General features: G+C 57.5%; 102 protein-coding genes and 1 tRNA gene (1 of these 103 running past the window's edge). 70 read left to right on the forward strand and 33 right to left on the reverse strand.

The genetic code is table 11. The features are described from left to right. Positions 1-67 precede the first annotated feature (67 nt). Positions 68-721 (forward strand): leucine-rich repeat domain-containing protein, encoded by a 654-nt coding sequence (locus tag WCS52_09475; protein ID MEI6167412.1) that lies wholly within the window; start codon positions 68-70, stop codon positions 719-721. A gap of 182 nt (positions 722-903) precedes the next feature. On the opposite strand, the gene WCS52_09480 is transcribed toward WCS52_09475, so the two are convergent. The 5 genes from WCS52_09480 to WCS52_09500 all read right to left on the reverse strand — a co-directional run bounded on the left by WCS52_09480 (position 904) and on the right by WCS52_09500 (position 6264). Then, positions 904-1245 (reverse strand): LacI family DNA-binding transcriptional regulator, encoded by a 342-nt coding sequence (locus WCS52_09480; GenBank protein ID MEI6167413.1) that lies wholly within the window; start codon positions 1243-1245, stop codon positions 904-906. A gap of 149 nt (positions 1246-1394) precedes the next feature. Then, entirely contained in the window at positions 1395-3179 is a 1785-nt protein-coding gene (locus WCS52_09485; protein MEI6167414.1) for a cation:proton antiporter, read from the reverse strand. An 83-nt stretch (positions 3180-3262) separates the two neighbouring features. Further along, the gene (gene nagB / locus WCS52_09490; protein MEI6167415.1) at positions 3263-4048 is read right to left on the reverse strand and encodes a glucosamine-6-phosphate deaminase; all 786 of its coding nucleotides are present in this window, start codon (positions 4046-4048) and stop codon (positions 3263-3265) included. Positions 4049-4050: 2 nt separating this feature from the next. Continuing rightward, positions 4051-5124: a Gfo/Idh/MocA family oxidoreductase gene (locus tag WCS52_09495; GenBank protein MEI6167416.1), complete on the reverse strand. Its 1074-nt coding sequence runs from the start codon at positions 5122-5124 to the stop codon at positions 4051-4053. A gap of 15 nt (positions 5125-5139) precedes the next feature. Beyond that, entirely contained in the window at positions 5140-6264 is a 1125-nt protein-coding gene (locus tag WCS52_09500) for a DegT/DnrJ/EryC1/StrS family aminotransferase (protein ID MEI6167417.1), read from the reverse strand. 273 nt (positions 6265-6537) lie between these two features. Between WCS52_09500 and WCS52_09505 the strand changes: the two genes are divergently transcribed. From WCS52_09505 to WCS52_09540, 8 genes are all read left to right on the forward strand, one after another. Continuing rightward, on the forward strand, positions 6538-7761 hold the full coding sequence (locus WCS52_09505; protein ID MEI6167418.1) for a mechanosensitive ion channel family protein: 1224 nt from the start codon (positions 6538-6540) through the stop codon (positions 7759-7761). Between the two features lie 283 nt (positions 7762-8044). Next, complete coding sequence (locus tag WCS52_09510; GenBank protein ID MEI6167419.1) at positions 8045-8596, forward strand: hypothetical protein; 552 nt, start codon at positions 8045-8047, stop codon at positions 8594-8596. A gap of 34 nt (positions 8597-8630) precedes the next feature. After that, complete coding sequence (locus tag WCS52_09515) at positions 8631-9668, forward strand: hypothetical protein (protein ID MEI6167420.1); 1038 nt, start codon at positions 8631-8633, stop codon at positions 9666-9668. 101 nt (positions 9669-9769) lie between these two features. Next, complete coding sequence (locus tag WCS52_09520) at positions 9770-10198, forward strand: GTP pyrophosphokinase (GenBank protein MEI6167421.1); 429 nt, start codon at positions 9770-9772, stop codon at positions 10196-10198. Between the two features lie 28 nt (positions 10199-10226). Next, positions 10227-11384 (forward strand): uroporphyrinogen decarboxylase family protein, encoded by a 1158-nt coding sequence (locus tag WCS52_09525; protein MEI6167422.1) that lies wholly within the window; start codon positions 10227-10229, stop codon positions 11382-11384. Then, the gene (locus WCS52_09530; GenBank protein MEI6167423.1) at positions 11381-13756 is read left to right on the forward strand and encodes a glycoside hydrolase; all 2376 of its coding nucleotides are present in this window, start codon (positions 11381-11383) and stop codon (positions 13754-13756) included. The genes WCS52_09525 and WCS52_09530 overlap by 4 nt, the downstream gene beginning before the upstream one ends. Positions 13757-13875: 119 nt before the next feature. Beyond that, positions 13876-15066 carry a hypothetical protein gene (locus WCS52_09535; protein ID MEI6167424.1) on the forward strand — a complete coding sequence of 397 codons (1191 nt, stop codon included), beginning with the start codon at positions 13876-13878 and terminating at the stop codon, positions 15064-15066. A gap of 128 nt (positions 15067-15194) precedes the next feature. After that, entirely contained in the window at positions 15195-16112 is a 918-nt protein-coding gene (locus WCS52_09540) for a nitroreductase family protein (protein ID MEI6167425.1), read from the forward strand. Between the two features lie 119 nt (positions 16113-16231). Here the strand turns inward: WCS52_09540 and WCS52_09545 are convergent, their stop codons facing one another. From WCS52_09545 to WCS52_09555, 3 genes are all read right to left on the reverse strand, one after another. Beyond that, positions 16232-16597, reverse strand: coding sequence for a hypothetical protein (locus WCS52_09545; GenBank protein ID MEI6167426.1), 366 nt, complete (start codon positions 16595-16597; stop codon positions 16232-16234). 353 nt (positions 16598-16950) lie between these two features. After that, entirely contained in the window at positions 16951-18072 is a 1122-nt protein-coding gene (locus WCS52_09550) for a serine hydrolase domain-containing protein (GenBank protein MEI6167427.1), read from the reverse strand. 135 nt (positions 18073-18207) lie between these two features. After that, positions 18208-18284 (reverse strand) — tRNA-Met (locus WCS52_09555). 166 nt (positions 18285-18450) lie between these two features. Here WCS52_09555 and WCS52_09560 point away from each other — a divergent pair. From WCS52_09560 to WCS52_09585, 6 genes are all read left to right on the forward strand, one after another. Beyond that, a complete protein-coding gene (locus WCS52_09560; protein ID MEI6167428.1) occupies positions 18451-18840 on the forward strand; it encodes a response regulator in 390 nt (129 codons plus the stop codon). 47 nt (positions 18841-18887) lie between these two features. Beyond that, on the forward strand, positions 18888-20246 hold the full coding sequence (locus WCS52_09565) for a HAMP domain-containing sensor histidine kinase (GenBank protein ID MEI6167429.1): 1359 nt from the start codon (positions 18888-18890) through the stop codon (positions 20244-20246). After that, positions 20243-21394, forward strand: a complete 1152-nt coding sequence (locus WCS52_09570; GenBank protein MEI6167430.1) for a SpoIIE family protein phosphatase — start codon at positions 20243-20245, stop codon at positions 21392-21394. Before WCS52_09565 ends, WCS52_09570 begins: the two co-directional genes overlap by 4 nt. A gap of 51 nt (positions 21395-21445) precedes the next feature. Beyond that, positions 21446-22591 (forward strand): efflux RND transporter periplasmic adaptor subunit, encoded by a 1146-nt coding sequence (locus tag WCS52_09575; protein MEI6167431.1) that lies wholly within the window; start codon positions 21446-21448, stop codon positions 22589-22591. Then, a complete protein-coding gene (locus WCS52_09580; GenBank protein ID MEI6167432.1) occupies positions 22588-25674 on the forward strand; it encodes an efflux RND transporter permease subunit in 3087 nt (1028 codons plus the stop codon). The genes WCS52_09575 and WCS52_09580 overlap by 4 nt, the downstream gene beginning before the upstream one ends. 294 nt (positions 25675-25968) lie before the next feature. Next, positions 25969-29907: a PAS domain S-box protein gene (locus WCS52_09585; protein ID MEI6167433.1), complete on the forward strand. Its 3939-nt coding sequence runs from the start codon at positions 25969-25971 to the stop codon at positions 29905-29907. Here WCS52_09585 and WCS52_09590 read toward each other — a convergent pair. The 10 genes from WCS52_09590 to WCS52_09635 all read right to left on the reverse strand — a co-directional run bounded on the left by WCS52_09590 (position 29904) and on the right by WCS52_09635 (position 40746). Next, a complete protein-coding gene (locus tag WCS52_09590; GenBank protein ID MEI6167434.1) occupies positions 29904-31253 on the reverse strand; it encodes an FAD-dependent oxidoreductase in 1350 nt (449 codons plus the stop codon). The genes WCS52_09585 and WCS52_09590 overlap by 4 nt on opposite strands. Before the next feature lie 41 nt (positions 31254-31294). Beyond that, complete coding sequence (locus tag WCS52_09595; protein MEI6167435.1) at positions 31295-32176, reverse strand: hypothetical protein; 882 nt, start codon at positions 32174-32176, stop codon at positions 31295-31297. 87 nt (positions 32177-32263) lie between these two features. Next, positions 32264-33469 carry an ABC transporter permease gene (locus WCS52_09600; protein ID MEI6167436.1) on the reverse strand — a complete coding sequence of 402 codons (1206 nt, stop codon included), beginning with the start codon at positions 33467-33469 and terminating at the stop codon, positions 32264-32266. A gap of 4 nt (positions 33470-33473) precedes the next feature. Next, positions 33474-34175 carry an ABC transporter ATP-binding protein gene (locus WCS52_09605; GenBank protein MEI6167437.1) on the reverse strand — a complete coding sequence of 234 codons (702 nt, stop codon included), beginning with the start codon at positions 34173-34175 and terminating at the stop codon, positions 33474-33476. After that, entirely contained in the window at positions 34172-35380 is a 1209-nt protein-coding gene (locus WCS52_09610; GenBank protein MEI6167438.1) for an efflux RND transporter periplasmic adaptor subunit, read from the reverse strand. Before WCS52_09610 ends, WCS52_09605 begins: the two co-directional genes overlap by 4 nt. Further along, positions 35377-36789 (reverse strand): TolC family protein, encoded by a 1413-nt coding sequence (locus WCS52_09615; protein ID MEI6167439.1) that lies wholly within the window; start codon positions 36787-36789, stop codon positions 35377-35379. Before WCS52_09615 ends, WCS52_09610 begins: the two co-directional genes overlap by 4 nt. After that, positions 36786-37595 (reverse strand): glycosyltransferase family 2 protein, encoded by an 810-nt coding sequence (locus tag WCS52_09620; GenBank protein ID MEI6167440.1) that lies wholly within the window; start codon positions 37593-37595, stop codon positions 36786-36788. Before WCS52_09620 ends, WCS52_09615 begins: the two co-directional genes overlap by 4 nt. Before the next feature lie 29 nt (positions 37596-37624). Then, a complete protein-coding gene (locus WCS52_09625; protein ID MEI6167441.1) occupies positions 37625-38902 on the reverse strand; it encodes an FHA domain-containing protein in 1278 nt (425 codons plus the stop codon). Between the two features lie 57 nt (positions 38903-38959). Then, entirely contained in the window at positions 38960-39619 is a 660-nt protein-coding gene (locus WCS52_09630) for a ThuA domain-containing protein (protein ID MEI6167442.1), read from the reverse strand. A gap of 26 nt (positions 39620-39645) precedes the next feature. Next, positions 39646-40746: a Gfo/Idh/MocA family oxidoreductase gene (locus WCS52_09635; GenBank protein MEI6167443.1), complete on the reverse strand. Its 1101-nt coding sequence runs from the start codon at positions 40744-40746 to the stop codon at positions 39646-39648. A gap of 71 nt (positions 40747-40817) precedes the next feature. On the opposite strand from WCS52_09635, the gene WCS52_09640 reads away from it, so the two are divergent. Together WCS52_09640 and WCS52_09645 are read left to right on the forward strand one after the other, a co-directional pair. Continuing rightward, the gene (locus WCS52_09640) at positions 40818-41681 is read left to right on the forward strand and encodes an AraC family transcriptional regulator (GenBank protein ID MEI6167444.1); all 864 of its coding nucleotides are present in this window, start codon (positions 40818-40820) and stop codon (positions 41679-41681) included. Positions 41682-41794: 113 nt separating this feature from the next. Beyond that, positions 41795-42436: an HAD-IA family hydrolase gene (locus WCS52_09645; GenBank protein MEI6167445.1), complete on the forward strand. Its 642-nt coding sequence runs from the start codon at positions 41795-41797 to the stop codon at positions 42434-42436. Here the strand turns inward: WCS52_09645 and WCS52_09650 are convergent. Genes WCS52_09650 through WCS52_09660 form a run of 3 tightly spaced genes read right to left on the reverse strand, consistent with a single transcriptional unit; the run spans position 42425 to position 46355 of the window. Beyond that, complete coding sequence (locus WCS52_09650) at positions 42425-43969, reverse strand: methylenetetrahydrofolate reductase C-terminal domain-containing protein (protein ID MEI6167446.1); 1545 nt, start codon at positions 43967-43969, stop codon at positions 42425-42427. The genes WCS52_09645 and WCS52_09650 overlap by 12 nt on opposite strands. Then, complete coding sequence (locus WCS52_09655; GenBank protein MEI6167447.1) at positions 43963-45282, reverse strand: OFA family MFS transporter; 1320 nt, start codon at positions 45280-45282, stop codon at positions 43963-43965. The genes WCS52_09650 and WCS52_09655 overlap by 7 nt, the downstream gene beginning before the upstream one ends. A 14-nt stretch (positions 45283-45296) precedes the next feature. Continuing rightward, on the reverse strand, positions 45297-46355 hold the full coding sequence (locus tag WCS52_09660) for a uroporphyrinogen decarboxylase family protein (GenBank protein MEI6167448.1): 1059 nt from the start codon (positions 46353-46355) through the stop codon (positions 45297-45299). Between the two features lie 228 nt (positions 46356-46583). Between WCS52_09660 and trpS the strand changes: the two genes are divergently transcribed. The 6 genes from trpS to WCS52_09690 are packed head-to-tail and all read left to right on the forward strand — an operon-like array spanning position 46584 to position 52215. Next, on the forward strand, positions 46584-47564 hold the full coding sequence (trpS, locus tag WCS52_09665; GenBank protein ID MEI6167449.1) for a tryptophan--tRNA ligase: 981 nt from the start codon (positions 46584-46586) through the stop codon (positions 47562-47564). A 17-nt stretch (positions 47565-47581) separates the two neighbouring features. Further along, positions 47582-48325: a segregation/condensation protein A gene (locus tag WCS52_09670; protein ID MEI6167450.1), complete on the forward strand. Its 744-nt coding sequence runs from the start codon at positions 47582-47584 to the stop codon at positions 48323-48325. A 12-nt stretch (positions 48326-48337) separates the two neighbouring features. Continuing rightward, on the forward strand, positions 48338-49138 hold the full coding sequence (gene scpB / locus WCS52_09675; protein ID MEI6167451.1) for an SMC-Scp complex subunit ScpB: 801 nt from the start codon (positions 48338-48340) through the stop codon (positions 49136-49138). Continuing rightward, the gene (gene pheA / locus WCS52_09680) at positions 49135-50196 is read left to right on the forward strand and encodes a prephenate dehydratase (GenBank protein ID MEI6167452.1); all 1062 of its coding nucleotides are present in this window, start codon (positions 49135-49137) and stop codon (positions 50194-50196) included. The genes scpB and pheA overlap by 4 nt, the downstream gene beginning before the upstream one ends. 10 nt (positions 50197-50206) lie before the next feature. Continuing rightward, positions 50207-51316 (forward strand): histidinol-phosphate transaminase, encoded by a 1110-nt coding sequence (gene hisC, locus WCS52_09685; protein MEI6167453.1) that lies wholly within the window; start codon positions 50207-50209, stop codon positions 51314-51316. Between the two features lie 50 nt (positions 51317-51366). Next, entirely contained in the window at positions 51367-52215 is an 849-nt protein-coding gene (locus tag WCS52_09690; protein MEI6167454.1) for a prephenate dehydrogenase/arogenate dehydrogenase family protein, read from the forward strand. On the opposite strand, the gene WCS52_09695 is transcribed toward WCS52_09690, so the two are convergent. Further along, entirely contained in the window at positions 52216-52521 is a 306-nt protein-coding gene (locus WCS52_09695) for a putative quinol monooxygenase (GenBank protein ID MEI6167455.1), read from the reverse strand. Between the two features lie 182 nt (positions 52522-52703). Here WCS52_09695 and WCS52_09700 point away from each other — a divergent pair, with 182 nt between their 5' ends. Continuing rightward, on the forward strand, positions 52704-53813 hold the full coding sequence (locus WCS52_09700; GenBank protein MEI6167456.1) for a Gfo/Idh/MocA family oxidoreductase: 1110 nt from the start codon (positions 52704-52706) through the stop codon (positions 53811-53813). Here WCS52_09700 and WCS52_09705 read toward each other — a convergent pair whose 3' ends face one another. Together WCS52_09705 and WCS52_09710 are read right to left on the reverse strand one after the other, a co-directional pair. Next, positions 53814-54899, reverse strand: coding sequence for a hypothetical protein (locus WCS52_09705; protein MEI6167457.1), 1086 nt, complete (start codon positions 54897-54899; stop codon positions 53814-53816). Next, entirely contained in the window at positions 54886-56064 is a 1179-nt protein-coding gene (locus WCS52_09710) for a glycosyltransferase family 4 protein (protein MEI6167458.1), read from the reverse strand. Before WCS52_09710 ends, WCS52_09705 begins: the two co-directional genes overlap by 14 nt. Positions 56065-56155: 91 nt before the next feature. On the opposite strand from WCS52_09710, the gene WCS52_09715 reads away from it, so the two are divergent. From WCS52_09715 to rsfS, 14 genes are all read left to right on the forward strand, one after another. Next, positions 56156-56428 carry an AtpZ/AtpI family protein gene (locus tag WCS52_09715; protein ID MEI6167459.1) on the forward strand — a complete coding sequence of 91 codons (273 nt, stop codon included), beginning with the start codon at positions 56156-56158 and terminating at the stop codon, positions 56426-56428. A gap of 3 nt (positions 56429-56431) precedes the next feature. Beyond that, the gene (locus WCS52_09720) at positions 56432-56824 is read left to right on the forward strand and encodes a hypothetical protein (protein ID MEI6167460.1); all 393 of its coding nucleotides are present in this window, start codon (positions 56432-56434) and stop codon (positions 56822-56824) included. A 20-nt stretch (positions 56825-56844) separates the two neighbouring features. Continuing rightward, entirely contained in the window at positions 56845-57645 is an 801-nt protein-coding gene (gene atpB, locus WCS52_09725) for a F0F1 ATP synthase subunit A (protein ID MEI6167461.1), read from the forward strand. A gap of 72 nt (positions 57646-57717) precedes the next feature. Next, positions 57718-57927 (forward strand): ATP synthase F0 subunit C, encoded by a 210-nt coding sequence (atpE, locus tag WCS52_09730; protein ID MEI6167462.1) that lies wholly within the window; start codon positions 57718-57720, stop codon positions 57925-57927. A gap of 6 nt (positions 57928-57933) precedes the next feature. Then, positions 57934-58491, forward strand: a complete 558-nt coding sequence (gene atpF, locus WCS52_09735) for a F0F1 ATP synthase subunit B (protein ID MEI6167463.1) — start codon at positions 57934-57936, stop codon at positions 58489-58491. Continuing rightward, complete coding sequence (gene atpH, locus WCS52_09740; protein ID MEI6167464.1) at positions 58488-59030, forward strand: ATP synthase F1 subunit delta; 543 nt, start codon at positions 58488-58490, stop codon at positions 59028-59030. Before atpF ends, atpH begins: the two co-directional genes overlap by 4 nt. Positions 59031-59045: 15 nt before the next feature. Further along, a complete protein-coding gene (atpA, locus tag WCS52_09745; protein MEI6167465.1) occupies positions 59046-60557 on the forward strand; it encodes a F0F1 ATP synthase subunit alpha in 1512 nt (503 codons plus the stop codon). Between the two features lie 16 nt (positions 60558-60573). After that, positions 60574-61446 carry an ATP synthase F1 subunit gamma gene (gene atpG, locus WCS52_09750; GenBank protein ID MEI6167466.1) on the forward strand — a complete coding sequence of 291 codons (873 nt, stop codon included), beginning with the start codon at positions 60574-60576 and terminating at the stop codon, positions 61444-61446. 25 nt (positions 61447-61471) lie between these two features. Then, a complete protein-coding gene (atpD, locus tag WCS52_09755) occupies positions 61472-62899 on the forward strand; it encodes a F0F1 ATP synthase subunit beta (protein MEI6167467.1) in 1428 nt (475 codons plus the stop codon). After that, positions 62896-63222 (forward strand): F0F1 ATP synthase subunit epsilon, encoded by a 327-nt coding sequence (locus WCS52_09760; protein ID MEI6167468.1) that lies wholly within the window; start codon positions 62896-62898, stop codon positions 63220-63222. Before atpD ends, WCS52_09760 begins: the two co-directional genes overlap by 4 nt. Before the next feature lie 25 nt (positions 63223-63247). Next, positions 63248-64543: an O-acetylhomoserine aminocarboxypropyltransferase/cysteine synthase family protein gene (locus WCS52_09765; GenBank protein ID MEI6167469.1), complete on the forward strand. Its 1296-nt coding sequence runs from the start codon at positions 63248-63250 to the stop codon at positions 64541-64543. Between the two features lie 23 nt (positions 64544-64566). Further along, complete coding sequence (locus WCS52_09770; protein ID MEI6167470.1) at positions 64567-65463, forward strand: homocysteine S-methyltransferase family protein; 897 nt, start codon at positions 64567-64569, stop codon at positions 65461-65463. A 9-nt stretch (positions 65464-65472) separates the two neighbouring features. Continuing rightward, the gene (nadD, locus tag WCS52_09775; GenBank protein ID MEI6167471.1) at positions 65473-66102 is read left to right on the forward strand and encodes a nicotinate-nucleotide adenylyltransferase; all 630 of its coding nucleotides are present in this window, start codon (positions 65473-65475) and stop codon (positions 66100-66102) included. A 26-nt stretch (positions 66103-66128) separates the two neighbouring features. Continuing rightward, positions 66129-66443: a ribosome silencing factor gene (rsfS, locus tag WCS52_09780; GenBank protein MEI6167472.1), complete on the forward strand. Its 315-nt coding sequence runs from the start codon at positions 66129-66131 to the stop codon at positions 66441-66443. Here the strand turns inward: rsfS and WCS52_09785 are convergent. Both WCS52_09785 and WCS52_09790 read right to left on the reverse strand, forming a co-directional pair. Next, entirely contained in the window at positions 66364-66957 is a 594-nt protein-coding gene (locus WCS52_09785) for a zf-HC2 domain-containing protein (GenBank protein MEI6167473.1), read from the reverse strand. The two genes, rsfS and WCS52_09785, sit on opposite strands and share 80 nt — an antisense overlap. Continuing rightward, positions 66954-67541, reverse strand: a complete 588-nt coding sequence (locus WCS52_09790) for a sigma-70 family RNA polymerase sigma factor (GenBank protein ID MEI6167474.1) — start codon at positions 67539-67541, stop codon at positions 66954-66956. The genes WCS52_09785 and WCS52_09790 overlap by 4 nt, the downstream gene beginning before the upstream one ends. A gap of 167 nt (positions 67542-67708) precedes the next feature. Between WCS52_09790 and rpsT the strand changes: the two genes are divergently transcribed. Next, on the forward strand, positions 67709-67972 hold the full coding sequence (gene rpsT / locus WCS52_09795) for a 30S ribosomal protein S20 (protein ID MEI6167475.1): 264 nt from the start codon (positions 67709-67711) through the stop codon (positions 67970-67972). A 78-nt stretch (positions 67973-68050) separates the two neighbouring features. Here rpsT and lptE read toward each other — a convergent pair whose 3' ends face one another. Genes lptE through ftsA form a run of 6 tightly spaced genes read right to left on the reverse strand, consistent with a single transcriptional unit; the run spans position 68051 to position 73024 of the window. Continuing rightward, positions 68051-68575 (reverse strand): LPS assembly lipoprotein LptE, encoded by a 525-nt coding sequence (gene lptE / locus WCS52_09800; GenBank protein MEI6167476.1) that lies wholly within the window; start codon positions 68573-68575, stop codon positions 68051-68053. After that, a complete protein-coding gene (locus WCS52_09805) occupies positions 68562-69575 on the reverse strand; it encodes a tetratricopeptide repeat protein (protein MEI6167477.1) in 1014 nt (337 codons plus the stop codon). Before WCS52_09805 ends, lptE begins: the two co-directional genes overlap by 14 nt. 48 nt (positions 69576-69623) lie before the next feature. Next, entirely contained in the window at positions 69624-70109 is a 486-nt protein-coding gene (locus tag WCS52_09810; protein MEI6167478.1) for a phosphatidylglycerophosphatase A, read from the reverse strand. A gap of 7 nt (positions 70110-70116) precedes the next feature. Next, positions 70117-70614, reverse strand: a complete 498-nt coding sequence (locus WCS52_09815) for a GtrA family protein (GenBank protein MEI6167479.1) — start codon at positions 70612-70614, stop codon at positions 70117-70119. Next, the gene (locus WCS52_09820; protein ID MEI6167480.1) at positions 70611-71798 is read right to left on the reverse strand and encodes a cell division protein FtsZ; all 1188 of its coding nucleotides are present in this window, start codon (positions 71796-71798) and stop codon (positions 70611-70613) included. The genes WCS52_09815 and WCS52_09820 overlap by 4 nt, the downstream gene beginning before the upstream one ends. A gap of 20 nt (positions 71799-71818) precedes the next feature. Further along, the gene (ftsA, locus tag WCS52_09825; protein MEI6167481.1) at positions 71819-73024 is read right to left on the reverse strand and encodes a cell division protein FtsA; all 1206 of its coding nucleotides are present in this window, start codon (positions 73022-73024) and stop codon (positions 71819-71821) included. A gap of 190 nt (positions 73025-73214) precedes the next feature. On the opposite strand from ftsA, the gene dprA reads away from it, so the two are divergent. The 31 genes from dprA (at position 73215) to hisC (WCS52_09980) (ending at position 114175) form a co-directional block, all read left to right on the forward strand. After that, positions 73215-74282, forward strand: coding sequence for a DNA-processing protein DprA (dprA, locus tag WCS52_09830; protein ID MEI6167482.1), 1068 nt, complete (start codon positions 73215-73217; stop codon positions 74280-74282). Between the two features lie 12 nt (positions 74283-74294). After that, positions 74295-76817, forward strand: coding sequence for a type I DNA topoisomerase (gene topA / locus WCS52_09835; protein MEI6167483.1), 2523 nt, complete (start codon positions 74295-74297; stop codon positions 76815-76817). A gap of 196 nt (positions 76818-77013) precedes the next feature. Continuing rightward, on the forward strand, positions 77014-77922 hold the full coding sequence (locus tag WCS52_09840) for an AsmA family protein (GenBank protein MEI6167484.1): 909 nt from the start codon (positions 77014-77016) through the stop codon (positions 77920-77922). Positions 77923-78060: 138 nt separating this feature from the next. Continuing rightward, a complete protein-coding gene (locus tag WCS52_09845; GenBank protein MEI6167485.1) occupies positions 78061-79674 on the forward strand; it encodes a SulP family inorganic anion transporter in 1614 nt (537 codons plus the stop codon). Between the two features lie 65 nt (positions 79675-79739). Beyond that, on the forward strand, positions 79740-82115 hold the full coding sequence (locus WCS52_09850; GenBank protein ID MEI6167486.1) for an arylsulfatase: 2376 nt from the start codon (positions 79740-79742) through the stop codon (positions 82113-82115). Between the two features lie 129 nt (positions 82116-82244). Continuing rightward, a complete protein-coding gene (locus tag WCS52_09855; protein MEI6167487.1) occupies positions 82245-83888 on the forward strand; it encodes a sulfatase-like hydrolase/transferase in 1644 nt (547 codons plus the stop codon). A gap of 63 nt (positions 83889-83951) precedes the next feature. Further along, positions 83952-84731, forward strand: a complete 780-nt coding sequence (locus WCS52_09860) for a transporter (GenBank protein ID MEI6167488.1) — start codon at positions 83952-83954, stop codon at positions 84729-84731. Positions 84732-84788: 57 nt separating this feature from the next. Continuing rightward, positions 84789-85955 (forward strand): hypothetical protein, encoded by a 1167-nt coding sequence (locus WCS52_09865; GenBank protein MEI6167489.1) that lies wholly within the window; start codon positions 84789-84791, stop codon positions 85953-85955. Positions 85956-86062: 107 nt separating this feature from the next. Beyond that, positions 86063-86533: a hypothetical protein gene (locus WCS52_09870; protein MEI6167490.1), complete on the forward strand. Its 471-nt coding sequence runs from the start codon at positions 86063-86065 to the stop codon at positions 86531-86533. A gap of 44 nt (positions 86534-86577) precedes the next feature. Beyond that, entirely contained in the window at positions 86578-87291 is a 714-nt protein-coding gene (locus WCS52_09875) for a DUF3313 domain-containing protein (GenBank protein ID MEI6167491.1), read from the forward strand. Between the two features lie 107 nt (positions 87292-87398). Continuing rightward, the gene (locus WCS52_09880; GenBank protein MEI6167492.1) at positions 87399-88154 is read left to right on the forward strand and encodes a hypothetical protein; all 756 of its coding nucleotides are present in this window, start codon (positions 87399-87401) and stop codon (positions 88152-88154) included. A gap of 83 nt (positions 88155-88237) precedes the next feature. Next, positions 88238-89023: a hypothetical protein gene (locus WCS52_09885; GenBank protein ID MEI6167493.1), complete on the forward strand. Its 786-nt coding sequence runs from the start codon at positions 88238-88240 to the stop codon at positions 89021-89023. Between the two features lie 15 nt (positions 89024-89038). Then, positions 89039-89566, forward strand: coding sequence for a hypothetical protein (locus tag WCS52_09890; protein ID MEI6167494.1), 528 nt, complete (start codon positions 89039-89041; stop codon positions 89564-89566). A gap of 63 nt (positions 89567-89629) precedes the next feature. Then, positions 89630-90961, forward strand: coding sequence for a porin (locus WCS52_09895; GenBank protein MEI6167495.1), 1332 nt, complete (start codon positions 89630-89632; stop codon positions 90959-90961). A 57-nt stretch (positions 90962-91018) separates the two neighbouring features. Continuing rightward, positions 91019-92065 (forward strand): DUF4105 domain-containing protein, encoded by a 1047-nt coding sequence (locus WCS52_09900; GenBank protein MEI6167496.1) that lies wholly within the window; start codon positions 91019-91021, stop codon positions 92063-92065. 1 nt (position 92066) lies between these two features. Beyond that, on the forward strand, positions 92067-93953 hold the full coding sequence (locus WCS52_09905) for an alpha/beta hydrolase (GenBank protein ID MEI6167497.1): 1887 nt from the start codon (positions 92067-92069) through the stop codon (positions 93951-93953). 123 nt (positions 93954-94076) lie between these two features. Then, positions 94077-94655 carry an outer membrane beta-barrel protein gene (locus tag WCS52_09910; GenBank protein ID MEI6167498.1) on the forward strand — a complete coding sequence of 193 codons (579 nt, stop codon included), beginning with the start codon at positions 94077-94079 and terminating at the stop codon, positions 94653-94655. 34 nt (positions 94656-94689) lie between these two features. Beyond that, a complete protein-coding gene (locus tag WCS52_09915) occupies positions 94690-95835 on the forward strand; it encodes an AI-2E family transporter (protein ID MEI6167499.1) in 1146 nt (381 codons plus the stop codon). 1343 nt (positions 95836-97178) lie between these two features. After that, positions 97179-98366, forward strand: coding sequence for a type II toxin-antitoxin system HipA family toxin (locus tag WCS52_09920; protein MEI6167500.1), 1188 nt, complete (start codon positions 97179-97181; stop codon positions 98364-98366). A 493-nt stretch (positions 98367-98859) separates the two neighbouring features. Beyond that, positions 98860-99183, forward strand: coding sequence for a hypothetical protein (locus WCS52_09925; GenBank protein MEI6167501.1), 324 nt, complete (start codon positions 98860-98862; stop codon positions 99181-99183). Then, positions 99164-99673 carry a DUF6036 family nucleotidyltransferase gene (locus WCS52_09930; GenBank protein MEI6167502.1) on the forward strand — a complete coding sequence of 170 codons (510 nt, stop codon included), beginning with the start codon at positions 99164-99166 and terminating at the stop codon, positions 99671-99673. Before WCS52_09925 ends, WCS52_09930 begins: the two co-directional genes overlap by 20 nt. 188 nt (positions 99674-99861) lie before the next feature. Next, on the forward strand, positions 99862-100671 hold the full coding sequence (gene ppk2, locus WCS52_09935) for a polyphosphate kinase 2 (GenBank protein ID MEI6167503.1): 810 nt from the start codon (positions 99862-99864) through the stop codon (positions 100669-100671). Between the two features lie 580 nt (positions 100672-101251). After that, complete coding sequence (gene rpsA, locus WCS52_09940) at positions 101252-102949, forward strand: 30S ribosomal protein S1 (protein MEI6167504.1); 1698 nt, start codon at positions 101252-101254, stop codon at positions 102947-102949. Positions 102950-103030: 81 nt separating this feature from the next. Further along, a complete protein-coding gene (tyrS, locus tag WCS52_09945; GenBank protein ID MEI6167505.1) occupies positions 103031-104299 on the forward strand; it encodes a tyrosine--tRNA ligase in 1269 nt (422 codons plus the stop codon). Between the two features lie 237 nt (positions 104300-104536). Continuing rightward, the gene (gene uvrA / locus WCS52_09950; GenBank protein ID MEI6167506.1) at positions 104537-107386 is read left to right on the forward strand and encodes an excinuclease ABC subunit UvrA; all 2850 of its coding nucleotides are present in this window, start codon (positions 104537-104539) and stop codon (positions 107384-107386) included. After that, on the forward strand, positions 107383-109929 hold the full coding sequence (locus tag WCS52_09955) for a tetratricopeptide repeat protein (GenBank protein ID MEI6167507.1): 2547 nt from the start codon (positions 107383-107385) through the stop codon (positions 109927-109929). Before uvrA ends, WCS52_09955 begins: the two co-directional genes overlap by 4 nt. Positions 109930-109939: 10 nt before the next feature. Continuing rightward, a complete protein-coding gene (locus tag WCS52_09960; protein ID MEI6167508.1) occupies positions 109940-110584 on the forward strand; it encodes a MotA/TolQ/ExbB proton channel family protein in 645 nt (214 codons plus the stop codon). Continuing rightward, a complete protein-coding gene (locus tag WCS52_09965; GenBank protein MEI6167509.1) occupies positions 110581-111081 on the forward strand; it encodes a biopolymer transporter ExbD in 501 nt (166 codons plus the stop codon). Before WCS52_09960 ends, WCS52_09965 begins: the two co-directional genes overlap by 4 nt. Before the next feature lie 5 nt (positions 111082-111086). Then, positions 111087-111824 (forward strand): hypothetical protein, encoded by a 738-nt coding sequence (locus WCS52_09970; GenBank protein MEI6167510.1) that lies wholly within the window; start codon positions 111087-111089, stop codon positions 111822-111824. Between the two features lie 3 nt (positions 111825-111827). Continuing rightward, complete coding sequence (hisD, locus tag WCS52_09975) at positions 111828-113129, forward strand: histidinol dehydrogenase (protein MEI6167511.1); 1302 nt, start codon at positions 111828-111830, stop codon at positions 113127-113129. Then, complete coding sequence (hisC, locus tag WCS52_09980) at positions 113126-114175, forward strand: histidinol-phosphate transaminase (GenBank protein MEI6167512.1); 1050 nt, start codon at positions 113126-113128, stop codon at positions 114173-114175. Before hisD ends, hisC (WCS52_09980) begins: the two co-directional genes overlap by 4 nt. A gap of 314 nt (positions 114176-114489) precedes the next feature. Here hisC (WCS52_09980) and WCS52_09985 read toward each other — a convergent pair whose 3' ends face one another. Next, positions 114490-115343 carry the 3' portion of an ABC transporter permease gene (locus WCS52_09985; protein MEI6167513.1) on the reverse strand. Its footprint extends 370 nt past the window's final position, so the window shows 854 of its 1224 coding nt (coding positions 371-1224); its start codon lies off the right edge, out of view; the stop codon is at positions 114490-114492.

A 115343-nucleotide genomic window follows, 5' to 3' on the forward strand; every position in this document is an offset into this window, starting at 1 on the left:
TGAAGATTACCGCCTCCATTAGCCAATGCTGTTGCATTGGCTAATGGCTGGCGGGGACTGTTCAACCTTGACTAGCATTGTAATTCCAGGAAGTTTAGTCAGCGTTGGTGACGGCGCATTCTATGCCTGCTCTAGTTTAACCAATGTTGTAATTAACCAGGGAATCACACGTCTTCCCCCCTATATGTTTACTTACTGTCGAAACCTGCGCCACATCATTCTTCCAGAAGGCATTACTGATATTTCGGATTTCGCTTTCGGCAATTGTGATAATTTAGTTAGCATTATAATTCCATTTAGCGTTGTCAACATCGGTTATGCTGCTTTTTCGTACGATTCTAAACTCATTGCATTGTATTTCAAAGGACACGCTCCTGTCTTTGGTGACTCTCTTTTTCAAAATTATGGCCCTATAAATACGATTGTATATTTCTTACCTGTAAAAACAAATTGGGGATCTTCATTCGGCAACGTCCCAACCGCACTCTGGAATCCTCAGATAACCGGAGACTATAGTTTCGGTATTCACACAAACCAATTTGGATTTAACGTCAACTGGGCGAGTGGCATGGTAGCCGTGGTGAAAGCTTGCACGAACCTTTCCACTTCTTCCTGGACTCCATTGAAAACCAATGCTCTTTCCAGTGACAATTTATATTTTAGCGACACAAACTGGGCAAAGTTTCCAAACCGCTATTACCGCGTCTGTTGGACGAATTGATCTGATACATCGGTTTAAAAAACGATTTCAAATGTCGTATTCCGTTTACATCGGGATTTTGATTCCAACGTTACATCCACCTTCATAAGTACGGTAATTTATTCTGCAAGAATTGGTTAGCTCACTTTTGCTCATATTACCTATTAGATAATTACCACCCAATATTTCACTATGGCAAACACTCACGGGGAAACCCCCAAGGTGGATGCCGGCGTCCCGCCGGCATTGGTGCCTGGGAGGAGCTCACTAGCCGCTTCAGCCGCCGGGACGTCGGCTGCCACCTCGGAGACTGGAGGCACGACGTCGGCCACCGGTAGCGGTTCCGGGACTAGCGCTGCAGCCCTGGAGAAAAGGATCAGCGGTTTAGGTACGTATCCCAGTTGGTTGGCCGCAGAGCGGATGCGAGCTTGCGTGGTTGAGGCGATTCGGCCTTTGGCCGCCTTCCCGGTGAGAACGCGCGAAACGGTGGATGTATCGACGCCAGCAACTCGGGCAACATCTTTAAGGGAAACTTGCGAATTCATGCACAACACGCATAACATTGGCTGTAATTGATGTCAATGGATTGGGTGAGGAGGCTGAAATAAACAGCAAGGGCGGATTTTTATGTCCCTTGATCCTTCGGCGCAGCAGCCAGTCCAGGCTATTGTGTAGAAAGCGATGACGAGACCGGTTATCCGGTGTTCTGGTCGTAGAAAAACTTTTTAGTGTGGTTTTTCTGGTCCAACAGGTCCAGGCGTAACTGATCGCCCTCGCGATCGATCTGGTCAGGCGAGGCACCGAGTTGCCGGAGAATGGAGGCCGTCATCGCAAAGGCGACCTCCGCTTCCCCGGAGAATACATGGTTGGCGCCTGCGGTATGCAGCATATGTAATTCCTTCAGATAGCCGGCATGAGCCAGAATGTGGATGTCGGGATTCAATTCCCGCGCATGGCGGATGATGTCGGGGGCGGTGGCAATGCCCGGGGCGCTTAATATCAACGTAGCCGTACGTGCGGCACCGGCCCGCTTCAGGGTCTCCACATGGCTGGCATCCCCGTACATCACTGTGATGTTCTGCGCCCGCAGGTGATCGACCGTCTCAAGGTTCATTTCGATAATCGTCGTCGAAATATTGTTCTTGCGCAGGAGTTGGGTCAGCGTCTGTCCGACGGGGCCATATCCGATAATGATCGCGCGATGGGACGGGGGGGTGCGATCGGCTTCGGTGGGAGAGTGGGTGTCCACCTGGTCGTTCCGCTGATTGGCCCGCCGGTTAAGGAACCGCCAGAGGCGGGGGCGGCGGGCAAGCCACTGCTCGGCAGGATCAACCAGCCGGAAGAGCAGGGGATTGACCATGAGCGAGAGAATCGACGTCATCACCAGGGCATTGCCTGCCATCGGGGGGAGCAAGCCAAGCTGGCTTCCCAGGCTGGCCAGGATGAACGAAAACTCCCCGATCTGCGCCAGTGAGACGGCCATGGAAAAGGCGATGCGCGTCGGATACCCTAGCAGCAGGATGGCTGAGGCCGCAATCAGAGGTTTTCCAATGAGCACGAGTCCCAGCGCGGCAAGGCAAAGGCCCGGTAATTCCAGGAGATGGTGGGGATTGAATAGCATGCCCACCGAGACAAAAAACAACACCGCGAACGTGTCGCGCAGGGGAAGGGCCTCGGTGGAGGCGCGCAGGTTGAAATCGGAACGGCCCACCACCATGCCTCCCAGAAAAGCTCCCAGCGCCATGGAGACGCCAAAGAACAAAGAGGAGCAGACGGCAATCCCCAGCGCCACTACCAGAATGGTGAGGGTGAATAACTCGCGGGAGCGGGTGGCGGCCACATGCCGTAATAACCAGGGAATCAGCCACCCTCCGAGGAAAAACGCGATTAAGATCAGGAGGGAGATCTTAAATAACGATACCCCCACACTCCACGAGAGGGCGGTGATGCCGGCGGGCCCTGATCCGAAAATGGCCGGCAGTAGCACCATGATCAGAACGGTTAAAAGGTCCTCAATCACGAGCCAGCCGACGGCAATATTGCCGACCGGGGTGTGGAGTTTGTTGTTGTCGGAGAGCACCCGGGTCAGGGCGACGGTACTGGCCACACAGATGGCCAATCCGAAGGCCAGACCGGCCTTCCAGTCATATCCCAGAAGAATGGCAGCCAGCGTGCCGAGGGCGGCCGCCGTCAGGCTTTGGATCACGGCCCCCGGCAGAACCAGCCGCTGGACCCCCATCAGTTTTTTAAAATTGAACTGGAGGCCTACCCCGAACATCAGGAGGATGATGCCGACGGAGGCTAGTTGATCGGCTAATTCCGGGTTGGCCGTCATCCCGGGAGTACTGGGACTGACCACAATTCCCGCCAGGAGGTAGCCTGCGACGGTGGGCAGGCGCAACCGCTGCATGACATACCCCAGAATCAGGGCAATGGTTAACCCCAGTGTCAGGGTCAGAACGAGATCAATGCTTCCCATAAAACGGTTATTGGTTATCTGTTATTGGTTGCTGAAATTAATCCTGCTAACTAATAACCGATAACTAATAACGCTGCAAGTGGTCAGAAATTCTGCCATTCCGGTTCATTGGCGAAAATCCAACGGTAGTAGTCAAGCCCTTCCAGGTTCGTGGCGGCGGCTTCATCGGTGATGACCGTGCAACGGGGGTGCAGCTGCAGGGCTGACCCCGTCACCATGGAGGTGATGGGGCCCTCGGTGGCTTTGGCCAGGATCGACGCTTTGCTCGCGCCCGTGACCAGCATCAGCGCCCGTTTAGAATCCAGGATGGAACCCACGCCCATGGTAATGGCACGGCGGGGGACTTGGTTGATGTCATTTCCGAACATGGCGGAATTCGCCTGAAGCGTGGACAGGGTCAGTGCCTTTTCGCGGGTGCGGGAGCGCAGGGACGAGAGCGGCTCGTTGAAGCCGATATGGCCATCATGTCCGATCCCCAGAATCTGGATATCGATGCCGCCCCGTTCTTCAATGGCCTCCTCATAGCGGTGACATTCGGCCGTCAAATCAGGGGCGGTGCCATTGGGCAGGTAGGTATTCTTCGGGTTGATATCGATCTTGTTGAAGAGGTGCAGGTTCATGTAGTGCCGGTACGAACAGGGGTGCTCTGCAGGAATTCCGATATATTCGTCCAGGTTGAAGGTACGGCAGCTGGCAAAGCTGAGCCCATTTTCCTGATGCATGCGGGCCAGATGCCCGTAGACGGATTCCATGGTGCGGCCGGTGGCCAGGCCTAAAACAAGATCCGGCTTACGCCGGATCTCGCGGGCAATGACGCGGGCGACCATCAAGGCCGCCGCGTCACTATCAGGTTGAATAATAATTTCCATAGTTAAACGTTGTATTCCTTGGCATTCACCTCGGAAGATACCAGAACCTTGCGGTCGGATAAACCCTTTTTGAACCCATCCTGCTCATCCATTCCCGTGGTCAGGGGAAGGGCAATCTGCCCGCCCAGGATGGCGGATTGCTGCATGGCCAACATGATCTCGGCCCCTTTGAAGGCACTTTCGAACTGGCAGGGATGCGGCTTGATGCCGTCCAGCCAGTCGGCCATGTCCTGGATATAAGGAGGCATATCCAGGTCATAGTTCATGACGCCTTCGCCGCTCTGGTAACCGTCCCGTTTGGTGACCGCGCGCCAGCCGCCGTTGGTGAGCACTTCCGCGAACCCTTCGGTTCCCTGGGCGCCCATGCGGCACTTGCCCCACCATTTGGCCACTTCAGGCTGGTCAGGAGCCCCGGCGCCGCACTCGTAAATGCCGCGTACCCCGTTGGCATACTGAACAAACCCTGCGATGTGGTCCGGGGACGGATGGTTATCTGTCAGTTTGCCGCGTCCTGCGGCCTGACCCATCACCCAGGTGGCGTCGGCCTCATCATTATACCAGCGGGTGTAATCAATGAGATGCGACAACATATGTGTCATCCAGCCGGTGGCATAGCCGTACACCGTGTGAACACGGCCCAGGGCGCCGCTGGCGATGATCTCTTTGACCTTCCGATAATGGACCCCGTACCGGTGCTGATGACTCACCACGGCCTTCACCCCGGCCTTGGCCAGCATATCGCGGATGATGAGCAATTCATGGCTCGTCAGGGCGACCGGCTTTTCAAAGGCAATCAGTTTGGCCCCCCCTTCGATGGCGGCCTTCAACATCGGGATGCGCAGGTTGGGCATCGTGCAAAAGCAGAAGACGTCCGGCTTCAGCTCTTTTGCCAGTGCGTTGACGTCCGTGCCGGTTTTGACGCCACCGCCGATTTTGGCGGCGGCAGCGTCCAGCTTGGAGGCATCAATATCGCACAGGCCGGTCACTTTGAAGCGGGGATTCGCCTGGAAGGCCGTGGCATGATGCATGCCGCGTTTTCCCGCACCAACGACCATTGCTGTGTATTGTTTTCCCATGGATAGTAATGTCCTTTAGGCGTTGGCCTTGTCCCACTCCATGCACTTGGCGATGACGTGATCCACTTCATCGGTCGTCAGTTCAGGGAACATCGGCAGGCTGATGCAGGTGGCCGCGTTCTTCTCGGCATTGGCCAGGGAACCGACGATGCGGGCGTCTTTGCCCCACGGGTAACCGGCCTGCTGGTGGATGGCGATGGAGTAATGCGTTTTGGCGTCCACCCCATTCTTGACCAGCCAGTTGACGAATTCGTCGCGTTTCTTGGCGTCCTTCACTTCAATGACATACAGGTGCCACACGTGACGGTAGCCCGGCTTCTGGTAAGGAAGGTCGAAGGCCTTGGCGCCCTTCAGGCCGGCGGTATAGCGCTCGGCCAGCTTGATGCGGTTGTTATTCCACTCGTGGATGTGCTTGAGCTTGGCGCTCAGGATCCCGGCGTGGATGTCATCCAGACGGCTGTTGAAGCCGAAGCTGTGAACGTTGCGGGCCGGTGAACCGTGGCTGCGAAGCAGGCGGGTCGTGGTGTTGATTTTGTCGTTGTTGGTGACGATGGCACCGCTGTCACCGAAGGTGCCGAGGTTCTTCTGGATGATGAAGCTGGTCGCCACCGCATCGCTCAACTCGCCGATTTTGAAGGTGTCGCCGGCGGCATCAATCGCCTGGGCATTGTCTTCAATGACATACAGCTTGTGTTTGTCGGCAATCTTTTTGATGGCCGGCATATCCGCACATTGACCATACAGATGGACGGGCATGATGCACTTCGTCTTGGGGGTGATGGCGGCTTCAATCTTCGCGGGGTCGATGCACTTCGTCTTGGGGTCGCAGTCGATCATCACGACGGTTGCGCCGGCGATCCAGATGGCTTCGGCGGTGGCGAAAAAGGTATTGGCGTTGGTGATCACTTCATCCCCCTTGCCGATTCCGAGAGCCATAAGGGTCAGCCAGAGGGCATCCGTGCCGTTGCCGACGCCGATGGCATGCTTGGTCCCGCTGAACGCTGCAAATTCCTTCTCGAACTGCTTGTTCATGGGCCCCTGGACATACTCGCCGCTCTCAATGACCTTCTTGATGTTGGCGTCAATTTCAGCCTTGATGTTGTTGTATTGGCGTACGTGACCGTAGAATGGAACATTCATTTGCGCTTCTCTTTCTTTTTGGTTGTTTCACTTTTTTCTCAAAACAGGGGACATAATTATCATCTGACAGGGTGTATTGCACGGAATTTTCAACTTTATTTAACATATGTGATAGACTTGACGGGTTTCGGAGCTCCCAAACGGGTGATAATGAGTGAAAAAAGACGTTATTGGCCGCATGTGACAACCCGCTTGCGTACTCGCTTCTAAATGGTGTAGGAATGCGCCACATGTTTTGATGAAGAGTCCCAGAGTTACAAGGAGCGGGTCGTTATGTTCAAGTGTTTTTCCGGGTTATTAAAATTATCTGTTGTGGTTTTCGGGGTTATGCCGGTGAGTGTATGGGCGGCTGAGGCGACCACGAATCTTGCCACTGGGGTGGAGGCGGGGGCGTCAAATGTCTGGTTGACCTTCGGGCTTGACCGTCTCTGTTGGTTGCAGGGCAGGATGATGGGCAATCCCCTCTGGCAATATCTGGCCGCGATCCTTTATGTGCTGCTGGCGTTTTATGCCTCGAAGGGTGTGGATTACCTGGTTCAGGCCAAGTTGCGGAAGCTCGTGGAAAAAACCAGGACCGATATCGATGATTTCATCCTCGATCTGGCGCATGGGCCCGTTAAGGTGATTACCCTTGTAGTCCTTTTACATATTGGACTGCGCGTATTCTCTTGGCCGCAATGGGCTGAGACGTTTATTTCCAACGGTCTGAAGATTATTGTGGCCGGCTCCATTACCTATTTGCTGTTGAGGCTAGTGGATGTGGGCATGCAGGCCTGGCAGAACCGGGTTCTGGCCGCGGGTGAGGCGGTGCTCGACATGCACCTGTTTCCCGTCATCCGTAAAACCGCAAAGGGGTTTGTGCTGGTCGTCGCCGTGCTGGTGACCGTACAGAATCTCGGCATGAACGTGACGGGGCTGCTGGCCTCCCTGTCCATCGGAGGGCTGGCGGTGGGGTTGGCGGCACAGGACACGCTTTCGAATCTGTTCGGTGCGGTGGCGCTGTTTGTTGACAAGCCCTTCCGGATCGGGGATCGCATTCAGTTCGAAGCGATTGATGGGGAGGTGGAGGGCATCGGGATGCGCAGTACCCGGATCCGCAATCAGGATGGGCATTTGGTGGTGGTGCCCAACCGGACAATGGCCAATGCCAGCCTCACCAATGTCAGCAAGCGGCCGAACATCAAGACGGTCATGAATATCGGCCTTACCTATGACACGTCGGTGGAACAGATTCAGCGGGCGACCCATATCGTCGAGGAAATCTTTGGCACCCATCCCCGTACGAAAGACCTGCTGGTTAGTTTCAATAAGTTCGAAAATTCATCGCTGAATATCCAGATTGTGCATTGGTTTAATTCGACCGATTACAAGGAATACCTGCAGGCCATGCAGATGTTCAATCTGGATCTTAAACGCCGGTTTGATGCGGAGGGCATTCACTTTGCCTTTCCAACCCAGACGGTTTTCTTGAAACAGGATGCGCCCAGCATTTCATAAGGAATCGGCGCCTTTCCAATGCTCAATCCTTGGTATCAGGCTTGAGCACTACTCTGGATTGAATTATTAATGGAGGGTTTTGCTCCGTCAAAACGGGAAGAACGACTTCTTCGGACGCAATTTCCTGATTACGCGGCTTATTGGTCCCATACGGGCCGATTCCTCCCCTGGCTGTAACCGGGGGAGCATGGGCCATAGGAAAGGGTGTCGGTGGCCCCAGGAAAACAGTTTGAACCGGAGCGCCAAGGGGCAGACAATCGGGTCATGAGAAAGAGGAAATCGTATGAATAAATACATCGTTGGCGTCACGTTGCTTCTCCTCGCCGCCGCCTGTACGAAAGCGCCGGTCTACGAGCCATGGTGCAATGACTGGCAGATTCTGGTAAGAGATGCACTGACCGGTGATGGGAAAGTTTCGGCAAGTTATGAAGGCGCCTGGCGTCAGGGAGACATGACTCCAGATAAGTACAGCAACCGGCCCCATTATGAAGCCGTTGGCGCACATGTCGGGATCCTGGAGATGCATCCCGTTTCCCCAACGGAATCGGCTAAAATGAAATTCAAGGGTACGGTGTCATCCCAGACGCCCATTCTCACGGTCGTTGCGGGCGGGAGTATCCACGGCGATTGCCTGCTTCAATTGTATGTGAACGGGGCCAAGATCAGCGAGTATGTGCTTGATGGACTGCGTTGGAAAAAGTGTGACTTTGATCTCACCGCCTATGCCGGCGAAAACATGGATCTCCAGTTGTGGGTCACGGGCGGGGGCGAAAAACCGTGGAATTACGAGAATTGCTTTATTGATGACATTTCGTTTAATCAACGGCGTAAATAGGTTATAAAGAATATTACTATCCGGGAGGCTGACAGTGAAACGACTGATAATGGCATTAATCGTAGGCGGCGCGGGCGTGAGTTCGTTTGCCGGACAAGATGACACGAATTCCACCGACCAGGCGATCTTAAGAGAGCTCAGTGCGATTCACGCGTCATTGGATAAAATAGCATCCGAGTTGTCGGCCATGAGGAACCAAAAAGCCCTGCCGCCGGAAAGTTCTTTTTCGTCTGATGACGACTCTGGCTTTGTCCTCAAGAAAGCGAATGTTGATACGCTTCGGGGTATTACCCTGCCGGCGAACCCGACGGAGGCCCAGATCGGTCAGTACATCAGTGAAATTGTGAAAGCTTCGAAAGGGCAGAATACATTCGGTGATTCAGATATTCAGGTGGGAATGCTCGCGAGGGTCGGCTCCACTAACCTCCAGTATCTGGTGGATGCGCTCAATGGCTCTCAAGGATGCGGGAATTATCACCTGGAAGCCGCCATTTGCCGGCTGGCTGACAATCAGAACAAGGAACTCATTCTGAAAACCCTGCCCGTTCAGCATAATCTGGTTAAAGTGGTGACGCGGATGGGGTGGGAGCCTGATGCCAGGGGGACGCTGCTTGCGGAATTGAAGAATAAGACGGACTACCTGCCGACGGAATGGATCTCCGCCGTAGCCTCTCTCCGGGATCCGGCCAGTTATCCGTTGCTGCGTGATTACTTCATCTATGGGCACAACAAGTACTGGACCTATTCTGAAATCAAGGATTTGCCTATCGATAATATGCCGGCGGCAATCGTGGAAGCCTGGCAGCGGAGCAGGGCCCAGGATCCTGTTAACAAACGATACATGGCCATGGTGGCCATGCAATTCGGGCATAAGGATGCCTTGGAATGTGTTTGCGATGGTTTGGTAGATCCCGCTTCCCGCAATTACGGAAACAATGGCGAGATGCGTTCCTCCGTTCTCAAGATGGTAGATTTCTATGGAACCAATGAAGAGTTGGCCAACTGGTATAGAACAAACCGCGATAAGATCAAATTCAATGCCGCCACCAAAAAGTTTATTGTTGAAAAATAGCCTAAAGGCACCTCCGAGGGGTGTGTTGTAGAGTGGCAGCGGCGTCTCGCCGCTGTTCCTCAAAAATCATTAGGATTGACTCATGCGAAGGCCCGAACTTGATGAATCTCGATAAAGCATTGGAAATTGGCGTGAGGGCGCATGCCGGGCAGACTGACAGGCTCGGGGGACCCTATATTCTTCATCCACTCCGGATCATGATGAAGATGAGCAGTGAGGATGAAAGGGTTGTCGCTATCCTGCATGATGTGGTTGAGGACAGCGCCGTCACGCTTGAGGACCTTGCTCAATCCGGCTTCTCCCGGCTTGTGCTTGATGCGGTTGACGGACTCACTCACCGGAAAGAGGAGCCCTATGAGGTTTATATTGAGCGGGCCGCCGGGAATGCGCTTGCCAGGAAGATCAAGGTGGCTGACCTCGAGGACAACATGGAGTTCCGGCGGATTCATGGTCTTGCCGAAAAGGATAATGAGCGGATGATCCGCTACCAGAAGGCATACAGGTTTCTAACGGGCAGGGATTTCTCCTGAGCCAATAAATAAATGGGATAGAGGAATTATGAAAAACATCGAACCAACCAATGAAGAGAAGCAGGCGGTCTGGGATGCCTATCGGGCGCATAAGCCAATACGCGTGCCGCTGACGTGGGGCGTCAATCCGAGGATTATCATGCTTAATCCCGTGCTGAACCCGGAAGGGTTCACTTATCAGCAGTATTTCAATGAACCGCGCGTTACGTTGATCATTCAGTCCCGTTTTCACGAATATGTGGCCACCACCTTGAACCGGACCTGCGATTCCGCTGTGGCGCTTCCTGAATCCTGGAACTTTTATGTCGATAACCAGAACATCTATGACGGCGCCTATTTCGGGGGAGAGGTCGTCTTCGACGAAGGGCAGGTACCCAGTGTCCGGCCAGCCTATACGTTTGATGATATGGATGCGTTTCTGAAGCGGGATTTCTCACCCCCCTTGACGAACCCCTGGTTGAAGGACCGCCTGGAGTTTCATGGTCGGCTGGTCCGTGAAGCGGAAACCTTCACCTATCTCGGGCGCAAAGGAACGGTAGGGGATTACAGCCTGGGTTTCGACGGGCCCGTGACGGCCGTGGCCACCTTGTTCGGTGCGGATGGGATCGCGATTCTGGCCGCCGAGCCGGAAAGGGCGCGACTGCTGCTGGATAAACTGGTTGATGACGTGCTGATTCGGAATCGGGCGTTGGCAGACCTGTGCGGGGGGTGGAAGAAGTCCGACTGGACCTGGTTTGCGGACGACTCGATCCAGCTTATCAGTAGTGAGATGTACCGGGACCTGGTGTTGCCGGTGCATGCCCGCTTCTATGATGCCACTAACAGTCTCAGCGCGGCGGATGGACAGCGCTGCATTCACCTGTGTGGAGATGCGACCCGCCATTTTCCCGTGATCAACAGGGAATTGGGGGTGACCTCGTTTGATACCGGGTTCCCCGTTGACTTTGGTCAATTGCGCCAGGCCCTTGGGCCTGCCGTGGAAATTTCAGGGGGGCCATCAATTATGATTTTGCGTGAGGGAACCCCGGATTCGTGTGCCCGTGAAACCCGGCGCATTCTGGAAACAGGGATCATGCAAGGCGGTCGGTTCATTCTTCGCGAAGGAAATAATCTGCCGCCCTGCGTTCCCATGGCCAATCTGGAGGCGGTCTACAATACCTGCCGGGAATTCGGCAACTACCTATGAACCGTGTCCTTATCCTTCTGTGTTGCCTGAAACTGACGTGCGGAATGGCCTTGGCGCAAGGGACGCCCGGAGGGACGAACCTGCTCGTGAATGGGGGGTTTGAGCAGGAGACTCACGGCTGGAACCAACTGTGGGCGCGCGATACCGGAGCCGTCAGCGCGGTCATTGATCCCCTTGAACACCATGGTGGAACTCAAGCCCTTCGTATCGAGCACACGGGGCAGAAAGATTGGAGCCTCAGTCAGCCGCCCCATCTCGAGGTGCAACCTGGAGAGATTTTTGAACTGACGGCCTGGGTTCGAGTCCAGGGTGAAGGGAATGCTATCCTCAGTGCCGTCACTCGGAATGCGTCCGGCACGACGATCAACTGGGCATTTGGCGGGCGGACGACTCGCGCAACGAAAGCCTGGCATCTCCTGCGATCCCGTTTCATCATTCCGCCGGGAGTCACGACCATCCAGCCCCGCCTCATCGGGGATGGCCCCGCGACCATCTGGTGTGATGATTTCGTCCTCGTGCGGCAGGGCAACCTCGCCGCGCTGCGCCCGCACGGCCTGCCCGCCGAGGTGAGCCTCGCGAATGCCTCGTTGGCAGTGACCTTCCATACTGCAGACGGCACCTTTGTTGTGAACGATCGGCGTCTGAACCGGACCTGGGCCCAACATGTCGGAGACGCCCCCCTGGTCGTTCTTGAGGCAAAGGCGCGTGGACAGGAACTCCGTTTAAAATTACTTGATCCCATGTCCTTTCGTGAGATCGCCGTAACGGCCCGGTTGGACGGTGACTCACCTGAGATGGTCATCACCCTTCGTGCCGAGGGCGAGATGGATGCCCTGCTCGAGTGGCCGGCCCCGTTCGCCTCCGCCAAGGGGCATGTGCTCATTCTTCCCGTCAACGAGGGCATCAGTTATCCGGTTGACGATGAGTCACTCCCCTCAATGAGCTACCACTTGTATGGCGGGCATGGGCTTTGCATGCCGTGGTATGGGGTGACGGAGGGGGATTCGGGCTGGATGGCGATCATTGAAACACCGGATGACGCGTCGGTCGCCATTTCCCGGCATAACAGCCTGCTCGGACTCGTTCCCAGGTGGGAGTCTCAGAAGCAGCAATTCGGCCCGGAACGCGTGATCCGATATGTTTTTGTGGACCGTGGCGGCTATGTCGCCATGGCCGGGCGCTATCGCGACTATGCCAGGAAGACCGGCCTTCTCAAGACGTTGGACGAAAAGCGTAAGGCCGTCCCTGCGGTGGATCAACTGGTCGGGGCCGTGAATATCTGGTGCTGGGATAAGGGAGCCACTTCCTGGTGCCGCGAACTCCAGGCCCTCGGTATCCGGCGCATCCTATGGAGCAGCGCCCTGCCACCTGACCAGATCAAGGCCCTGAACGAACTCGGCGTGCTGACCAGTCGTTACGACATTTATCAGGACGCCATGAACCCGGCTAATTTTCCTTATCTCCAGTGGCTCCATTCTGATTGGACGAGTGAGGCGTGGACGAACGATGACCTCATGGTGGGGGCGAACGGGGAATGGGTGCGCGGATGGGAAGTCGAAACGAAGGATGGCAAGATGCTGCCCTGTGGCACGCTCTGCGACCGGCAGGCTGTGGAGTATGCCACGCGGCGTATTCCTCCGGAGTTGAAGACCCATCCCTACCGGTGCCGGTTTATTGACACCACGACGGCCAGTCCCTGGCGGGAATGTTATCACCCGAAGCACCCCCTGACGCGTACGGAGAGCAAGCGCTATAAGATGGATCTGCTCCGGTACGTCAGCCAGGGGTGTGGCCTGGTCTGCGGGAGTGAGACGGGCCATGACGCGGCCGTGCCATGGGTCGATTACTTCGAGGGGATGCTCAGTTTGGGGCCCTACCGCGTTCCCGACTCGGGCCGGGACATGATGCGGATCTGGGATGAGGTTCCGGCGCAGGTTGCCAAATTCCAAACCGGCCATTTCTACCGGTTGCCGCTCTGGGAACTGGTCTATCATGATTGCGTGGTGGCCCAGTGGTACTGGGGCGACTATAACAATAAATTGCCGGTACTCTGGGATCGGCGCGATCTTTGGAATACCCTCTATGGCACGCCGCCGATGTTCATGTTTGATCGGAAGATATGGGAGGCGAATAAGGACCGGTTTGTGCAGAGTTACCAGGCGGCCACCCCTGTGGCCCGGGCGACCGGGTATTCCCGGATGCTCTCCCACGAGTGGTTGACGCCGAACCATGCCGTCCAGCGGACTCGCTTTGCGAATGGGGTCGTGGTCACCGTCAACTTTGGTGAAACGCCGTTCACTTTGCCGGATGGCGTGAGCATTCAGGCGCTGGGAAGCCGCGTTGAAGGATTGCCCGTAACCGCGCTTCGATAGGGGATGACCTGGATTATTTTCACAAGAGTGCTCGTTGCTTAAGAAAACTGTGAAACCTGGAGCCTTACCTGTTGGACGAGGCAAAGGGAAGTGATTGAGGCAGGGAGAGGAAGAGAAAAATGATCAAAAAACTTTTTTATGGGATGCTTTTGGCGGTTGCTGTGTGCCGGACAACGGAGGCCATCCCCAATGAACAGGGCTATTTCCTCTCGTGGGAACAGAAGAAAGAACTGATGTGCCTGGGGCGAATCCAGGATTCAAGGGGAACCTGGTATGACGTCTGGATCTGCCCGGGTTATGTCCCGCCCGCGACGTATGCCCGTAAGAGCTTCAGCCGTGCCTGCGGAAATTTCGGGGAGTATTTCGAGGCGAATAAATACCACTCACTGAAGGAGGGGAGTTCAGCCTGTTTCGACTGGGCATTGCATGAATGCGGGATGGGCTTCGCCATCAAAGGGATCCCGCGTGCCTGGGGTTCGAGCTTTGACAAGGCAAACGAGCGAACCGAGCGGCGGGTGTTCGGGTGGTGGATGGCCTATCCGTGGGCGTTCTTTGAGTCTACCGTTGAAACCGCCTTCCGGGGGGCACTGGGAGCGGTTGGGACAGTCGGGGGTGTCGCCACGGGCCTCGCGGTGGTGCCGGCGTATCACGCGCTTGATTCCGCCGTGGCGGGGGTCTGGAATCTGGGGGTGAATACGATTATTATTCCGACCGTGGGGATCACGTGGAACACGGTGATCAGCCCGCCGCTGGCGCTGATTGGGCAGAAGCCGGCGGTCTCCCGGGTGGATGGATTCTGGGTTACCGTTGTCAACGCGGGCCGTCCGCCTGAGCAGCGTCAGCTGACCCCGGAGGAAGTTCGGGTGTTCAGCGAGTGGGGCCTGTTCCTGCTCAAGGAGACCCAGCCCTATGCCTCGAGACGGGAACAGGTGGATAAGACGACTGGGGTCAAGTGCACGGAATGGCAGGAGGAAATCAAGGCGGCGCAAATGCAGGCCCACCGTGTGAAGGAGTCACTGACCGGGGAGGAACGCGCGCACATTCGCGACCTCATCGCCACCAATGGGATGGCGGCCACCTTTGTCAATCCGGCCTTCACACCGGCCTATGGCAGTGGCTGTGAGACGGAGATCCGGCGCTACCTCATGCTGCAGAATATTCCCAATCCGCAAATCGATCAGATTCTGATGCTGTTGCGAACCTATCAGTCTTCTGCCATCATGACGCCTGAATCCGTGAGGAAAAAAACGGATCCCCTGCAGCGCAGCGCGGAAATCATCGAGAAATCAGCTGAGGATACATTCAGATGAGAAGGCGATGAGGGCCTGATAAGGGACGGTTTGTTTGTCCCTTATGACTTAAATCAATCGAGTTTTGGCACGGATTCAGATAAGAATTATTCTTGGTTCCGGCTACGCCGGGTTAGGAGGACTCGAAAATGTCAAAGCGAGCTAAAAACAGGGCGACAACGGTTGAGTGGGGGTGTCCGGCAATCAATGAGTCCACATGCATCAAGTGTGGACGGTGCGTCCGCATTTGCCCGTCGTTGTGCCTCCACATGAAGGACGGCAAGCCAGTTGCCGGCTCAAACGACACCTTTGGCTGTCTGGCCTGCGGCCATTGCATGGCGGTATGCCCGAGCGGTGCCATTCGCGTGACGGGCCGCGACATGACAGGGGGCGACGTCTTCCCCCTGCCGCCTCCGTCTGCCCGTGCCACTGCCGAAGCCCTTGAAGGGAGTCTCCAGGCGAGGCGAAGTGTGCGTCACTACGAGAGTCGGCCTGTCGAAAAAGCCGTCATTGAACGGCTGCTGGCCATGGCGTCTACCGCGCCCATGGGGTTTCCCCCTTCACCCGTGGGTGTGGTCGTGATCAACGGGAGGGAACGGGTTCAGGAACTGGCGGATGACCTGGTGGCCGTGTTCAGGAAATGGCTTTTTCTCAAAACCCCGGTCGGCTCTGTAGTGTTGCGTCTGATGATGGACAGGCTTTCGGCGGATCTGATGAGGAATTTTGTCCTGCCGGTTTCGGATACGATCATCAAGGCGAGGAAGGAGAACAAGGACCTGCTCTTCTACGATGCGCCTTGTGTCATTCTGTTCCACTACCCGATGAAGGACACCATCGAGCCGGCGCTCGCCTGCAGTTTTGCCACCCTGGCGGCAGAAGGGCTGGGATTGGGGAGTTGCATGATCGGAACGGTTGCTCCGGCTCTGCAAGGCGACCGAAAACTGAAGTCACGATGGGGCATTCCGGAAAAGCGGTTCCCGTCCATGGCCATGACGCTCGGCTACCCTTCAGTCACGTTTCTTAACGGGATCCGGCGTCGATTCGCATCCGTTGAATTCGTCGAATGAGCCCTGCAAGTCCCTGTTCGTCCCGGGTACGGCCTCCGGCTATAACATCCGCTCAATGGAGGCCCGCTTAGCGGCATAGAGTTTGCCGAAGCCGAGGCTGATCGCGGCATCGCAGAGTGTTAGCGCGTGTTCCAGCTCCCCGTCGTCAATGGCGATGGCGATCCCTCGTTCATATAAACGCATGGAGGGGCGTATTCGCGGAAGCGTTGCAATAATTCTTCCCGTGCGGTCGGCAGGTAGTCAGCCGCCCGGGCGAGCGCCTCGCGGCAGGTCTCCAGGTCGCCGGACTGGCAGGCATCCTCCGCCAGCAGGTCGTACAGGAAGAACTTCACGGCATTGGGCAGCGACGTGTTGCGTTCGCTGAATTTCAAGAGGTACTTTTTACCCTTTTCCGCCCCGCTGAACAGGGCTTCATTATGCCCCTCCATGAGATCCGTGAGGATCTCGGAGGGGGTCTTACGGATCGGTGTCGTGCGGTCAGCCATAAGGGCAGGATGACAGAACCAGACTGGGAGCTCAAGAAATGAGTCACGAGTCTAGAGCCAATAGGGGTTATGACTCACGACGAGCGATGCTGGGCGCTGCATCATTTCAACCTAGCCCAGCCTATCCGGCGCCAAAATAAGAGTTTTTACAGAAGATCGCAAAGGCCGCAAAGTTTGCTGCGGCGAAGACGCCGCAGCTGAACTAATGCAGATTGATTTTACATGGCGCCGATTCTGGAGATGTTGATTTCTATCTCCACCCGAGGCTGCGGCGTCTTCGCCGCAGACACCTTTGCGATCTTCGCGCGCTTCTGTTCAAATTCTTTTCTTTCGCGTGTTTCGTGGTTGAACGTTTATTTTTTGTTCACTGCGGCGCGAATCTCGGTGATGATCTGCTCGGCTGACGGGATCGTGTCGGGTGCACTTGTGCCCATCCGGTTCTTGGCAAAACCGATGGCCAGTCGCTCATCAATGAAGCCGAGGCCGATGGAGCCCCCCGCACCGCCGTGACCGAAGGCATTCTGATGGTCACGGTGAAAGCCATCATAAAAACTATAGCCTAGTCCGCGAATGACCTGATCAGGTTCCCCGTTGTTTGGGCCTTCCACGGCCTGCCGCAACCTGTCGGGGGAGATGAGTCTGACGCCGTCGACTTCGCCGATCAGGGCGGCATAGTGTTTTGCAATGGCCCTGGCGGTCATGATGCCGTTCGAGGCGGGAATGCAGCCCCGCCGCGCTTCGAGTTTATTGATCCAGGTTTCCAAGGGACAGACCAGTGGCGGGATCGAACGCCCGGCCACGATGTCGGGTGATGCGGGGGCCGGTGGCGGGGGTATCGGATTCGGGTTCGGGTCGGCCTCGAATATCGCCACGCGGGCATCTTCGGAGGCGGGAAGGCCGATGAACAGGGAGTTTTCAAGGCCGAGAGGCTGGCATATCTCCTCGCTGACAATCTTGAAGAAGTCGTTACCAATCGCCTGGCAGGCCGGTTCGCCCACGAGCCAGCTGAAGGTGATGGCGTGATAGTAGGTCCGGGTTCCGGGCGTCCAGAGCGGTGTGAGGCCGGCGACGAGTTCGCACATATGACGCCAATCGGTCAATTCGGCCAGTGTTTTGCAGTCAGGCATGTGGGGAAGTCCGGCGGTATGGTTGAGCACCTGGCGCAGGGTGATCGCACTCTTGCCGTTCCGGGCGAACCCCGGCCAGGATTGGGCGAGGGGGGCGTCATAGTCGAGCAGGCCCCGTTCAGCAAGGATATGGACGGCCGTGGCCGCGATGCCCTTGGTCGTGGAGAAGACGGGGAAAAGTGTCTGTCCGTCGACTTTGATGCCTTTACCGGGATTCGCCAAACCCGCCCAGGCGTCGACGATGAGGTCGCCTTTCCAGTAGGCCGCGACTTGAAGGCCCTGTTCCGAGCCACGGGCCACCATTCCATCGATCAGCTGTTGCACCCTCATTTGGACATTGATAGCCATGGTTATTTCCCTTTTATGGAATCGTTTAAATTCAGAATGCTTGGGGTCCTAAGGACATAGCAGCTGTTGATTTTTTGGATTGGATCGGTGTTTATCATAAAAAAGGCCCGGAACTTTCGTTCCGGGCCATCAGATTGGTAGCGGGGATTGGATTTGAACCAATGACCTTCAGGTTATGAGCCTGACGAGCTACCGGGCTGCTCCACCCCGCAGATGTGTTTCTTCAACAGGTGTAAGAATATATCCGGATAGCGGGTTGAGTGCAATTCTTATTTGAATAAATCTTCCTGCAGATATTCCTTATGCCACAATCAGGGAAACCCTGATTGTGGGTTTGCCTGCGGCTGATAGCGTGATCCCCTGAAAGGAGGGCTGCCTATGAATATACTGTTAATGGATGATGATCCGCATATTTTGTCGCTGTTAAAGGGGGCATTTGTGAAGTGGGGGTATGCCGTCAGCGCCTACACGAACCCCCGTTTGTGTCCGGCTTATTGCGCCGAAACCTGTCCTTGCGTGTTATCGGGAAACGGGTGTCCGGATCTGGTGCTGACCGATGTGAATATGCCGAGTGTTAACGGAATTACCTTTGTAGAAGAATTATTGCGTAAGGGGTGCCAATGCCGGAAAATTGGGATGATGTCCGGCGATTGGAGTGAGTCGCATATCCGTCGAGCCAATGAACTGGGGGTAAGCATCTTCTCCAAACCCTTCCACATTCCCAGTCTGTATGTGTGGGCGTTGGAAGAAAAAAAGCGTATCGCCTGAAAACGAAAATAGACCGCACGAGAATTGGCTGTTAGGGTTGAGCTCAGATGAGTGCATCGAAACAACGTTCTCTGTTGATCATTGCCGGAGTGCTGGTGGTGGCCATTGCCTCTCTGGCGGGGGCCAATCTCTGGTTCCTGAAACAACTGCATGGGCGGAGTTTGCATGATACGGCGGCACGCTCGGTGTTGGGGTTGGGGGCGGAAGTGGCCCGGAATCTGGCACACCACCCGGCCGTTCAATCCGGACCCGACGATCCCCGTCAGTGGGGTGATTTTTCCCGTCTGATCCAGGCCTTGAAGCGGGTCGAGCCGTCCCTGCAGTATGTAACCGTCAATGAAGGCAATGTGACGGTGTTTCATGAGGATCTGTCCATGGTCCAGGCCGCCCCGCTCGAAGAGGGGACGGCCCTTGATGTGAGGCTCGGCCGGAAGTTGTTGGCGACGGCGGGGGGGGTGGTTCCGGTGATTACATTTTCCGCCCCGGCCCCGACGGGTGCCGGGGTGATGCGCGCGGTTCAGATCGCCCTGCGCAAAGAGGCCGTTCAGCAGCGGGAAGAACCGGCGGTCCGTATGCTGGCCATGATGTTCCGGCTTTCGCTGATTACCCTGACGGTGGCCCTGGGGCTGGCGGGGGTATTGGGGGTCTGGATGGTCCGGCATGAACTGGACCGGCAGCGCCGCCACCGGGATGAGGAGCATCTCGCCTTCGCCGGGTTGCTGGCCGATGGGATTATTCATGACGTGCGAAATCCGATGAGTTCACTGCGACTGGATCTGCAGATGCTCGAAAAGGAAACCGCCAAAGCCCCTGAAGGCCGGCTGGACCGGATCAGGGAGCTGGCGCTGCGGGCGCGGGCGACCATGGACCGGATGGATCTGGTGATGCGGGAATTCCTCTATGTATCAAAGCCGGACTCGCGTCAACCGGAGCGGTTTGAAGTGAATGCCTGCCTCACGGACTGTCTGGACTTGCTGGCCCCCCGGTTTGAGCGGGCGGGGATACAGTTAATTTCGACATTATGCGATGAGTCGCTTATGATGACGGGGTACAGCGTCGGATTGAAGCGGGCGATCCTGAATGTGCTGACCAATGCCCAGCAGGTTTCGAGTCCCGGAAAACGGGTAATGCTGGCGTTGGAACGGAGGGGGCACGAAGCGGTTATCAAGGTGGAGGATGAGGGGCCCGGACTGGGGAAGGAGGGGGCGGCCCGTTTATTCAAGCGGTTTGTGTCGGGGCGCCCTGACGGGCTGGGGCTTGGCCTTTATCTGGCCAAAGCCGCGGTTGAGAATAATAAAGGGAGCATTCACGCGGAAAACCGGAATGAGGGAGGGGCGCGCTTCACCCTCATTTTGCCGTTAACGGCCGTTCACGCGGCCCCTCCCGGAAAGGGTGAAATGACATGAGTAAAATTCTTCACGCCTTGATCATCGAAGATTCTGAAGATGATGCCTTCCTCCTGTTGGCCCATTTGAAGCGTGGTGGCTACGAGCCCCACTCCCGCCGCGTGGATAATGCCCGGGATCTTGCCGCGGCGTTGAGCGAACAGAAGTGGGATATTGTTTTTTCAGACCATAATATGCCCCAGTTCAGTTCCATTGAGGCCCTGCAAATGGTGCGGGCGTGCGATGTGGACATCCCCTTCCTGATCGTCTCGGGAAGCATTGGCGAGGAGATGGCGGTGGCCTCCATGAAGGCGGGCGCCCAGGACTACCTGATGAAGGGAAACCTGGCCCGTCTGGTTGTGGCCGTGGACCGTGAACTGAAGGATGCCGGGGAGCGGCGGGCCCGGAGAGTGGCGGAGCGCACGCTGTTGGCTCGTGAGGAGGAATTGCGCATCGCCCGCGAGGTTCAACAGCAACTCTTACCCTCGGTGATGCCCCGGGTGGCCGGTTACGATCTGGCAGGCGCCACCTGTCCCGCTGACGCCACAGGCGGGGATTATTTTGACTTTATCGACTGTTCGGGGGGTGACATTTATGTGGTGGTTGCCGACGTCACCGGGCATGGGCTGGGTCCCGCCCTTCTCATGGCCGATGTCCGGGCCTATCTGAAGGCATTGGTTCTGGCGAACCGGCCGATTGAAGATCTGATGACCCGGACCCGGCACCTCCTGATGGAGGATTTGGGAAGCGACCGGTTTATTACCATGCTGATCGCCCGGTTCAATCCCGCTGAAGGGATGCTCGACGTGATTAACGCCGGTCATCCATCAGGCTATATTCTCGCCGCGGACGGCTGCATCAAAGCGGAGTTGAACGCCCTGGCCCCGGCGCTGGGAATTGATGCGGAAGTGGAGCCGCTGGTGGCCCACAAGGTTCAGTTGGATAAAGGCGAACTGGTGGTGTTCCTGACGGATGGGATTCTGGAGACCTGTTCCCCGGCGGGGGAAGAACTCGGGGTTTCCCGCCTCCTGAAGATCCTGCATCGCGAGCGGGACCGTTCCGCCGCAGAGATCATCCGGATTCTCTTTGATGAAGTCCGTCAATTCAGCGCCCCGGAAGGCCTGAAGGATGACATCACCGCCTTGCTCATCAAGCGTCTTTCCGCCTGAGCCTCTTTCACGTTTTGACATTTTTCCATGGGGGTGTAGCATATGGCCCTCATGATGAAAAAAATCTTTTTGTTTTTAGTGGTGGGGCTGATGGTCGCTGGGGCGGCCGGGATGGTGTTTAAAAATCGGCGGGCAGCGGGCGACGCCACGGCCATGGCGGTCAAGGCCAAGCAGGCCCCCGTTCCTGTCCTGTTGTCCGCGGTAACAACCCAGGCGGTGCCGGTGGAAGTCAGCACCTTCGGGACCGTGGAGCCCCTCACGACCGTCGCGGTGAAATCCCAGATAACCGGAATTCTGGCAAAAGTGTTGTTTTCAGAGGGCCAGACGGTTCAGGCGGGGGCGCTTCTGTTTGAGCTCGATCCCCGTGGCCCGGAGGCCGCCCTGAAGCAGGCCGAGGCGGCATTGGACAAGGATCGGATTCAATGCGCGAATGCCGTCAAGGAGGCGGGCCGCATGGACCTCCTGTCGAAAAAGGGGTTTGTAGCACAGGAACTTCGTGACCAAACGCAAACGGCGGCAGAAATGCTGCAGGCCATGGTGCGTTCGGATGAAGCGGCGGTGGACAATACCCGTCTTCAGTTGAGCTATTGTTCCCTCCGGTCGCCTGTTTCGGGACGGACCGGAACTCTATTGATCCACCAGGGTAATTTGGTCAAGGCGGATGATGCCACCCTGGTCACTATCAATCGGCTTGACCCGATCCTGGTGCGGTTTGCCCTGCCACAAAGGGAATTGGCCGCGGTCCAGCAACGGATGGAGCAGGGGGGCTTAACACTCATGGCGACGCCGCAGGGCATTGACTCACTGGCGGTGACGGGCGCTGTGACGTTTGTTGATAATGCCGTGGATCAGGCAACCGGAACCATTCAACTTAAGGCCCGGTTCGAAAACCGCCAGGCGGCCTTGTGGCCCGGCCAGTTTGTAAAAGTAGTGCTTCGGCTGGCGTTGCAGGAGAATGCGGTGGTGATTCCCGAATCGGCGGTGTTGTTGGGTCAGCAGGGGGCTTATGTCTATGTGGTGGATCGGAGTAGCGCCGTCTCAGTCCGTCCCGTGACCGTGGACCGTACGGTGGCCGGAATGTCTGTTATTGCTTCCGGCCTCTTGCCCGGCGAGGTGATTGTGACCGATGGTCAACTTCGGCTCAAACCTGGTTCACTCGTGAAACCAAGGGGCTCGTCTCCGGTAGGCCGACCATGAATCTGGCTGCACCCTTCATCCGCCGCCCTGTGATGACCACCTTGTCCGTGATGGGGTTGGCGATTTTTGGCATAATCGCGTATCAGCAGCTTCCCGTGAGCGACCTGCCGAATGTCGATTATCCGACCATTCAGGTTTCTGCTGCCCTCCGGGGCGGAACGCCGGAGACTATGGCCGCGGCGGTGGCCACTCCACTTGAGAAGGAATTTTCCACCATTGCCGGTCTGGACTCCATGAATTCTGCCAGCGCCCAGGGCAGTTCGCAGATTACGCTTCAGTTTGTGTTAAGCCGCGACTTGGATGCCGCGGCCCTGGATGTCCAGGCGGCGATCGCCCGGGCCATGCGATACCTTCCCCCGCAGATGGATACCCCGCCCTCCTATCAAAAAGTGAATCCCGCGGACCAGCCTATCCTGTATCTGGCCCTGACCAGTCCCACCCTGCCGCTTTACGAAGTCGATGAATATGCGGAAACGTTCCTGGCTCAGAATATTTCGATGGTCGACGGGGTGGCCCAGGTGGCGGTGTACGGCTCCCAGAAATTTGCAGTCCGGGTCCAGCTGGATCCCCATGCGCTGGCGGTGCGGGGGATTGGGTTGGACGAGGTGGCCGGTGCGATCCAGACCGGGAATGTGAACCTGCCGACCGGCATTCTCTATGGTCCCAATCGGGCGTTTGCCGTGCAGGCGGATGGACAACTGTCCAAGGCGCAGGACTACCGCTCCCTGATTGTCACCTACCGGAAGGGCGCGCCGGTGCGTCTGGAGGAACTGGCCACGGTTCTGGACAGTGTTGAAAACAACAAGGTCGCGGCGTGGTACTGCACCAGTAACCAGATGCAGCGCTCCATTGTCCTTGCGGTGCAACGCCAGCCGGGAAAGAACACCGTTGAGGTGGCGGCCAATGTCCGCGCCTTGCTTAAAAAACTGAACGCCGACCTGCCTGCGGCCGTGTCCATGGAGGTGCTGGTTGATGCCAGCGAGTCCATCAAGGCCTCGTTTGAGGACGTTAAATTCACGCTGTTCCTCACGCTGGGGCTGGTGGTCCTGGTCATATTTATCTTCCTGAGGAATGTGTCCGCCACGCTGATTCCCAGCTTGGCCCTGCCGATGTCCATGGTCGGCACATTTGTGGTGATGTCGACGTTGAATTACAGCCTCGATAACCTGTCCTTGATGGCGCTGACGCTGGCGCTGGGATTTGTGGTGGATGATGCCATTGTGGTGCTGGAAAACATTGTACGCCACCGGGAAATGGGCAAGGACGGGTTTACGGCGGCATTGGACGGGACGCAGGAGATCAGTTTCACGATTGTGTCGATGACCATCTCGCTGGCTGCGGTGTTCATTCCCGTTCTGTTCATGGGCGGGGTCGTGGGGCGCTTATTCCGTGAATTTGCGGTCACCATCGGGGCGGCGGTATTGGTATCCGGCGTGATTTCCCTGACGCTGGTTCCCATGCTTAGCGCCCGGTTTGTCGGCGCTTCGGCCCACGGCGGACATGGTCGGCTCTACCAGGTCATGGAGGCCGGATTTGAGGGGATGTTGCAGTGGTATGCTGCTGGCCTGCGCTGGTCGCTCGATCATGGGCGGACTATGCTCATCCTGGCCTTTTTCACCCTGATCACCACAGGGGTCCTGTTCTGGGTGGTTCCCAAGGGATTCATGGCGAGTGAGGATCGCGGCCGCATCAACGTGACCACGGAGGCCATTGAAGGGATTTCCTTTGACTCGATGGTGATGCATCAGAATGAGATGATCCGGATCCTCCAGGATGATCCCAATATCCAGGGCTTTGTTTCCAGTGCCGGCGCCAGAGGAAGCGGCGGCGGGAATACCGGCCGGTTTATTGTGAACCTGAAGCCACGTAAAGATCGCCGGATGACCACGGATGAGGTCGTCCAATCCCTGCGGGGCAAGCTGTCCGGTGTCCCCGGCATCCGGGCGTTTCCGGTAAATCCCCCCCTGATCAATATCGGCGGACGTTCGTCAAAAAGCCAATATCAGTATACCCTCTCGGGCACCGATACGGCTGAATTGTACCGCTCTGCGGACCGGTTGATGGAGCGTCTCCGTGAGTTGCCGATGCTTCAGGACGTGACGAGCGACCTGCAGTTGAAAAACCCTCAGTTGAATGTGGAGATTAACCGCGACCTGGCCTCCTCGCTCCAGATTACGGCGGACCAGATTGAGACGACGCTTTTCAACGCCTACAGTAGCCGGCAGGTCTCCACCATCCTTTCCCCGAACAATCAGTATGCCGTCATTCTTGAAATGCTACCCCGCTATCAGGCGGATCCCTCGGTGCTGTCGTGGCTTCATATCCGGGCCGGGGATGGACGGCTGATTCCGCTCGATGCCGTGGCGCGATTGAAGTCTGACGTGGGACCGGTGACTATCAATCATTCCGGGCAGATGCCTTCCGTAACGATTTCTTTCGATATCCGGCCCGGGGTCGCCCTTGGCGAGGCGGTCGATCAGGTGAACGGGGTGGCCGGCGAGGTTCTGCCTCCGAATATCCGTACGATGTTTCAGGGGACGGCGCAGGTCTTCCAGTCTTCTTTCAAGGGGATGGGGTGGCTACTGGCGCTGGCGGTCCTCGTGATTTATATTGTCCTGGGGATCTTGTATGAGAATTTTTTCCATCCTGTAACCATCCTGTCCGCCTTGCCTTTTGCCGGAGTAGGCGCCTTGTTGACCTTGATGGTGTTTGGCGCCGAACTGTCGATTTTCGCCTTTGTGGGCATCATCATGCTGGTGGGGTTGGTGAAGAAGAATGGCATCATCATGGTCGATTTTGCCATTGCGGCCCGCCGCGATCAGGGCAAATCCGCCCGCGATGCCATTTATGATGCCTGCCTAGTGCGGTTCCGCCCGATTATGATGACGACGATGGCGGCGCTGGCCGCGGCGATCCCGATTGCCATTGGATATGGGGCTGGCGGCGAGGCCCGGCGCCCCCTGGGATTGACCGTCGTCGGGGGCTTGTTGTTTTCTCAGACCCTGACCTTATTCGTCACCCCGGTCTTTTATCTTTATATGGAACGGTTGCAGGCGGTTATCGCGAAAAAAAAGCGCGATTGATTCGCATTAAGGGTTGAGTGTATCTCTGAGTTGTGGGGCGGATGTCCCCATCCGCCTGTCTGAGGGTCCAACGGGCAACAAGGCGGATGGGGACATCCGCCCCACAGGGGGGGAGCCAAAAACACAGGGGTGCACCCGCCACCATTTTAAACATTCCGTGAATTCTGTCTGATTATCTTGAGTCTGCTGAATGTTTAGATGTCTGCCCTGTGAAACCAACCTTGACCTGACGGCCTGATTGCCGCAAAATCACCTATATAAGAGATTCTTGTCCATAACCTGGGGGATAAGCCTGTGGAATCCAGTAATACTATTGAGCGATCTGGGCCGGTGATATCCAGTCAGGGGCTGGCGATTGCAGCGGCGGGAATAGGTGTCCTGGCATTATTGGGATGGCTCCTTCATCTCCCGCGGTTGGCCAGCTTCGGGCTGGATTTTATCCCTATGGCACCGAGTACGGCGGTGATGTTGGTGTTTTATGGATCGGCGATATATTTACATGCACGGGCCCCCCAAGAATGTCACACCGCCTGGTGTGCTACAGTAGGAGGACTGGGTGCCATCATGGCCCTTCTCTTGTTCGTGATGGCCTGCATGAACATTCACTGGGCGGGTGAGCACTTTTGGGTTGCTATTGACGGAATGGATCGTGCTTCGACTGCCGGGCACATGTCCGCCGTAACGGCGTTTTGCTTTGTTCTGGTGAGTTTGTCCTTTCTGACGTTGCTGGTATCTGGGCTAAATCATTCTTGGCTCGGTATTTTTGGATTGGTTTGTGCCGCATTCATTACAGGGATTTGCCTTGTTTTCCTGCTGGCGTATCTTTTTGGAACGCCATTGCTTTACGGGGGAAGATTTATACCACCTGCGCTCAACACGCTGCTGGCGATTGCGCTATTGAGTATTGCGCTTCTGATTCTCATTCTGAATCCGCCCGCATATCGTGCCCGACGTTTCCTGGAAGTCTCTGAAATCGTGATCATTCTCCTTCTCGTGTTTGCTTTTTTGGCCGCGGGGATCATCACCACCGGCTACCTTTCGTATCGGCAATATGAACAGAAGTTTCGCGGTGGGGTGAATCAACAGATTGAGTCTATTGTTGAACTGAAAGCGAATGAACTGACCCAGTGGCGTAAGGAACGTTTGAAGGATGGCGCCCATCTGTTCGGAAACCCTGTTTTTTCCTCACTTGTGCGGCGTTTTTTCGAGAACCCGAAAGATACAGAAGTCTCACGGGGGCTTGAGGTCTGGATGAGCAACCATGTTAGTGAGGTCGGGTATTACCAGCTTGTCTTGTTCGATACCCAGGGGGTCAATCGGCTGACGGTCCCTTCCAATCGCACAACGGTGGATCCATTTGTCGCGCAGCATATACCGGAGCTTTTAAGTGCCCGTTGTGTGATGTTCCGTGATTTCTACCGGAACGAATACGATCAACGCGTCTATTTGGATGTACTGGTGCCTATCTTCGATGCAGCTGATACGAATCGGTCGCTGGGGTTGCTGGTGATGCGTATTGACCCGGAAGTCTATCTGTATCCTTTCATTAGCCGTTGGCCAACTCTTAGCGTGAGTGCCGAAACGTTGCTTGTTCGCCGTGAAGGGAGTGAAGTGGTGTTTCTGAATAAACTCCGGTTTGACACGAATACCGCGTTGAATTTGCGTGAACCTATCGATCGTCCCGCTCTGCCGGCTGCTCAGGCGGCCCGCGGGGTGGAAGGCATCATGGATGGGATTGATTACCGTGGGGTACCGGTGGTGGCCGCCTTGCGAACCATCCCTGACTCACCCTGGTCGTTGGTCGCACGTATGGATTCGGCGGAAGTGTATACCCCGATCAGGGAACGGCTTTGGCAGGTGGTCGTCATGGTGGGGGCGTTGATCTTATGTGCAGGGGCGTTTGTGAGCTTGATCTGGCGACGACAGCGTCTCCTGTTCTACAAGGAACAAGTGTCGTCGGTGGATAGCGTCCGGGAAGCCAAGGAGTATCTGGAGAATCTGATTACCCACGCCAACGCCCCGATCATTGTCTGGGATCCGCAATTCCATATCACCCGGTTCAATGAGGCGTTCGAGTCACTTACCGGGCGAAAAGCAGTGGACGTCGTGGGGGGGCCATTGGAGATTCTGTTCCCGCCCGCGCAAGTCGCTAATTCCATGGAGTTGATCAGGAAAACACTGGGGGGTGAACGGTGGGAGTCGGTGGAGATCAGTATTCAGCATTGCGATGGCTCTCTCCGGACCGTGTTATGGAACTCGGCCACCATTTATGCGGCGGATGGCAAAACCCCCATGGCGGCCATCGCGCAAGGCCATGATATCACCAAGCGGAAACGGGCAGAGCAGTACTTAATGGAGAGCGAGAGTAAATACCACTCGCTGATTGACAACATGACCGAGGGCGTGGCCCTGCATGAGATCATTTGTGACCAAAATGGAAAGGCAGTGAACTACCGGATTGTGGATGTCAATCCTGCCTTTGAAAAGCAAACAGGGATCGCCGTCACTGAAGCTCTTGGGCGACTCGCGACAGAACTCTATCATGTCGATACCGCTCCTTTTTTGGATATTTATGACCGCGTGGTCCGGACGGGGACCCCGTGCACGTTTGAGACTGAGAATCCTGTGCTCAATAAGAAGTTTACCATTTCAGTGTATTCCCCCAAGCCGGGTTGGTTCGCCACGATTTTTACCGATATCACCCAGCGTTTGAAACTGAACGAAGCGAATGCCCGGTTGGCAACCGCCGTCGAGCAGGCGGCGGAGACCGTCGTCATCACGGATGCCGACGGCGCCATTCTCTACGCCAATCCCGCGTTTGAGAAGACCACGGGCTATACCCTCACGGAAGCCCTTGGTCAGAATCCGCGAATATTGAAAAGCGGAAAGCATGATGCGGAGTTCTACCGTCATATGTGGGAGGTTTTGAATGCTGGCAAGGTATGGACAGGCCGCATCACAAACAAGCGTAAGGACGGGACAATTTATGAGGAGGATGCCAGCCTCTCCCCGGTGTTGGATGCCGCGGGAAAGATCGTTAATTTTGTTGGCGTGAAACGCGATATCACCCGTGAGTCGCAACTGGAACAGCAGATTCTCCAAGCCCAGAAAATGGAGGCGATTGGCCGCCTGGCAGGTGGGGTGGCGCATGATTTCAACAACATTCTTGCGGTCGTCCTCATGAATGCGTCGGAGCTGAGCGATGATGCCAATGCCACGCCGGCCCAGACCGAAGGGCTCAATGAAATTATCCAGGCCGCTGAACGGGGCGCCAACCTCACCCGGCAGATGCTGACCTTCAGTCGCCGTCAGGTCATGCAGATGCGCACATTGGATCTTAACGATGTGGTGGTCGGGGTTACCAAGATGCTCCAGCGGATCATTGGCGAAGACATTGTGCTGCAAACCCGCTTGGCGCCTGATGATATGCTGGTGTGGGGCGATTCAGGGATGATTGAGCAGGTTCTGCTGAATCTGGCGGTGAATGCCCGTGACGCCATGCCGGAGGGCGGTCATCTCACTATGGAGTTGGGTAACTGCGTCGTGGATGAACTCTCGGCCAAAGCCCACAAGGGCAAGGCTGGGGATTTTGTTCTCCTGACCGTGCGGGATGACGGATTCGGCATATCGCAGGAACATCTGTCACATATTTTTGAACCGTTCTACACCACCAAAGCGGCAGGCAAAGGGACTGGCCTGGGGCTGGCCACCTTGCATGGGATTGTGGAGCAGCATCATGGCTGGGTGGTCGTTGAAAGCGAAGTGGGTCAGGGCACGGCCTTCTTTATTTATTTTCCACGATTGTTGATGACAAAGCAGGTTGGTGACGAGCCAGCGGCACTCGTGAGCGTAAATGGGGGAACTGAAACGATTCTGGTGGTGGAAGATGAGAAGTCATTGAGAACGCTGGCGGTTCGTATTTTGAAGCATAGTGGTTACCATGTGCTGGAAGCGTCCGATGGGGCGGAGGCTCTCAAGGTGTGGCGTGAGCATCATCTTGAGGTCGATTTACTGGTGACGGATATCATTATGCCCGGGGGGATTTCAGGAGGCAAACTGGCTGATCAGTTACGGGCCGAAAAGCCCGGGCTCAAGGTCATCTACATGAGTGGCTATTCCGGAGAAGTAGCGGGGACCGGTCTGAACTTGCGCGAAGGCCGGCAGTTTCTGCAAAAACCATTTCCTCCGTCCAAACTTGTCCAGACGGTACGGGAATACCTGGACGCCGTTTAAGGTTGCCCGGCAATCAGGGAGCCACCGGCGGAAAGTCGTTGCCGGAGGGCCTTCGGGTCCACGTCACCAATCGAGGTGTTCTTTTCCAGCGCCATTACACAGGCGACCCCGGCCGCTTCGCCGGTCTGGTTCATGTTGACCATGACCCTGAGCGCACTGAAGGCGAGGGGGTCCGCATCCAACATGCGGCCGGCGAGGACGAGATTGGGGATACGTCCCGGGACAAGACTCCTGAAAGGAATTTGATAGAAGGTTGGATTTTCAGCTATGGGTTCCCGCCATCGGGCCTTGCGCGCCGGCTGGCCTCGTTCGGTAATAATCTCCTCGCTCCCGTCCAGATAGCGGAATGTGATGCCCGGCCCGGCTGAATGGTGGATGTCCACCCGGTAGGATCCGTTGGCAATGGAGTCCGGGAAAGGCCGCCCGTAGAGCACATCATCACCTGTGATCCGATATGCGGTGGTTATGCGTCTTGTTTCACGTGCCCCAATGGTTGCCGCCAGGTCGACCAGGGTGACCGGTGAGTCGGGGGGGCCGTATTTCCGGATCACATCCATGATGGCGCGCACCTGACGGCGCCCCTCGATTTCCGCGTAGGACAGCTGATCCCCGAGAGAGGTATCGGCTCCAAAGACGTGGGTGTCGGCCCGGAGTTCAATATCGGGAAGGTGGGGAATGGGGGAGCCCCAGCCCCAGTCTTTTTTAAGTCCGAACTCATGGCCGTGCTCGTGTACGGCGGCTTGCCAGTCGAACGGGCCCAGGTTTCTGAGCCCGTATAGCTTCGAACAGGTGGTGGGAGGTTGCAGGGAGGAGGGGGATTCGGACGGCAACCCCAGATCAAGCGCCAGATCGGCATCCCCGGTCGCATCCACAAAATAGCGTGCCCGGATGGCCTGACGCCCGTTTTTGTTCTCGATGATCACCGCTTGAAGTTCCGGCCCAAGCGTGATTGGGGCGGTATAGAAGGTGTGGAGAAAGGGTGTGATGTGGTGTTCCATCACCAGTTCATCCAACTCAATCTTTAACTCCTCGGTGTTGAGCCGGTACGCATTGATCCAGTCGCCGGTTTCAGTCACTGCGTCCCGTTTTTTCAGCCGTTCAATGACTTCAAGGGTGAGGCCGCCGATGATGGGGCGTTGTTGGGTGGTATCCCGGAGACTGTGCCAGATGTTAACGGATCCGGCCGTGGCCACTCCCCCGAAACAATTTTGTTTTTCGATGATGGCCACCTTTGCCCCGAGGCGGGCGGCGCGGACGGCGGCAAACACTCCCGTGCAACTTCCCCCGATGACACAGATATCGGTTTCAAGCACGACCGGAATGTCGCGGCCGGGTTCACGGATCATGGGTGGGATACGGTTCATGAGGGGGAGCGCGCAGAGTGGCTTTACTTAATGGCACTAAAATTTCCCGAATAGGTGCCGGTTCCTGTGGGAGTGGTCAGGGTTCCCTGAATGGAGCCTGCGATACGGTTATTGATCACTGTGCCCAGATATTGAATTTCGCCCGTCCCGTTGGTTTCCGTTACGGAGGTGACCAGAAGGAAGTTGGCTCCTGAAAGCCTGCCTTCGAGATGGTGGCCTTCAGACAGGGTATCGCTACTGACCAGGTTATTTGCATCGATCGAGATCGACATGCTATGCGCAGAGCAACTGGAGCTGCTGCCTGGCGGCTGGACGCAGAGGGTGACGTTTCCATTGTAGGTGCCGGCGGCATTCGTGGTGGTGCCATCAGAAGAACTGCTGCCTCCACCGCCCCCCCCACCGCCGCCCGCCAACGCGAGGACTGCCCCGCCGGCCAGAACGACTCCGCCGGCAATCAGGGCGGGTTTGGTCCATGAATGGCCTTTCGCTTCCGGTGCTGGCGAGGTTGCCGCTGGGGACCCGGTGTTTTTCACCGCGATAGTGTACCAGGGGGTTTCCACGGTGGCATCTGCGGCATTCCGTGCTTCGATATAGTAAAGGATCTGGTTAAGCCCGGTGGTTATGTCCGCAGACAAGGTCCCCGTGAACCAGCCTGCTCCCGAGTGTTGCATGGCGACTTTATAAGGGGCGGCATCACGTGAGACGGCATAGTACAGGGTGACCGTTTTCACAGGTTGGTCCCCTGATTTCACCAGTGCCCGGAAAAGGACCTCCTGCCCCTTTACCGCCAGGGTGATGGGGGAATGTTCGATCTGGAGGGCTTCCGCTGAAACCGGACGCGCCGCTAGGGCTCCGAACAGGACAACCAAAGATAATTGCATTAAACGTGAGTATTTCCACTTCATGACAGACTTCCTTCGTACAATAAAATAGATCCACCGAAAAAGGTAAGCTGATTCAAGGGGGGCGGCAAGAAGATAAATTCCGGGGCCTTACTCATTCCTCAACGCCTCGGAGGGGGAAATCCGGGCGGCGGCACGGGCGGGCCAGTAGCTGAATACGACGCCAAGAAACAAGCCCGACAGGAGAGGAATGGCGAGAACGGCAGAACCGAGGTGGATGGGGAGGGGGCTCCAGGCCAGGGTGAGCTTCAGGAGGATCCAGGCGCCCCCCGTGCCGGCCAGGGTGGCGGCCAGGGTGATTAACAAGGCTTCGCACATGAACAAGATGCCAATATCGGATGGGGAGGCGCCCAGCGCGCGGCGCAAGCCGATCTCAGGAACGCGGGTTTGGACCCCTGTCAGGAGCAGACTGGTCAGGGTCAGGCCTCCCAGAATCAGGCAGAGGCAAACAATCGTTCCGCCTGCCAACATGATCAGCCGTTGGTAACGGATGAGGCGATGGACCAGGGTTTGTGGGGTGACCCATGAAAGCCCTTCCACGGTCTGGTCCGGCTGAAGCATCAACGTTTCCGTCCGCCGGATCAGGGCATCGAAATGAGCGGGGACCGATCCCTTGATGAAGATGGAGTCCAGCCGGGTGGCGGCGGGCACCGGTGCAGTGGACCAGCAGGCGGGCACGCTCCATGGGACCAACAGCAGGCGGTTCCCGGGCGTCACGGCGCGTTGGGTATCGCTGGCTTCGAGTGTGCCGGTGTCGATTTCCGCAATCCCGATCACACGGAAAGGGACGTTCCGGAGGCGCACCGTACCGCCGACTGCGAGGGTCATCGCCTGGGCCAAGGCGGTGCTAGCGATGGCGCACCGGGACCGGTCCCGGATGTCCGTGGTGTCAAAGGGGCGGCCCTGAACGATGCGCCAGGGGCGGACTTGAAAGAGTGTCTCGTCCGTTGCCGCGAGGACCGCACCCGGGGGAAGTCCCGCCGCCGTGGCATCCTCAAGTCGCAATCCTGTGACGATGGCTTCCGGCAGATTGACGGCGAGACACTCGGAGTGTAGGCGGGAAAGCAGGGAGCGTTCCATCGGGTGTGACGTCTCCGGGGGTTGGACGAGCCCGAACACGTTAACACCCAGTTCCCTGATCATCAGGTGTGTTTTTTGATGGACCCCGCCCAGAATGGCCAGCAGGGATACCAGAGCCGCCATGCCGATGGAGAGGCTGGCAAACGAGAGTCCCGCGCGTGCCGGTTGGGCGCGGGTGCCTTCGCCAATGTCATGTATGAGAGCCATCCAGCGCATGAGGTTACTCCGTCAATGGCGTTTCAATAACCGTTCCGTCCCGGCAGACGAGACTCCGGTTACAGTATTTTAAAAGGGCTGGGTTATGGGTGGCCAGAAGGATGGTGATTCCACGCCGGTTCAGCTTCTGGAAACAGGTCATCACGCCTTCCGCGGAATCCCGGTCAAGGTTCCCGGTGGGCTCGTCGACGAGGAGCAGGTCGGGTGGTTCGGCCACGGCGCGGGCGATCGCCGTGCGTTGCATTTCCCCGCCCGAAAGAAGCCGCGCCGGCTGGTCGGCATGCGGGGTGAGGTTCATTTCCTCAAGGGCCTGTCGCGCGAGGCTTACCGCCCGGGCCCGCGGGACATCGAGGTAGCGGAATCGGAAAAGGACATTTTCCAGCACCGTCCGGTGGCTTAGGAGGCAGAACCGTTGAAACACCATTCCAATCCGGTGTTTGCGTAACCGGTTCATCCCGGGTTCATCCAGCGCCGACACCTCCTGTCCCCCAAACAGGATGGTGCCGGAAGTCGGACGATCCAGAAGGGCGGCCAGGTTCAGGAAGGTCGTTTTCCCGGAACCGGAGGGGCCGGTAAGGGCGACAAACTCGCCTGGATAGATCGCGAGGGTGACAGACTGGAGCACCCGGGTGGAGCCATGAGGCGTCGCGAAGGACTTGGATACATCCGTCAGGGTGAGAATGGGGAGTGGGCGGGATGGGGTCATGGCAGGATGAGCCGATCGCCGGGGGTGACGCCTTCAATGACTTCGTGATGCCGGGCATCACTCCACCCTATTTTCAGAAAGCGGGGTTCACTTCCCTTGAAGGTGCGTACCCGGCATGAGGCCTTGCCCTGATCCCACTGGACGGCCGCTCGCGGGATCAAGGTGGCATCGGCCCGGGTATAGGATCGCACTTCAACATGCAGCGACATACCGGGCCGCAGCCGCTCGTCCAATTGATCGATGCGGACCACCATCCGGAAGTATTTCTGCCAGGCCGGGTAGCCGGGTTGAGCTTGCGCCATGAGGCCGATGCTCTCCACTGTTGCGGCCAGATGGAGGTCAGGATATGCCAGTGGCGTGACAAGGGCGGGTTGGCCAGTCTGGACACGTGCCAGATCCGATTCGGGGATGAAACAGGGGACAATGAATTCATTCATATCCGGAATGCAGAGGAACGGCTGGTTGGGGTAGAGGGTGTCGCCAATCCGGACCGACCTGAATTCAGTACCGATATGCAGGGGGAGGTAGACGGCCAACCCGTCTGAAGGGGCGGTGATCACGCAGTTGGTGAATTGTTGTTGCGCCAGTGCCATTTGCTGGCGCGCCGCCTCTACCGCCGCCCGGGCTTGGGTGAGTTTGGCCGGGTGCAGGTGGGCGGTAGCAAGTGTCCGGTGCTGTTTGATTTGGGCCGTTTTGGCCTCCAGTCCGGCCAGTTTGGATTCCTGCTGATCAATCTCCCGGCGTGAAACCAGGTTGCGATCAACCAACTCGCGGGTGTCGGCGAGGATCTGTTTTTCCGTGGCGTACTGGTATTGGATGTCATTCAGTTGAATATCGAAATCCTGCATTTCCAAGGGGATCGTCGCCTGTTCCAGGGCATCTAATTCAGCCTCAGCCCGGGCAGATTCGCTTTTCAGTTTAACGAGATCCGTTTCCAACTGGGACCCATCCATGCGCACAAGAAGGTCGCCCCGCTTAACTTGCGCCCCTTCCGGAACTAATTCGATGAGGGTGGCGCGTCCTTGAAATCGCGAGAGGATAGTTTCCACGTGCCGGGCTTCGAGGGTGCCATCGCAGGGAGTCCATACGGTGAGCGGGCCGTGAATCACCAGGGGTTCGTCCCGGGTAACCGATTCGGTGGCGGTCGGGTTTCCGCAACCGCCGGCGAGGATGACTGCGCACCATAACAGGATGAGTGTTTTCATAAGGGGAGATCCGTGAAGCGGGGTTTAAGGGAGGGGGGGGCATCCGTGAGAGTGCCCATCAGACGTAGAAGGTTGTACCCGGTCATGCAGATCCGGGCCCGGGTTGAAAGGAGGGACGACTCGGCGTCAATAAAGGCGGTTTCGGCATCAGAGACGGCAAAGTTGTCGCCCCGCCCCATGGCGAACAGCCGGCCGGCAAGTTCAGTCCGGGCCTGGGCCGCTTCGTAATTCCGGCCCGCAATGGCGAATTCAGCACGGACTTGCCGGTAGGCTGAAACAGCCTGCTGGATTTCACGTGCCAGGGTTCTCATCTTGATATGAACGGCGGCCCAACCCGCCTCGACGTCCAATTCGGATGTGGACACTGCCGTTTTATCGCGGTGTTGCAGCAAATCCATCTGGCCGGCCAGTCCCACGGTCCAGAGGTTCTTATCGAGGGTGAGTGAGTCTGAAAAATCGGTATCCTGCCCATATTGCTGGCTTTCAGCCACCATGTAGAGGGCAGGTTCGAGTTTGTGTCTGGCCAGTTTAACCTGGCGTTGCAGGCTCCGGTAATCGTCAATGGATTGAGCGAAATCGAGGCGGTTGCTGAACGAGGTCTGGATGGCGATTTCCATGGGGGGGACATCCAGGTCGAGCAGGGGGGCTGGCGCCAGGGTGATGGGTTTTTCAGGCGGAAAGCCGAGTAGTTCGGCGAGTTCACGAGTGGCGGAAAAGAGCTCTTCCCGGTGGGCCTCCTGCCGGGATTGGGCCTGTCCATAGAGTAACTCGATTCGCAGCGTATCCACGTGTGAGGCACGCCCCTGCCGCTCGCGGATGCGGGTCAACTCACGCAGTTTATCGGTCCGTTCGAGAATGGCCTTGTCGCAGTCAATTTGTTTCTGGAGGCGGATAATGGTTTCGAATGAACGCACCACGTCCACAATGATGTCTGCTTTTTGCAGTTCCCAGCGGCGTTCCTCGGCGCGGAGCCGTTCACTGGCGGCCGTGATTCCTTCTTCGTTTACCAGTCGCCCAAAATCCCTGAACAACGGCTGCCTGACGTCCAGTTTGATGGCTGAGCGCCACGCCTCATCCACGACCGTGGGATAGTGGGTGGTTTCTGCGCCCAGGCCGATTTCGGTGCCCCACAGGAATTTCTTATGTGCCCTGATGCCTGAACGCCAGTCTGAGTTACCCTCGGTGTTGTTCAGGGTCCCGTTCGGGGAAAGTTCCGGGTCGAATTCCTGCCGGGCTGAGGTGACTCCCATGCGCTGCCGGTCTACGGCCAGACTGCCGTAGGCCAGCCGGGCATTATGGTGCAGGGCCGTTTGGATCGCCTCATCCAGTGCCAGCGGTTCGGCGGCACGGGATATCAGGGGAAGGCTCAACCACGCCAACACGTGAATCAACCGGCACTTCGGTCTCACTGAATTCCATCCTTCATGGTCGTGCGGTCGGGCATTTCCCGGTAGTACTGCGTGTGCTTCAGGGTGAGTTCCCATTGTTTGGCGTACTTGAGGAAGGCGCCGTAGGAAGACATGAGGGCAATCGTCAGGCCATGTTTCCCATCCCGGAATCCCTGTTTAAGGAAGTAGCCCTTGAAAAAACGGGCCAGGGGGTGGATGATCATTTCGATCCAATGGAACCGGCGGCCTTGCACAAAGCGCTGTTGGGCCGTGATGGTTGAAAACCGGTTGAGCGTATGGATGTGGTCGGCGAGATCATCATAGGTGTAGTGCCAGATAGGGTTCTTCAAGCGCCTGACGGGGCCGCGCACGACGACTTTGTCATGGGGCTCCTGGCCCTCGGTCCGTCCGTAGTCTTTTTTGAAAAGGCGCAGTTTGACGTCAGGATACCATTCGCCATGGCGGATCCAACGGCCCAGATAGAACACCTGGCGGGGAAATTCGTAACCGATGATCCGGGTGTTTTCAGAGTCCAGCGCCACGAGGATTTCGTCACGCAGAGCGGGGGACATTTCCTCATCGGAGTCCATAAACAGGATCCAGGGATGTTGCGCAAAACTTCGGACCGTATTGCGCTGGCCCACGTAGCCCAGCCATTGTCGCTGATACACCTTATCAGTATACTGGCGACAGATTTCCACGGTGCGATCCGTGCTGAAGCTGTCGAGTACAATCAGTTCATCGCACCAGGTCAGGCTGTTGAGGCACTGTCCGATTTTCTTTTCTTCATTGAATGCTAAAACACACGCTGAAATTTTCTCTCGCATAATGATCTATCCGACAGGGTGTCCGGCTGTCAGGGCGCCGGTGGTGGGCTGCCCCCCTCTGGGGCGGGGGAATCGAATGTGGCAGGCAGATCCCTGGGCTGGCTGAGTTCAGCTTGAAGGATTCCCTGATAATAGACGCTGATATGAAATCCGTAATAGCGGGACGTGCGCACGGTAGGGGGCTGGGTGGCAAGTACCACATAAGAAGCCACCGCCGTTTTTTGTTCGGTGGCGAGCCATTTTCCCTGCACGGACACGTTCGCCGGTGTCCCCTGGGGAGAGGCCGGGATGAGCTGCCCGGAATGCGTGTCCTGATTTACGAAGATCACCTCCACCTTTACGGCTTCGGGGGACAGTTCCTTCTGTAATTCCGTGGCGATCAGCCGGATCGTGAGCAGCCTCATTTCCCTGAACTGATCGGTCTCCGGAAACTTATTGATCTCAACACTCGCGATTTTGATCAGGTTGGTGGCGGGGGGGGATATAGGCACGGGAGTCAGTATGGCGTTCGTCGTACGGGTCGTTCCGATTCCACTCAGAACCCTTGTTGCGTCTTCAAGTTCCTTTTCGGAAGCCGCGATGACCGCACTCGCCGGGTTAGCCTTTTCCCGGGGAGGTGCTTTCTCCGGGGTGGGTTCCGGAGGGGGCGTGATCACAGGCTTGATCACCACCGGCTCAGCCGGAGGCGGCTCCTTAACCGTCATCGCCGCCCGGGGTTCGGCAGGGCGAGGGGTCTCGACGGGCTGTTTTTTGACCGTTTCAGGGGGAGGGAGAGCGTTGCTCACGGCAGGGGTGGGCGGTTTGACTTCCGGCAGGGCGGTCGGCTGAGGCCGTTGAACTGGTGCAGGCTTTACCGGGGGAACCCTGGGGGCGAGGATGTGGTGCTCGCAGCGGGGAATAAAGATGAGCAGAAAGCCCACCAACAGGATCATGCCGCCACCGAAAATCCACGGTTTGCGGCGATTCGCCTTCTCCTCCTGATCCTCCGCCTCACTCTCCCGCTCAACCTCGGCCTGGACATAAGCCTGAATCAAAAAGCGGGTATGTCCGACTTCCACGACGTCCCCGTGTTTCAGGTGGGCCTCATGGACCTCCCGGTTATTGATCAGGAGCCGGTTCATGGACCCGAGATCGCGGATAAAAATGCCATCGTCGGGGTGTGCGATTTCAGCATGCGACAACGCGATTTCCGGGTCACTCAGCCGGATTTCACAGGTGGCCGCCCGGCCGATAATCATGGGCTCACGGGTGAGCGTAATTTGCTCACCTCGCCGATCCCCGCTAAGTATGATTAGTCTGTAAATCATGATTTGAAATACAGCATACACGACGGACCGGCAAGGTTGGAGCTTTTTTTATCGGGACTATCGTGCGGCCCAGAGCATGCCGCGCAGGACAATTTCGCGGGCTTCGGGAACCTCAAAGTCTTTATTGGTGTGACCCCAGCAGGCCACAAACACGCGGCCTTTGCCCCAGGTCTTGGTGTAGGCATAGGGCATGACGGTGCCCGCCTTGTAAAGATCAGGCTCGCCATACTCGCCGCTGAAGACCGTGCGACACAGGACATGAACACTGGGATCCACGTGAATGAAATACTGTTCAGTGTTGGGAATGGCGAAATGCGTTAAGCCCTTCACAATGGGATGCTGAGGGTCCATAATCTCGATTTTGCAGGAGGGAATGCAGTTGCCGGGATGCGCCACCCACTGTCCTCCGGTCATCCACTGGTACTCCGTGTGCTCCCGGAATGAGTCGATGATGCCGCCATGCCAGCCGGCAATTCCCGCCCCGGCCCGTACCGCGGCCAAGAGGCCTTCCGCCTGAGCCTTTTCAATCTTTCCCATGGTCCAGCACGGGACAATCAAGTCCTGGGCCGCCATCAGGTCTTTGTCCGCGTAACCGGCCATATTATCTGCCACTGTTACCTCGAACCCGCGTGCCGCCAGAAGAGGGGCAAATACATCTACGGACGCCTTGGGGGTGTGTCCATCCCAGCCGCCCCAAACCATAAGTGCTTTTTTCATTAATTTTATTCTTTCGTGTTGTGACATTAAGCGTCAAGCATTCCGGGCAACAGTCCCATCGGGAGAGCCGCAGGACGTTGACAGGTGCTGGTGAGCGTGATGGCTTTGCCTTTCGCCGAGGCGTCGGCGGCCGCCTCCATGGCGTCAAGGACATGGAAGGCCAGTTCACCACTCGCGCGGTGGGGACGCCCGGACCGGATGGCATTGGCCATATCGGCCACCCCGATGCTGCGACTGTTCTCCGTATAGCCATGCGTCAGGGGGACCTCCTGCCACTCCTTGCCTTTGCCGCCGATGCGGACAGGCCCGCCGAAGGTATTCGGATCCGGGACGCTCAGGGTGCCTTCGGTCCCATAAATCTCGATGCGCGGCACTTGCGCGGCCTTGCAGTCGAATGACATGATCATGGACCCGATCGCGCCCTGGGCGAAATCCAGCACCGTGGCGTAGTGGGTCAGTGCCTTGACCTTCATGATCTTGCCGTATTGAGGTTGACTGGTAATCATGCGTTCGGCATGCGTGGTGCGGGCCGAGCCGCTCACGCGGGTGATGGGGCCCAGGAGGTTGATGAGTGCCGTCAGGTAGTAGGGGCCCATGTCCAGCATCGGTCCGCCGCCCAGGTCGTAATAGAATTCCGGTTGCGGGTGCCAGCTCTCATGACCGGCACACATCATGAAGGCCGAGGCGGCCACGGGGGTGCCGATCCAGCCATCATCAATCAACTTCCGGCAGGTCTGGATGCCGCCACCGAAAAAGGTATCGGGCGCGGAGCCGACGCGGAGTTTTTTGGCTTTGGCCATTGCCAGAATCTTTTGTCCATCCCGGCGGGAGACGGCCAGCGGTTTTTCGCCATAGACATGCTTCCCGGCGGCGAGAGCGGCCAGCGCCACTTCCGCGTGGGCCTTGGGAATGGTCAGGTTGACCACAATGTCGATCTCCGGATCCGCCAGCAATTCCTTGACCGTGCAGCCCTTGGCAATATGAAATTCCTCCGCCTTGGCTTTCGCCCGCGCCGGGTCCAAATCCGCGCACGCCGCAATTTTAAGATTCTTGAAGGTTAGTCCGGCTTTAAAATAGGCCCCGCTGATATTGCCGCACCCGATAACGCCAATGTTGGTTTGAGTCACGCTGAGTCTCCCTTTTTTTGTCAAACTACTCATACGTTGACATAATAACAATGCACATTATGATCTTTGTTATGGACTATTTTTTCAAACACTTAATGCATGTGGGGCATCTCCCCCGCCGGTTCCCCTCAGGGGTATCCGTGGATAATATCGGGTATGTCCCGCACAAAAAGGAGTGGATCCGGCGCCGGTTCACTACCTTCAACTTCTCATTCATCCTCAGTGGAGGAGGAGAGTATTGGCGCGAGGGGGTATGTTGGCCGGTGCAGGCGCCCTGCGTGATCACACAGGCGCCCGGGATGATGATGGAGTATGGTCCTAGCGGGGATTGGGCAGAATGGGAAGAGTTATTCCTTATCTACCACCCGGACCGGATTCCTGCCCTGGAACAGATGGGGCTGATCCGGCGCGACGTCCCTGCCTGGAACATTAAGGATACAGGGCCCACGCGCGCCCTGATCCGGGAATTGAAGCAGGTGGATGACAGCGGGCAGGACGATGGCTTTGCTGACCGCATTGACCGCTTGTGTGAATTCATGCTGTTGGAAAGCATTCTGGGTGAAACCCGGAGGTCCATCTCCCCGGAAGAACGGGCCATTTTTGAAATTCGCGACACGGTTAAAGCCCGGTTTCTCGAGGATCATGATTTTAATGCGCTGGCCCGCCTGCATGGGCTGTCGGCGTCCACTTTCCGCCGGAGATGGGCCGGGGGGGTGGGGGAGCCGCCTGCCCGTTATGTGATGCGCTTAAGAATGGAGGAGGCCTGTCGGCTTCTGGTGGAAACGCGACTGAAGGCGGGCGAAATTGCCGGGATTCTGGGGTTCAGCGACCCGCTCTATTTTTCACGGCGCTTCCGGCTAGAGATGGGGGTAACGGCCCTTGAATACCGGCAGAGCCACCAGACGCCGCTCTCGTTTAATGTCCCCATTAGGTAGGGCGAGGCGTCCCTGCCGAGCCGTCGTGACAAGGGGTTATTGTCCGGTCTTGTGGTGCGACTACCCTTTCATGTATGAATAGGCTTATAACGATTCAATCGAAAGCGGTTTATATGCGAGCAATCATTTTTGACATGGACGGTGTGCTGACGGATTCCGAGCCGTTGATCTGTGAGGCGGCCATGGCGATGTTCCGGGAACGGGGCGTCACGGTCCAGCCTGAGGATTTTCATCCGTTTGTCGGCACGGGAGAGAACCGCTATCTGGGGGGCGTGGCGGAGAAATACGGGGTGGCGCTTGACCTCGTCGAGGCCAAGGCGCGCACGTATGAACTCTATTTGGAGATGGTGCCGGTGCGGCTGGAGGCTTTTCCTGGCGCGGTTGAACTGGTCGGGAAATGCCGTGAGGCGGGGTGGCTCTGCGCAGTGGCCTCCAGTGCCGATCGCATCAAAATCGAGGCTAACTTGAATAAGATCGGATTGCCCCCTGCCATGTGGCCGGCCATTGTGACGGCGGAGGATGTGGAGCGTCGTAAACCCGATCCGGCCATTTTCCTGATGGCGGCCAGCCGCCTCGGGGTGAGCCCGGCGCAGTGTACGGTGGTCGAGGACGCCGTTAACGGGATTGCCGCCGCGAAAGCGGCGGGGATGCGGTGTGTGGCGGTGGCCTCCACCTTTCCCGCCAACCTGCTGGGTCAGGCGGACCTTGTCCGCTCCTCCGTGAGCGCCATCACGCTGGAAGATTTAGGAAGATAAACCACGCTTTCCGGGTTTGGCGGAATGATCCCGGTTGAGAAAGTAATTCGACCAGCCGGAGCTGTGTGCCAGTTGTGATTTTTGCGGGGGAATGTAGGTTGTCCTCATCTCCTCCAGCTGTCCATCGCTTTTCTTGCGGTCATAAACCCGCGTCCAGACACACGGGCGTTGGTCCGGATAAGCCTCGCACATGCCTTTGGCGCTCCCGCCACAGGGACCATTGCGTTGCTGCTTGGCGCATTGACCCTTGGGACAGCAGAAGGCCATATCGGCCAGAGCGCAGTCGCCGCAGTCCTGACACCCGTACAACAGCATCTTGGTGGCGAGTTCGTTGGCGTGCGAGAGGCGGGCGAGGGCGGAGGTATCGCCGATCCATTGGTAGTAACGGGTTAACAGGCGGGCGAGGAGGCTGCTCCGCTCGAAGACGAGCCGATGAAAGAGTTTGGAGAGTTCATAGCTCCAGATGCGTTGCCCCTTTTCAATTCGGTTGATCACATCCTCATCAGGGCCGGGGGAGGCGTAACTGACAGGCGGGGGAAAGGCATAGTATTCACCCACCCGGCCGAATGACACCTCGGGAATATAGTCCGTCCATCGGGCTTCCAGTTCAGTGGCGCGGGAGACGATGAATTTGAAGTCCTCCGGTTTCAGGGCGAACCCGCCGATATGAACGCCATTGAAGCCCATGCCCTTGAACATGGCCACCATCTTGGCCGCCCGCTCGAGACGTTTGGATTTTCCCTTGTCGGGATCCCTGGATTCCTCCTCGATCACGCGCAGGAGTTCGTCGGTGACCACGCAGCCCGGCACCAGTCCGGCGTTCATGGTTTTGGCGGCGCCCAGACTCAGGACATAGACATTTCCAAGAACGGGGGTGTTCAATCCCCGACTCCGCAGATACCGTTTGATTTCAAGAAACTTGCGCATGTCATAGCCGAGTTGCGGGATGATGTAGTCGGCCCCCGCCGCGATTTTCTTGTCGAGTTTGAAAAACTGGGTGAGCAGTTCCGCTTCGGTCGCCTTGAACGGCGACACGGCGGCCGCGGTCAGGAAATGGGTTGGCGGAATTTTGGAGATGGTCCCTTTTTTGGCGCCGGGAACTTCAAGGCCCGCATTCAGCGTGTGGATATATTTAATGGCTTGAACCGAATCGAGATCGAACACGCTGGCCGCATTTCCCTCAAAACCGCCCGACGGGTAATCGCCTGAAATGACCAGGAGGTTATTGGCGCCCGCCCGGGCCAGGGCCATCAGGCGTGATTCCATGGCATTCCGGTTCATGTCGCGGCACGAGAAATGGATCAGTACGTCCAAGCCCGTTTTGAGAATGTCAGGAGCGAGGGCATCCGGAATCATGGCGGTGTTTCCGCCCGGGTTATCAGTCAGGCTGACGGCATGGATTTTAGGGAGTGAGCCGGCGGCCTCCCGTGCAAAAAGTAGCGCCGCGTCCAGACTGGCCCCTTCCTTGCCCCGGCCGGGAACAAATTCACAGGTGACGACGAATTCACCCTTTAATAAGGCCTCCCTTAGCATGATTTCACCCCCACTACCTTCTTAAGCAGGGCCCCTTTCCGGGCCGCAGGGACCCGCAGGGCGAACGGCTGATCGGTCAATCCCGATGACAGGGCCAGACCCAGAATCAGAAAGCCTGCGCCCACGAGAAATGACACCGGACCCGCTTGTTGGGCATAGTGATCCTTCAGCCAGGCCACGATCTGCGGACCCACCATCCCCGCCGCCGACCAGGCGGTGAGAATGGTGCCATACACCAGCGGCATGCGCATTCCCCCGAACACGTCCAGCACAAATGCCGGCATGGCCCCGAAGCCGCCGCCATAACAGAGCAGGACATAACACACCAGTGCGGCAAACAGCCAGGGGGTATCGGCCCTGGACAACACCAGGAAGGCCACGCCCTGGGTGGCCAGCATCAGGCGGAACACCTCAATGCGCCCGATGCGGTCCGAGAGCCAGCCCCACAATAAACGGCCTATCCCGTTAAAGAGGGAACTGACTGCGATCAGGGTGGCGCCCGCCGATACCAGGGCGGCCTGGGTCAGGGACGGGTCCTTTTTACTAAGCAGGTCCTGTAACAGGGGGGACTGAAATCCGATGATGGAGATGCCGGCCACAATGTTGCAGAAAAAGACCCCCCACATGGTCAGGAATCGCCGGGAAAGCAAATAGGCGCTGAGAGGGACAGAGTCCTGACCTACTGGGCTGATGGCACTGATGGGGGCCGTATATCCGGCCGGGTGATACCCGGCCGGAGGATTCTCGAGAACGGCACCGCAGGCGGTGGCCGTGATCAGAAAGAAAATGCCAAGCAAGGCAAATACATACACGGGATTTTCACCCGTGGCCGCCATCAGGGTTGGGGCCAGTCCTTTGCTCATCACCATGGCACCCAGTCCGAAGCCCATGATCACCATGCCGGTGACCAACCCTTTTTTGTCGGGGAACCACTTGGCCACTGTCGCCACGGGGGTGACATAGCCGAGGCCCAGTCCGGTGCCGCCTATCACCCCGTAGCCCAGATAGAGAAGGGCGAGTGACTCAAGGTGTAACGCCAGGGCCGCCGTCAGGGTGCCGATCCCGAACAGCAGTCCGCCCAGGATGGCCAATCGACGGGGGCCCCACTTGGCCAGATTCATTCCGCCCCAGGCGGCCGCCAGGCCCAGGAAACAAATCGCGAGGCTGAAGACCCAGGCCACCTGGGTATGGCTCCAATGATACCGGGCCATCAAGGGGATCTGGAAATAACTCCAGGCATACACCGACCCCAGGCAAATCTGGAGACAGGTCCCGGAAGTGGCGATCCGCCAGCGTTTGGTGTCGAGTGACATCCTCCTCCTTTGTCTTATACCGTGCAGGACATGAACGCATGCACCTTGCGGGCAATGACGTCTTTGCATTCATGAACACAAAGCACATCGCATTCCGTGCCCAGCATGAAGGGGTGGTTTTTAGCCCTCATGCGGGCCGCCAGGTCGCGGGACATTTCCTTTACCTGTTCCACGGTGATCAGGGTGTCGGACATAAACCGCTTGGAGGGCAGGTTCCCATAGAGAACCGTGTCCTTCGATACCAAGTCCGCCGCCTCCCATAACATGACCGGGCTGCCAAAGCTGAACACCTCCGGATGCAGGGTATTGAGTTGGCTGATCATGGCCGGGGTGAGTGAGCCGCAATCATGGAAAATCAGGGACGCCCCGCGGTCGGCAATCAACTTGCGGATGACCCGGTTCGGGGTCAGTACAAACCGGTCATAGATATCGGCCCCCTCAGCCATCTGGTTGGGCGAGAGATAAACGGTGTTGGCGGCCGGTTCAGCCACAATGATCGTTTTAGCCCCGGCATCCAGTTGTGATTCAATGGCGCGCAACACGACCGCCAGGGACAACTCGAGACAGACTTCGACGGCCTTGACTTCAGGATCCATCTCGCCGGTGATGCCTGACCCATACAGGAAAATCGGGGTGATGGGATCCGCCAGCAACTTGGTCATCAGGGAGAAGGGCCCGATCGAAATCCCCATGGGCAGGAGGGTCGAATGGGCGGCCACATAGCGGATGGCGTCATTGCGGGCTTCCATCCGGCGACCGAGCGGGCCTTTGATCTTGGATTTGAATTCCGCCACCAGGGCGTCGGTGGGAGTGTCATGGAAATGATAGGCCGGGCGATCGGCGGCGGGAATGCCAATCAAGGAAAGGAGATGGTCCTTTTCCAACATCAGATCCATGTGGGGCATGACGATCGGGCTTTTGTAGAATTCAGCGGCCTCCAGCAGGACTTGCCCCATCCGTTCCCCGTTATCGAGAATGGCCTCCACATCAGGATACTGATGCAAGATCATATCGATGCCGATGGGGACCCGCACATCATTTTTAGCCAAATTTATAAAATTCTCGCGATTCATCGTGTCTCCTTATGTAATGGAACTCTGTAAATAGGATGGCGCAGGCGGGAGTCGCTTTATTGTATAAATGAGCGTGTTTGTTGGATAATCGAGCGATGCTGGTTGTGGTCACCCCTAATCCATCCAGGGAATCTGCCGACACGGAAATCCGCCTTCGGAAAACGCTTTATGAAAGCGGGCGCTTTCGCTATGGTCTGACGGTTTGATCGATAAAGGAAGCCCCTGTTTATGGAAACAAAGAAAAAATTAAGGATTCTCTCGGGGATTCAGCCTTCGGGCAAGTTGCATCTGGGCAATTACTTCGGGATGATGAAGCCGGCATTGGCCCTGCAGCAGCAGGGGGATGCCTTTCTATTTATTGCCGATTATCACGCCTTGACGTCGGTATCCGATCCCCAGGTATTGCGGCAGAATATCCGGGATGTGGCGCTTGATTTCCTGGCCTGCGGGCTGGATACCAGCCGGACCGTATTCTTCCGGCAGAGCGATGTGCCGGAGGTCGTTGAGCTGGCCTGGTTGTTGTCGATCGTGACCCCGATGGGCCTGTTGGAGCGCTGTCATTCGTATAAGGATAAGACGTCGAAGGGGATCGCGGCCTCGCATGCGCTCTTCTCCTATCCGGTATTGATGGCGGCCGATATCCTGGAGGTGCAGGCCACCACGGTCCCCGTGGGGCGTGATCAGAAGCAGCACGTGGAAGTGGCGCGTGATATTGCCGTGAAGTTCAATCTTCAGTTTGGCGACACGTTCACCATCCCTGAGCCGGTCATCCGGGATGACGTGGCGGTGGTGCCCGGTCTGGATGGCCAGAAGATGTCGAAGTCCTATAACAACACGATCGAGCTGTTCGGGAGCGAGAAGGACACCAAGGCACGCATCATGCGGATTGTGACGGATAGCACGCCCCTGGATCAGCCCAAGGATCCCGCAACCTGCCATATCTTTGCGTTGTACAAGTTGTTTGCCTCGGATGCGGAGCGGGCGGAGATGGATGCGCGGTATCGGGTCAGCGGGTTTGGCTATGGCACCGCGAAAAAAGCATTGTTCGAAAAGGTGTGGTCGTATTTCGAGCCCTTCCGCAAACGACGGGAAGAGCTCCAGAAGGATCCCGCCTATGTGGAGGCGGTGCTGAAAGAGGGCGCGGAGCGCGCCCGGGTTGAAGCGGGCAAGACCTTATCGGCCGCCCGCCGGGCCGTCGGGTTGGCGTAAGGTCACAAAGGATTTATATGACGCAAATGGTTGTCCAAGATGATTATAAGGTGTCGCTCGAGGTATTCGAGGGGCCGCTTGACCTTCTCTTGTATTTGATCAAGAAGGACGAAGTCGATATCTACAATATCCCGATTGAGCGGGTGACCAAGCAGTACATGGAGTATCTCTCGCTCATGAAGCTGCTGGATCTCAATATTGCCGGTGAATTTATTGTCATGGCGGCCACGCTCATGATGATCAAGAGCCGCATGTTGCTTCCCGTGGATGTGCGCCCGGATATTGAGGAGGAAGAGGAGGATCCCCGGTGGGAACTGGTCAAGCAGCTGGTCGAGTACAAGAAGTTCAAGGAGGCGGCCTCCCATCTCCAGCATCGGGAATACCTTCAGGAAAACGTCTTTGCGCTCGGAAGCGATGCCGCGGCCGGGGTGGACGATGGGCCGGGGATCGGGTTGGGCGATGTCAGCCTGTTTGATCTGATCACGGCCTTCAATGATGCCCTGAAAAAGGTCAAAGTCGAGGAGTTCGGCGAGATTCATGACGAGCGGTTTACGGTGACGGATAAGATCGAATTTGTGCTGGTGACGTTGAAAACACAGGGGAAAGTGAGCTTTTCGACCCTGTTTGAAAAAGCCGCCAGCCGGAATGAGATCGTGTGCACATTCCTGGCCGTGCTGGAACTGATCCGGTTGCGCCAGTTGATGGCGCAGCAGGATGGTGACTTCGGGGAAATCGTGATTGTGACGAAAGCAGAAGTTTAAGGGGTTCAAGGTATGGAGGCAATACAAGTGGAACTAAAACAAGTCCTCGGGGCAATCATTTTCGCGGCACGCCAACCCATGTCGGTCGGGGCGATCCGGAAAGTGTTGCAGGAAACGGCTGAAATCAATCGCGAAGAAGCGGGCGTCTATGGCTCGGTTAAGGATGCCGAACTCAAAGCCTGCCTGCGGCAGTTGCAGACGGAATGTGAGACCAGCAAGACGGGCGTGCATCTGGTGGAGAATGCCGATGGCTTCCGCTTTCAGAGTGATCCCACCGGCGGTCCCTGGGTGCGCCATATGCTGAATGTCGGCAAGCCGACCCGGTTATCCCGCCCGGCCCTGGAAACCCTGGCCATCATCGCCTATCGCCAGCCCATCTCCCGCGCCGAGTTGGAAGCGGTTCGTGGCGTGGCGGTGGATCATGTGATCCGCATGCTCATGGAGATGCAGCTGATCAAGATTGTCGGACGAAGCGAGCTGCCCGGGCGTCCCATGCTGTATGGTACCACGGCGTTGTTTCTTGAGCATTTTGGCCTCAAGGAGGTCAAGGATCTGCCCGGAATTGCGGAATTGAGCCGGATGGATGCGTTGCGCCAAAAACAGGATGATAGCACCAAGGAGGCGGCCGCCACGGTGGCTCCCGCGGTTGAGGTCCCTGCAGAAGAAGCCGCCTCTCCGGCGGCGGCCTTAGAGCCGGACGAAGATCCGTCCGATCCGTCGGATGACGAAGACGGTGAAGATGAGGATGACGAAGAAGACGAGGACGAAGACGACGAAGACGAAGATGAGGATGACTCAGAAGAGGAGAAATGATGAGCTTGGAAACGGTCCGGAAAAAAATAGACAACGTTGACGAGAAGCTGGTCAAACTCCTGAATGAGCGGACCCGGTATGCGCTGGAAATCGGAAAGCTGAAGAAGAAGGACGGAAAGAGCATCTATGTCCCGGCCCGTGAGAAACAAGTCTTGGCCCGCGTGTCGAAGTTGAACGGCGGCCCGCTTGCGGAGAAGTCGATCCGGGCCATCTATCGGGAAATCATGTCGGCCGCCCTGGCACTGGAGAAGAATCTCAAGGTGGCCTATATGGGCCCCCCCTCCACGTTTTCGCATCAGGCCGCCCGGAGTCGCTTCGGCGGGAGTGTGGACTATTTGTCCTGCGAGACCATCAGTGATGTGTTCGATGCGGTAGAAAAGCAGATGGCTGACTACGGGGTGGTGCCAGTCGAGAACTCAACAGAGGGCGCGGTGACCTATACCCTTGACCGGATGACGGAAACCTCACTTAAGATTTGTGCGGAGTTGTATCTGCCGGTTTCTCAGAACCTGCTGGCCAAAGGGCCCCGTGAGAAAATAAAAAAACTCTACAGCCACCCCCAGGTCCTGGGGCAGTGCCGGCAATGGTTGCAACGCGAAATGGCGGGCGTAGACCTGATCCCTGTGGCCAGCACGGCGCGTGGGGCCGAACTGGCGTCCAAGGAGGAGTGCGCCGGGGCACTGTCCAGTTCGTTGGCTGCGGAAATCTACGGGCTGAACATTCTAGAGTCCGATGTCCAGGACCTGAGCGGCAATACCACCCGCTTCCTGGTGATTGGCCACAGCCAGAATCAGCCGACCGGGGATGACAAAACGTCATTGCTATTCGCGGTGCAGCACAAGGCGGGCGCCCTGTACGGGGCCTTGGAGTCCTTTAAGAAGTTCGGCCTGAATCTCACCAAGATTGAGTCGCGCCCCAGCCGCAGTAAGCGGTGGGAATATTTCTTCTTTGTGGACATCGAGGGCCATGCCGAGGATAAAAAGGTGAAGCAGGGGTTGCAGGATCTGAGTAAGCATTGTGCCTTGTTGACGGTGCTCGGATCATATCCCAAGGCGTGAGAGGAAACATATGATGACATTTAATGAATTAGCGAGGCCCTGGGTATCCGGACTTGGAGTGTATGAACCAGGCCGGCCGATTGAGGAAGTGGCGCGTGAAATGGGGTTTCAGGACGCGAGTGAAATCATCAAGCTTGCCTCCAATGAAAATGCGCTGGGCGTCTCGCCTAAAGCGGTGGCCGCCATGAAGAAGGCGGCCCGTCAGATGCATCTGTACCCCGACGGGGGTGCCTTTTATCTGCGTCAGGCCCTGGGGAAGAAACTGGGGGTCTCCCCGGATCAGATTATTGCAGGATCAGGCAGTAATGAATTGATCGAGTTTATCGGGCATGTCTTTCTGGATGCCTCGACGTCCATCGTGATGGCGGACCGGGCCTTTGTGGTTTACAAGCTGGTGGCGGATATGTTCCTGGCCCGGACCATCAAGGTGCCCATGAAGGCGTTCACCCACGACCTGGACGCCATGTTGGCGGCCATTACGCCGGATACCCGCGTGGTGTTTGTGGCGAATCCGAACAATCCGACGGGCACCATGGTGGATCAGGCCGCCCTTGACCGGTTTATGGAGCAGGTCCCTGACCATGTGCTGGTGGCGTTTGATGAGGCCTATATTGAGTTGCTGCCTCCTGAGCGTCAGCCCGACTGTCTCAAGTATGTGCGCGCCGGTCGCAAGGTGATCATTCTTCGGACCTTCTCGAAAACCTATGGACTGGCCGGCTTGCGTATTGGATATGGAGTGGCTTCGGAGGAGTGCATCAAGCTGTTGCAGCGGGTGCGCCAGCCGTTCAATACCACGGCCATGGCGCAGGTGGCGGCCATCGCGGCGCTGGACGATGATGAGTTTGTTGCGCGGACCCGCGCCATGACCCGGGACGGGGTGGCGTATTTTGAGGCGATCTTCCGGAAAATGAAATTGGAGTTTGTGCCCACCTCGGCCAACTTCATCATGGTGAAGGTCGGCCCGGGCCGGAAAATCTTTGATGCCCTGCAACGGCAGGGAGTGATTGTACGACCCATGGATCCCTATGGCCTGCCCGAATATATCCGGATCACCATCGGAACCCGTGCCGAAAACCGGCGCTGTATTTCCGCGCTTAAAAAAGTTCTTAAAGACGCATGACACTCCCTCTCCCTTCAGGGGAGAGGGTTGGGGTGAGGGTGCAGACGGATATGAAAAAGGTAGCCATTATCGGATTGGGGTTGATGGGAGGCTCGCTGGGGCTGGCTTTGAAGCGACGGGGTCTGGCGAACGTCAGCGCTTCGGCACGCCGTGAGGATACCCGCCGCCTGGCCTTGTCCATGGGCGCGGCGGACGAGGTTTTCGAAACCCCGCAGGCGGCGTTGCGGGGGGCCGATGTGGCTGTATTCTGCACGCCGGTGTGCAGTATTCCTGCGCTGGCCAAAGAGTGTTTGACGGCCTTTGAGCCCGGTTGCGTGGTAACGGATGTCGGCAGCACCAAAGCCGGTCTGGCGGGGGAGATGTCCGGCCTTTTCCGTGGAACCGGCCTGGTGTTTGTGGGGAGTCACCCGATGGCCGGTTCTGAGAAAACGGGCATTGAGGTGGCCAATGCCGATCTCTATGAGGGTGCCGTGACCGCGTTGACGCCGCTGGCGAATGTTGCGGAGGTGGCGATTGCCACTATCGAGCAACTCTGGAAAGGGGTGGGGTCCGGGGTGGTCCGGTTGGCCCCTGAGGCCCATGATGAACTGGTCGCCCGCAGCAGCCATTTGCCGCATCTCATTGCCGCCCTGCTGGTGGCAACGGCGGGTCGTGACCAGCCTGCCGACTTACCGAAATTTTGTGGCCCGGGATTCCGCTCAACCACCCGGGTGGCCTCCGGTTCCCCGGACATGTGGCATGATATCGTGAAAACCAACCGAGGCGCCATTCTTGCTGAATTACACGCCTATGAAACTCAGCTGGGCGACCTGATTGCGGCCATGGAAAAGCAGGACTACGCAGCGGTTAAATCCTTCCTCGAGCACGCCCAGACCCTGCGCCGGAAATTGGCAGGGTGATTACGCGTCTTGCAGGACCTTGAGTTCCACGCCCACTACCAGCGTTTTGACCTTTTCGCGATAGGTTGCCATGTGGGGGGCATCCAGGTGGGCGCGTAGTGCGTCCAGGCTGCTCCACTTTTCGATGATCGTCACCACGGTTGCATCCAACCGTTGCGGCGGCAGCCCGGTCTCGGCATCTACGGTCGGGCGGTATTCCAGACACCCCGCCTCGGCCCTTACGGCGGGAACGTTGTCTTTAAAAATCTCCAGGAATTTGGCTTTTCCTTCGGGGGTAACACGGATCGAGGCAATCACATTAATCATTATCTGGTTCTCCTTGAATGGATGTCCTTTTGCACCACTTGACGTAGGGTGTCAAGCACGGCTCGAATGGAAATGATTTTATTCTATGGGCTTGCTGATTATGAAAAAAATTAACATGATGACCCGTTAATGGCCAGTATGGCCAGTTTTCTGTCTATTTAATAGTTAAAGGAGGATGGTTTATGGCGAATGCGGCAGTGTCAACGGAGTCTTTGGGTGGCGAAAAGAAGATCGAGTACAAGGGGAAGAAATTGAGAGTGGCCATCGTGGGGTGTGGCGGCATTTCCGAACTTCACTTGAGAACGTTTGCCGGTATGCCTGATGTTGAAATCGTGGCGGGCGTGGATATCAAACCTGAACGCCTGGCGCTGATGCAGGAAAAGTATGGCATCAAAAAACTGTATTCAGACTGGAAGGTCATGCTGAAGGAAATCAAGCCTGACGCTGTGGATGTCTGCACGCCGAATGGCGTCCATGCCCAGGCGGCAATTGATGCCTCCAACGCGGGATGTCATGTCATCACCGAAAAGCCCATGGCCATGAGTCCGGCGGAATGCGCCAAAATGATTGCGGCCGCCAAAAAGGCCGGCAAGTTGTTGGTGACCGGCTTCCAATATCGCTATCACCCCGTAACCCAGATGATCAAGCGCTTCCGGGAAGAAGGGCAATTCGGCAATATCATGTTTGTGAAATGTCAGGCGCTGCGGCGCCGCGGCATCCCTAACTGGGGTGTGTTTGGCCAGAAGGAATTGCAAGGGGGCGGACCGATGATTGACATCGGCGTGCATGTGATCGAAATGGCCCATTATGCCATGGGGCGTCCGCGTCCGGTGGCCGCCACGGGTAACGTCTGGACTTACATGGGCAACAAGAAGAGCAATGTGGTCAGCGCCTGGCCGAACTGGGATTGGAAGACCTACACCGTCGAAGATCTGGCCATCGGTCATATCCGCTTTGAAAACGGGGCGGTGCTTCATATTGAGGCGAGTTTCTGCGGCCATATTGAGAAGGATGTCTGGAATTTCAACATGATCGGCGACAAGGGCGGTTGCAACTGGGACCCCGCCGCGGTCTTCACCGATCAGGCGGGTACGATGGTCAACATGACCCCTTCCTGGTTACCGGCAGGTGACTTCCCCTCGATGTTCAACAGTAAGTTGCGGAACTTCGTGGATGGCTGTCTCAAGGGGACGGCCCTCGAAGCCCCGGGTGAAGATGGCCTCGCCATCCAGAAAATCCTCGACGGGATCTACCGCTCTTCCGCCGCAGGCAAGGAAGTCAAGATTGACTAATTAAAACAGCATGTCTTCCCGCGGATCGCGCCCGTAGCGTCGCGGGCGGCCATGGCGGTTTGGGCGGTTCGCTTCACGCTCCAGTTGCTTCAGCAGGTTCTCAACCGATTTTAAATTCCATTCCGCATCGGCATTTTGATCTTCAAGCTCACGCCGGATTTTGTTGCCGAACCGGGGATCCTCAATCCGGGTTTTAAAGTCCCAGGCCGGGTCATGTTTGACCTGTTTGATCTCCGATTTGGTTGAGCGCAGGGATTGCTTCAGCTGACGGGTCAGATTCTGGATCAGGCTGACCGCACTGTGAGCACCCAAGCCGGATTCGCCGCCATCGCAGCGCGCCAGGATGTTATAGAGGGCACCGGCATCCTTGCGACGGTACGCGGCCTGCGCCTCGTGCCAGAGCACCTTCCGGGCCTCGGACATCTGCCCATGATGATCCGGATGAAGCCGCCGGACAATGGTGCGATATAACTCCTTGGCCGTCTTACCTTCCTCCTCTGAATTGCCGGACTGGCGGTGGGGCAGGCGGATGCCCGTCATTTCTTCGAAAAATTCATTGAAGCCCGCCTTGGCGTCATCGGGAATGTCGTCGAAGTCATCCTCGCTATCGAAGTCATCGTCTGAACGGTCGTCAAGCGAGGGCTCTGGATGTTTCTTTCGCTTGCGTTCCATGGCCTCTTCCCAGAGCCGGTCTTCCTCCTCAGCCTCTACCGCATGGGCCCGGCGCCAAAGCAGTTTTTTATAGGCGGCCCCGTCCGAGAGGTGGTAGCGCGAGGCGAGCGCCTGGATTTCAAAGACCGTGTTTCTGTTCTCGTCCAGCGCCTGGACCAGTTCACGCTGGCGGGTGAGCAGATTCCCGAAATGCTGGTGGACCCAGGAGCGGAAGCCGGGAACATCTTCCTCATGGAACCGCTTCAGCTGGGCTTTGTGCCGTTCAAGTTCCCGTTCGGCCTTTTGATAGTCCTTGAGCGCTTTATTCCGGATTGAGCTCGTGTTCAGGCAGATCAAGGCCGAGCCCGTCCTCATTTGGGCACGAGTCACATAGGGTTTAGGCGCTGGCCGGTATCGGGTATCAGACTTTCGCATGGCCGGTGAGTTCGGTGTTGACCCAGTCGTACAAGCCTTGGGCCGTTTTCAAGAATGACGTCTGGGAATATGATTGCCGGGCGAGGGTGCTTGCCGATTGTCCCAGTTGTTCTCGCAGGGCGGTGTTGTTTGCCAATGTTGTCATGGCTGCGGCAAAGGCCTCCACGGTGGCCGGGGCAAGGAGCGCCACGTCCGGGGTGAGCACCTGGGTATGGGTGGGCAGGGCGGTGGCGAGGATGGCTTTGCCGGAAGCAAGATAGGAATAAATTTTCATGGGGGTGTTGTTGCCCTTGATGCGGGGGGAGACCAGGATATCCGCGGCTTCAAAGAGGGCGGCCATGCGGCTGACCGGCTGGTGCCCGAGGAATTGCGTGCAGGCCTGTATTCCCAGCGTGGCGGCTTTCTCCTGGTATCGCGTGACGTCCGCGGTTTTGCCGCCGGCGATGATCAGGTCGGCCTGTCCTCCGTCTTGAATAAAGCAGGCGAAACTTTCCAGCAGGAGGTCGGCCCCCTGGTAGGTCTCAAGGTTTCCCAGATACATCAAGCGGGGCCGGTGATGATCGGGGATCAGTTGTTGAACGGTCGTGCGATCCGCCTCGGAGGCCGGCTGCAACAACGAGATATCGCGCAGGAGAGTGATGTGGCGGGCGCCCTCTGCACGGGCAATATCCGCGAGGGCGTCGCATACGGGCACGACCCCGAGCGCCCGTTTGATGGCCGCGCCTTCGGTCCGGGCCATCAGGGGAAGCAGGAATTTGAGGAATCCGAATTTTTCCGCGATCTGGCGCGCGAGCGAGGAATCCATGTCGTACAGGTAAGGAATACCATAGCGCCGTTGGATGAGCATGGCCATATAGACCGACTCTTCCACGGCGTGGACGAGATCATAGCGCTTGGTGCGTGCCATCTTGAGGGCGGTGGGAAGCATCACCAGATCGCAGAGGATTTTCTTCAACGAAGGCCCGGGCGGGACATTCCGGGCAAAGAGGGGGCGGCGGATCCGATGAAGCGTGATGCCGGGATGGGTGACGTCCGACCCCTCGTGATAGGTCAGGACGTCGACGGTGTGGCCTTGCCGGGAGAGGGCCTGCAGCAACAGGTTGACGGCAATGGGCGTGCCGCGTTCCTGATAGAAGGGGTGGGGAGCAAGGAAAAGGATGTTCATAGCCCCCGATGTAATCAAATATCATTGTGCAGCACAATCCCAAGAATATGATAGAGTCGGATTGTATTGAGAGCAGGAAAGAGGAACGTTTATGATGCGAAAATTATTTACCGGTCCCGGCGAGCGCAACGAACTGGGCCGGGCCTTGATGTTGGGGATGAATTTTGCGGTCGGGATGGCACTTTTCTCATTTCTAGGCTATTACCTTGATTCGAAACGGGGAGCCGGCGCGATGTTTTTCACGATCTGCGGGATCGTGCTGGGCTTGGCCTATGGTGCTTATGAGGTGTGGATTGTGATCCGGATGCTTAATGAACAGGCACGCAGGGCAACGACCCCCGCGCCCAAAGAGGAACGGAAATAGGAATTGAACGGAATTTCGAACAGGAAGGGGAGCGCCCATCTCTGGATCGCCGGGCTGATCCTGTCCGGCGGGATGGCGTTTTTACTGGTGGGGTGGCTTATTCCTGCTCCCTGCTGGTGGGCGGCCAGTGCCGGGTATGGGGCCATTGTGGTGAACAGTCTGGTCACCCGGTTGATTCGGTGGCGGGCCATAGGCGTCCCCCAAAAAGCCTTTATCGGGTGGGGGTTGGTACTTAATGCAATCAGAATGTTGACCCTGATCGTGATCTTTGCTTACATCACCCTCTTCTTTGAGGACGTACGGGGAAGTTTTCTGATTTCAGGCCTTTCTGCTTTCTTTGTGATGATGCCGGTGGAAGTGATGCAACTGTTCACATCCCGGACAAAAAGCGGATGAACAGCTAGAGTGTGCGTGTGATGCAAACAAATACAATTGATGCCGTGAATCTGGTGCAGGCAAAAGGGGATGCGGTTCAAGCCTACATGATGCATCACGTCATGAACTCTTCCACCTGGGCCTGGTTGCCGCATTTTCACACCACGCTTCCCGGGGGATTGACGGTGCATGCGGTGATGATGGTCTCCGTGGCGCTTGCATTGATCGTGGTGCTGGGGATGCTGGGACGCCGGAAGGAGACGGTCCCTACCGGACTATTGAATGCCGTTGAAGCTCTGGCCAAGTATATTCGCGATGAGATGGTGATTCCGTTTCTGGGTGAGAAGGACGGTCGGAAAATGGCCCCGATGTTTTGTACCCTGTTTTTTTTCATCCTGATCATGAACCTGGTCGGGCTGATTCCCTGCATGTATACCGCGACCTCGAACCTCGGGGTCACGGCGGCACTGGCCCTGGTAACCCTCGGCTTCATGATTTTCGGGGCCATCTACCGCAATGGCGTGGTCGCCTTTTTCAAGGGGTTTGTCCCTCCGGGGATTCCTGCGCCAATGCTGATTATGATTGTTCCCATTGAATTCGTGAGTATGTTTATCCGCGCGATGGCCTTGGCGATTCGTTTGTTTGCCAATATGCTCTCCGGGCATCTGGTTGTTTACTCCATGCTGGGCTTGATCGTGACGTATGGGGTGTGGGCCTCTCCCGCGCTGGTGGGGGCGTTGGGGATCTACGTGCTTGATGTGTTTGTGTCATTTTTGCAGGCGTATATTTTTACGTTACTGTCCGCGATTTTTATCGGGGAACGGTATCATCCGGCTCATTAACGGAATGGGGCGGGGCAGTGAGGGCGTGGTTTGTCAGAGTGTGTGGACTGAGTTTGTAGAAAGGAAAACGGTATGTTAACAGGGTCAGTATCGGGAATTGGTGCGGGTTTGGTTGCAATTGGTGCGGGGTTGGGCATTGGCCTGGTGGGAGCCGCGGCGGTCGGCGCCATGGCAAGGCAGCCTGAAATGGCGCCCAAAATCCAGGTGACAATGTTGATTGTTGCCGCCTTGGTTGAGGGAACGGCCCTGTTTTGTGCCGTCATCTGTTTGATGGGAAAGTAACCCGGCATGGAAGACGCCGTTCAAACTCAGGCTGGGACAGAAACCCCGGCAGCGGAGCCCCATGGGAGCTCCCCGAACGTTATGGACGTGTCCGGGCGCATGATGGGCCTGACGTGGCTCACCTTCATCATATTGACGGTGGTGCTCTACAAGGTTGCCTGGAAACCGATCCTTAAAATGCTTGATATGCGGGAGAAATCCATCCGGGATGCACTGGCTCAAGCGGAGACGGCCCGTCTCGGGGCGGAAGCCGCCGTGGCGCAGAATCGGGAGATGATCCAGGCGGCCGAGAAAGAGTCACAGCGGTTGGTGGCGGAGGCGCGGGTGGCGGCTCAGGAATCGGCCCGGCTCATTCGCGAACAGGCGGAACAGAAGACCCGGGCGCTGGTGGAGGACGCGGGTCGCGAAATTGCCACCGCGACCGAGCAGGCGCGTTTGGTCCTGCGCAAGGAAACGACGGAGTTGGCCATTTCGCTCGCTGGTAAAATCCTTGCGGCGAATATGGACACCGAGCGCAACCGGACGCTGGTCAATGATATTTCCAAGGAGATGCAGCACCTATGAAGCTGCGTTCCAGAGCGGCCCACCGGTATGCCCAGGCCTTGCACGACCTCGCGACAGGGGGGGCGGTGCTGGAGGTGGTCGGGGGCGATCTGGCCTCGATTCAAAAGGATCTGGACGGGTCCGGTGATCTCCGGGTGTTTCTGGGAAATTACCGGCACGCTTCGGCGAGGCGGGCGGAAACCCTGGAGGCCCTTTTCGCCGCCCGGGTTCATCCGCTGGTCTGGCGGTTCATCCGTTTCCTGGAGTCGAAGCGGCGTCTGGGACTGCTGGGCGACATTTGCCTGGATTTCAAGGAGCAGGAAGAACGGCGGCAGGGCATTTTGCGGGGGCGCTTGACCTCGGCCTTTGCCTTATCGGCCGGGCAAGTGCAGGACATTGCGGTCCAGGCGGGGAGCCGCATCAGCAAACAGTTGATATTGGAGACGGAAGAGAACCCCGAGCTGCTGGGCGGTTGCCGGTTGCAGGTGGGTGATACGGTGTATGATTTCAGCCTGGCGGCGCAATTGCGTATGATCAGGCAAACGATGATGGCCGGATAACGGCAAGGTGGGCGTATGGCTGTTGATTTAAGACCTGAAGAAATTGCATCTATTCTGAGAAAACAGATCTCGGAGTTTGACCAGAAGGTGGATGTATCCGAAACGGGAACCGTGTTGAGCGTCGGCGATGGCATTGCCCATGTTGACGGATTGTCCGGCGTCATGGCCGGAGAATTGATCGAGTTCCAGGCGGGACTGACCGGGCTGGTGCTCAACCTCGAGGCGGATAATGTCGGGGTGGCCATTTTCGGTGATGACCGTGGAATTAAAGAGGGTGATACCGTCCGCCGGACGGGTAAGATCGCCTCGGTGCCCGTGGGAGAAGCCGTGGCCGGACGCGTCGTGGATGCGTTAGGCCGTCCGATTGACGGGGGGCCGCCGATCAAGAGCACTGAAATGCGTAAAATCGAGATCAAGGCGCCGGGCATTATTGACCGGGCCGACGTACGCGAGCCGCTCCAGACCGGGATCAAGGTCATTGATGCCCTGACGCCCATCGGACGGGGCCAGCGGGAGCTGATCATCGGGGATCGCAAGACCGGTAAAACCTCGCTTGCCATTGACACGATCATCAATCAGCGCGGCGAAAATGTCATGTGCTTCTATGTCGCCATCGGCCAGAAGCGCTCGACGGTGGTGCAGGTCTGTGAAAAGCTGAAGAAATACGGGGCGATGGAGTATACGACCGTGATCGCCGCGACGGCATCGGATCCGGCGCCCATGCAGTACCTGGCCGGGTACACGGGCTGTGCCATGGCGGAGTACTTCCGGGACAGCGGGCGCCATGCGCTGATCATTTTTGACGACTTGACCAAGCAGGCGCAGGCCTATCGCCAGCTGTCCCTGCTGTTGCGCCGGCCTCCGGGCCGTGAGGCGTTTCCCGGTGACATTTTTTATTTGCACAGCCGGTTGTTGGAGCGGGCGGCCAAGTTGAGTCCCGAAAAGGGCGGGGGAAGCCTGACGGCGCTGCCGATCGTGGAGACCCAGGCGAGTGACGTCTCCGCCTATATCCCGACGAACGTGATTTCGATCACGGATGGCCAGATTTTCCTGGAGACGGATGCGTTCAACGCCGGGCAGCGGCCTGCGATCAATCCGGGTATTTCGGTCTCGCGGGTGGGTGGTGACGCCCAGCTCAAAGCCATGAAGCAGACGGCTGGTTCGTTGCGTCTGGAGTTGGCCCAATTCCGTGAATTGGCCGGGTTCTCGCAATTCGCCTCGGACCTGGATGCCTCGACGCGCAAGCAGCTTGACCGCGGGCGCCGGCTCATGGAGCTGATGAAGCAGAATGTTCACGCCACGATTCCTGTGGCAAAACAGGTCGCGGTGATTTATGCCGGGACGCAGGGCTATCTGGATTCGATCCCTGTGGCCAAGATCAGGACCTTTGAGGCCGAGTTATATGAAGCGTTGGATCGCGCCCCGTCTGAATACTTGACCTTGTTTGCCAAGGAAAAAGTCATGACACCTGGAGTGAAGGCGGCACTGGAAGCGGTTTTGAAACGTTTGTCTGTGAAGACGGTTTGACCGGGGACGCCAGCGCATGCCGACTCTAAAAGAATTCAATGTCAAGCTGACGCGCCTGAGAAGCACGCGGAAAATGACCAAGACCATGAAACTGGTCTCCGTCAACAAACTGCGTCGGGCCCAGGAGGCTGAAAAGCGGGTCAATCTGATCTCAAGCCGGGTATCAGGGATTCTGGGGAAGATGGGACTCTGCACGGTGTGTGGCGAACATCCTCTGGTCATTGTCCGTAAACCGGTCAAAAAAGTCCTGGTTCTGGTGATCACATCCGACCGGGGATTATGCGGCGGGTTCAACAATAACCTGGTCAAGACGGTGACCCCCTGGATGAAGCAGCAGGTGGAGCTGGGGCGTGAGGTCATGGTGAGTTTCTGTGGCCGCCGCGGCTATACCTCATTGAAGAACTACGTGACCGTGGAACGGTATTATGAAGACGTCATGGTGAAGCCCGACTTCATGCATGCCCATCGGATTGCCCGTGAAATCCAGGGGGCCTTTGTGCATAAACGCGTCGATGAAGTCTACCTGGCCTACAATGCGCTGCATGGCGCGCAGACGCAGCAGCCGGTGGTTGAGAAAATCATACCGATGATGCCTGCGACGCTGATTGAGGGGAATGGGGCTTCCAAATCAGGGAGCTGGATGCTGGAGCCGAGTGCGGAACAGGTCCTCAACGCGTTGTTGCCCCGTATCATCAGTTTGAGTGTGTATCTGGCGATGCTCAACAGTTCAGTGGGAGAACATAGTGCCCGCATGAAGGCGATGGAGCAGGCGAGTTCAAATGCCGATAGTTTGATCCGGCAGATTACGCTTCAGCGGAATCGGGCCAGACAGGCGGCGATTACAACGGAATTGACGGAGATTGTGGCCGGCGCTGAGGCGCTGAAATAGAGAGTGTAAAGAGGGACTTATGAGCATGGAAAATACGGTTGTTAACGGTAGGGTGGCTCAGGTGCTTGGCCCGGTGGTGGATGTCGAATTTCCCGAAAACCAGCTGCCATTTATCATGACGGCATTGAAGGTGACCAACCCCTGTATTGATGACAAGCCGTGGAACCTGACGCTCGAGGTTTCCCAGCATCTGGGCAACAACCTGGTGCGCGCCATCGCCATGGACGCCACCGACGGGCTGGTCCGCGGGATGGAAGTCCGGAATACCGGGGATCGCATTACCGTTCCGGTGGGGCCGGGGACGCTGGGCCGCGTGATGAATCTGCTGGGGGATCCCATTGATGATGCCGGGCCGATCCCCTGTGAGAAACGCATGCCGATTCACCGTGCGGCTCCGCTGTTCCAGGATCAGGACACCAAGGACAGCATCCTGGTCACGGGTATCAAGGTGATTGACCTGCTGGCACCTTACAAAAAGGGTGGCAAGATTGGATTGTTCGGTGGGGCCGGGGTGGGGAAAACCGTGCTGATTCAGGAATTGATCCGGAATATCGCGACGGAACACGGCGGGTATTCGGTGTTTGCCGGAGTCGGCGAGCGCACGCGTGAGGGCACCCAGCTTTACCGCGAAATGCGGGAATCCGGCGTGATCAAGAAAACATCCATGGTCTTCGGGCAGATGAATGAGCCGCCCGGCGCCCGTGCCCGGGTCGCGCTTTCCGCGCTGACCGTCGCGGAGTTTTTCCGTGATGAACTCCGGCAGGATGTACTGCTGTTCATTGATAATATTTTCCGCTTTACGCAGGCCGGCTCTGAAGTATCCGCTTTGTTGGGCCGCATTCCCTCGGCGGTGGGCTATCAGCCCACGCTGGGAACGGATATGGGCGATTTGCAGGAACGGATTACCTCGACCAAAAACGGGTCCATCACCTCGATCCAGGCGGTGTATGTCCCGGCTGACGATTATACGGATCCCGCACCCGCCACGACCTTTGCGCATCTGGACGCCACTACGGAGTTGTCCCGCGCGATTTCAGAGCTTGGCATTTATCCGGCGGTGGACCCATTGGCGTCCTCCTCCTCGATTTTGGCTCCGGACATCGTCGGTGAGGAGCATTATCAGGTAGCGCGCGGGGTGCAGGAAATCCTGCAGCGCTACAAGGAACTGCAGGACATTATCGCCATCATGGGTATGGATGAGCTTTCCGCGGAAGACCGGTTGACCGTGGAGCGTGCCCGCAAAGTTCAAAAATTCCTGTCTCAGCCGTTTTTCGTGGCGGAGCAGTTTACCAGCATGGCGGGGGCCTATGTGCAGATTGCCGATACCGTCCGGTCGTTCAAGGAAATCCTCGATGGCAAGCATGACCAGATCCCCGAGCAGGCGTTCTATATGGTCGGACGGATTGAGGATGTGCTGGAGAAGGCCCAGAAACTCGCGGGAGGCAAGGCGTGACGTTTAAAGTCCTGATCACTACCCCTGATAAGATTTATTACGATGGTCTGGCGGACAGTATGGTCTGTCCGGAGCCGGAGGGCTACTTCGGGGTTCTGGCGCGGCATGCCCAAATGGTGGCCGCGGTAGGGACGGGCATCATCAAGGTGACTCTGGGGGCCGAGACCAAGCTGATCGTGGTGGATGGCGGGGTGGCGGAAGTGATGCCGGAGGGGACGTCCATTCTGGCCGACTATGCCGTGGTCGCCGAGAATCCGGCTGATGCCGAGGAGAAACTTGCAGAGGCCGTTGCGCGTCAAGTGGCGCCTGTGTTCCTGCATTGATTATCAACCTGGAGGAGTACTCACAATGAGCGTCATCAGCAATAAAATCGAAACGCTGGCCTTGCACGCCGGCCAGGATCCCGATCCGACGACGTTGTCGCGCGCGGTTCCGGTTTACCGGACCAGCTCCTATGTGTTTAAAAACGCGGAACATGCCGCCAACCTGTTCGGTTTGAAGGAACTGGGCAACATCTACACCCGCTTGATGAATCCGACCCAGGATGTGCTCGAGAAACGGGTGGCGGCTTTGGAGGGTGGGGTCGCGGCCCTGGCCGTCGCTTCCGGGACGAGTGCGATCTTCTACGCCATCATTAATATTTGCCAGATGGGTGATGAGTTTGTTTCCGCCAAGAACCTGTATGGCGGGACCTATACCCAGTTCAATGACATCCTGCCGCATTTCGGCATCAAGTGCACCTTCGTGGATTCGCGCGATCCGGCCAATTTCGCCAAAGCGATTACGCCTAAAACCAAACTGGTTTATGTGGAGACCATCGGCAATCCGGGCCTGGATGTGGTGGATATTCCCGCGGTGGCGAGGATTGCGCATGAGCACGGCCTGCCCCTGGTGGTGGACAGCACTTTCAGTACGCCGTTCCACCAGCGTCCGATTGAACAGGGTGCTGATATCGTGGTGCATTCCCTGACCAAGTGGATCGGGGGCCATGGTGCGGGCATTGGCGGGATTGTGGTGGATTCCGGCCGGTTCAACTGGAAGAGTGATAAGTTCCCGGCGTTTTCGCAACCGGAACCCAGCTATCACAACCTGCGATTTGCCTATGACCTCGGGCCGTTGGAGCCCCTGGCGTTTATTCTCCGGATGCGGTTGGTGCCGTTACGGAATTTGGGAGCCTGTATTGCCCCGGATAATGCCTGGTTATTTCTGCAGGGGCTTGAGACGCTTCCGCTCCGGATGGAGCGGCACAGCCGCAATGCCATGGCGGTGGTTCAGTATCTCCTGAAACATCCTTCGGTCACCTGGGTTCGCTATCCCGGTCTTGAGACGGACCCGTCTTATCCGGTGGCTAAAAAAATGCTTCAAAACGGCTTCGGCGGTATGGTGGTCTTTGGTGTCAAAGGAGGCGCAGAGGCCGGCCGGCGGTTCATTGATAGCCTGCAGTTGTTCTCGCTGTTAGCCAATGTGGGGGATGCGAAGAGTCTGGCGATCCATCCGGCTTCGACCACCCATTCACAGCTCACTGAAGCCCAGCAGATTGAGTGCGGCATTGCACCTGAACTCGTCCGGCTTTCCGTCGGGATCGAGCATATTGATGATATTGTAGCGGATCTGGATCAGGCGCTCAAAGCGTCGGCCGGTTGAGCGGTAAAGCGACAGGAGTCACTATGGCAAAGCAATCCATTGTTGCGGCGGTGAAATCGGGGCGGATTCTGGTATCCGATGGAGCCTGGGGAACCTTCCTGCAGAAAAAGGGCATGCAGCCCGGCGAGTGCCCCGAATTGTGGTGTGTCACCCATCGGGACGCCGTGATGGATATCGCCCGAGGCTATATTGAGGCCGGTTCCGATATGATTGAAACAGATAGCTTTGGCGGAACCCGCTGCAAACTGGAACATTTCGGGTTGGCTTCCCGTACGGCGGAGCTGAACCAGGCGGCGGCGGCCATTTCGCGCGAGGCGGCCGGCCCGGAGAAGTGGGTGATCGCCTCGGTCGGGCCGACGGGCATGATGACAGCCATGGGTGATGTCACGGAAGCCGATTTCTATGCCTTTTTCAAGGAGCAGGTCATGGCGCTGGAGGCTGGGGGGGCTGATGCGATCTGTATTGAGACCATGAGCGCCCTGGATGAGTCGGTGGCCGCCATCCGAGCGGCCCGGGAGAACACTGGATGTGAAGTGATCTGCACGCTGACCTATGAGCGAACCCAGCAGGGGACCTATCGCACCATGATGGGGGTTTCACCCACCGAGGCGGCGCGTGCCACCGTGGAGGCGGGTGCCCACATCATCGGCACCAACTGCGGCAACGGGATGGAGCGGATGCTTGATATCGTCAAGGAACTCAAACTGGCGGCGCCGACTACGCCCATTATGGTTCAGGCCAATGCCGGATTGCCTAAAAATGTGAATGGCGTGGATGTGTTTCCGGAAACCCCCGCCGACATGGCGGCACGGGTTGCGGAACTGGTCGCATCGGGTGCTGTGATTATTGGCGGCTGTTGCGGGACCACCCCGGCCCATATCGCCGCCCTCAAGCAGGCGGTCAACCGCTTGAAGCCCTGACTTCTACCCGTGGATACCAACCGACATCGCCCGAGGCTTGGGGTACTGGGGGGAACGTTCAACCCGGTCCATTTGGGACATTTAATCATGGCTCAGGATGCGATTGAGCATTTTGAGCTCTCAAAAGTGGTGTTTTTACCCTGCGCCCAGCCACCCCACAAATCTCAGAACGAGTTGACGCCCGCCCATCATCGCCTAGCCATGCTGGAAGGGGCGATTGAAGGGGATCTCCAGTTCGAGGTGTCTGACATGGAACTCCGGCGGGGGGGTATTTCCTATACCATTGACTCCATGCGTGGGCTGGCGAAAGAGCATCCGGATTGCGATTTATGTTTCATCATCGGGGCCGATTCACTGGTGGAATTGCACCTCTGGAAGGATATCCTCCTGTTGCTTCAGCTTTGCCGGATAGTGACCCTGGCCAGGCCGGGCATCGATCTGGCCGTTCTGGGGGCTTTGGAGCTTAACCTCCCGCCCCCCTGGCCGGGCCGGCTCCTGGCCGATGTCCGGGTCGGTCATCTGGTTAATATCTCCTCCACGGATATCCGCTACCGGGCGGCTGAGGGAATGTCGATTCGATATCTTGTATCTCCTGCCGTAGACATGTATATTAGTGAGCATTCCCTATACAGGAGATGATTGGAAAGATGGAATCACTAGAGTTAATGCGTTGTGCGAAAGAAGCCTTGCTGTCAAAGAAGGCGGCCAATATCACAGTATTTGATGTCCGGACGACATCTCCTGTGACCGACTATTACATGATCGCGTCCGGTGCGACTGCCGCCCAATTGAAGGCCATGGCAAACGCTGTGTCCACCAGTATCAAGGACACGGGATATAAAATCCGCGTGAGTGGTGTTCCGGATGATGGCTGGGTGGTAGTGGATTTGTTTGATGTGGTTATACACATTTTCCAGACAGAGACCCGCGACTATTATTCAATAGAAGAGTTGTGGGCTGACAATCCTCGTGTGGAGTAGGACTCTCATATTTGTCGACGGGCCACTCGATGGCCATTTCCTGCAGCCGTAACAGCTCATTGGCCATGACCGTCAATTCTGTGTCATCCCCTTCCATTGTCAGAAGCCCGTGATCCACCCCTGTGATGATGGCGATCAGCGGGATGATTTCGGTCGCCAGTGCGGCCTGGGCGGCGGGCGGGGTAGGGGAGATGGAGAACCTGAGCGTTGTCAAACACAGGGCGAGGCTGGCCGCCGTGGCCAGCGCGATCCGCCAAGGCGCTGAGATGACCCGGGGGGCAGGTGAAGTCCCGCGTTTGGAGGCCTTCCGGATGAGGGTTAAGGTCTGCCGGGAAGGGCCGGTCCGCTGGCTTGCTTCGGCTTGAAGGGTGTTCCTCAGGATGCCCAGATCCGCCTTCAACATGCGGCAGGCCCCGCAGGTACTCAAATGCTCATCCAGTTCCCGCTGCTGGCCCGGGAGGAGTTCTCCGGAATCCTGCAACAGTACAAGTGAGGCCATATCGGTGCAGTTCATCGTGTCCTTTCGTCAGCCCCATAGAGAGGGCTCAATAAATTCCGCAATTTGGCCAAGGCATACTGCATTCTGGCCAGAGCCGTGTTGATTGAAGTCCCTTGTAACTCCGCAATTTCTTTAAAGGTCATATCCGCTTCCATTCTCAACACAAACACATCCTTTTGTTCCGCAGGCAGAGACGCCAGCGCCTGGGCGAGTGCCGTTTTCAGGTCACCATTGGCCGCCTGCCCGTCAGGACTGGGTCCCGGGGCGGGGATGGTGTCGCCCAGGGTCTCGAGCCCCTCTGAATACTCTGACGTCTGGTCGAGGCTTAAATGGCCTCGTTTCATCCGGCTCCGGTCGATCACCAAGTTATAGGCGATTTTAAAAATCCACCCTTTAAAACGGTATTGCTCGAACCCGGCGGCCTTCTGAATCACCCGTAGCCAAGTCTCCTGGAAAATCTCCTCCACTTCAGTGCTCGAGGCCGTCAGCCTCCATAAGAAGCTGTATAACGGCTTTTTATAGCGTACAATCAGCTGATCCAGCGCGTTGATATCGCCCTTCACATACAGATTAATCAGATATTCATCGCTGATTTCCAACGTGGAACTCCGCTTATCTTCTGGTCCTATTTGCCTAACGGATGACATGAGATATTTATTGCACAGAAATTACCGAAATTACAAGTTGACTTGAGCCCTTGTACGTTTATTATGACGGCGTTTTTTGCGTACAGCAAGTAACAAGAAGAATATTAAAGGATAAACGTATGCCGAATATCAAACAAGCAGGCAAGCGCGCCAAACAGGCGCTGGTCCGGCGGGTGCGGAATCGCAGCACCAAGAGTGAGATTGCTACTTCGCGACGCGTCTTCGTTGATGCCGTGGAGTCCAAGGACAAGAGCAAAGCCCTGAAGGAATTCAGTGCGTTCTGCTCGATTCTCGACAAGTCCGCCAAGCGGGGGATCATCAAGCCGAATACAGCCGATCGCCGCAAGGCACGGGCTGCCGCGATGGTCTCCAAGGTCGGCTGATAGAGCTGATCAGGAAATGAGAAAGCCGTGCCGGGTCAACCCCGGGCACGGCTTTTTTTTGATTCGCTCAGTCTCCGGTTACCAGTACTCGGTGACGCTTTTCACGATTCGCTGGCCGAGATCGGCGGCGGCTTTCGGGAGCGCCGCGCGACGGGCGCTGGGCAGATCGGCCAATACCTGGAAGGTGGTAAAGCCAATGACCCCCGTGGCATTAACCATGATCTCGTTGCTGGGGAGTTTTTTGACGATCACATCGGCCGTCAATGTCAGGCGGTATTCATTCGCCGTGACCGCCTGATCGCGCCGGTAGCGCAGCGGTTCAAGCGTGGATTTCTTGATCCTCACTTCCAGAAGACTGTTCGCCTGGGACTTCTGGACCACTTTCATGGAGCCATCCTTCTGGAACTCCTGAATCGTGGCCGCCGTGACGGTCGTTTCCAGACCGGGCTCCTTGGTGTCATTAATAAAGACGGGAATGGTGATGGAGGTGACTCCCGGAGGGAGGGTGTTTCCCAGCTTATAGCCGGCACACCCGCCTGTGATCACGAGCAGTCCAAGGATGGCCAATAAGAAGACAGAAGTGGAGATGTTATTTCTTTTCATGGGAAGTGATATCCTTGTTCAAGATCGCGAGTTGTTCTTTAGCATTCGCGGCCAGAGGGGACCCCGAATATTTCCGTAAAAAATCTTCATAGGCGATAATGGCGGATTTGGGTCGGTGCGCAATGGTCTGGTAGTAACGGGCCAGGTTATAGGCCCGCTGGGCCTGCTTTTCATTCAGGGTCTTAAGGAAGCCGCGTGCCTGTTCCACATTGGAATGGCTCGGGTAGGTGGTGATATACTGGATCAGGGCGGCCCGGGCGGCATTGCAGGCGTCTTCATCATTGGGCCGCTGTTCATGAAGCTTGACGAGGCAATGCGCCTCGCGGAAAGACGCCTGGGCGGCCAGATTGAGATCGTTATAGCGGTTCTGCAGGATCTCGTAAGCGGTGACCGCCTCTTCCTCTTCGTCGTTCAGTTCGTGAATGATGCCTACATTCAGCTGGGCCGTGGCGGCCTGAGGACCGGTGGGCGCATTCTTGATGATTTTCTCATACATGGGAAGGGCGCGTTCCGGGGCTTCAAAGCCCGGGAAGAAGAGAAAGGCCCCTTTGGGGGTTTTCATCATGTAATTGGCGAGCTTGAATTGCCGGCTGAGAATATCCTGATAGTCGAATTGGCCCGGATAGTATTCAAACAGGTACTGGTACTCATCAAACGCCTTGATGTAACGCTGGCGGAGTTCCTGCACCTCTGCCAGGGCCAGCTGGGCTTTCGGGGCCTCGGGGGAGTCCGGCCAGGCATAGACCAGCGCTTGATACGCGTTGGCTGCCTTGCGGTAACGGCCGTCCTTGGAAAAGGTGAGGGCTAATTGCATTTGTTGTGGCGCTGTTTTGCATTGAGGATGCCGGTACCAGTGCACCCCTCGTTTGACCCGGGGCTTGTCATCCTCCTTGGTTTGGGAGTAGGCCGTGGTGGGGGGCGGGGTGGGCATGTTGTCGTAGTTTGCCAGACAGGGCAGAACGAGAGACATCAGCAATATAATGTGAGCGATAAAGCGCATATGTAGGGGCATACTTTAGGGGGCGACCCACAGAGGGTCAAGATCGTATTACAGCCAACCGCGGTTCAGCAGGACCCAGTAGGCGGCATGGTTTAGGGCCAGGCTGTAGGTTGCGGAGAAGACGTCATCAATGGTGATGCCCAGGCCGCCGGGCAGGGCTTGCAGTTGGCGGGCGGGATAGGGCTTGATAATGTCCAGAATCCGGTTGGTGACGAAGGAAATGGCAATCATGACGGGTGAAAACGGCAGGCCGATCATACTGATGGGGAAGGTCAGGTATTCGTCGGCCACCACGCAATGGGGATCCTTGGTGCCGGCGGCTTTTTCGCCGACATGGCAGATAGGGATGGCAATCAGGCTGAGCAGGACGGCCACGGCGATATGGAAGGGGATCTCGCTTCCCAGCCGGAGGCCGGCTTGTTGGATTGCCCAGACCAGCGGGATTCCCAGCAGGCACCCCACGGAACCCGGGAAGAGGGGGCTGTGGCCGAGGCCGAAGCCCGTGGAAAACAAAATGGTCAGTTTTTTCATCATGGCGGGGTCAGTCTTTGAAAATAATGTGTTTCCGGATAAAGAAATTGATCATCAGGGAGACCATGATATTCGCCAGGAACGCCGTGGTGGTGGTGGTCCCGTAGGTGTGGATCAAAAAGCCCATCATGGTGCTGCCGATCAGGATGGCAATCCCTGACACCCCGAAAAAGAACAGGAACTCGAGCACGGGGTGATGGCGGCCCGGGGAAAACACCCAGTAGATATTGATGATATAGGCGGTCAGGTTTGAAAACAGAAACGCCACGGTATTGTCGATCATGGAGTTCCGGGCCCGGATGCCTTGTGACACTTCGGGGACCGTAAGGTGGAGCAACGAGGCAATCAGGTCGTGCGCATTCAAGGCGGGCAGGATTTGCGTGGCCATCCAGTAGAACAGGCAGATGTGAACCAGCGTTGAAATTCCGCCTGAGATTCCGTATTTGATGAACTGAATGAACGGGGTATGGTTCTCGTTCCCTTTGAACTGGACTAGGATATGCTTCATTTGGCCACCACCACGCGGCGCCGGATAAAGGTCGGCACGTCCATGTCTTCCCCGTCAATGATCGTCGGTTCAACATCCTTGAAGAGGCCCTTGCTGATCCCTTCGAGAATCAGTTGGGACTGGGTGGTTTCCTGCTTGCGTTTTTTCCGTTTGACGGCCGGGGTGGCCGGGGGCTCCCCGGCGATGGCCGGCTCGGGCGTCTGTTTTTCATCGCCCTCATCTTCGGCGCGCCAGAAGCGGGAGGCGACCAAAGTGACGGAGATCGCGTCATTCCATGAGTCGTCGATGGAGGTGCCCATGTGAATGTGGGCCTCTTTGCGGGTGGCATTTTCGACGGCCGTCATGATGGATTCCACTTCCTTCACGCTCATGTCGGAACCGCCCAGAATGCTGACCAGGACGGATTCAGATTCCGCAAGAAGTTCCCCGTTTTCGAGTAACGGGCTGTGGAGGGCGTTTTGGATGGCCGTTTGTGCCCGTTGCGGGCCTTTGCCCTCGCCGTAGCTGAAGCTGCTGGCGCCGCCACTGCAACGCGCCACCATGCGGAGGGTCGCAAAATCAAGGTTGATGATGCCGCGCTGGGTTAATAGTTTCCAGATCGCGAAGATACCCATGCTGAGATAATAGTCGGTCTGGTGGAAGGCTTCCTCCGCAGTGGCGTTGGAGCCGGCCGCGGCAAAGAGCGCCTGATTAGGAATGACGATGACGACATCAGCCTCATCCTGAAGCTGGTGCAGACCCTGCCGGGCCTGGGACATCCGGCGGTCTCCTTCAAAGGTAAAGGGGAGCGTCACAAAGGCAATCACCATGGCCCCCGTTTCGCGTGCCGCCTTGGCCACCACGGGGCTGGCGCCCGTTCCGGTGCCCCCGCCCAGGGTGGCCACCAGAAAGATCAGGTCCATCCCTCGAAACAGGCCTTGCAGCGTGTCAAAGTCATCGGTGGCCGAGAGGGCTCCCATATTGCTGTCACCGCCCGCCCCCATGTTACGGGTGATCTGCTCGCCAATCTGGAGCCGGGTTGTGGCCTGCGTGGCCTTAAGCGACTGCGCGTCGGTGTTAATGGCGATCAGGGAGGGCCCGTTCTCCCAGTGGGCGGCCATATTGTCCACCGCATTGCAGCCTCCGTCGCCGACCCCCACCACGCCGATACGGCTGGTGACCATGATGTTTTCTGCCCGTCTCATAGGTTGATTGTCTCCGGGACTCAGCGTCCGCCGATCATCTTTGCAATTTTCGACCAGGGCGAGGGCCGTCGCCGCGCCGCCGCCACATTTTTGAAGGCGTAGCGCAGGAGCCCTGCCGCCGTTGAGCATTCGGGTTTTTCAGTGGCGGCCGCCAGGCCGCTGAACCCGATCGGGCGCCCGATCATGCAGGGCATGCGGAAGACGCGGTCGGCCAGTTTGCTCAGGCCTTTCATTTGCGCTCCGCCCCCGGTCAGGACCACCCCCGCGCCGATCTGATGGGCAATGCCCTTGCGCTCGATTTCCCGCAGGATGAGCTGGAAGATTTCGGTCATGCGCAGATGAATCACGGTCTGCAGGCCCGGGAGGCTGATATTCCGGCCCGGATAGCCGCCTTCGGCCGGCAGATCAATGCGCGGTGGCCCACCGGCCTCCTCTGAAATCGCACTGCCTCGCTCCCGCTTCAGGAGTTCGGCCTGCATGCGCGGGATATTAAAGGCGAGGGCGATATCATTGGTGACGTGATCCCCCCCGATGGCGTAAGCGCCGGCGGCCGCAAAGGTTCCTGCAGCATAGGCCGTGAATGTCGTGGTGCCGCCCCCCAGGTCAATGACCAGCACGCCGCCTTCCTTCTGCTCGGGGGTCAGGACGGCCAGTGCGGAGCACAGCCCGCCAAACGCGGTGTCCGCCACGTCCATTTCAAGGTCGTTGCGGAGCATCCGGACGGTATTCCGGATATGACTGCTGTGGGCGTGGAGAATCAGCATATCGAGGGCGAGGGTGCTGCCTTCAAAGTTTTCAGGACGGCCGACGCGCTCCCCGTCCACATAAAAAATCTGCCCGATGGAATGAAGGATCTGGCGATCGGCGGGGAGATTGACGGAGCGGGCCAGCTCGGTGACCTGATCGACATCGTCCTGCGTGACGCCTTCGTTGGTCGAGGTGATGGGAAGGGTGCCCCGGTTGACCAGGCTCTGGATGTCCCCGCCGCAGAGCGCGAGATGAACCTGATGGATGGCCACCTGGGCGGTATCCTCGGCAGCGCCCAGCGCCTGCTTGACGCAGATGCGGGCATTTTCGAAATCCACCATTTCACCCTTGCGAATGCCGGCGGAGGTATGCTCCCCCATGCCGGTGATGACAATATGGTTATCCTCGCGGAGTTCACCCACGAGGGCCATGATTTTCGACGTTCCGATTTCAAGCGCGACGATTGGAGCCAGTCCCATAATTTCCATTTCCTGAAATAAAAGTGACGTAGTTTTCCTTAATTGCCGTCATAACGCAATTCTGAAATCTTTAATTGTCTCTGGTTGCGCGGGGGGGGGATGTGTGCTATTTCTACCCGCTCATTTTGGTTTACCGAGTAGTGGATGGAGGTTGGTATTGGATTTGCGGCAGGCATATATTGCGCTGAATATGATGCAGGGAGTGGGCCCGGTGACGGTGCGGACCTTGGCCACCCACCTGGGGTCGGTACCCGCTATTTTTGATGCCGACAAGCCTGCGTTGATGAGTGCCCCGGGGGTAAGCCGGGAGGTGGTGGGCAAGATCCTGGACCAGCGGACCCGCCTTGATCCGGACCAGGAAGAGCGGGCGGCCGCCACCATCGGCGCCCACCTGATCACCCCGGTGGATGCCGAATACCCCAAGCGGTTGCTGCAGATCTATGACCCGCCCTTGGCGTTGTATGTGCAAGGCGCCCTCCAATTACGCGATGAGCATGGGGTGGCTATGGTGGGGTCGCGCCGGACATCGCATTATGGACTGGAAACCGCCGAGCGGTTGGCCACGCAGTTGGCACACAGCGGGGTCACGGTGATCAGCGGTCTGGCGCGCGGGATCGATACCGCCGCCCATAAGGGGGCACTCAAGGGAAAAGGCCGGACCGTGGCGGTGTTGGGCGGGGCGTTAGATTGCATGTTCCCGCCCGAAAATGCCGAATTGGCCAGCCAGATTGCGCGGCAGGGGGCGGTGTTATCGGAATATCCCATGGGGCGCCAGCCGGACAAGACCACCTTCCCGGTCCGGAACCGGATTGTCAGTGGTCTCTCCAAAGGGGTGACCGTGGTGGAGGCGGATGTGGCCAGTGGCGCGATGATCACCGCCCATCAGGCGCTGGATCAGGGGCGGACGGTCTTTGCGGTTCCCGGCCGGATCGATTCATTTGGCGCCCGCGGCCCGCATAAATTGATCAAGAATGGCGCGAAATTAGTGGAAAGTGTGGAAGACATTCTCGAGGAGCTGGGGTGCTTGATCCCGACTCCCGTGCGGCCCGAGGGGGCGTCTGTCCTGGCCACCTTGACGGAGGCGGAGGCCGGTCTGGTGACGGTGATCGCCGAGGATGGGGAGGCGGATCTGGACACCCTGATCCGCCGGTCGGGCCGGAAACCGTCTGAAATCAGCGCCCTGCTTTTGGGGTTGGAGTTGAAGCGTGTGGTCAAAATGTTGCCTGGGCAGCGTGTGGCTTTAAAGAATCGGGCATGAAGGAAAGATAATATGGGTAAAAATCTCGTCATCGTTGAGTCACCTGCCAAGGCTAAGACCATCAATAAGATTCTGGGTGCAGATTATGTGGTAAAGGCCTCCATGGGTCATATCCGCGACCTGCCGGTCAAAAGCCTGGGCGTGGATCCGGAAAAGAATTTCAAGCCGCAGTATGAGGTGACTCCGGATCGCAAAAAAATCGTCAAGGAACTGTCGGATATCGCCGAAGGCTGTGATGCCATCTACCTGGCGCCCGATCCTGACCGGGAGGGGGAGGCGATTGCCTGGCATCTCAAGGCGCTGTTGAAGGGGAAGGTGCCGGATGACCAGTTTTTCCGGGTGACCTATAATGAGATCACCCCGCGCGCGGTGCGCGAGGCGTTTGCCAATCCCTCTGAAATCAATGAAAAGCTGGTGAATGCCCAGCAGGCCCGCCGCATCCTGGACCGGATTGTCGGGTATAAGGTCAGTCCGCTGCTCTGGAGCCGTATTCGCCGTGGCTTGAGTGCCGGTCGTGTGCAGTCAGTGGCCCTGCGGCTGGTCTGTGAGCGCGAGATGGCCATTCGCGCCTTTATTCCTGAACCGTTCTGGTTGTTTGGTGCCGATGTGCGGAAGGAAGTGGAGCCCCGTGATCCCTTCGCGCTCCGGTTGGCCCGGATCAAGGGCGGCAAGGGGGAGGTCAAAACCCCGGAACTCGCCGAGCAGGTCCGAAACGAGCTTCAGGGCCGTCAGTTGCGCGTCAAGGATATCATCAAGCGTGAGTTATCGAAGCGGACCTTCCCGCCCTACATCACCAGCAGTCTTCAGCAGGCTGGCTCGCGGGTATTTGATTTCACGCCCAGCCGCACCATGAAAATTGCCCAGAAATTGTACGAAGGGATGGATCTCGGGGACGGGCCGACCGGCTTGATCACCTATATGCGTACGGACTCTTTCAATATCGCGCAGGATGCGCTGGCCACCTGCCGCACCTATATTGAACAGGAATATGGCAAGGAGTACCTGCCCGAAAAGCCGAATTTCTTCAAGAGCCGCGGGAATGCCCAGGAGGCACATGAGGCCATCCGCCCCACGGATGTGAACCGCACCCCTGACAAAATGGCCCACGTGCTCACGCCGGATGAACTCAAACTCTATTCCCTGATCTGGCAGCGGTTTGTAGCCAGTCAGATGGCGCCCGCCCGGATTGAGCAGAAGACCGTGGAGGTCGAGACCACCGGTTCAGCCGGGGAGGTGCCCGATTATCTGTTCCGGGCGACGGCCTCCCAGGTCGTCTTTCCCGGCTATATGAAAGTCAGCGGCGTCCAGAAGAAAGTCAAGGAGAAGGATGCGGCGGACAAGGAAGACGGGGCGGAGGAGGAGCCGGAAGTCGATCAGCTGCCTCACGTGGAAAAGGGCGAGCTGCTGGAAGTCCTGAAATGGCTGGAGGAGCGCAAAGAGACCCAGCCCCCGGGCCGCTTCAGTGAAGCCTCGCTTATCAAGGCCCTCGAAGAGAACGGGGTGGGGCGCCCGAGCACCTATGCGTCGATTCTCGGGACGCTGTATGATCGCCGCTATATTGCCAAGGAGAAGAAGGCCATTTCGCCGACGGATATCGGGTTGCAGGTCAATGCCATGCTCGTTCAGTACCTTAACGAATTGTTCGAGGTGAAATTCACCGCCGGGATGGAGTTGCAGCTGGATGATATTGAGGCCGGCAAGATCGAGTGGACAGACATGCTTCGCAATTTCTACGGAAATTTCGTCGAATGGATGAAGGCGGCCAAGGGGCCGGCGCCGGATGCCGTCAAGGTGGGCCATGTGTTGGCGATCTTGAATCACATCAAGGAGTGGGGGCCTGAAGTCAAGCGGGGCCGCCGCACCTACAGTGACAAGATCTTCTCCGAGTCCATCCGCGTTCAGATGGAAAAAGGGGAGAAACCGTTATCGATGCGTCAGTTCGAATCGCTGGGCCGCATTGCGCTGCGCTATCGGGAACAGATTCCGGGGATCGAGACGACCATCACCGATTCCGGGTTGGGGTTGCTCTTGGAAGAGAAGCCGGATGTGCCGCCGGAGCCTTCGACTGTGGAGAAGATGGCGTTGCTTAAGGGGATGGAGTTTGATGCCCCCAAGGCCCGGCGTGGCCGCACCTTTGACGAGAAGAAATTTGTCGACTCCCTGCAACGGCGGGTGGACCAGAATCGCGAGCTCTCGCCAGCGCAGATGAATGTGGTGAACCGGATGGTGTTGAAATATGCCGACCGGATCCCCGATTTCGAGACCATCAAGTCACGGCTGGGGCTGGAAGCGCAAGGCCCGCAGGTCGAAGATCCCGAATGTGTGGCCCTGCTGGACCAGCTGAAGAACGTCACCGAGTGGAAAGAGGCGGTTGAGAAGAAGGGCAAGACCTTTGATGACAAGACCTTTTATGTGTCCCTCTCCCGGCAGTACGAGCAGCGTAAGTCGCTGACACCCCGTCAGAAATCCGCCCTCAAGCGGATGGTGAAGAAATATGCTCCGCCCGCCCCCGAAGACGTAGCAGCGGCTGAATAGGTTTGGTTAATGTTTAAAAAATGGAGGCCAGGCAATGATTAATTCAATTTTGATCGGTCTAACCTGGCTTGTCGGTCTGGCAACTGGAATTCTGGTGGCGCTGAATGTGAGCCAGAAACAGGCTGCGGAAACCTTCCAGTCGAAAACATAAACTCAAGGTCCGGATGAATTAGTGAAAACAATCAAATCACGAATTATGAAAAAGAGTTTTTTCTGGTTGTTGATCGTCGTGTTGGTTGTGCTGTTAACTCTGGGCATTACCTTCGCGTTCTTTGGTGGGGCGGTAGTCAAGCGATCGGTCAATACTCTCGGGCCTGCCGTGCTAGGGGTTCCGGTTTCGCTTCAAGACGCACGATTCATGCCGATGCGCGGACAATTGCGCCTTTCCGGCCTGCATATCGGTAACCCGAAGGGATTCAAGACGGAGATGTTGCTCGATGTCGGCGTGATTGACATGGAACTGAATATGGCTTCACTCTTCTCGGATACGATCGAGATCCGGAAAATTCAGGTGAATGACCCGCAAATCACTTTCGAACAGGGGTTGACCCGAAGCAATCTGGGTGCGTACCTCGATCAACTGAGTGGGGGCAAAAAAGAGCCTGCCACGCCGGCGGACAAGACGCAGTCAGGCAGGAAGGTTGTAATTGATGAATTAACGCTTACAGGGGGGAAGGTAAAGCTCAGCGTCACTGCGGCAATGGGGCTTTCGGCTCCCATTCCCCTGGCGACGGTGACTATGAAAAATATCGGTCGGGAGAGCGGTGCCGAGGGGACGGGTATAGCAGATATTGTTCGCATCATTACTGAAGCGGTGATGAAGACGGTGGTCGACGCCATTGGTGGGGCTGGGGGCCTGGCTATCGAGGGGTTCAAGGCCGTTGGGGGAGGTGTCGTGAAAGTTGGCCAAGGCACGATAGACACTCTGAAGTCGCTTGGCAGCAGCAAGGCGGCAGAGGGGGTCAAGGAACTGGGGCAGGGAGCCGTTCTGGTTGGGGGCTCGGCCGTGGAAGGGGTGAAGCAACTCGGCAGTAAAGTGGGCGGGGCGGTTAGCGGGGTCTTCAGTGGTGGTGAAACGAATACGCCCGCTCCCGCGGCGAAGTGATTTTCGAATGGGCATCCTCAATTGATTGGCGGCAACTGATCCACCACCTTCGCTTGCAGGGCGATCACAATCAGGCCGAGGACAGGCCCTTCAGACTTTTCCTGCAAGTCAGCCACATATCAACCGGCGTGGCTTCGATTGGATCTGATTGCCGGTCTGACGGCCGCCGCCATTGTGATTCCCAAGGCGATGGCCTGTGCGGTCATCGCGGGGCTGCCGGTCGCGGCAGGGCTCTATACCGCGCTGGCCGCGATGCTGGTGTATCCCCTTCTGGGTACCTCGCGTCCATTAAGTGTCACCAGTACTTCGGCCATCGCCATGCTGACGGCGGCTCAGGTCACGGCCACGATTGCCGTCGGAACCTCTGCCAGCGCGATGTCTATTGCCTCCACGTTAGCCCTCCTAGTAGGCGGGGTTCAGATTATGGCGCGGCTGTTGCGACTGGGGTTTCTGGCTAATTTCATTTCAAAGCCGGTTCTCATCGGTTTCGAGGCTGGCGTGGGCCTGGTCATTTTGATTGGCCAGTTGAACTCGGTGTTGGGGGTCCATGTCGCAAGCCACTCGACGATCAGCATTCTGGGCGAATTGGCCGGACAGTTTTCACATGTCCACGGGCCAACAGCTTTGACGGCCCTGGCGGGTATCATCATTTTGCTGCTGGTGCCTCGCTTACTCCCGCGAGTGCCTGCCTCTCTGGTATGGGTTACCGTAAGTATTGCGGCGGCCGCGGCCTTTGGCCTTGAGGCGTGGGGGATCAAGTTGGTGGGCGCCTTGCCCTCAGGTCTGCCATCCCTTGCAATACCCAATCTCTCTCTGGTGGCGCAGTTGTGGCCCGCGGCGCTGGGGATTGCCCTGATGTCGTTCACCGAATCCGTGGCTACGGCGAGAACATTTTGTCATCGGGATGACCCGCCGGTCAACACCAACCGGGAGCTGTTTGCGATAGGTGCGGCAAACGTGGCGGCGTCATTGGTGGGCGGGATGCCTGCGGGCGGTGGCGCCTCCCAAACGGCAGTGGCCGAGAAGGCCGGTACGCGCAGTCAACTGGCGCAATGGGTCAACGCGGGAATGGTCCTGGTCAGTCTGCTGGTTCTTTCCCGTGTTATTGGCCTTTTGCCGCAGGCGGCCCTGGGCGCCCTGATCGTGGTGGTTGCCGTCTCCATGATCAAGCCGGCTCAATTCCGTGCCATTGCCCGGGTGCGACGTGATGAACTGGCCTGGGCGTTCGTGACCCTGGCAGGCGTGGTTCTGCTGGGGACGCTTGCGGGCATTCTGATTGCCGTGGCCATTTCCCTTTTGACATTGATGTATCAGGCCAACCATCCGCCGGTTTACGCGGTCGCCTATAACCGCGAGAAGGATATTTTCCGGCGCGCAGGTGAGCATGCCGGTGATGAACTGGTGCCCGGGCTGCTGATGTTGCGGACCGAAGGTCGGTTGACATTTGCCAACGCCGCCAACGCAGGCGAAAAGATGAAGGCGTTGGTGGCCGAATACACCCCGCGCGTCATCGTCTTGGAGTGCAGCGCGATTCCCGATATCGAATATACCGCTCTCGTCATGCTTGCCGAAGCCGAGGAAAACTTGCGCACTCGGGGTGTGGCTTTATGGCTGGCTGCAGTCAATCCGGATTTGCTCAAGCTCATCGAGCGTTCGCCATTGGGCGCGGCGCTGGGGCATGACCGGATGTTTTTCAACCTGTCCAAAGTCCTTGAGGCCTATCGAATAACTGAAGTCCGGCAAAGGGCATAAGATTTAAGAGTAGGCCTTTAAGTTTGAGTGGGAGCAAAGGTCAAGTAACAAAAAAGGAGAATGAAATGAGTACAGAAGACAAGAAACACCGTTCACACCTGCCGATGCCCAACACAGAAAAGCCGAAGTTCATTGCGTACGACGCGAAGGATCCGGACAGCAAGTTCCCTCCTATTGATCAGTTGCGCCCACCCAAAGGGGCTCCCAATGTCCTGATCGTATTAATCGACGACGCAGGCTTCGGATCATCCAGCGCCTTTGGCGGTCCCTGTCTGACCCCCACAGCGGAAAAACTGGCAGCGGGTGGCCTGAAGTTCAATCGCTTCCATACCACGGCGCTCTGCTCCCCGACGCGGCAGGCGTTGCTGACCGGACGTAATCATCATTCCGCCGGCATGGGCGGTATCACCGAGATTGCCACCGGTGCTCCGGGTTACTGCTCAGTGCTCCCCAACTCCATGTCGCCGCTGGCCAAGACGCTCAAACTCAATGGCTACAATACGGCGCAGTTCGGCAAATGCCACGAAGTGCCGGTCTGGCAGACAAGCCCCGTCGGTCCATTCGACGCCTGGCCCACTGGCGGTGGCGGATTCGAGTATTTCTATGGCTTTATTGGCGGCGAAGCGAATCAGTGGTATCCGTCGCTCTTCGAGGGGACGAACCCGGTCGAGCCGGATAAGAAACCCGAGGAAGGTTACCATCTCGTCGAGGACATGACCAACAAGGCCATGAACTGGATCTCCCGTCAGAAAGCCCTGGCGCCGGATAAACCGTTCTTCGTCTACTTCGCCCCGGGCGCCACCCATGCTCCTCACCATGTGCCTAAGGAGTGGGCGGACAAGTATAAGGGCAAGTTTGACCAGGGCTGGGACAAACTGCGCGAGGAAACCCTCGCCCGGCAGAAGAAGCTCGGGGTCGTGCCTCAGGACTGTCAGTTGACCGCGCCCAATAGTGAGTGTCCGTCGTGGGACAAGATGCCGGAAGCGTTCAAACCGTTCCTTCGCCGCGAGGCCGAAGTCTATGCGGGGTACATGGAGTACACTGACTACCAAGTGGGGCGGCTACTGGATGGGTTAAAGAAACTTGGCGTTTTTGAGGATACGCTGGTTTATTATATCATCGGCGACAATGGAGCGTCGGCCGAAGGCGGTATTAACGGGTGTTTCAATGAGATGAGTTATTTTAACGGCCTGCAGTCGTTTGAGACGCCGGAGTACCTGTCGGAGCGTCTTGAAAAGCTCGGGGGCACGGAGTCCTACAACCACTACGCGGTGGGCTGGGCGCTCGCCATGAACACGCCGTACCAGTGGACCAAGCAGGTTGCTTCGCACTGGGGCGGAACACGTAATGGTACCATCGTCTCATGGCCCAAGGGGATCATGGCGAAAGGCGAGGTCCGGTCGCAGTTCAGCCATGTGATTGATGTGGCTCCCACCGTTCTTGAGGCTGCGGGAATTCCCCAGCCAGTCTCCGTGGACGGCATTCAACAGGATCCGATCGAGGGAACGAGCATGCTCTACGCCTTCAACGACGCGAAGGCGCCGGAACAGCATGAGACCCAGTACTTCGAAATGTTCGGAAATCGCGGGATCTATCACAAGGGTTGGACGGCGGTGACGAGGCACAAGACGCCTTGGGCTCCATTGTCTGCCAAGCTTCCTGCGCTTGATGACGATGTGTGGGAACTCTACGACACCACCAAGGACTGGAGCCAGTCCAAGGATCTGTCCAGGGAGAACCCTAAGAAGCTGCACGAATTGCAACGTCTGTGGCTGATCGAGGCCTGCCGTTACAAAGTGCTTCCCATCGATGACCGGACGGTGGAGAAGATGAATCCAGATACAGCTGGGCGTCCAATCCTGATCAAAGGAAAGAATCAGATGCTGTTCAGCGGTATGGGACGACTGTCGGAAAACTGCGTCCTGAACCTGAAGAACAAATCCCACTCTGTCACCGCCGATATCGTGGTGCCGGAAAAGGGTGCCGAGGGAGTCATTATTTCCCAGGGAGCCAATATCGGTGGCTGGAGCCTGTATGCCAAGGACGGCAAACTCAAGTACTGCTACAACTGGGGCGGTCTGAAAAACTTCATCGTCGGCTCGGAGAAGGCGATTCCGGCGGGTGAGCACCAGGTGCGCATGGAGTTCGCCTACGCGGGCGGTGGTATGGGTAAGGGTGGCAAGGCGAAGCTCTATATTGACGGTAAAGAAGCCGGTGGGGGGGACATTGGGGCCACCTTGGCGATTGTCTTTTCCGCTGATGACGGCTGCGATGTGGGTGAGGACAGCGGAGCGCCGGTTTCGCCGGAATACAAGCCGGGTGATAACCGATTCAATGGAGAGATCAAAGGCATCCTGCTCTCGATCGCAGATGATCCGGCTAATGCGGATCACTTGGTCACGGCGGAGGATGCCCTTCGCGTCGCGATGGCACGGCAATAGAATGATTAAGGCCGTCGGCCCGAGAGGGCCGTCGGCCGCAGTTTCGCAACTACATAAAACCGGAGCGCAAGTGCGTTCCGGAAGTAACAAATGAACCCGAGTGACCTAATCTTAAAAGGAGAATGAATCATGACCAAGCAACCCAACATTCTGATGATCGTGACCGATCAGGAATATTCACACCAGCCCATGCCGGCGGAATTAGCCTTGCCCAGCCGGGACCGCATTCGCGCCCGGGGAGTCACGTTCAACCACCACCACTGCACCACCACCGTGTGCACGCCTTCCCGCTCGGTAATCTACACCGGCAGGCATGCACCGCATACTCGGATGTTCGACAACACCAATTTCGCCTGGATTGATGACATGAAGGCCGATCCGAAAAACTTGCCCACCATCGGCCATATGCTGCGTGATCTGGGCTACCACACCGTCTTCAAGGGCAAGTGGCACCTCTCGGAGTTTCCAGCGAAGGGTTCCCGTGAAGCGATGGAGCCCTACGGCTTCTCCGAGTATCAGGATTGGGGTGATGTGCAAGGCGGGCCGAGGGATGGAGTTTTAAAGGATCCGAAGATCGCGGATGAGGCCGTCGGCTGGCTGTCGAAGCGTGCTTCCGAAGTCGCCGCCACCAAACCCTGGTTCATGACCGTGAACTTCGTCAACCCCCACGATGTGATGTTTTTCGACACCGACGGCGAAGAGACGGTCCAGTCCAAGTCAATGTTCCCGATCTTTGACGCGCCCGATACGCCGCTCTACCGCCAGAAATGGCAGACGACATTGCCGGCCTCCTTCTTTGACGACCTGAAGAAGCAGCCAGCGGCAGTCCGCAGTTACATGCACCTGTGCGACATCTATTATGGACGGATACCGATGGAGCGCCGGGACATGTGGCACAATCATGTCAACTACTACCTCAACTGCCATCTCGACGTGGACCGGTCCATCGGAGCGGTGCTGGATGCGCTGGAAGCGAGCGGCCAGGCGGACAACACGATCGTCATATTCACGGCGGATCACGGCGAGCAGGGCGGCGCCCATCACCTGCGCCAGAAGGGCAGCGTGGCGTTTCAGGAGACCGTCAACGTGCCGCTGGTGATCGCCGATCCGCGCCACCCCGGCGGAAACCGGACGGATGCAGTGGGATCGCATCTCGATCTGGTGCCCACGATCCTGGCGTTTGCCGGCCTGTCGGAGGACGAGCGGCGGAAGCGCTACCCGCTCCTGAAGGGCCATGACCTCTCGGGTGTGGTGCGCGATCCCGCTTCCGTCGGGCCCCGCGGCAGCAGTGCCAAACCCGGCAAGGGGAGCCTGATGACCTACGATATGATCGCCACCATCGACGCGGAATGGTTTAGCCGCAACGCGACCAAGGTGTTTGACTCCGCCGCCCACCAGGCCGGCCAGGAGTTTCATCGCGGCATGGAGGCGTTCAAAGGCCTCGTCAAGGAGATTGGCGTGCCGAACCTCGAGAAGCGGGAGTTGTTCCGCGGCGTTTTTGACGGCCGCTACAAACTGGTCCGTTACTTCGGTATGGGGCACTACAACCTGCCGGCATCGGCCAAGCAGCTTCTGGCCGACAACGATGTCGCCCTCTACGACCTGCAGTCGGATCCGGAGGAAATGGATAACCTGGCCAACCCGGCCCATCCCAAGTACGACGAAGCCTTGCTGTCGGCCATGAACCAGAAACTCAATGCGCTGATTGCTGAGGAGATTGGGCAGGACAAAGCCATGTTCACCTCGCCGGAAAAGGCTTCGCAGAAGTGCTAAAGAAGTAAATGAAAGGGCGATACTATGAAGCGACATGAATGGAAGCTGCTCGTGCCGGTTTTGATGGCGGCGACAGGCGTAGCCGCCATGGCGCAGGAGGCGGGACCGGACCCGGCGGAGGAACTGGCCAAGAAGCTGGCAAACCCTGTCGCCGCGTTGATCAGTGTGCCGTTTCAGTACAATTACGACGAGAACTACGGGCCGGATGACAAAGGCTCCGTCAGCCGGCTCAATATTCAGCCGGTTATTCCGCTTACCCTGAATGATGAATGGAATCTAATCACGCGTACTATTGTACCACTGATGGATCAGCAGGACATTCCGGTTGCAGGGCAGGATGCCTCGGGTCTTGGTGACATCACTGCCAGCCAGTTCTTCTCCCCGAAGGCGCCCACCGCAGGGGGCTGGATATGGGGCGTGGGTCCCGTCGAGCTGTTGCCGACGGCGACTGACGAACTACTTGGCGGTGAAAAATGGGGGGTGGGACCGACGGCGGTGGCGTTGAAGCAGGTGGGGCCTTGGACATTCGGCGTGCTCGCCAATCACATTTGGTCTGTCGCCGGAGAGGATGAGAGGGCTGATGTGAATATGACCTTCCTGCAGCCGTTCATCAGCTACATTACAAAGACCAAGACCACGCTCGGTTTGAACACTGAGTCAGCTTACGACTGGGAAAACGAGGCCTGGTCCGTCCCGGTGAATGCGACAGTATCGCAATTGTTCAAGATCGGGGCCCAGATCATGCAGCTCTCTCTGGGCGCGCGATACTGGGTCGATTCGCCGGATAATGGGCCGGAGGGGTGGGGCGCACGGGCGCAGTTGACGTTCTTATTTCCGAAATGAAGTTAAACGCTGCCCGCGCGGCTTGAGATCGGTCAAATGAAGAAAGGTATTGAGGGGATGAAAGCAGATATAAATATGCAGGAATTTTCCCTCTTCGGAGGGCCTTTGCAGCGGCTGGGCCGCCGCCTGGGCCTGGTACGGGGAAGTAACTCGTTTGGGTTGGGCGTGGCCCTTGGCCTGCTGGCGTGGGGCGTTATTGCACTACTTGTACTTTTACAGGGTCTGGGGGACAGAGCGTTTTCTTTGAACGTGATCGGCATTCATATCCGGTTCCTGGTGGCCATCCCTTTGTTTTTCCTGTGCGAAACATGGGTGGCGCCCCGGATGGCGGAATTTACCCGTGACATCGTGCGATCTGGCGTGGTCCCGGAATCAGAACGTTTGGCGTTGGATGGAGCCATCCGGCGTGTCGGGCGCATGAGAGATCCGTGGGTAATGGAGATTTGTTTCCTGGTGGTGGTGGTGGTCTTTGCCCTGATCACTCCATTCTTGAATCTTCCGGGGAAAACAGGGAACTGGGAGATGCTCATGGCTGAGACCGGGGGGCGAGTGAGTCCGGTGCTTGGTTGGTATATGTGGTTCTGCATACCGCTTTTCAGGTTTCTGATGCTCCGCTGGTTGTGGCATCTCGGGCTCTGGTGCTATTTCCTTTGGAAGGTGAAGAGTCTTGACCTTCATCTTGTCCCAACCCATCCCGACGGTGCGGCTGGGCTGGGATATCTGGAGATTGTTCAAGAGCATTTCGGGGCGCTGGCTTTTGCTATTTCGGCCGTAATGGCCGCCTCCTTTGCGGAAGACATCGTTTCCGGAAGGATGAATTTTGAAACCCTGTACCTGCTAATTCCGATGGTTCTCGTTCTGGTACTGGGGTTGTTTATCGGGCCGCTTCTTGTTTTCATCCCGAAACTCTGGGAATGCCGGATTACAGGATGGAGCGAGTACATGGGCATGGCATTCCGTTATGTGAGCGCGTTTGACAAAAAGTGGATCCGGGATGAGGCCGCGACCGGAGAATCCCAGCTGGGTACGGGGGATTTGCAGTCACTTGCTGATTTGAACAATAGCGTCTCGATTGTGCGCGGCATGCGCTGTGTGCCCGCCAGCCCCAGACTCGCAAACGTATTGGCAGTTTGTGCGATCATCCCGCTAGTACCCCTGATTTTCCTGAAGTATCCGCTGGCTGATCTTATGGCGAAGATGTTTCAGACACTGACGGGGTTGTAGAAGGGAAGAGGGAGGTGGGGCGGGGGGGCTGACCTGGCGTGAGAGGCGCTCCCGCGCGGGTGCGAGGGAAATGATGTGGATGGTGAACTGTGACCATGGAGTAAAGCATGAAAGAGATTGTCAGAAGGATGCTGTGGATAGGTGCCGCCAGCGTTTTGTGGGTGGGAGGTTCAGGCTGTCAGTCGATGATGGGGCCGGCGTCAGCCAGCTTTGCCTCGGTGACAATCGGGGGGTACGAGCCGCGGGAGGTCATCGCGACCACGATTAAGGTTTTTGAGAGTCATGGCTACAAGACGATTGTGACGGGTGAAAACTTGATATTTGAACGGGAAGGGAGTCAGTGGGATCAGACGGCCTATGCCATAGGCGGGAGTCCAGTGGTGAATCGGGTCAGGGCCCAGGTGGTTGATTTGGGCGGCGCGGCCTGTCGGGTGCAGTGTACCGCGTATATTGTAAGGGATCCGGGCACCTCGTATGAGGATGCGATACGATTGCAGAGTCCTAGAAGTGGCCCGTATCGTGAGATGATGAATGAAGTGATGCGGCGAATGACGGACGTGACCATCGTCAAGCCATGATGGTCAGAGTGGTAAACAAAACAGTAAAGGAAAGGGGTTGTAAGATGAAGACGTTTCAATATAGCCGAAAGTTTCAAGTGAGTGCAGCATTGGGAATTGTGGTGATCGCCGGGCTGGTGAGTGGATGCGGGTCGACAATGCAGGCGCGAAAGGCGACCCCCTCCGGGTTTTTGGGGGATTACTCGCAACTGACCAAGGGTGCTGAAGGCGAGTCCCTTCTGAGGTATGTAAACCCGAAGGTGAATTTCGCGAAATACGACAAGATCCTTATGATGCCGGTGCAAGTCTACGCGGGTAAAGACAGTAAGATTGCCAAGATCCCCCGGGAAGATTTGCAGAGTTTAGTGAACTATCTGGATGCCACCATGCGGGAGCACTTGAAGGCCGATTATACCTTCGTGGACGTGCCGGGACCTGGCGTGATGAAACTTCAACTCGCCATTACAGAGGCGCGTGGTTCCATGGTCGTTTTAGACGTCGTTTCGTCGATCGCTCCTCCCGGTGCCGCCCTCAGTGCGCTGAAGCAATTGGCCACCGGATCGCCTTCGGCGACGGGATCGGTGGGCGGGGAGTGCCAGGCCGTGGATTCGGTGAGCGGGGAACGCTTGTTTGCCGCCGTAGATGCGCGGGTCGGCCAGAAATATACGGGTAAGTTCGACAAGTTCAATAAGTGGCGTGCGTCACAGGGCGCTTTTGACTTCTGGGCGGAACAAGTGCAGCAAGAGTTGCGCGAACATCGGAAGCAAGGCGCGCGTTGACCGGTGATCCGGGAATGGTAATGGGATGAGCGAATTGGCGTGGTGTGCCTCATGAGTGTGAGGCACGCCTCGAACGAGTACAGTAAGTAAAGAAAGGAAAAGGCAGTATGAAGGCAAAAACAGTTGGAATGATGACGGCGGTGTTACTGGTGGGGTTATCTTCAGGATATGCGGCCGAACCGGAAGGCTGGAAATTCGAGGTTACTCCTTATGCGTGGTTGGCCGGGATGGAAGGCGACGTGACCGTGAACGGGCATAAGGCGGAGTTTGACAAGTCGTTTACCGACCTGATCGACGCGGTGGGTATGGCCGGGTCACTGCTGGGTACGGTACAGTATGACCGGTATCTGTTATGGGGCCAGGTGGACTACTTCTCGATGAGCACCGATAATATGGACGCGGACAGCCAGCCCAAGGGCGGATCGCTCGATACGAAGATGCTCCTTGGCGAAGTAGCCGCGGGTTATCAGGTGGATGGCTGGATGGAAGGCCAGACGTTTGATCTGTTAGTCGGCGTACGTGAACTCCACATGGAGACCGACCTCACGATCAATCACAAGGGATCCTTCAGCAAGGACAACGACATTGTGGATCCGATCTTCCTTGTCCGTCCGAGCATTCCGATCTTCCCGTCGAAAATCAACGGGTTAAGATTCAACCCGACGCTCGGGATTGGCGCCGGTGGTGATTCGGATCTGGTCTATGAATTGCAGCCGCAATTCCAGTACCAGATTACCCCGAATATTGCCGCGCGACTTGGGTATCGCCGTGTTGGTTACAAGTTCAAGGGAAATCACAACTCGGACAACGAGATGAATATCGCCCTGGCCGGTGTAATCGCCGGTATTGGCGTGACGTTCTAAATCTTTGGGAAGGGGGTGCCCCGGGCCGTTGGCTGGTGCACCTCCTTGTTTTGTATAGTTGAAAACCCACAGGATGTTACTTTATGAAAAAAGTCGATGCTCGAAATATCTGCATACTGGTTTTGGCATGCGGGTTGGCCGTGGCGCCTGCGTGGGCTGATGTATTAGAGCTGAAAGACGGCCGGGTCCTTACAGGTAAGTATGTTGGCGGCACGGCTGGCTCAATCCGATTCGAGACCGCAGGCAATGTACAGGTGGTGGAAATTGGCAAGGTCTTGGCGTTGACTTTTACCGAGGTCGTTGCCCAGGCGCCGGTCCCTGCGACACCTGCTCCTGCGGAAAAAAGTGAGGCGGCACCCACTCCTGCGGCCGCGTCAGATACCGTGACTGTGCCCGTACGCACCGTGCTCCTTGTGCGAATGATTGACGGCGTGTCATCGAAGAGTCCGCAAGGCAAACGCTTTGCCTCTGTGCTCGAGACGGATCTGGTCGTGAACAATATCATGGTCGCCAAGGCGGGCACCAAGGTTTATGGCTGCGTTGAAAAGGCAAGTCAGGCCGGGCGGTTTGCCGGTAAGAGTGTGTTGGACCTGCGTCTGAGTGAATTGACCGTGGGTGGAAAGCTCGTGCCGATCATTACTGGACCCTTCGCACAGACGGGCTCCCAGTCATTGGGCAAGACCGCGAAAGGTGCCCTTGCGGGGGCGGCCATCGGTGCGCTTTCCGGCGGTAGCGACAGCGCGGGTAAAGGCGCCGCGATTGGAGCGCTCGCTTCCGGGTTGAAGCCGGGCCAGCCCATTGTTGTGTCACCGGGTACACTGCTTGAATTTGAGATCCAGCAAACTGTCACCCTTAACATCACGCCCTGATACGGGAGGTAAATTATGCATTTGAAATTTTTAAAAGCGGGCTTTTCTGTTCATGTTGCCAGCGCGTTGTTTATTACAGGCGTAATGGCGGTTGTATCCGTGCCCCGTGTGGGCGCCCAGAGTGTCATGGATGAAATAGCAGTCATGAGGGAGTCGCTCAAACTGGATCGAACGGCGGTTGTTGCGGAAGCGATGCAGCTAACCGAGGCGGAAGGTACGGCTTTCTGGCCCCTCTACCGCGAATACCGGGCGGCCATGGATGGAACCCATGACGGTTTGGTCAAGCTGGTTCTGGAATATGCGGATACGTATCCGATCGTGCCGCAGAAAAAGGCTGAACAGATGTTTAAGGACTACGTCGCTCTTGAAAGGGAGTATACGGATACCAAGGTGAAATACCTGAAGAAACTTGCCAAGACGATACCCGCCGCGAAGGCGCTCCGGTTGGCTCAAATTGAGAATCGCCTCGATTTGGTGATGCGTGTGCAACTGGCGGGAATCCTGCCCTTGGTTCCGGCAAAGGAAAAAATCAGCGGGCAGTAGGCAGGGGGCAGAAGAGGCAGGTTCGATCCCGGTACCCTGTTTAGCAATCTAATGATCTGCACATTGAACAATTTTGTTTGGATAACGTTGGTTTTATCCTGTCTGGCAGGAGTGGGAGCGTTCGCCGTAGAGGTTCCCGAAGCCCTGCCCGTTTTGACCAACTCAATCGAACAGGCGCAAACCGCGCCCCGATTCGGTGACAACCTGATCTGGGGCTTGAAGTGGGAAAACGGCCTGCAATATGAACTGGGCGGAAGCGGGCGGGTGAGCCGCTTGAAGGAGCGTCATCCGGACAGTGACGTGGAGGTCTGGCACGGGAAAATTGGTTTTAAGGGCCAATATGACGCAGCGGCTTACCATACTGACAAAGGAATGGAGGACATCTCTGACGACGATGGTATCCGTCGAGCCAGGCTGTATACCAGTGGAGGGTTCTTTTTCGGCGTACCTATTTCCTACAAGGCGGAGGCCGAAATGGCCGATGATCAATTCTATATTCGCGAAGCGTATTTGTGGTTATGGGATATCCCCTTCGCCAAAACGGTGAAGGTGGGTCATTTTAAGGCGCCGATGACGATGGAAGGCTATGCCGGCAGCGGGGATACGCTTTTCCTGGAGCGGGCCTCTCCCGTGGAAGCATTTGGGCCGGGAATCATGTATGGGCTTCAGGCGGGAGGAATGGCCAAGGAAAGAGATTCGACTTGGGCCCTTGGGTGGTTCGCAGATGGGGGGCAAAACGACATTGCCGAGTCGTCCAAGAGCCCTACACGTGCCATTGGGCGCGTGACCTGGCTGCCGTGGGTTGAGGAGCAAAACGGGGAGACCAAGCTGCTCCATCTGGGGACCAGTGCACAGGTTCTCTACTCGGTCGATAAAAATATCCGGTATCGATCCAGGCCGGAAAGTTATTTTGCGCCCCGGTTGGTGGATACAGGGGAACTCAATGCTGAGGAGTCAACGTCCGTTGGGATGGAGTGTGCATGGGTTGATGGCCCGTGGTGTTTGCAGTCAGAGTTGCTGGATGCACGTGTGAGCCAGCAGAGTGATGGCCTCAATTTCTGGGGCGGATATGTGGCCGGAAGTTGGATCTTTACCGGGGAAAGCCACCTCTATAACAGAACGCTCGGGTGTCTGGTCAAGCCGACGCCGAAAGCCCCGTTTTCGTTTCGTGAGCGGCAATTTGGCGCCTGGGAAGTGGTCTCGCGTTTCTCGTACCTGGATCTGAACGATGCTGCCGTGCAGGGAGGGGTGATGAATATCACAACTTTCGGGGTGAATGGATATCTGACCTCCCGGCTGAAGGTCATGTTGGATTACGCTTTTGGCCGGGTGGCGGAAAGCGAACAGGATGGCGGGCTGAGAATTTTAGAAGGCCGGGTTCAGTACGAGTTTTGATGTTGAGTTGGCGGTGCAGTCAGTAGAAGGCCGTGGAAAAGCGAAAGATGTGTGAGCATGAAAGTCAGTGAACAAAATGACAAGGCATTGTGGCGGCGGGTTATGGCGAGATTCTTTTTAATCCTGGTGCTCGCCCCGTTTGTCGTGTGGAGCTTGTTGGTGTTTGTGTTTGGCAGTTGGCCGGGGGTGATAGGCATGGCCTTGGCGGGACTGGTTGCCGCGGGAAGTGTGGCGTCGCTATTTCTGTTTTCCACTCGCCGCGCCCTGTTGGCTGTTGGCGGTCTTTTCGCCTTCTCCCTGGTCTGCTTTTTTCTCATGCGTCCGTCCAACAACCGGCCATGGTTGCCGGACGTGGAGCGAGCGCCTTATGCGGATATCAGCGGTGATAAGGTGGTGTTGCACAATGTCCGGAACTGCGCCTATCTTAATGAAACAAACTTCATGGTACAGTATGAAACGCGCACGTATGACCTGTCCCGCTTGAAAAGTGTCGATATCATGTTTTCCGACTGGGGTCTGAAATACATTGCGCACACGATGCTGAGTTTCGGGTTTGAAGGGGGCGACTACCTTTGTGTCTCCATCGAGACGCGCAAGGAAATCGGCGAGAACTACTCCGCGCTTAAGGGGTTTTTCCGGCAATATGAATTGATGTATATTGCCGCAGACGAGCGCGATGTAGTTGGGCTGCGGACAAATTTCCGCGAGGGCGAGGATGTCTACCTGTATCGCGTGAGGGTTGTGAATCGCAGCCAGATTCGCGCGGCATTCCTGGATTATATGAACCGCATGAATGAGCTGCACGAGAAGGCGGAGTGGTACAACGCGCTCACTGATAATTGCATGACGAGTGGATTCCGCATCCTTAAAAAACACGCGGCGAATGGCCGGGCGGATCTGCACTGGTCGGTTATCCTGAATGGGTTCGCGGCTGACCATGCCTATACCACGGGGGCACTTGACACGTCGTTGCCGTTTGAAGAATTGAAGCGGCGGAGCCGGATCAATGACCGCGCACGAGCGGCGGGAAGTTCTCCGGATTTTTCCGCGCAAATTCGCGAGGGCATGCCGGGTATGGAGTGGAATCCGGGAAAAGGACAATAATATGAAAGCATCACAACTTGGAAAACGATGGTTAGCCTGCCTGGCAGGGCTGGTTCTTTTAATGGCTGGCGGCTGTGCGACACCGGTTGGTGTGACTTCGTTGGGACGGAATGACGCGTATGATCAGATTGACCGGAGCGCGCTCAATTCGTCGGATTACACCACGGCAACGGCCGCGGTTCTGCATCGCCATAACTTGGAGGCGCTTCAGGCTAAGTCATCTGCCCGCTGCCTGATCCAATTGCATCAGATCGCGGTCAACGACTCTCGCCGAGATACGCTTTTTGCGTTATCAGAACTCTCGTTCCTGCTGGGCAAGGAGGATCGCACCATCAAGGTGTCGGGACGGGTTTTGAAACCGGAGAACTTCTTCGCCGCATCGGCGGTTTACGCCTACCTGTTTCTTTTAGGGAGGGGGGAGGAAGCGCCACCTGATGCCTACGACCGCCGATACCGCCTGGCTTGCGATTTCTATAACCGGAGTCTCGGTATTATCATTGCTCTCCGCGAAGGCAAGAGCGGTTCCGGAGATCATGAATGGCTTTTGCCGGTGGGCAGCATCGTGATTCGCCGTGGGACGGGTTCTGATTTTGATTTGCCCTTGAGGGAAAATGAAACCTATGTGTCGGCGGATCGTTTTCAGATTCATGGACTTTCGGTTCGCAATCGTAATGCGGGATTGGGTTCACCTATCGTGATCGTAAGCCCAAAGACCGTGGATACGACCGTTTCTAAAAGCTCGTCGGCCACAGTGTTTCTGCGCATAGAGGGGACTCTGGCTGATATGGAGGCGGGGAAACTTCGGGGGAAGGTGGAGCTTTTTTCTGCTTTTGTCCGTGACCATGTTGACGTGGATGGCACCCGGGTTCCCCTCGAACAGGACCTGACCACGCAAATTGCCTATACCCTGAACAATCCGGCCTACTGGCAAATTGAGAAGCTGTTATTCCGCCTTGGCAAAGCGCCGATCGCGCCCGGCATTTATCCCGTGCAACCTTATCAGGCAGGGAAGATTCCCGTTTTATTTGTACATGGCACTATGAGTAGTCCTGTCTGGTGGGCCGAAATGTGGAACACCCTGATGGGTGATCCGAAACTGCGCGAAAAATATCAATTCTGGTTCTATCTATACGACAGTGCCAAACCTGTCGGGCAATCTGCCGTACATCTCCGGGATTCCATCGAATCCCTGGTCAAAACATTGGACCCTGAGGGTAAAGACCCGATGCTCCGGCAGATGGTCGTCATCGGCCATAGTCAAGGTGGGTTGCTGACGAAGTTGACGGCTACGCACACGGGTGAGGCGCTGGTTCAGGCGGTGACAGGCAAGTTACTGGCTGATCTCAAGCTCTCGCCTGGCGAAGAAAAAATGGTGCGCCAGCTTACGGTCTTTGAACCCCTGCCGGAGGTCAAGCGAGTGATCTTTATCTCCACCCCGCACCGGGGAAGTTATCAGGCTGGAGATTTTGTCAGGAAGTTGGCGCGTCGTTTCCTGGATTTACCCAAGCAAGCGTTGGAAACCACTTCCGAGATGTTGAAGCTGGTTAAAAAAGTCTCCCCCGATGCGAAGCTGGCCTCGACGAGTCTCGATACCATGGCGACGGACAATTCCGCAATATTGGCATTGGCCGAAATTCCCGTTTCACCTTCTATCAAAGCCCATTCCATTATTGCGGTTAAGGGGGATGCCATTCCTCCTGCCGGCGGGGATGGGGTAGTAAAATACACTAGTGCGCATATAGCAGGTGTCGAGTCTGAACTGATCGTGCGCAGCGGGCACAGTTGTCAGGGAACCCCGGTGGCCATTGAAGAGGTCCGGCGGATTTTGCTTAAGCACGTCGGGGAAGTTGAAAGCGGAAGGGTGTCATCCTCCCAACCTGCCCCGTGACTGCGATAAAAATCGGGATTCGATAATGGCGTTGGCTACATGAATTCTTGTATTCAAAGGACTTAAGTGACAGGAGTAACCCTACTATGGTAGACATGTATTAACAGCAAAGGAGAGCGTGTCGTGAAAAAAAAGGCATTAGTTTTATTGGCCTTGGTTGGCCTTGCTGGGACGGCCCGTGCGGACAGTGGCTGGGGGGTTGGCGGATCCTATTGGGCCCCCGACAAACTGGATGCGGCGGGAGGCATCGGGGCTAAAATTTCATTGGAAATCGCGCCCCATGCCGTGCTCGATCTTGGCAGCACCTGGTTCGAATCGTTCGAGGATAAATCGGGAAATTCCACCACGTCGCTGGACATCATTCCGCTGGATATCGGGTTGAGTTTTGTTACCGGCACGAGACCGGTCGACGTGTACGTGAAGGGCGGTTACACCTATTACAACATTGATGGGTCGATCTATACGGACGGACGGAAGCAAGATGTGAGCTTTGGCGATTCAAGCGGGTTTTATGCCGGCATCGGGCTCGAAGTACCGTTGAGCGAGCATCCGGATGTCACAGGGGCCACCCGGATCACCTTTTTGGTGGAAGGCCTTTACCGGTATATTTCGATAGATGAAATCGCCACCCGGGGCGATAGTTACGTGGGCGGCGCGGTGGGTGGCCCCTGCGTCAATGCCGGCTTCATGCTCCGCTGGTGAGGTGGGTATCGATTCGGGCCGGGAATGATTCATTATGAGCGAAGGCAATGAGAATACGAAGACACCGCTGAACCCAAAGGTTCCAGTGCGGTCAAAATTTGAGCAGAGCCTGGGGTGGATCATTTTGGCGCTGCTCTTGGGCAGTTGCCTGCTGGTGTTGCGGCCCTTTGTTTCGTCCTTGCTGTGGGCGGTGGTGTTGACGATCTCGAGCTGGCCGCTGCATCGCCGGCTGGTCAACCTCCTCGGTGGACGGCGCACCCTCGCCGCATCGCTCATGGCATTGGCTATGATCTGCGTCATCCTGCTCCCTTTCGTCGTGGTCGGGGCCACCCTGGCGGACAGTGTCCAGGAACTGGCGGCGGTCACACATCGCTGGATGGAGGCCGGTCCGCCGGCCCCACCAGAGTGGCTGGCCAAGGTGCCGGGCATCGGGCATCAGGCGGATGAGTACTGGCGGACGGTGGCGGCAGATACCTCCAAGTTGATTGAACCGGCTAAACAGCTGATCGAGCCGGTGAGCGGATGGTTGATCACGGGCGGGGTGGTGCTGGGGCTCGGGGTTTTTGAACTGGCCCTGAGTATTTTGATCGCCTTCTTCCTTTTCCGTGATGGCGGCAGGTTGGGGGAACAGTTGAACGCGACCGTTACGCGGATCGCCGGTCAGCGGGGGAATCATCTCCTTGAAGTCGCCGTCAACACGGTGCGGGGGGTGGTCTATGGAATTTTGGGTACGGCGCTGGCGCAGGCCGTGATGGCGGGAATTGGCTTTGCCATCGCAGGGGTCCCGGGCGCGGCGATGCTCACGCTGTTGACCTTTTTCCTGTCGGTCGTGCCGATCGGGCCGCCCTTGATCTGGATCCCGGCCTCGTTATGGCTGTTTTACCAGGGGGCCTCGGGTTGGGGCATCTTCATGCTGATCTGGGGCACGGGGGTGAGCAGCTTGGATAATTTCGTTAAACCTTGGCTCATCAGCCAGGGCAGCGACATGCCGTTCCTGTTGATCTTCTTTGGCTGTATTGGCGGTGCGTTGGCCTTTGGGTTTATCGGCGTCTTTCTCGGGCCGACCCTTTTGGCGGTGGGCTACCGGTTGGTGCTGGAATGGAACACCATCCCACTTGAGACACCGATGGCCGGCATTCCGGCGGCGGAGATCCAGTCGGATAGTCAGTATGAAAAATAATATAACAGGTAATCCTGATCTGAAACAGCCCCTCCAATCCAAGGTGGCGTTCGACGTCCCCGGCGAACGATTCCACATACTTGCCTCCAAGCCGCCGCCGGGACGTCGGCTGCCACCAACGGGGAGACGTACTTGTCGTCAAGCCGCCACCGAGGACTCTACTATGTAGCGAAGGTCGGCTACTTCGAAGAGTAGTAACGTCGGCGGCCACCAAGGGGAAGACGAGCGAAAATGCCCGTGCATACGTGTGTGCGGGTCTTCCAGCTCCGGCTACCATGCCGGAAGCGGACCGCGAAATCGTGGCTGGTGTCTTGGTTGAAAGGCCCGCATACGTGTACGCCCACGGGCCTTTCGGGTTGGCTTTCTGTCCTGCTATCGTTTTCCGATGTAATGTGCTCAAACCTATAAACATTGTTTGAGCATCATGTGGCGACACCGGCGGTAGCGTCGTCGCGGTCGGGGGGCGGCTCGGGCGCTTGAGGCCGGTGTTAACGGTTCCTCGGTGATCGTGGGTTCGGGTCCCGAATTGGCGACCGTTATCGGGGTAACCAAACGGTCGGTGGAGCGGAGCATCCAGAAACTGCAAAAGCAGGGGCGCTTGCGCCGCGTTGGCCCTGACAAGGGCGGGCATTGGGAGGTGGATCAATAATTATGGCGGATATTACGGTGGCCATGGTGGAAGTTAATCTCATGTCTCCTTGATTGACGTTCATCAGGTGTGGCATCTTGTTGGCAGAAAACATGTTGATAAGGCGAGGCCATCATGATTGCTCGAGAATTTAAGGAAGGCGAGACGCCATACTGTTGCTGGGACAGGAACCTTACGGCGGGGCAGGTTAGCCAGCAACTGGGAAAAATCTAATTGAGATGGCTGAGTCGGCGTTTCCTCAATAATCTTTATCCTTTTGTGATCTTCGCAAATTGCGCGAATCCTTATCATCCGTCTCATATGTGCTGTCAATGAAAGACTAATTAATAGAAATTATAATTTGCATTAATAGCGAATATGACTGATTATGTAGCTAATAGTTTCTGTTGATTGGTGATGTCATGCAGCGCGATAATTTAAAACTAAAAGACCTTGGATCCAGACTACGGGATGAGCGTTTAAGGCGGAACGAAGCTCAGGCGATGTTCGCTGCCCGGATTGGGGTGAGCGTGCCAACGCTTCGAAAAATGGAGTCGGGAAATCCATCCGTCCTGATCGGGCATTGGCTGGGGGTCCTTGACGTTTTGGATCATGCTGGGGACTTGGATGCCATTCTGGCCGAGCCCGAAGATCTGTTTGCCAAATATGATCAGATGAAGGCACTGTCGCGCCGTAGAGCCTCAAGGAGCGTCACTTGATTTACCGGATCAGAGTTTGGGATCGTTCGAACGGGGATGATCGGCCGGTTGGGGAGATGGTTTGCGAAATTGCTGAAGGGGGACGGGCAAGAAGTGCGTTTAGATATGAACATGAATATCTTGAGAGGCCTGAGGCCTTCGCACTGGACCCGGTCTCACTCCCCCTGAAGTCTGATTCATTTTCTACTGACCAGGGTCTTTTCGGTATCTTTGAAGACAGTCTCCCTGATGACTGGGGCCGCAATCTTCTCATTCGCAAACACCAGATTTCCCGGCACGAGCAGAACCTGCCGCGACTGCTTTTGGCCCTTGGCAACTCAGGCCTGGGGGCTTTGTCATTCACCGATCATGCCAAGCCGCCTCCCCCTGTTTGTGATATCTCGGTTATCTATCTTTCAGCTCTTGTTGAGGCTGCCGAGAAATTTGAACGTGGCGAGATGCAAGACAAGGAGCTCTCCATACTATTAAACGCAGGAAGTTCGCCTGGAGGTGCCCGGCCAAAAGCAGTGGTGGTGGACGAGGAAAGCACCATTCACTATCTCGCCAAGTTCCCCAGCGTGAAAGATCAAGTGGATGTGGTGAAACTCGAGGCGGCCACCATGAATCTGGCCGCGAAGGCGGGACTGGCGGTTCCCTGTACCCGCCTCGTCCCATGTTCAGGAAAATCCGTGCTCCTGGTTCAGAGGTTTGACGTTATTCCTGCCGGACGCCGGCATATGATCAGTTTTCAGACCCTGCTGAAGGCCCGTGGATATTATCAACAGCGTTACCATGAGTTATTGGGAATCGTGCGCAAATACAGCAGCAACCCACAGGAGGATTCAGAGCGACTCTTCCGTCAGATGGTCTTTAATGCCGTAATGGGTAACACGGATGACCACCTGAAGAATTTCTGGATGGTGTACGATCACGAGCAGGGGTGGCGCCTCTCGCCCGCTTTCGATCTTGTTCCCGATGTCGGGAGGCGGGGTGAACATGTCCTGTTTTTCGACCTCGATCCATATTATCCCGGTCGGAAAAACCTTGGACAGTTGGGGAAACATTGGGGCATCCGTAACTCGGAGAGTGTGGTGGAACAGGTGTTTGCTGCGGTGTCCGGGTGGAGAGAAGCGTTCGCAAGCGGCGGTGTTACGGATAATGAAATCGCCCGCTTCAAGGAGATCGATTCACATCTGCAGGAGTAGATCAGACAGATCCTTTCTTTTCCGTGACGGCGGCAGGTTGGGGGAACAGTTGAACGCGACCGTCGCGCGGATCACTTTCACTTTTCGGTGTAATGTGTTCAAACCTATTAACACAGTTTGAGTATCACTTGCTAGAAGACAAAAGGTGGAGCGGCGGCGTGAGTTTCAGTGCTTCAATTTGCTCGGGTGGCGTTCGGCGTCCCCGGCGAACGCAGGGTCCGTTTGATTTCATAAGGGGGATGTGTGAGGCTGGCCCGTCTGTTGAAAATCATTCCCTATCAAGCCCATTCCCCCTGGAGGGACGGGCTCCGTCCCGTCCTTGGACCTAAAAACGGGCGACACAGCGCGTGCTTCGTAGCGGAGGAAGTTCCCGTTGACTTCGCAGAGTAGCAAGGCGACCCTCCAGCTCGATGAGCTTTTTGTTAGATTTTCAACCGGCTGCTATACTGGGATTGGGGTTGATAGCGCAGAGGTTGCATGGTAGGTTGAAATCATGAACACCCACGAGGATATTGATCGGCGCAGTCTTTTGCTTGCCCGGGCAATTGTTGAAATGATTGATACGGATCCCGGGAAAAAAGGCCTTGAAAAGGCTCGGGCGAATTGCGACCGATGGCTGGTTTCCTCCCCGATGTCGGTGCTTCGTGAGTGGAAGCGTCTTCTGGACGGTGACTGGGCGGTGATTCGAGCCCATCTTCTTGACGAGGGGCCGGAAGGCAGGCGGTTACGCCAGAGCAGTCCTTTTTGCGGGATTCTTCCCGTGCGTACGCGGTGGGAAATTTACAGGCGTTTTCATCATGAACCGAAGGCAGCTTGAGCACATTCTCCGGGCAAGCGGGAGTATTTCCGGATGCCGCGAATTGGTGATCATCGGAAGTCAGGCGCTTCTGGGCGCCTGCCCCGATGCTCCCCTTGAACTCCTGACTTCTATGGAGGCGGATCTCTATCCCGCAGAGGAGCCTGGGAAAGCGGAACTCATTGATGGGTGCATTGGTGAGTTGTCCCCGTTCCATGAGACATTTGGGTATTATGCCCATGGGGTTGGCCCCGAGACAGCCACCTTGCCGTCAGGTTGGAAGGTACGCCTGGTGCGAGTGGAAAACGAAAATACCGGCGGAACCATTGGGTGGTGCCTTTCTCCGGTGGATTTGGCGGTCAGCAAATTGCTTGCAGGCAGACCCAAGGATCTCGATTTTGTCCGGCAACTGCTACGATTGGGCATCGTGACCCAGGCGGCGATCCAGAAGGTGATTCCTGAACTTTCAAAGGATCAGGCCGCCCATGTCAATCTGTGTCTGCCACAATAAGCCCCCTGGAGGGGTGGACTCAGTCCCGACCGCATGGAATGGGGCCATTTCTCTACAGTTGATCACGGATCAATCTGGTGCTGAAGAGCGTCAGGAAGTGAGTGTTTGCTGCTGTGACCGGGTGGCGGGAAATGTTCTCAGGCAGTAGGGTTTAAGATTATATTGTTAGTCGTTTGGAGGAGAAACCGATGAAAAAAGAGAAGTCATGCGGTAATGAAAATAAACTCAAACGCAAGAAATACGGAAAGGAGCTCCGCAAACTCCAAGGTGAGTTATGCAAGCTCCAGGAATGGGTTAAACACAAGGGCCTGCGGGTGGTTATCGTGTTCGAGGGGCGGGATGCCGCCGGTAAAGGCGGTACCATCAAGGCGCTCACCGAACGCGTCAGCCCGCGCGTGTTCCGGGTGGTGGCGTTGCCTGCGCCGTCCGACCGCGAGAAGACCCAGATGTACATGCAGCGGTACATGAAGCATTTCCCGGCGGCAGGCGAGGTGGTGATATTCGACCGCAGTTGGTACAATCGTGCCGGCGTCGAGCTCGTGATGGGGTTCTGCACCAAGGAACAACACCAGCACTTTCTTGAGCGATGTCCGGAGATGGAGCAGTACATTCTGGACGGGGGAATCCAGCTCATCAAGATCTGGCTGGAGGTCGGCGACAAGGAGCAGAAGCGCCGGTTCGAAGCCCGTCTGGAGGATCCGTTGCGCCAGTGGAAGCTCAGTGCCATGGATCTGCCCTCGCGCCGCAAGTGGTTCGAGTATTCGCGCGCGCGGGATTCGATGCTGAAAGCGACGGATACCAAACACGCGCCCTGGTACATCCTGCGCTCCGATGACAAGAAACGCGCCCGGCTGAACTGCCTCTCCCATATTCTGGGCCTCATTCCCTACAAGAAAGTCCCGCATGAAAATGTCGATTTGCCCAAACGGTCGATGAAGGGCGCCTACGACGATGTTGCTTCGTTGAAGGGGCGGAAGTTTGTGGTCGAGAAGTATTGAGCTCGGGCCCGGGGCTATCCCTGGATGAAGCCGCCGGGAGTAATGCGTTTATGACGCGTGATCAAATCGGGCGGGCACTCTATAATTGCATTGTACTGGGGCAGCGCTTAGAGGCGACCAATCCCGAGCAGACCCCCAAGGATAAGCCTCAGGAGTAAGTTTCTGAAGGGCAGGCGGGGGCTTTGCTTTCTTTACTTAATCGTAATCTTAATCATAATCATTGCTCCTTTAGGCGCTGCGGATGCGACGGAGCGCATCCCTCCATTGTGAAAACACATGATATTTTCATGTTTTCCATCCTTTATGGAGGGTTTCGCTCTGTCGAAACCAGTGCCCGGCAAGCCAAAAACAAAAGACCCTGCCTGGATGCGTCTACCCACGGCTTTTTATGCTTGCGCCGCAAGGGGTTATTGAGGATTATCCGCAGTTCTTGGTAGGTGGGTAGTGGAGGTTTCCGGGGGTGTCTCCGGTTCCGCTGGCCCGTGTAACTGAGTTAAATAACAACGAAAAGTAAGATATGGCTAAAAAGCACAAGAAGAGCGCTGCGCCGGTGGTTGTCGAAGACGCCGCCCGGGTTCAGATGTCTCAGATGTACGAAGAAACCCTGAAAACATTCACCGAGGGATCGATTATTCCTGGCAAAGTCCTGGAAGTCCGCGGGGATGGAGTCCTTGTGGACATCGGGTACAAATCCGAGGGTATGATTCACGCGAGTGAATTCCCGGATATCACCGCGGTCCAACCCGGTGATGTGTTTAATGTCCTGCTCGAGGGCATTGAAGATGACGAAGGTATGGTCATGCTCAGCAAGAGCCGGGCCGAACAGCAGGAACACTGGAACCAGGTCCTGGATACCTACAAGGAAGGCAGCATCGTCAATGGTGATGTCCGTAGTCGCGTCAAGGGCGGATTCATCGTGGATGTGGGCGGCGTGGAATCCTTCCTCCCCGGTTCACAGGTGGATGTCACCCCGGTTCATGATCCGGATGCCCTCGTCGGCAAGACACTCGAATTCAAGATTATCAAGATCAATGACGATCGCCGCAACATCGTGTTGTCGCGCCGCGAGCTGATGGAAGACCGTCGCCGCGACCGCAAACGCGAATTGCTGACCGAGATCAAGGTCGGCCAGGTCCGCAAGGGCTCGGTCAAGAACATCACCGACTTCGGTGTGTTCGTCGATCTCGACGGTATGGACGGCTTGCTGCATATCACCGATATGAGCTGGGGCCGCATCAACCACCCGACCGAACTGGTCAAGGTGGGCGATGAGCTCGAAGTCGTCATCCTGGATGTCAATCTGGAGAAGGAACGCGTTTCACTCGGCTTGAAGCAGCGGAGCAACAACCCCTGGGAGAACATCCAGGCGAAGTATCCCGTGGGCAGCCGTCTGCGTGGCAAAGTGGTCAACCTGGTTCCTTATGGCGCGTTCGTCGAAATCGAACAGGGCGTCGAAGGCCTGGTCCACGTCTCCGAAATTTCCTGGACCAAGCGGATTGCCCGCGCGTCCGATGTCCTCACCGTGGGACAGGAAGTCGATGTCGTGGTGCTCAACGTCAACCGCGAGGAGCAGAAGATCGCACTGGGTATCCGTCAGACCGAGGAGAATCCCTGGGATGGCGTCCGGATGCGTTATCCGATCGGTGCCCGCGTCAGCGGCAAGGTGCGCAACCTGACCTCCTATGGTGCCTTCGTGGAACTCGAAGAGGGCATTGATGGAATGGTGCACGTCTCGGATATGTCCTGGACCCGCAAGATCAACCACCCCTCCGAAGTCCTGAAGAAGGGCGAGGAAGTGGCGGCCGTGGTGCTGGAAGTCGATCCCGACAACCAACGCATCAGCCTCGGTCTCAAGCAGGCGCAGGAAGATCCGTGGTCGACGATTGCCGCCCGCCTTAAAATTGGCCAGATGGTCAAGGGTAAGGTCACCAAGCTGGCGTCCTTCGGCGCCTTCGTGGAGATCGAGGAAGGCATTGACGGACTCGTTCATATCTCACAGATCAGCGATGATCGCGTTGAGAAGGTGAAGGATGTGCTCAAGGTCGGCCAGGAAGTGGAAGCCCGTATCGTCCGTATTGACCAGGTGGATCGCAAGATCGGCCTGAGCATCAAGGCGGCGAGCGTGTCTGATGAAGACTTTGTCGTGAAAGACGAGATGCTCGAAGGGCTTCGCCCGGGTGAGGATCTGGTTGATCTGGCCGGTGCCTTCGACGCCGCCTTTGGCGCGCGTGATGAGGAATGGCGCCCGGGTGAGAAATCCGGCGGCAGAGACAAGTAACAGACCTGTCTTAAGTAAAGAAGTGACGAGGCGCGCCGGACTACCAACGGGGCGCCTCGTTTTTTTAGATGGAGAGCAGTTATGACGAATGCGATTGATGTGTTGAAGGGGCGGGGCCTGTTTGATGCCGTGACCAGCCCGGAGATTATGAAGCAGGTGGAATCGCCCACCGCGGTGTATGCCGGTTTTGATCCCACCTCCAATAGTTTGCAGGTCGGGAATTTCGTCACCATCATGGGCCTGGCTCATTTCCAACGGGCGGGCCATAAAGTGATCGCACTGGCCGGTGGCGCCACCGGGATGATCGGCGATCCGTCCGGAAAATCCAGCGAGCGGAACCTCCTGTCGCACGAGGATGTCGAACGCAACCTGGTGGGCGTGAAGGAGAACCTGTCGCGTTTCCTTGATTTTGACTGTAAAACCGCGCCGGCCAAGATTGTGAACAACCACGACTGGATCGGGCGGTTCAGCTACGTCGAATTCCTGCGTGACGTAGGTAAGCACTTCCGGATGGGCACCATGCTGGGCAAGGAGAGCGTCCGGGCCCGCATGGAGAGTGACGCCGGCATGAGCTACTGTGAGTTCAGCTACCAGCTGATCCAGGCCTATGATTTCCTGCACCTGTGGGATACTGAAGCGTGCCGGATCCAGATCGGCGGCTCGGACCAGTGGGGGAATATCACCGCAGGCACGGACTTGATCCGCAAATTGCGCGGGGGCGAAGCCTTCGGGATGACCTTCCCGATCATCTGTGACAGCAGCGGCCAGAAGTTCGGCAAGAGTGCCGGCAATGCGGTCTACCTGGATCATCGCCGCACCTCGTATTATGACTTCTACCAGTTCTTTGTCCGGACGGAGGATGCGGATGTGATCCGGTTCCTTAAGATTTTCACCTTTCTGCCTTTGAGCCAGATCGAGGAAATTGCCCGCGAAATGGCGGCCGCACCGGAAAAACGACTGGCCCAGAAAACCCTCGCGGAAGATATGACCCGGACCATCCACGGGGCCGAAGGGCTGGCGATTGCGCAGCGGGCCAGCGAGGTGTTGTTCGGGGGCTCCATGGAGGGCATGAAGGCGGAAGAGTTGATCGCGGTGTTTGCCAACGTGCCGTCGCGTGAACTGCCCCTGGCCTCCATCAAGGAGGCTGGTCTGCTGGATGTGGCCGTGGCCGCAGGGTTGTGCAAGAGCAAGGGCGACGCCCGCCGGTTGGTGACGGAGGGGGGATTCTACGTGAACAACGTCCGGATGACCGACGCCGCGATGCGGATCAGCGGTGACATGCTGATCGAGGGACGCGTCATGGTGATGCGTGCCGGGAAGAAGAACTACTGCCTCGTCAAGGGGGTCTGAGCGTTACGCCCGTTTGACTTTGGGAAGGTGGCGTTCGCCGTCCTCGGCGAACGATTTGGGCGCCTTGATGGGAGCTTTACAGGCCTTCAGCCGCCGGGGACGTCGGCTGCCACCTGTGCGTCGCTCTGGTTGGGTACCCTTGGTTTCTTCTATGGACACGGCGCCAAAGGATTGGCGCCCTCCAGTCGAATTCCGACCTCGACGCGGGTCGCGGAAAATCGTATTCTCGATGCCCTTATGAGTCGCGATCACATTATTATTGCAGGCGCCCGTGAGCATAACCTGCAGAACATCACGGTGCGGATTCCCCGTGACAGTTTTACCGTCATTACGGGCTTGAGCGGCTCGGGAAAATCGTCCCTGGCCTTTGATACCTTGTTCGCCGAAGGGCAGCGCCGGTATGTCGAAAGCCTGTCGGCCTATGTGCGCCAGTTTCTCGACCAGATGCAGAAGCCGGACGTGGATTACGTCGAAGGCCTCTCCCCGGCCATCTCCATTGAACAGCGGACGGCCGGCTCGAATCCGCGCTCGATCGTGGCCACCACCACGGAAATCCATGACTATCTGCGGTTGCTCTTTGCCAATGTCGGCCATCCCCATTGTCCGCACTGCGGCAAGCCGGTGTCAGGTCAGTCGGCGGAAGTGATTGTGGATCAACTGATGGCGCTGCCGGAGAAAACAAAGGTGGCCTTGCTGGCGCCGTTGCTGCGGAGCAAAAAAGGGCTGCATGAGGCCATTTTCGATAAAATTCAGAAGCAGGGCTTTGTCCGCGTACGGGTGGATGGGGAGATGGTGGAGATCGACAAGGTCCCCAAACTCGACAAGAAAAAAGCCCACAATGTGGATGTGGTGATCGACCGCCTGGTGATGGGGAGCAAAATCCGCTCCCGGCTGACAGATTCGGTGGAATTGGCGTTGAAGGAAGGGAACGGGGTCCTGATGGCGCTCACTCAGGCCGGAACGGAAACCACCGCCTGGGCGGAACGGCTCTATTCCGAGAAGCATGCCTGTGCCGATTGTGGCGTCAGTTTCGAGAAGCTCACCGCCCGGCATTTCTCCTTCAACAACCCGTATGGGGCCTGTCCGGATTGTTCCGGCCTCGGGACCCAGATGATTTTCGATGAACAACTCACCGTGCCCAATCCGGAGCTCTCCATCGAGGGCGGGGCCATCACGGCCTGGCGTCGCGGGGGCCGCCGGTTGCTGATCTACTACAAAGCCCAGCTCCGTACGGTCGCCAAGGAGTGCGGGTTCAGCCTGGAGACCCCCTACAAGGAGCTCCCTGAGGATATCCGGAACCTGTTGATGCATGGCTCGGGTGACAAGGACATGACGTTCGGCTACTGGCGGGGCGGCGCGCGTCGCCACTATGAGAAACCGTTTGAAGGGGTGCTGCCGAACCTGGCCCGGCGTTACAAGGAAACGGATAGTGATTTTGTCAGGCAGCGGTTGCGCGACTACATGAGCAAGATGGTCTGTCCGACCTGCAAGGGGGCCCGTTTGCGTCCGGAGGTGCTGGCCTGTACCGTGGTCGGAAAATCCATTGTGGATCTGACCCGGCTCTCTGTCCGGAACGCCCTGGCCTTTTGCAAGACGGTGGCCCTGTCGGACCAGGAGAAGAAAATCGCCGGGGATGTGATCAAGGAAATCCAGGAGCGCCTGCAATTCCTGGCGGATGTCGGCCTGGACTACCTGACCCTGGATCGTGAAAGCGGCTCCCTGTCGGGCGGTGAGGCGCAGCGCATCCGGCTGGCCACCCAGATCGGCTCCCGGCTGGTGGGGGTCCTGTATGTGCTGGATGAGCCCAGTATCGGGCTGCATTACCGGGACAATGAGCGCCTGATCAATACCCTGAAACAGCTGCGTGACCTGGGGAACACCGTGGTGGTGGTGGAGCATGATGAGGAAACGATCCGGGCTGCGGATTATGTCATTGACCTGGGCCCGGGGGCAGGGCGGCATGGCGGGCAGGTGATTCATCAGGGCACGGTTCCGGAATTGCTGGCGAATCCGAAATCACTCACCGCTCAATATATGAACGGCGAGTTGACGATTCCGGTCCCCGAACATCGGGTGGAACCGGGTGACCATTGGTTGCAACTGATGGGGTGCACGGAGAACAATCTCAAGAACCTGACCGTACGGATTCCCCTGGGCCTGCTGGTCTGCATTACCGGCGTCTCGGGAAGCGGCAAGAGCACTCTGGTGGATGACATCCTGCGGCGCGCGTTGTTCAGGAAGTTTTACGGTTCAAAGGAGATTCCCGGCGCCCACCGCCGTCTGCTGGGAGCGGAAAAACTCGACAAGGTGATCGTGATTGACCAGTCGCCGATCGGCCGCACTCCGCGGAGCAATCCCTCAACCTATACGGGGGCGTTCGGGCCGATCCGGGATCTCTTCGCCGCGTTACCCATGTCGAAGGTGCGGGGCTATGGGCCCGGCCGGTTCAGTTTTAACGTCAAGGGGGGGCGCTGCGAAACCTGCAAGGGGGATGGGATTATCCGCCTTGAGATGCATTTCCTGCCGGACGTGTATGTGCCCTGCGAGCAGTGTCACAGCTTGCGGTACAACAAGGAGACGCTTGAGGTGCATTACAACGGGAAAAGCATTTCCGAAGTGCTGGCCCTGACGATTGATGAGGCCCTTGAATTTTTCAAGCACATTCCGTCCATTGAGCGCAAGGTCAGGACGCTGTCCGAGGTGGGGCTGGGCTATATCCAGTTAGGCCAGTCTGCGACCACGTTGTCGGGCGGGGAGGCCCAGCGGATGAAGCTGGCCTCGGAGTTAAGCCGGAAAGCGACCGGCAAGACCATGTATCTGTTGGATGAGCCCACGACGGGGCTCCACTTCGCGGATATCCAGCGGCTGATGCATGTGTTGGAACGGTTGCGGTCATCTGGGAATACCGTGCTGGTGATTGAACATAATCTCGACGTCATAAAACGGAGTGACTACATTATCGATTTGGGCCCCGAAGGGGGCGATGGGGGTGGTCGCATTGTGGCGGAAGGCACTCCTGAAGAAGTCTCCCGCTGCGACGCCTCGCATACGGGCCAGGCATTGCGACTCCATTTGAAATCATCATGAAGCCGACGTGGAATTATAAGATATTGAAGGGCATGCTGGCGCTTCTAGTCGTCGCCATCCGGGTGCAGGCTGCGGGAATCGACACTCCGGCTCAAGGGGACCCGGTCTCCCCGTTCGTCATCCTGGCCACGGCGCAGACGGCGTTGGAGGACGGGTTCTGCGAACTGGCTCAAAAGCAGGCAGAAGAGGTGTTGAAGAACGGGGCGTTGCCGCCTTCCCTGCGGGGCGATGCCACGATCGTGCTGGCCCGGGCCCTCTATGGCCAGCGCCGGTTCACGGAGATGGCCGCCCGCCTTGAGGCGATCGGGCTGACGGCCCCCACCACGCAGGCCGGGGCCTTGGTCTATTGGCATGCCGTGGCCCGGTATGAGTCCGGCAACATCCGTGCGGCCCTGGATGAGCTTCGTAACTTTGGAGGGCGCTTTCCTGACAGTCCGCTGATGTCACGGGCCTCCCGCCTGGAGGCCTGGGCCAATCTGAAGGAGGGACGTCAGGCCGAGGCCTTTTCCGTGTTTGAACGGTTTGACCGTCAATTCGGCATCACCGACGAAGGGGCTGAGAATTTATTGGATTGGGGACAGGCCCTGCTGGCATCGGGAAACAGTCCCGCGGCGCGGACGGTCCTGGAACGCCTGGTCACCCGCCCGCCGGACTTGGCCGCGGTTCAGGATGGAAAATTGTGGCTCGCGAAAGCGCTCGTGCTCGAGGGGAAGTGGGAGTCTGCCTGGAATATCCTGGCCCTGATGGCCGATGATTCCCTGGTGCGGGTGGACCGGCGGGCATTGGCCTATATGACGCTCAGCGAAGTGAATGCCGCCCAGACCAATTACGTGGCGGCCGTCACGTCGGCCTCCAAGGCGGTGGAACTGGCGCCCACCACGGTCCTGAAAAACCGGGCACGGGCCCTGTGGGGAAAATGGCTGCTCAAACAGAATAAAATTGCAGAAGGCGCTGAGTTGCTGCGCCCGGTGATCGCCCAGATGACCGATGATCCGGTGTCCCGTGAACTGCAGCTGGAACTGGCGGCGGGGTATCTCGATTTGAAGCAATTCGAAAAAGCGGCGCAGGAGTTCCAGTATTATCTGGAGACGTTCAAGGATCCCGAGGGACGGTTGGCCGCCTTTAAGGGGCGGGGGCTGGCCATGTGGGAGTTGCAGCGGTATGCCGAGGCGGCCACGATGTTTGAGAAGGCGGCGGCCCTGGTGCCGGATCCCGCGCAATGCGAGCCCCTGCAGATCAAGGCAGCGGATGCGATGTTCGCCAACGCCCAGTACAAATTGGCGGAGGCGGCCTATGAAACGATTCTGGCGAGCTATCCCGCCTCGGCCATGAACGCCCAGGTCCTCTATCAGCTGGGGGAGTGCCTGGCCCGCCAAACGTTGCGACGGGAGGCCGAAGGGCGGTTCCGCGAGCTGGTCCGCAAAAACCCCTCCCATCCGTTGGCGGAGCGGGCCTTGATGCGGATCGCGGAAATGAAAGAGGAGCAGGGGCCGGCCTTTGTCCGGGAAGCCCTGGCGGCCTATATGGACGTCATGTCGGTTTACCCGAAAGGGACCTTGTTTGCCGAGGCGCTGCACCGGCATGGGCTGACGGCCTACCAGATGGGGGACATCGATGTGGCGCTCAGCGATTTTTCAAGGGTGGTCAAGGAGTTCCCGGGCAGCCGGGTGGCCCCACAGGCCTATTTCATGCGCGGCTGGGCCTTGTATATGCGCGGACAGGAAGAGGAATCCCTGGCGGTCTGCAAGGCGTTTGTGGAGCGCTATCCCGACAGTGAGTGGACGCCGGGCGTGATCTTCTGGATCGGTGAGTACGCCTTTAACCATGGCCGCTATGCCGATGCGGAAACCCAGTTTATCAAGTTAGCCGATAAATCCCCCCTGGACCCCCTGGCGGGCCAGTCCCTGATCTGGGCTGGCCGGGCGGCAATGATGCAGAAGGAGTACCTGCGGGCGGTCGAGTCATTATCCCGGATGACGCGCACGTATCCGGCCAGTCCGCACATGGCGGAGGCCCGCTTCCTGCAGGCTGATGCCCTGAGTGAGCTGGGTGAGTTTTCCCGGGCCATCCTGGTGTTTGATGAGCTGATTGAGAAATTCCCGAACTCCCCGCTGGTCAGTGCCGCGTGGGGCCGCCGCGGGGACTGCCATTTCACCCTCGGGGCGACGGACCCCAAGCGCTATTCGGAGGCGGTCACCGCCTATCGCGCGGTGAGCCGGAGTCCGGGTTCCACGTTTGATCTCGAGCTCCAGGCGGATTACAAAATCGGCCGTTGCTATGATAAGATGGGCCGCTTGCCCGATGCCTTCGAGCAGTACTACACCCGGGTGGTCTGCCGGTATCTCGCGGATAAGCAGAAGGACAGTGCGGCCGCGGTCTGGTTCACCAAGGCGGCGTTTGCTGCGGCGGACATTCTTGAATTGGAGAAAAACTGGAAGCGGGCCATCAAGGTCCTTGAGCGGGTGGAGGGGGCCCAGATCCCCGCCAGCGCCGATGCCCGTAAACGTATTGAGCAGATCCGTTCTGAGCACTGGATCTGGTAAGGAGTGAATCATGTTTGAGTTATTGAATGAAGGCGGGTTGATTGCGTGGATTATCACCGGCGCCGGACTGTTTGCGTTCGCGCTGTTCATGGAGCGGCTGTTGACTCTGCACCGGGCCCGGATCAAGTCCGAGGACTTCATTGCGGGCATCTGCAACAATCTGGGCCGTGGCAACGTCGATGAGGCCCTGGCCATCTGTGACGACACCCCGGGCCCGGTGGCGGTCATTGTGCGGGCGGCGATCCTCAACCGGCGGGCCGATAAGGATGCCATCCGCACGGCCATGGAAAATGCCGGTCGCACGGAAATTTCCCGCATGGAACGCCGGCTGACGAATTTTGTCACCATCGCCCAGGTGGCCCCGATTTTCGGCCTGCTGGGAACGGTGGTGGGGATGATCAAGTCCCTGCAGGTCATGCGGGCGGCGGCCCCGTTGGTCCAGCCCGGGGATGTGATGGGGGGCTTGATGCAGGCCCTGGTGACCACCGCGGTCGGGCTGGCGGTCGCGGCGCCCTGCTACGTGGCCTTTAATTTCCTGACCGGGAAAGTGGAGAAGATCGTGATTGATATGGAGCGCTCGGCCTCCGATATGATCGCGTTCCTGTCCGGAATGCCCATCGTGCATGATGACCCCGCACCGGAGAAGGACGAATGATCAAGCGGGAGGAACCAAAGGCGATCGGGTGGACGGTACACGGCTTCCGGCACTACCGGCCCCCGAACCGTTTGAATAAGGGGTTGGTGGCGACGGCCCCCTGGATGAGCGTCACGCTGCTGATTGCGTTATACCTCTATCTGCTGGCCCCGAATGTGCTGCAACCGGGAATGGTCCTGCAACTCCCGGTGGCCCCGTTTTCGGACGGGCGCCACTATGGGCATAACGTGGCGGTCTTGTCCCTTCCCATCGTGGGCCGGACGGAGCGGGACGAAATCTTCTTTTTTGATGACCAGCGGTATTTAGGGCGTGAACCCGCGGAGATGGATGCGTTGCGCGGGGCCTTGTCCACCGCCTGGACGCAAAAACCGAATTTACCGATGGTGATTGAGGCGGACCGGATGGTGCGGCATGACACAATCGTGAAGCTGTTTGAAATGGCCGCCGAGGCGGGATTCCGCGAAGTTAACCTGGCCACACGGCCCTCCCAGAGGTGATGGGTGTGAGCAATCCCTATGTCATCCCCTTTTCCTGGCGTAATGTGGCCCTCGTGGTGGTCGGTGGCCTGACCCTCTGGGGGGTGCCCTGGCTGGTGTGGCCCTCCGGGTCCCCGCCGGCGGGAAAAGCGGACCGGCCTGCGCCACCGTCATTCCGGTATATCCGCGCCACCAAGGGGCTGGATGGCTCGACCTGGTCACCGGTGTTGATGCCGTTACCCACTCCCGATGGCTTCAGTAAAAAGGCGGCCCTCAAGGAGTTCTCCGCCGGGAGTCTGGTGTCGGTTCTCAAACCGAAGATCTCGGAGCCCGTCTATGTGAAGGTGGAGCCGGCCCATAAGGGGCCGGTCGTGACGCCGTGGGTGTCGTTCCTCAAGCCGGTGGAGTTCGACCCGGAGGCGCCTGCGGCCCCGGTGGTGAAGGATGAGGGATTCCGCCCCCCGAGTGTAATCCGGTTTGAGATTCAGGAATCTTTACGCTATCGTACGTATGAGATTCCCGTCCTGCCGGTGATGATGACGAACGGGGCAGTGCTCGCCACGATCGGGGTGACCGCGGCCGTTGAGCTGGATCCGCAGGGGCGGGTGCAGCATGTCATGCTGGAGCAGCCGGCGGGCATTCCGGAGGTGGATTCGGCGATTGTGCGGGCGTTACGTTCCGGGCGGGGCCAGCCGGGCGCCTCCAGTACGTGGGGGCGAGTGAAGTTTTATTATTGGAAAACCAGTCCGGTTCAGAAGGAGTAAGGTATGGACATTCAAATCGCGAAGTGGGCGGCGGATAAACCGTCAGCCATCGTGACCTCGTTTTTAAAGCGGCCGGCATTTGATCCCGGTGCGGAAACCGCGGCCAGGGCCACCCTTGATGATATCCGCTTGAACGGGGATGCCGCGGTGCTCAAGGCGATCCGGGAATTTGACGGGGTGTCGCTGTCCCCTGCAGGGATGCGGGTCACCATGGCGGAACTGGCGGAGGCGCGCGAAACGGTGGATGCGCCCTTCCGCATTGCCGCCCGGGAGACGTATAAGCGCGTCACCACGTTTTCACGTGCCGGGATGAAAAAGGACTGGAAGATCTTCAGCCCCAAGGGCGGGGAATTGGGCGAGCAGTTTGTGCCGTTGGACCGGGTAGGGGTCTACATCCCCGGCGGTCAGGCGCCGCTGGTCTCGACGGTCTTCATGACCGTCACGCTGGCGCGGGTGGCCGGGGTTCAGGAAATTGTGGCCTGCACGCCCTCTGACGCCAATGGGAAAGTGAATCCCTACATCCTGTTTGCGCTCGAAATGGCGGGCGCCACGGAGATCTACCGGGTGGGTGGCATTCAGGCGATCGGCATGATGGCCTATGGCACCAAGACTGTTCCGAAGGTGCAGAAAATCGTGGGGCCCGGCGGGGCCTATGTCACGGCCGCCAAAAAACTGGTGTATGGGGAGGTCGCGCTGGATCTGGTCGCCGGCCCGAGTGAAATCGCCATCCTCGCGGATGACACCGCCCCGGCGGAATGTGTGGCGGCAGACCTGCTCTCCCAGGCGGAACACGGGACCGGTCAGGAAAAGGCGATCCTGGTGACGACCTCCAGTGCCCTGGCGGCAAAGGTGGCGGAGCAGCTGGTGGCGCAGGCGGAAACGTTGACCCGTAAAACGGCCATTCATAAAGTGCTCGAGAAAGGCACCTTGATTGTGGTGGTGAACACCCTGGATGAGGGTATGGACCTCTGTAATCAATTTGCGCCGGAACATTTTGAAATCCTGGTGAGGGAGCCCCGGAGCTGGTTGAGGAAAGTCCGGACCGCCGGTGCGGTGTTCTTCGGGATGTGGACGCCTGAATCGGTGGGCGATTTTGTGGCTGGGCCCAGCCATGTGCTGCCCACCGGGGGCACTGCCACCATGTTCTCCGGGTTGACGGTGGATGATTTCCGCCGGCGCACGAGCTTTATGGCCTTCACCCGGGCGGACTTGCAGGAGACGCTTCCCGTCATCGAGGCCTTCGGGCGGGTCGAGGGGTTGGATGCCCATGCGCGTGCCGCCCGCATCAGGTTTGAGGTGTCATGATGAATCCCTTGATCCGTAAATCAGTCCAGAAGCTGGCCGCCTACACGCCCGGGGAGCAACCGAAACGTCCCGGCCTGGTCAAGCTGAATACGAATGAGAATCCCTATCCCCCGTCACCGCGCGTGGCGGAGGCGCTGGCGGCGATCGCGCCGGAATCCCTGCGCCTCTATCCGGATCCGGTCAGTACCGCCTTGCGGCAGGTGATCGCTGATCTCCATGGCGTGGGGATTGAGCAGGTGTTTGTGGGGAACGGGTCGGATGAAATCCTCGCGTTGTGCACACGGGCATTCGTCGAGGATGACGGCACGATCGGATATTTCACGCCCTCTTACTCGCTGTACCCGGTGTTGACGGCCATCCGTAATGTCGAGGGGGTTGCGTGTGAGTTAACCGAGTCTTTCGAGTGGGCGGAGCAGGATCCTGCGCCCTCCTCACTTTTCTTCTTAGCCAATCCCAATGCCCCGACGAGCATGTTGTTCGCCACCTCACGCGTGCAGCAGTTCTGTCAGACGTTCCCCGGCGTGGTGCTGGTGGATGAGGCGTATGTGGATTTCGCCCGGGAGCATTGTATGGACGTGGCGAAGACGCTGCCCAATGTGCTGGTCATGCGGACCCTGTCGAAATCCTATTCGCTGGCGGGAATCCGGTGCGGCTATGTGGTGGGGGCGGAGACCCTGATCTCGGCCTTATTCAAGATCAAGGATTCCTATAATCTGGACCGGATGACCCAGGTGGCGGCCACGGCCGCGATTTTGGATCAGGCCCATATGCGCGCCAATGTCGATCGGATTTTGGCCACGCGGAACCGGCTGACCACGGTATTGAATCAGATCGGGTTTGCGGTATGCCCGTCAGAGGCCAATTTCTTGTGGGCCAGGCATGAAAGCCGACCGGCTAAGGAGATCTTTCAGACCTTGAAAGCCGCCGGCATCCTGATCCGCTATTTCCCCGGTCCGCGGACCGGCGATTATATCCGCATCACCATCGGCACCGACGGCGAGATCGACCAGCTGGTCACGGAAATCAAGAAGTTGCTGATGGGTTAGCCGCCTGCTGCGAGTGTTTAAGAGTTTGAACAACAGTCGCAAAGTGCTACGGCGAAGACGCCGTAGCTTGGATTTGTTTTTTAGACTATTCCGCATGCGCGGCATCTTTGCCGTGCATGCCTTTGCGAACTTTGCGCCTTCTGTTCAATACTCTTCTCGTTCCCTAAAACGCCCCGACCGGGTTTCATCCGATTCATTAAAACCACTTTCTCGCCGGCGCCGACAGAGCGGCGCCCTCCATTTAAGAGTTCTCGGTCTATTCCAATTCTATGGAGGGTTTTGCTCCGTCAAAACCAGTGCAGGAAGGGGCCGCCTTACTCCCGGCGCAGACTCTCGATCGGGTTCAGGCGGGCGGCCCGCCAGGCGGGGTAGAAACCGAAAAAGATGCCCACGCCCGCGGAGAAGGAGAGGGCGATGAGGACGGAGACCGGCGCGATCACGACGGGCCAGTGGTTGATGGAGCCCAGGAGATAGGCGGCGCTGACCCCCAGGCCGATCCCAATGATGCCCCCGACGCCCGACAACACCACGGCTTCCACCAGGAACTGACGCATGATATCCCGACGCCGGGCCCCCAGCGCCAGGCGCAGGCCGATCTCGCGGGTGCGCTCACTGACGGCCACCAGCATGATGTTCATGATGCCGATGCCCCCGACCAGTAATGAAATCGAGGCGATCACGGTGAGCAGGATGGTCATGAGGCTGGAGACCTGTGTGATCATCTGGGTGACCTCCGTCATGTCCATAATGGTGAAGTCGTCATCCTCCGTGGCGCTGATGCGGTGGCGTTGGCGCAGGATCGCGGTCACTTCCTCCCGGACCAGGGGGAGATTGTCCATGGTCGTGAGGCTGAACAGCAGCTGGTGGACATTATTGAATTTGGACTTATCCAGCACCCGGCGGACGGTCACCCAGGGCGTGATGATGGTGTCATCCTGATCCTGGCCGAAGGCCGCCGTCCCTTTGGACGCCATGACCCCGACCACCCGGAAGGGCATACTCCGGATCCGGATGGTCTTTCCAATCGGGTCCTCATCCAGGAATAACTGATCAGCCACGGTCTTTCCCAGCACGCAGACCCGGGCGGCACTTTTCAGGTCCGCTTCGGTGAAGAAATCGCCGGCAGCGATCGGCCAGCTGCGAACCTCGGGATACTGGACGTTGACGC

Source organism: bacterium, from assembly GCA_037128595.1.
In the GTDB taxonomy this organism is placed as follows: domain Bacteria; phylum Verrucomicrobiota; class Kiritimatiellia; order CAIKKV01; family CAITUY01; genus JAABPW01.

Coding starts and splice junctions, on each gene's coding strand:
- WCS52_09480 (MEI6167413.1), bottom strand. CDS start 1,245: ATGAATTCGCAAGTTTCCCTTAAAGATGTTGCCCGAGTTGCTGGCGTC.
- WCS52_09485 (MEI6167414.1), bottom strand. CDS start 3,179: ATGGGAAGCATTGATCTCGTTCTGACCCTGACACTGGGGTTAACCATT.
- nagB (MEI6167415.1), bottom strand. CDS start 4,048: ATGGAAATTATTATTCAACCTGATAGTGACGCGGCGGCCTTGATGGTC.
- WCS52_09495 (MEI6167416.1), bottom strand. CDS start 5,124: ATGGGAAAACAATACACAGCAATGGTCGTTGGTGCGGGAAAACGCGGC.
- WCS52_09500 (MEI6167417.1), bottom strand. CDS start 6,264: ATGAATGTTCCATTCTACGGTCACGTACGCCAATACAACAACATCAAG.
- WCS52_09505 (MEI6167418.1), top strand. CDS start 6,538: ATGTTCAAGTGTTTTTCCGGGTTATTAAAATTATCTGTTGTGGTTTTC.
- WCS52_09510 (MEI6167419.1), top strand. CDS start 8,045: ATGAATAAATACATCGTTGGCGTCACGTTGCTTCTCCTCGCCGCCGCC.
- WCS52_09520 (MEI6167421.1), top strand. CDS start 9,770: ATGAATCTCGATAAAGCATTGGAAATTGGCGTGAGGGCGCATGCCGGG.
- WCS52_09525 (MEI6167422.1), top strand. CDS start 10,227: ATGAAAAACATCGAACCAACCAATGAAGAGAAGCAGGCGGTCTGGGAT.
- WCS52_09530 (MEI6167423.1), top strand. CDS start 11,381: ATGAACCGTGTCCTTATCCTTCTGTGTTGCCTGAAACTGACGTGCGGA.
- WCS52_09535 (MEI6167424.1), top strand. CDS start 13,876: ATGATCAAAAAACTTTTTTATGGGATGCTTTTGGCGGTTGCTGTGTGC.
- WCS52_09540 (MEI6167425.1), top strand. CDS start 15,195: ATGTCAAAGCGAGCTAAAAACAGGGCGACAACGGTTGAGTGGGGGTGT.
- WCS52_09545 (MEI6167426.1), bottom strand. CDS start 16,597: ATGGCTGACCGCACGACACCGATCCGTAAGACCCCCTCCGAGATCCTC.
- WCS52_09550 (MEI6167427.1), bottom strand. CDS start 18,072: ATGGCTATCAATGTCCAAATGAGGGTGCAACAGCTGATCGATGGAATG.
- WCS52_09560 (MEI6167428.1), top strand. CDS start 18,451: ATGAATATACTGTTAATGGATGATGATCCGCATATTTTGTCGCTGTTA.
- WCS52_09565 (MEI6167429.1), top strand. CDS start 18,888: ATGAGTGCATCGAAACAACGTTCTCTGTTGATCATTGCCGGAGTGCTG.
- WCS52_09570 (MEI6167430.1), top strand. CDS start 20,243: ATGAGTAAAATTCTTCACGCCTTGATCATCGAAGATTCTGAAGATGAT.
- WCS52_09575 (MEI6167431.1), top strand. CDS start 21,446: ATGATGAAAAAAATCTTTTTGTTTTTAGTGGTGGGGCTGATGGTCGCT.
- WCS52_09580 (MEI6167432.1), top strand. CDS start 22,588: ATGAATCTGGCTGCACCCTTCATCCGCCGCCCTGTGATGACCACCTTG.
- WCS52_09590 (MEI6167434.1), bottom strand. CDS start 31,253: ATGATCCGTGAACCCGGCCGCGACATTCCGGTCGTGCTTGAAACCGAT.
- WCS52_09595 (MEI6167435.1), bottom strand. CDS start 32,176: ATGAAGTGGAAATACTCACGTTTAATGCAATTATCTTTGGTTGTCCTG.
- WCS52_09600 (MEI6167436.1), bottom strand. CDS start 33,469: ATGCGCTGGATGGCTCTCATACATGACATTGGCGAAGGCACCCGCGCC.
- WCS52_09605 (MEI6167437.1), bottom strand. CDS start 34,175: ATGACCCCATCCCGCCCACTCCCCATTCTCACCCTGACGGATGTATCC.
- WCS52_09610 (MEI6167438.1), bottom strand. CDS start 35,380: ATGAAAACACTCATCCTGTTATGGTGCGCAGTCATCCTCGCCGGCGGT.
- WCS52_09620 (MEI6167440.1), bottom strand. CDS start 37,595: ATGCGAGAGAAAATTTCAGCGTGTGTTTTAGCATTCAATGAAGAAAAG.
- WCS52_09625 (MEI6167441.1), bottom strand. CDS start 38,902: ATGATTTACAGACTAATCATACTTAGCGGGGATCGGCGAGGTGAGCAA.
- WCS52_09630 (MEI6167442.1), bottom strand. CDS start 39,619: ATGAAAAAAGCACTTATGGTTTGGGGCGGCTGGGATGGACACACCCCC.
- WCS52_09640 (MEI6167444.1), top strand. CDS start 40,818: ATGGACTATTTTTTCAAACACTTAATGCATGTGGGGCATCTCCCCCGC.
- WCS52_09645 (MEI6167445.1), top strand. CDS start 41,795: ATGCGAGCAATCATTTTTGACATGGACGGTGTGCTGACGGATTCCGAG.
- WCS52_09650 (MEI6167446.1), bottom strand. CDS start 43,969: ATGCTAAGGGAGGCCTTATTAAAGGGTGAATTCGTCGTCACCTGTGAA.
- WCS52_09655 (MEI6167447.1), bottom strand. CDS start 45,282: ATGTCACTCGACACCAAACGCTGGCGGATCGCCACTTCCGGGACCTGT.
- WCS52_09660 (MEI6167448.1), bottom strand. CDS start 46,355: ATGAATCGCGAGAATTTTATAAATTTGGCTAAAAATGATGTGCGGGTC.
- trpS (MEI6167449.1), top strand. CDS start 46,584: ATGGAAACAAAGAAAAAATTAAGGATTCTCTCGGGGATTCAGCCTTCG.
- WCS52_09670 (MEI6167450.1), top strand. CDS start 47,582: ATGACGCAAATGGTTGTCCAAGATGATTATAAGGTGTCGCTCGAGGTA.
- scpB (MEI6167451.1), top strand. CDS start 48,338: ATGGAGGCAATACAAGTGGAACTAAAACAAGTCCTCGGGGCAATCATT.
- pheA (MEI6167452.1), top strand. CDS start 49,135: ATGATGAGCTTGGAAACGGTCCGGAAAAAAATAGACAACGTTGACGAG.
- hisC (MEI6167453.1), top strand. CDS start 50,207: ATGATGACATTTAATGAATTAGCGAGGCCCTGGGTATCCGGACTTGGA.
- WCS52_09690 (MEI6167454.1), top strand. CDS start 51,367: ATGAAAAAGGTAGCCATTATCGGATTGGGGTTGATGGGAGGCTCGCTG.
- WCS52_09695 (MEI6167455.1), bottom strand. CDS start 52,521: ATGATTAATGTGATTGCCTCGATCCGTGTTACCCCCGAAGGAAAAGCC.
- WCS52_09700 (MEI6167456.1), top strand. CDS start 52,704: ATGGCGAATGCGGCAGTGTCAACGGAGTCTTTGGGTGGCGAAAAGAAG.
- WCS52_09705 (MEI6167457.1), bottom strand. CDS start 54,899: ATGCGAAAGTCTGATACCCGATACCGGCCAGCGCCTAAACCCTATGTG.
- WCS52_09710 (MEI6167458.1), bottom strand. CDS start 56,064: ATGAACATCCTTTTCCTTGCTCCCCACCCCTTCTATCAGGAACGCGGC.
- WCS52_09715 (MEI6167459.1), top strand. CDS start 56,156: ATGATGCGAAAATTATTTACCGGTCCCGGCGAGCGCAACGAACTGGGC.
- atpB (MEI6167461.1), top strand. CDS start 56,845: ATGCAAACAAATACAATTGATGCCGTGAATCTGGTGCAGGCAAAAGGG.
- atpE (MEI6167462.1), top strand. CDS start 57,718: ATGTTAACAGGGTCAGTATCGGGAATTGGTGCGGGTTTGGTTGCAATT.
- atpF (MEI6167463.1), top strand. CDS start 57,934: ATGGAAGACGCCGTTCAAACTCAGGCTGGGACAGAAACCCCGGCAGCG.
- atpH (MEI6167464.1), top strand. CDS start 58,488: ATGAAGCTGCGTTCCAGAGCGGCCCACCGGTATGCCCAGGCCTTGCAC.
- atpA (MEI6167465.1), top strand. CDS start 59,046: ATGGCTGTTGATTTAAGACCTGAAGAAATTGCATCTATTCTGAGAAAA.
- atpG (MEI6167466.1), top strand. CDS start 60,574: ATGCCGACTCTAAAAGAATTCAATGTCAAGCTGACGCGCCTGAGAAGC.
- atpD (MEI6167467.1), top strand. CDS start 61,472: ATGGAAAATACGGTTGTTAACGGTAGGGTGGCTCAGGTGCTTGGCCCG.
- WCS52_09765 (MEI6167469.1), top strand. CDS start 63,248: ATGAGCGTCATCAGCAATAAAATCGAAACGCTGGCCTTGCACGCCGGC.
- WCS52_09770 (MEI6167470.1), top strand. CDS start 64,567: ATGGCAAAGCAATCCATTGTTGCGGCGGTGAAATCGGGGCGGATTCTG.
- rsfS (MEI6167472.1), top strand. CDS start 66,129: ATGCGTTGTGCGAAAGAAGCCTTGCTGTCAAAGAAGGCGGCCAATATC.
- WCS52_09785 (MEI6167473.1), bottom strand. CDS start 66,957: ATGAACTGCACCGATATGGCCTCACTTGTACTGTTGCAGGATTCCGGA.
- rpsT (MEI6167475.1), top strand. CDS start 67,709: ATGCCGAATATCAAACAAGCAGGCAAGCGCGCCAAACAGGCGCTGGTC.
- lptE (MEI6167476.1), bottom strand. CDS start 68,575: ATGAAAAGAAATAACATCTCCACTTCTGTCTTCTTATTGGCCATCCTT.
- WCS52_09805 (MEI6167477.1), bottom strand. CDS start 69,575: ATGCGCTTTATCGCTCACATTATATTGCTGATGTCTCTCGTTCTGCCC.
- WCS52_09810 (MEI6167478.1), bottom strand. CDS start 70,109: ATGATGAAAAAACTGACCATTTTGTTTTCCACGGGCTTCGGCCTCGGC.
- WCS52_09815 (MEI6167479.1), bottom strand. CDS start 70,614: ATGAAGCATATCCTAGTCCAGTTCAAAGGGAACGAGAACCATACCCCG.
- WCS52_09820 (MEI6167480.1), bottom strand. CDS start 71,798: ATGAGACGGGCAGAAAACATCATGGTCACCAGCCGTATCGGCGTGGTG.
- ftsA (MEI6167481.1), bottom strand. CDS start 73,024: ATGGGACTGGCTCCAATCGTCGCGCTTGAAATCGGAACGTCGAAAATC.
- dprA (MEI6167482.1), top strand. CDS start 73,215: ATGATGCAGGGAGTGGGCCCGGTGACGGTGCGGACCTTGGCCACCCAC.
- topA (MEI6167483.1), top strand. CDS start 74,295: ATGGGTAAAAATCTCGTCATCGTTGAGTCACCTGCCAAGGCTAAGACC.
- WCS52_09840 (MEI6167484.1), top strand. CDS start 77,014: ATGAAAAAGAGTTTTTTCTGGTTGTTGATCGTCGTGTTGGTTGTGCTG.
- WCS52_09850 (MEI6167486.1), top strand. CDS start 79,740: ATGAGTACAGAAGACAAGAAACACCGTTCACACCTGCCGATGCCCAAC.
- WCS52_09855 (MEI6167487.1), top strand. CDS start 82,245: ATGACCAAGCAACCCAACATTCTGATGATCGTGACCGATCAGGAATAT.
- WCS52_09860 (MEI6167488.1), top strand. CDS start 83,952: ATGGCGGCGACAGGCGTAGCCGCCATGGCGCAGGAGGCGGGACCGGAC.
- WCS52_09865 (MEI6167489.1), top strand. CDS start 84,789: ATGAAAGCAGATATAAATATGCAGGAATTTTCCCTCTTCGGAGGGCCT.
- WCS52_09870 (MEI6167490.1), top strand. CDS start 86,063: ATGAAAGAGATTGTCAGAAGGATGCTGTGGATAGGTGCCGCCAGCGTT.
- WCS52_09875 (MEI6167491.1), top strand. CDS start 86,578: ATGAAGACGTTTCAATATAGCCGAAAGTTTCAAGTGAGTGCAGCATTG.
- WCS52_09880 (MEI6167492.1), top strand. CDS start 87,399: ATGAAGGCAAAAACAGTTGGAATGATGACGGCGGTGTTACTGGTGGGG.
- WCS52_09885 (MEI6167493.1), top strand. CDS start 88,238: ATGAAAAAAGTCGATGCTCGAAATATCTGCATACTGGTTTTGGCATGC.
- WCS52_09890 (MEI6167494.1), top strand. CDS start 89,039: ATGCATTTGAAATTTTTAAAAGCGGGCTTTTCTGTTCATGTTGCCAGC.
- WCS52_09900 (MEI6167496.1), top strand. CDS start 91,019: ATGAAAGTCAGTGAACAAAATGACAAGGCATTGTGGCGGCGGGTTATG.
- WCS52_09905 (MEI6167497.1), top strand. CDS start 92,067: ATGAAAGCATCACAACTTGGAAAACGATGGTTAGCCTGCCTGGCAGGG.
- WCS52_09915 (MEI6167499.1), top strand. CDS start 94,690: ATGAGCGAAGGCAATGAGAATACGAAGACACCGCTGAACCCAAAGGTT.
- WCS52_09925 (MEI6167501.1), top strand. CDS start 98,860: ATGAACACCCACGAGGATATTGATCGGCGCAGTCTTTTGCTTGCCCGG.
- WCS52_09930 (MEI6167502.1), top strand. CDS start 99,164: ATGAACCGAAGGCAGCTTGAGCACATTCTCCGGGCAAGCGGGAGTATT.
- ppk2 (MEI6167503.1), top strand. CDS start 99,862: ATGAAAAAAGAGAAGTCATGCGGTAATGAAAATAAACTCAAACGCAAG.
- rpsA (MEI6167504.1), top strand. CDS start 101,252: ATGTCTCAGATGTACGAAGAAACCCTGAAAACATTCACCGAGGGATCG.
- tyrS (MEI6167505.1), top strand. CDS start 103,031: ATGACGAATGCGATTGATGTGTTGAAGGGGCGGGGCCTGTTTGATGCC.
- uvrA (MEI6167506.1), top strand. CDS start 104,537: ATGAGTCGCGATCACATTATTATTGCAGGCGCCCGTGAGCATAACCTG.
- WCS52_09955 (MEI6167507.1), top strand. CDS start 107,383: ATGAAGCCGACGTGGAATTATAAGATATTGAAGGGCATGCTGGCGCTT.
- WCS52_09960 (MEI6167508.1), top strand. CDS start 109,940: ATGTTTGAGTTATTGAATGAAGGCGGGTTGATTGCGTGGATTATCACC.
- WCS52_09965 (MEI6167509.1), top strand. CDS start 110,581: ATGATCAAGCGGGAGGAACCAAAGGCGATCGGGTGGACGGTACACGGC.
- hisD (MEI6167511.1), top strand. CDS start 111,828: ATGGACATTCAAATCGCGAAGTGGGCGGCGGATAAACCGTCAGCCATC.
- hisC (MEI6167512.1), top strand. CDS start 113,126: ATGATGAATCCCTTGATCCGTAAATCAGTCCAGAAGCTGGCCGCCTAC.